The 115,343-nt window shown below is 35.7% G+C and carries 99 protein-coding genes and 1 pseudogene (2 of these 100 cut by a window edge); 40 read left to right on the top strand and 60 right to left on the bottom strand.

From position 1 onward, the window contains the following. The 4 genes from CRS_RS13175 to CRS_RS13160 form a co-directional block, all read right to left on the bottom strand. Positions 1 to 1,501, bottom strand: partial view of a lantibiotic dehydratase gene (locus CRS_RS13175; RefSeq protein ID WP_142724491.1) — the 5' end (the start) only. The gene continues 1,589 nt to the left of window position 1, outside the view; 1,501 of the gene's 3,090 nt are visible here — the first part of the coding sequence; it begins with the start codon at positions 1,499 to 1,501; the stop codon falls past the left edge of the window. A 93-nt stretch (positions 1,502 to 1,594) separates the two neighbouring features. Beyond that, on the bottom strand, positions 1,595 to 1,756 hold the full coding sequence (locus tag CRS_RS24830; protein ID WP_142724490.1) for a class I lanthipeptide: 162 nt from the start codon (positions 1,754 to 1,756) through the stop codon (positions 1,595 to 1,597). 131 nt (positions 1,757 to 1,887) lie between these two features. Next, entirely contained in the window at positions 1,888 to 4,260 is a 2,373-nt protein-coding gene (locus CRS_RS13165) for a TonB-dependent receptor domain-containing protein (protein WP_142724489.1), read from the bottom strand. A gap of 79 nt (positions 4,261 to 4,339) precedes the next feature. Further along, the gene (locus CRS_RS13160) at positions 4,340 to 4,582 is read right to left on the bottom strand and encodes a hypothetical protein (RefSeq protein WP_142724488.1); all 243 of its coding nucleotides are present in this window, start codon (positions 4,580 to 4,582) and stop codon (positions 4,340 to 4,342) included. Positions 4,583 to 4,859: 277 nt separating this feature from the next. Here CRS_RS13160 and CRS_RS13155 point away from each other — a divergent pair, with 277 nt between their 5' ends. The 4 genes from CRS_RS13155 to CRS_RS13140 all read left to right on the top strand — a co-directional run bounded on the left by CRS_RS13155 (position 4,860) and on the right by CRS_RS13140 (position 11,191). After that, entirely contained in the window at positions 4,860 to 6,620 is a 1,761-nt protein-coding gene (locus CRS_RS13155) for a tetratricopeptide repeat protein (protein ID WP_142724487.1), read from the top strand. Between the two features lie 670 nt (positions 6,621 to 7,290). Further along, entirely contained in the window at positions 7,291 to 9,147 is a 1,857-nt protein-coding gene (locus tag CRS_RS13150) for a caspase family protein (protein WP_142724486.1), read from the top strand. Further along, positions 9,144 to 10,022: a hypothetical protein gene (locus tag CRS_RS13145; protein WP_142724485.1), complete on the top strand. Its 879-nt coding sequence runs from the start codon at positions 9,144 to 9,146 to the stop codon at positions 10,020 to 10,022. The genes CRS_RS13150 and CRS_RS13145 overlap by 4 nt, the downstream gene beginning before the upstream one ends. Before the next feature lie 671 nt (positions 10,023 to 10,693). Beyond that, positions 10,694 to 11,191, top strand: a complete 498-nt coding sequence (locus CRS_RS13140) for a hypothetical protein (RefSeq protein WP_142724484.1) — start codon at positions 10,694 to 10,696, stop codon at positions 11,189 to 11,191. Between the two features lie 195 nt (positions 11,192 to 11,386). Here the strand turns inward: CRS_RS13140 and CRS_RS13135 are convergent, their stop codons facing one another. The 5 genes from CRS_RS13135 to CRS_RS13115 all read right to left on the bottom strand — a co-directional run bounded on the left by CRS_RS13135 (position 11,387) and on the right by CRS_RS13115 (position 15,169). Continuing rightward, positions 11,387 to 11,896, bottom strand: coding sequence for a GNAT family N-acetyltransferase (locus CRS_RS13135; protein WP_142724483.1), 510 nt, complete (start codon positions 11,894 to 11,896; stop codon positions 11,387 to 11,389). Between the two features lie 34 nt (positions 11,897 to 11,930). Next, complete coding sequence (locus CRS_RS13130; protein WP_142724482.1) at positions 11,931 to 13,616, bottom strand: hypothetical protein; 1,686 nt, start codon at positions 13,614 to 13,616, stop codon at positions 11,931 to 11,933. A gap of 116 nt (positions 13,617 to 13,732) precedes the next feature. Beyond that, the gene (locus CRS_RS13125; RefSeq protein ID WP_142724481.1) at positions 13,733 to 14,242 is read right to left on the bottom strand and encodes a hypothetical protein; all 510 of its coding nucleotides are present in this window, start codon (positions 14,240 to 14,242) and stop codon (positions 13,733 to 13,735) included. Beyond that, the gene (locus tag CRS_RS13120; RefSeq protein ID WP_142724480.1) at positions 14,229 to 14,687 is read right to left on the bottom strand and encodes a hypothetical protein; all 459 of its coding nucleotides are present in this window, start codon (positions 14,685 to 14,687) and stop codon (positions 14,229 to 14,231) included. Before CRS_RS13120 ends, CRS_RS13125 begins: the two co-directional genes overlap by 14 nt. A gap of 2 nt (positions 14,688 to 14,689) precedes the next feature. Beyond that, complete coding sequence (locus CRS_RS13115) at positions 14,690 to 15,169, bottom strand: hypothetical protein (RefSeq protein ID WP_142724479.1); 480 nt, start codon at positions 15,167 to 15,169, stop codon at positions 14,690 to 14,692. 248 nt (positions 15,170 to 15,417) lie between these two features. On the opposite strand from CRS_RS13115, the gene CRS_RS13110 reads away from it, so the two are divergent. From CRS_RS13110 to CRS_RS13095, 4 genes are all read left to right on the top strand, one after another. After that, a complete protein-coding gene (locus CRS_RS13110; protein ID WP_142724478.1) occupies positions 15,418 to 17,421 on the top strand; it encodes a sensor histidine kinase in 2,004 nt (667 codons plus the stop codon). A 3-nt stretch (positions 17,422 to 17,424) separates the two neighbouring features. Further along, entirely contained in the window at positions 17,425 to 18,168 is a 744-nt protein-coding gene (locus CRS_RS13105; protein ID WP_142724477.1) for a LytTR family DNA-binding domain-containing protein, read from the top strand. 114 nt (positions 18,169 to 18,282) lie between these two features. Beyond that, entirely contained in the window at positions 18,283 to 18,615 is a 333-nt protein-coding gene (locus CRS_RS13100; RefSeq protein ID WP_142724476.1) for a DUF4870 domain-containing protein, read from the top strand. Positions 18,616 to 18,667: 52 nt separating this feature from the next. Next, the gene (locus CRS_RS13095) at positions 18,668 to 19,237 is read left to right on the top strand and encodes a hypothetical protein (protein WP_142724475.1); all 570 of its coding nucleotides are present in this window, start codon (positions 18,668 to 18,670) and stop codon (positions 19,235 to 19,237) included. A 95-nt stretch (positions 19,238 to 19,332) separates the two neighbouring features. On the opposite strand, the pseudogene CRS_RS13090 reads toward CRS_RS13095, so the two are convergent. The 11 genes and pseudogenes from CRS_RS13090 to CRS_RS13035 all read right to left on the bottom strand — a co-directional run bounded on the left by CRS_RS13090 (position 19,333) and on the right by CRS_RS13035 (position 34,328). Next, a pseudogene (locus CRS_RS13090) lies at positions 19,333 to 20,565 on the bottom strand (IS256 family transposase). 456 nt (positions 20,566 to 21,021) lie between these two features. Beyond that, entirely contained in the window at positions 21,022 to 21,927 is a 906-nt protein-coding gene (locus tag CRS_RS13085; protein ID WP_142724474.1) for a hypothetical protein, read from the bottom strand. Continuing rightward, a complete protein-coding gene (locus CRS_RS13080; protein ID WP_142724473.1) occupies positions 21,915 to 22,772 on the bottom strand; it encodes a Piwi domain-containing protein in 858 nt (285 codons plus the stop codon). Before CRS_RS13080 ends, CRS_RS13085 begins: the two co-directional genes overlap by 13 nt. A gap of 45 nt (positions 22,773 to 22,817) precedes the next feature. Then, positions 22,818 to 25,781: a glycoside hydrolase family 98 domain-containing protein gene (locus tag CRS_RS13075; RefSeq protein ID WP_172617065.1), complete on the bottom strand. Its 2,964-nt coding sequence runs from the start codon at positions 25,779 to 25,781 to the stop codon at positions 22,818 to 22,820. Positions 25,782 to 26,432: 651 nt separating this feature from the next. Next, a complete protein-coding gene (locus CRS_RS13070) occupies positions 26,433 to 27,569 on the bottom strand; it encodes a hypothetical protein (protein ID WP_142724472.1) in 1,137 nt (378 codons plus the stop codon). 610 nt (positions 27,570 to 28,179) lie between these two features. Beyond that, entirely contained in the window at positions 28,180 to 29,550 is a 1,371-nt protein-coding gene (locus CRS_RS13065; protein ID WP_142724471.1) for a glycoside hydrolase family 43 protein, read from the bottom strand. A 1,122-nt stretch (positions 29,551 to 30,672) separates the two neighbouring features. After that, positions 30,673 to 31,716 (bottom strand): hypothetical protein, encoded by a 1,044-nt coding sequence (locus tag CRS_RS13055; RefSeq protein ID WP_142724470.1) that lies wholly within the window; start codon positions 31,714 to 31,716, stop codon positions 30,673 to 30,675. 567 nt (positions 31,717 to 32,283) lie between these two features. Next, on the bottom strand, positions 32,284 to 32,880 hold the full coding sequence (locus CRS_RS13050) for a Crp/Fnr family transcriptional regulator (RefSeq protein ID WP_142724469.1): 597 nt from the start codon (positions 32,878 to 32,880) through the stop codon (positions 32,284 to 32,286). Positions 32,881 to 33,061: 181 nt separating this feature from the next. Then, positions 33,062 to 33,508, bottom strand: coding sequence for a hypothetical protein (locus CRS_RS13045; RefSeq protein ID WP_142724468.1), 447 nt, complete (start codon positions 33,506 to 33,508; stop codon positions 33,062 to 33,064). 50 nt (positions 33,509 to 33,558) lie between these two features. Then, entirely contained in the window at positions 33,559 to 33,876 is a 318-nt protein-coding gene (locus CRS_RS13040; protein WP_142724467.1) for a helix-turn-helix domain-containing protein, read from the bottom strand. Between the two features lie 17 nt (positions 33,877 to 33,893). Next, entirely contained in the window at positions 33,894 to 34,328 is a 435-nt protein-coding gene (locus CRS_RS13035; protein ID WP_308463714.1) for a transposase, read from the bottom strand. A gap of 495 nt (positions 34,329 to 34,823) precedes the next feature. On the opposite strand from CRS_RS13035, the gene CRS_RS13030 reads away from it, so the two are divergent. Next, entirely contained in the window at positions 34,824 to 36,062 is a 1,239-nt protein-coding gene (locus CRS_RS13030) for a phage integrase SAM-like domain-containing protein (protein WP_142724466.1), read from the top strand. A gap of 438 nt (positions 36,063 to 36,500) precedes the next feature. On the opposite strand, the gene CRS_RS13025 is transcribed toward CRS_RS13030, so the two are convergent. Further along, positions 36,501 to 36,749: a hypothetical protein gene (locus CRS_RS13025; RefSeq protein ID WP_142724465.1), complete on the bottom strand. Its 249-nt coding sequence runs from the start codon at positions 36,747 to 36,749 to the stop codon at positions 36,501 to 36,503. Between the two features lie 368 nt (positions 36,750 to 37,117). On the opposite strand from CRS_RS13025, the gene CRS_RS13020 reads away from it, so the two are divergent. Further along, positions 37,118 to 37,927 (top strand): AraC family transcriptional regulator, encoded by an 810-nt coding sequence (locus CRS_RS13020; protein ID WP_142724464.1) that lies wholly within the window; start codon positions 37,118 to 37,120, stop codon positions 37,925 to 37,927. A 73-nt stretch (positions 37,928 to 38,000) separates the two neighbouring features. Continuing rightward, complete coding sequence (locus tag CRS_RS13015; protein WP_142724463.1) at positions 38,001 to 39,677, top strand: alpha/beta hydrolase-fold protein; 1,677 nt, start codon at positions 38,001 to 38,003, stop codon at positions 39,675 to 39,677. A gap of 384 nt (positions 39,678 to 40,061) precedes the next feature. Here the strand turns inward: CRS_RS13015 and CRS_RS13010 are convergent, their stop codons facing one another. The 7 genes from CRS_RS13010 to CRS_RS12980 all read right to left on the bottom strand — a co-directional run bounded on the left by CRS_RS13010 (position 40,062) and on the right by CRS_RS12980 (position 52,499). Continuing rightward, positions 40,062 to 41,033 carry a S41 family peptidase gene (locus CRS_RS13010; protein ID WP_142724462.1) on the bottom strand — a complete coding sequence of 324 codons (972 nt, stop codon included), beginning with the start codon at positions 41,031 to 41,033 and terminating at the stop codon, positions 40,062 to 40,064. 383 nt (positions 41,034 to 41,416) lie between these two features. Then, positions 41,417 to 43,201 (bottom strand): ABC transporter ATP-binding protein, encoded by a 1,785-nt coding sequence (locus CRS_RS13005; protein WP_142724461.1) that lies wholly within the window; start codon positions 43,199 to 43,201, stop codon positions 41,417 to 41,419. A gap of 687 nt (positions 43,202 to 43,888) precedes the next feature. Continuing rightward, on the bottom strand, positions 43,889 to 45,328 hold the full coding sequence (locus CRS_RS13000; RefSeq protein ID WP_142724502.1) for an efflux transporter outer membrane subunit: 1,440 nt from the start codon (positions 45,326 to 45,328) through the stop codon (positions 43,889 to 43,891). Positions 45,329 to 45,443: 115 nt separating this feature from the next. Then, positions 45,444 to 48,611, bottom strand: a complete 3,168-nt coding sequence (locus tag CRS_RS12995; RefSeq protein ID WP_142724460.1) for an efflux RND transporter permease subunit — start codon at positions 48,609 to 48,611, stop codon at positions 45,444 to 45,446. A 13-nt stretch (positions 48,612 to 48,624) separates the two neighbouring features. Then, positions 48,625 to 49,710 carry an efflux RND transporter periplasmic adaptor subunit gene (locus tag CRS_RS12990; protein WP_142724459.1) on the bottom strand — a complete coding sequence of 362 codons (1,086 nt, stop codon included), beginning with the start codon at positions 49,708 to 49,710 and terminating at the stop codon, positions 48,625 to 48,627. Between the two features lie 54 nt (positions 49,711 to 49,764). Further along, positions 49,765 to 50,031 carry a hypothetical protein gene (locus tag CRS_RS12985; RefSeq protein WP_142724458.1) on the bottom strand — a complete coding sequence of 89 codons (267 nt, stop codon included), beginning with the start codon at positions 50,029 to 50,031 and terminating at the stop codon, positions 49,765 to 49,767. Between the two features lie 29 nt (positions 50,032 to 50,060). Beyond that, positions 50,061 to 52,499, bottom strand: coding sequence for a TonB-dependent receptor domain-containing protein (locus CRS_RS12980; protein ID WP_142724457.1), 2,439 nt, complete (start codon positions 52,497 to 52,499; stop codon positions 50,061 to 50,063). A gap of 132 nt (positions 52,500 to 52,631) precedes the next feature. Between CRS_RS12980 and CRS_RS12975 the strand changes: the two genes are divergently transcribed. Continuing rightward, positions 52,632 to 53,738 carry a sensor histidine kinase gene (locus CRS_RS12975; protein ID WP_142724456.1) on the top strand — a complete coding sequence of 369 codons (1,107 nt, stop codon included), beginning with the start codon at positions 52,632 to 52,634 and terminating at the stop codon, positions 53,736 to 53,738. Further along, positions 53,735 to 54,463 (top strand): LytTR family DNA-binding domain-containing protein, encoded by a 729-nt coding sequence (locus tag CRS_RS12970; protein WP_142724455.1) that lies wholly within the window; start codon positions 53,735 to 53,737, stop codon positions 54,461 to 54,463. Before CRS_RS12975 ends, CRS_RS12970 begins: the two co-directional genes overlap by 4 nt. Here CRS_RS12970 and CRS_RS12965 read toward each other — a convergent pair. From CRS_RS12965 to CRS_RS24455, 3 genes are all read right to left on the bottom strand, one after another. Next, on the bottom strand, positions 54,460 to 54,984 hold the full coding sequence (locus CRS_RS12965; protein WP_142724454.1) for a GNAT family N-acetyltransferase: 525 nt from the start codon (positions 54,982 to 54,984) through the stop codon (positions 54,460 to 54,462). The two genes, CRS_RS12970 and CRS_RS12965, sit on opposite strands and share 4 nt — an antisense overlap. Positions 54,985 to 55,112: 128 nt before the next feature. Beyond that, positions 55,113 to 55,445: a phosphatase PAP2 family protein gene (locus CRS_RS24825; RefSeq protein ID WP_373995765.1), complete on the bottom strand. Its 333-nt coding sequence runs from the start codon at positions 55,443 to 55,445 to the stop codon at positions 55,113 to 55,115. A gap of 485 nt (positions 55,446 to 55,930) precedes the next feature. Further along, positions 55,931 to 56,398, bottom strand: coding sequence for a phosphatidylglycerol lysyltransferase domain-containing protein (locus CRS_RS24455; RefSeq protein WP_228451251.1), 468 nt, complete (start codon positions 56,396 to 56,398; stop codon positions 55,931 to 55,933). Between the two features lie 424 nt (positions 56,399 to 56,822). On the opposite strand from CRS_RS24455, the gene CRS_RS12950 reads away from it, so the two are divergent. After that, on the top strand, positions 56,823 to 57,710 hold the full coding sequence (locus CRS_RS12950) for a T9SS type A sorting domain-containing protein (RefSeq protein ID WP_142724452.1): 888 nt from the start codon (positions 56,823 to 56,825) through the stop codon (positions 57,708 to 57,710). Positions 57,711 to 58,215: 505 nt separating this feature from the next. On the opposite strand, the gene CRS_RS12945 is transcribed toward CRS_RS12950, so the two are convergent. The 19 genes from CRS_RS12945 to CRS_RS12855 all read right to left on the bottom strand — a co-directional run bounded on the left by CRS_RS12945 (position 58,216) and on the right by CRS_RS12855 (position 81,441). Beyond that, positions 58,216 to 59,127 (bottom strand): carbohydrate kinase, encoded by a 912-nt coding sequence (locus CRS_RS12945; RefSeq protein ID WP_142724451.1) that lies wholly within the window; start codon positions 59,125 to 59,127, stop codon positions 58,216 to 58,218. A gap of 3 nt (positions 59,128 to 59,130) precedes the next feature. Then, complete coding sequence (locus CRS_RS12940) at positions 59,131 to 60,672, bottom strand: glycoside hydrolase family 32 protein (protein WP_142724450.1); 1,542 nt, start codon at positions 60,670 to 60,672, stop codon at positions 59,131 to 59,133. Between the two features lie 11 nt (positions 60,673 to 60,683). Continuing rightward, the gene (locus CRS_RS12935) at positions 60,684 to 62,078 is read right to left on the bottom strand and encodes a DUF4960 domain-containing protein (protein ID WP_142724449.1); all 1,395 of its coding nucleotides are present in this window, start codon (positions 62,076 to 62,078) and stop codon (positions 60,684 to 60,686) included. Between the two features lie 12 nt (positions 62,079 to 62,090). After that, entirely contained in the window at positions 62,091 to 63,788 is a 1,698-nt protein-coding gene (locus CRS_RS12930; protein ID WP_142724448.1) for a RagB/SusD family nutrient uptake outer membrane protein, read from the bottom strand. Positions 63,789 to 63,895: 107 nt separating this feature from the next. Beyond that, positions 63,896 to 66,997 carry a TonB-dependent receptor gene (locus CRS_RS12925; RefSeq protein ID WP_142724447.1) on the bottom strand — a complete coding sequence of 1,034 codons (3,102 nt, stop codon included), beginning with the start codon at positions 66,995 to 66,997 and terminating at the stop codon, positions 63,896 to 63,898. Between the two features lie 56 nt (positions 66,998 to 67,053). Next, the gene (locus tag CRS_RS12920) at positions 67,054 to 68,607 is read right to left on the bottom strand and encodes a glycoside hydrolase family 32 protein (protein ID WP_142724446.1); all 1,554 of its coding nucleotides are present in this window, start codon (positions 68,605 to 68,607) and stop codon (positions 67,054 to 67,056) included. Positions 68,608 to 68,640: 33 nt separating this feature from the next. Further along, entirely contained in the window at positions 68,641 to 69,954 is a 1,314-nt protein-coding gene (locus CRS_RS12915; RefSeq protein WP_142724445.1) for a sugar porter family MFS transporter, read from the bottom strand. Positions 69,955 to 70,482: 528 nt separating this feature from the next. Further along, positions 70,483 to 73,248, bottom strand: coding sequence for a substrate-binding domain-containing protein (locus CRS_RS12910; protein WP_142724444.1), 2,766 nt, complete (start codon positions 73,246 to 73,248; stop codon positions 70,483 to 70,485). A gap of 434 nt (positions 73,249 to 73,682) precedes the next feature. Beyond that, positions 73,683 to 73,928 carry a hypothetical protein gene (locus tag CRS_RS12905; protein ID WP_123277807.1) on the bottom strand — a complete coding sequence of 82 codons (246 nt, stop codon included), beginning with the start codon at positions 73,926 to 73,928 and terminating at the stop codon, positions 73,683 to 73,685. Positions 73,929 to 74,053: 125 nt separating this feature from the next. Beyond that, positions 74,054 to 74,749, bottom strand: coding sequence for a VIT family protein (locus CRS_RS12900; protein ID WP_142724443.1), 696 nt, complete (start codon positions 74,747 to 74,749; stop codon positions 74,054 to 74,056). A 303-nt stretch (positions 74,750 to 75,052) separates the two neighbouring features. Then, entirely contained in the window at positions 75,053 to 75,541 is a 489-nt protein-coding gene (locus CRS_RS12895) for a hypothetical protein (RefSeq protein ID WP_142724442.1), read from the bottom strand. 487 nt (positions 75,542 to 76,028) lie between these two features. Next, entirely contained in the window at positions 76,029 to 76,685 is a 657-nt protein-coding gene (locus CRS_RS12890) for a hypothetical protein (protein WP_142724441.1), read from the bottom strand. A 371-nt stretch (positions 76,686 to 77,056) separates the two neighbouring features. Further along, the gene (locus tag CRS_RS12885; RefSeq protein ID WP_142724440.1) at positions 77,057 to 77,344 is read right to left on the bottom strand and encodes a hypothetical protein; all 288 of its coding nucleotides are present in this window, start codon (positions 77,342 to 77,344) and stop codon (positions 77,057 to 77,059) included. 21 nt (positions 77,345 to 77,365) lie between these two features. Next, complete coding sequence (locus tag CRS_RS12880) at positions 77,366 to 77,944, bottom strand: hypothetical protein (RefSeq protein WP_142724439.1); 579 nt, start codon at positions 77,942 to 77,944, stop codon at positions 77,366 to 77,368. Positions 77,945 to 77,947: 3 nt separating this feature from the next. Further along, positions 77,948 to 78,970, bottom strand: coding sequence for a hypothetical protein (locus tag CRS_RS12875; RefSeq protein ID WP_142724438.1), 1,023 nt, complete (start codon positions 78,968 to 78,970; stop codon positions 77,948 to 77,950). A gap of 54 nt (positions 78,971 to 79,024) precedes the next feature. Continuing rightward, a complete protein-coding gene (locus CRS_RS12870; protein ID WP_142724437.1) occupies positions 79,025 to 79,738 on the bottom strand; it encodes a hypothetical protein in 714 nt (237 codons plus the stop codon). 149 nt (positions 79,739 to 79,887) lie between these two features. Beyond that, positions 79,888 to 80,091: a hypothetical protein gene (locus CRS_RS12865; RefSeq protein ID WP_142724436.1), complete on the bottom strand. Its 204-nt coding sequence runs from the start codon at positions 80,089 to 80,091 to the stop codon at positions 79,888 to 79,890. A gap of 30 nt (positions 80,092 to 80,121) precedes the next feature. Continuing rightward, entirely contained in the window at positions 80,122 to 80,595 is a 474-nt protein-coding gene (locus CRS_RS12860) for a hypothetical protein (RefSeq protein WP_142724435.1), read from the bottom strand. Between the two features lie 312 nt (positions 80,596 to 80,907). After that, the gene (locus CRS_RS12855) at positions 80,908 to 81,441 is read right to left on the bottom strand and encodes a hypothetical protein (protein ID WP_142724434.1); all 534 of its coding nucleotides are present in this window, start codon (positions 81,439 to 81,441) and stop codon (positions 80,908 to 80,910) included. Positions 81,442 to 82,683: 1,242 nt separating this feature from the next. Here CRS_RS12855 and CRS_RS12845 point away from each other — a divergent pair. The 8 genes from CRS_RS12845 to CRS_RS12810 are packed head-to-tail and all read left to right on the top strand — an operon-like array spanning position 82,684 to position 89,221. Then, a complete protein-coding gene (locus CRS_RS12845) occupies positions 82,684 to 83,340 on the top strand; it encodes a TetR/AcrR family transcriptional regulator (RefSeq protein WP_142724433.1) in 657 nt (218 codons plus the stop codon). Between the two features lie 3 nt (positions 83,341 to 83,343). Continuing rightward, complete coding sequence (locus CRS_RS12840; RefSeq protein WP_142724432.1) at positions 83,344 to 84,666, top strand: AarF/ABC1/UbiB kinase family protein; 1,323 nt, start codon at positions 83,344 to 83,346, stop codon at positions 84,664 to 84,666. Then, on the top strand, positions 84,667 to 84,822 hold the full coding sequence (locus tag CRS_RS12835) for a DUF2256 domain-containing protein (RefSeq protein ID WP_123865290.1): 156 nt from the start codon (positions 84,667 to 84,669) through the stop codon (positions 84,820 to 84,822). Then, on the top strand, positions 84,774 to 86,075 hold the full coding sequence (locus tag CRS_RS12830) for a DASH family cryptochrome (protein ID WP_142724431.1): 1,302 nt from the start codon (positions 84,774 to 84,776) through the stop codon (positions 86,073 to 86,075). The genes CRS_RS12835 and CRS_RS12830 overlap by 49 nt, the downstream gene beginning before the upstream one ends. Beyond that, the gene (locus CRS_RS12825; protein ID WP_142724430.1) at positions 86,063 to 87,541 is read left to right on the top strand and encodes a cryptochrome/photolyase family protein; all 1,479 of its coding nucleotides are present in this window, start codon (positions 86,063 to 86,065) and stop codon (positions 87,539 to 87,541) included. The genes CRS_RS12830 and CRS_RS12825 overlap by 13 nt, the downstream gene beginning before the upstream one ends. Beyond that, a complete protein-coding gene (locus CRS_RS12820) occupies positions 87,541 to 87,822 on the top strand; it encodes a TIGR03643 family protein (protein WP_142724429.1) in 282 nt (93 codons plus the stop codon). The genes CRS_RS12825 and CRS_RS12820 overlap by 1 nt, the downstream gene beginning before the upstream one ends. Positions 87,823 to 87,834: 12 nt before the next feature. Next, the gene (locus tag CRS_RS12815) at positions 87,835 to 88,533 is read left to right on the top strand and encodes an SDR family NAD(P)-dependent oxidoreductase (protein WP_142724428.1); all 699 of its coding nucleotides are present in this window, start codon (positions 87,835 to 87,837) and stop codon (positions 88,531 to 88,533) included. 40 nt (positions 88,534 to 88,573) lie between these two features. After that, on the top strand, positions 88,574 to 89,221 hold the full coding sequence (locus CRS_RS12810; RefSeq protein WP_142724427.1) for a MarR family winged helix-turn-helix transcriptional regulator: 648 nt from the start codon (positions 88,574 to 88,576) through the stop codon (positions 89,219 to 89,221). A gap of 243 nt (positions 89,222 to 89,464) precedes the next feature. On the opposite strand, the gene CRS_RS12805 is transcribed toward CRS_RS12810, so the two are convergent. The 3 genes from CRS_RS12805 to CRS_RS12795 form a co-directional block, all read right to left on the bottom strand. Beyond that, complete coding sequence (locus CRS_RS12805) at positions 89,465 to 89,959, bottom strand: CinA family protein (RefSeq protein WP_142724426.1); 495 nt, start codon at positions 89,957 to 89,959, stop codon at positions 89,465 to 89,467. A 53-nt stretch (positions 89,960 to 90,012) separates the two neighbouring features. Then, a complete protein-coding gene (locus CRS_RS12800; RefSeq protein ID WP_228451249.1) occupies positions 90,013 to 90,282 on the bottom strand; it encodes a heme oxygenase in 270 nt (89 codons plus the stop codon). Between the two features lie 509 nt (positions 90,283 to 90,791). Next, on the bottom strand, positions 90,792 to 91,352 hold the full coding sequence (locus CRS_RS12795; RefSeq protein ID WP_226798640.1) for an AraC family transcriptional regulator: 561 nt from the start codon (positions 91,350 to 91,352) through the stop codon (positions 90,792 to 90,794). Between the two features lie 166 nt (positions 91,353 to 91,518). On the opposite strand from CRS_RS12795, the gene CRS_RS24740 reads away from it, so the two are divergent. Genes CRS_RS24740 through CRS_RS12785 form a run of 3 tightly spaced genes read left to right on the top strand, consistent with a single transcriptional unit; the run spans position 91,519 to position 94,991 of the window. Continuing rightward, complete coding sequence (locus tag CRS_RS24740; protein WP_262484585.1) at positions 91,519 to 91,650, top strand: hypothetical protein; 132 nt, start codon at positions 91,519 to 91,521, stop codon at positions 91,648 to 91,650. Then, on the top strand, positions 91,651 to 92,679 hold the full coding sequence (locus tag CRS_RS12790; RefSeq protein WP_142724424.1) for a pesticidal protein Cry7Aa: 1,029 nt from the start codon (positions 91,651 to 91,653) through the stop codon (positions 92,677 to 92,679). Positions 92,680 to 92,723: 44 nt separating this feature from the next. Further along, positions 92,724 to 94,991 (top strand): glycosyltransferase, encoded by a 2,268-nt coding sequence (locus CRS_RS12785; protein WP_142724423.1) that lies wholly within the window; start codon positions 92,724 to 92,726, stop codon positions 94,989 to 94,991. 1,048 nt (positions 94,992 to 96,039) lie between these two features. Here CRS_RS12785 and CRS_RS12780 read toward each other — a convergent pair. Both CRS_RS12780 and CRS_RS12775 read right to left on the bottom strand, forming a co-directional pair. After that, on the bottom strand, positions 96,040 to 96,279 hold the full coding sequence (locus tag CRS_RS12780) for a hypothetical protein (protein WP_142724422.1): 240 nt from the start codon (positions 96,277 to 96,279) through the stop codon (positions 96,040 to 96,042). Positions 96,280 to 96,825: 546 nt separating this feature from the next. After that, positions 96,826 to 97,923 (bottom strand): calcium:proton antiporter, encoded by a 1,098-nt coding sequence (locus CRS_RS12775; RefSeq protein WP_142724421.1) that lies wholly within the window; start codon positions 97,921 to 97,923, stop codon positions 96,826 to 96,828. Positions 97,924 to 98,387: 464 nt separating this feature from the next. Here CRS_RS12775 and CRS_RS12770 point away from each other — a divergent pair, with 464 nt between their 5' ends. From CRS_RS12770 to CRS_RS12735, 8 genes are all read left to right on the top strand, one after another. Continuing rightward, entirely contained in the window at positions 98,388 to 98,606 is a 219-nt protein-coding gene (locus CRS_RS12770) for a hypothetical protein (protein WP_047430084.1), read from the top strand. A 140-nt stretch (positions 98,607 to 98,746) separates the two neighbouring features. Beyond that, positions 98,747 to 99,085, top strand: a complete 339-nt coding sequence (locus CRS_RS12765) for a cupin domain-containing protein (protein ID WP_172617063.1) — start codon at positions 98,747 to 98,749, stop codon at positions 99,083 to 99,085. Next, a complete protein-coding gene (locus CRS_RS12760; RefSeq protein WP_076550606.1) occupies positions 99,078 to 99,308 on the top strand; it encodes a hypothetical protein in 231 nt (76 codons plus the stop codon). Before CRS_RS12765 ends, CRS_RS12760 begins: the two co-directional genes overlap by 8 nt. A gap of 7 nt (positions 99,309 to 99,315) precedes the next feature. Next, a complete protein-coding gene (locus CRS_RS12755) occupies positions 99,316 to 100,113 on the top strand; it encodes a hypothetical protein (RefSeq protein ID WP_142724419.1) in 798 nt (265 codons plus the stop codon). 43 nt (positions 100,114 to 100,156) lie between these two features. Then, positions 100,157 to 100,420: a hypothetical protein gene (locus tag CRS_RS12750; protein WP_047430076.1), complete on the top strand. Its 264-nt coding sequence runs from the start codon at positions 100,157 to 100,159 to the stop codon at positions 100,418 to 100,420. A 785-nt stretch (positions 100,421 to 101,205) separates the two neighbouring features. Then, a complete protein-coding gene (locus CRS_RS12745) occupies positions 101,206 to 102,330 on the top strand; it encodes a helix-turn-helix domain-containing protein (RefSeq protein ID WP_142724418.1) in 1,125 nt (374 codons plus the stop codon). A gap of 159 nt (positions 102,331 to 102,489) precedes the next feature. Further along, positions 102,490 to 103,425 carry an alpha/beta fold hydrolase gene (locus CRS_RS12740; protein ID WP_228451248.1) on the top strand — a complete coding sequence of 312 codons (936 nt, stop codon included), beginning with the start codon at positions 102,490 to 102,492 and terminating at the stop codon, positions 103,423 to 103,425. A 31-nt stretch (positions 103,426 to 103,456) separates the two neighbouring features. After that, positions 103,457 to 104,503, top strand: a complete 1,047-nt coding sequence (locus CRS_RS12735) for a serine hydrolase (RefSeq protein ID WP_142724417.1) — start codon at positions 103,457 to 103,459, stop codon at positions 104,501 to 104,503. A 434-nt stretch (positions 104,504 to 104,937) separates the two neighbouring features. Here the strand turns inward: CRS_RS12735 and CRS_RS12730 are convergent, their stop codons facing one another. Then, the gene (locus tag CRS_RS12730) at positions 104,938 to 106,500 is read right to left on the bottom strand and encodes a serine hydrolase (protein WP_142724416.1); all 1,563 of its coding nucleotides are present in this window, start codon (positions 106,498 to 106,500) and stop codon (positions 104,938 to 104,940) included. Between the two features lie 743 nt (positions 106,501 to 107,243). Between CRS_RS12730 and CRS_RS12725 the strand changes: the two genes are divergently transcribed. Continuing rightward, positions 107,244 to 108,263, top strand: coding sequence for a sensor histidine kinase (locus tag CRS_RS12725; protein WP_142724415.1), 1,020 nt, complete (start codon positions 107,244 to 107,246; stop codon positions 108,261 to 108,263). Then, on the top strand, positions 108,260 to 109,039 hold the full coding sequence (locus tag CRS_RS12720) for a LytTR family DNA-binding domain-containing protein (protein ID WP_142724414.1): 780 nt from the start codon (positions 108,260 to 108,262) through the stop codon (positions 109,037 to 109,039). Before CRS_RS12725 ends, CRS_RS12720 begins: the two co-directional genes overlap by 4 nt. On the opposite strand, the gene CRS_RS24450 is transcribed toward CRS_RS12720, so the two are convergent. Next, a complete protein-coding gene (locus CRS_RS24450; protein ID WP_172617053.1) occupies positions 109,017 to 109,199 on the bottom strand; it encodes a hypothetical protein in 183 nt (60 codons plus the stop codon). The genes CRS_RS12720 and CRS_RS24450 overlap by 23 nt on opposite strands. Between CRS_RS24450 and CRS_RS12715 the strand changes: the two genes are divergently transcribed. From CRS_RS12715 to CRS_RS12705, 3 genes are all read left to right on the top strand, one after another. Further along, positions 109,193 to 109,525 (top strand): hypothetical protein, encoded by a 333-nt coding sequence (locus CRS_RS12715; RefSeq protein ID WP_228451247.1) that lies wholly within the window; start codon positions 109,193 to 109,195, stop codon positions 109,523 to 109,525. The two genes, CRS_RS24450 and CRS_RS12715, sit on opposite strands and share 7 nt — an antisense overlap. Next, entirely contained in the window at positions 109,522 to 110,601 is a 1,080-nt protein-coding gene (locus CRS_RS12710) for an alpha/beta hydrolase (protein WP_142724413.1), read from the top strand. Before CRS_RS12715 ends, CRS_RS12710 begins: the two co-directional genes overlap by 4 nt. Positions 110,602 to 110,829: 228 nt before the next feature. Further along, on the top strand, positions 110,830 to 111,018 hold the full coding sequence (locus CRS_RS12705; protein WP_142724412.1) for a hypothetical protein: 189 nt from the start codon (positions 110,830 to 110,832) through the stop codon (positions 111,016 to 111,018). Positions 111,019 to 111,249: 231 nt separating this feature from the next. Here CRS_RS12705 and CRS_RS24820 read toward each other — a convergent pair whose 3' ends face one another. The 3 genes from CRS_RS24820 to CRS_RS12690 all read right to left on the bottom strand — a co-directional run bounded on the left by CRS_RS24820 (position 111,250) and on the right by CRS_RS12690 (position 113,580). Continuing rightward, a complete protein-coding gene (locus CRS_RS24820; RefSeq protein WP_142724499.1) occupies positions 111,250 to 111,375 on the bottom strand; it encodes a cyclic nucleotide-binding domain-containing protein in 126 nt (41 codons plus the stop codon). A gap of 321 nt (positions 111,376 to 111,696) precedes the next feature. After that, a complete protein-coding gene (locus CRS_RS12695; protein ID WP_142724411.1) occupies positions 111,697 to 112,647 on the bottom strand; it encodes an AraC family transcriptional regulator in 951 nt (316 codons plus the stop codon). A gap of 96 nt (positions 112,648 to 112,743) precedes the next feature. Continuing rightward, positions 112,744 to 113,580: an SDR family NAD(P)-dependent oxidoreductase gene (locus CRS_RS12690; protein ID WP_142724410.1), complete on the bottom strand. Its 837-nt coding sequence runs from the start codon at positions 113,578 to 113,580 to the stop codon at positions 112,744 to 112,746. Positions 113,581 to 113,888: 308 nt separating this feature from the next. Here CRS_RS12690 and CRS_RS12685 point away from each other — a divergent pair, with 308 nt between their 5' ends. Beyond that, positions 113,889 to 114,881, top strand: a complete 993-nt coding sequence (locus tag CRS_RS12685; RefSeq protein WP_142724409.1) for an SDR family NAD(P)-dependent oxidoreductase — start codon at positions 113,889 to 113,891, stop codon at positions 114,879 to 114,881. A 54-nt stretch (positions 114,882 to 114,935) separates the two neighbouring features. Further along, a protein-coding gene (locus tag CRS_RS12680; RefSeq protein WP_142724408.1) for an SDR family NAD(P)-dependent oxidoreductase crosses the window boundary here: on the top strand, positions 114,936 to 115,343 show its 5' portion. 321 nt of this gene lie beyond the right edge of the window; the window shows 408 of its 729 coding nt (coding positions 1–408); it begins with the start codon at positions 114,936 to 114,938; its stop codon lies off the right edge, out of view.

Raw genomic sequence — 115,343 nt, 5'->3', positions numbered from 1 at the left:
TTATAAGGCGGTCCATGTGATTGCGAAGGGTCTGGTCATAATAAGCGAATCTGGAAAGTTGATTACTCATTCCCGCCGTAGGCAATGGAGATTTACTTACGAATTTAAAATTACCATTATCCAGATCTTCAATTGAATCTGAAACTAGTTCGCCAAATAAACAATAATCATCATGAAATATCAGTTCTTCCTGCACATTGGTGACCTGGTCCAAATCTTTCTCTGAAATACAAATAGGCTTAAAATGGTGTGGACTAAAATGATCAATATATTTTTCTATTATAAGCTGAATTATCGGAGGAACAACAACTCCTTTCTTATTTGTATGTTTGTAACTGAAAAGAATATCATTAACGAGCGGCGTATCTTCTACATTTCCGCTAGTTTGCAGGCCATAACCAATCCCCAACATTGGATCTAAAGCTGTAGACAGCGGTATTTCCCGTTCTCCAAATCTTTGAGTGAAACTTTCACAAAATGACAAAAGTCTGTTGTCACTATAATTACCAGTTAATTTAGATAGCTCAGAAGTCCTATCTATAAGTGTCTTGAGTATCTTCTTATTAATCTTGTTCTTAGAAAAATTGATTTTTAAATCGACTTGAAAAAGTTGAGTATTATCGTCTTCGGGAATCTTATAGTCAGCAGCAAGGCTTTCAATCTTATTAATATCAATCTCAGAATTGCCAAGGTTAATAACTTGAGCTATATTTTTCAGGTTTTCATCAAAGATTCCCACTTTTTCAAAATATGTATTCATTTCATTGATGGGTTCTTCAATACTTGTCAAATACGGAGGTAGCCTATCAATAATTAAATTATTTTCAAGGAGACTTCGAATAAAATCTCTTATTTCAGTACCGTCTGCTTGAGGCATTTGTTCCTCAATAAGCTTTGATATTTCACTAAGTGTTGATCCTTTTTTTGCCGACGACAAAATCCTGTCCAGTAAATCATTCATTTCAATTTCTGAAATTTCATAATTATACTGATCATCCCAATTTACATATCTTAAGCTCTCACCTATACGATACAACGTATTGTTCGGAAAGTACAATATATCTCTATCTTCATTATCCTTAAGAATCTTATCTTTAACTCGTTTTATAAATAGCATATCCGGCCTTACGAAAGGCGTTGTCCTAGGTTTTGCAAATTCAAAATCCGAGTTATCTTCAACAATCTCTCCAACTGAATATCCTGCAAATAACCCATAAGGCGTAGATCTTGAACATATTCTACAATAATATTTATATAAGCTTATCAATATTCTATCCATACTATCAAAGCCTATTTCATCATTGTTAATCCATTGTAATGCTATAGAATAAAAATATCTGGACGAGAAATAGATACTGCTAATAAAACGATCGTCCTTAAACATTTCTTTTGTAGAATGTATGTCCCCGTTTTGAATATGTCTGTTGAGATCTGAAAGTTTGGATAAGGAGAATTGGGGGGTTCTGATCAGGTAAAAATCTGTAGTTGTTAAATCGGCCATATCTACTAATATTTTTTTGTTATTACCAATTAACCGCAAAAAAAATATGGAAAAAGGTCCTCCCTTACTATTTAGGGAGGACCAAAAGATCAATTAGTTTTGAACCTTTGTTACAACAGTTGCTGTTTTAACATGGCAATGGATCTCGTGATCCACAGCGCCTTGTTTACCTCCTTTTACTTTGTTTAATTGAAGATCGTTTAATTTCGCAATCGACTTCTTGTTTAACTGTAATTTACTGAATTTCTTGTTCATGATTGTTTAATTTAAAAATTAGTCTCTACTCTTTTAGGGATTTTCGAGTTACTCCCACACGCGCGTATATTTTCTACTTTATCTATATATCATAGATAAAAATGTATTTGATTTATATCTGGAAATCGGATTTAATTTGCTCTTGAAGATTCGTCAAATTCAACAGTTTTAATGGTTCCTTTAACTTTTCTGTTTCCAAAAGCATAAGCCATACTAATTGAGAATTTTCTATAATCATTATAGCTGTAGAATTCTGACCTATAACCATTGTTATATGAATACCCCTGATTTTTCAGCGTCCTAAAAACATCGCTGAACACAGCGCTTATATTTAACCTCTTACCAAGAAATGATGCCTTAACTCCTGGTGAGAAATCTAATTGATCCTTCATCTTAACGTTTGCATAGGTAAAAGGCAGATCATGCCAGAAATTTAACATTAAAAACCAAGTTTTTTCTTTATTCAAAGTGATAGTATTATAGATCGAATATGAAAATGAAAACAGTTTTAATCTCTCAACTTCAGATATGTTAGGCGTTGTTACCGCGTAATTGGCATTGGAACTGATAGAGCTTTCCCAAATTCCAAAGAATGTATCATAATAACCAAGCCGTACACCTATTTTATTCTGATCATAACTGTTTTCAACAATATTACTGAAGATCCCATTTTCTAATCGAGCGATGCTTGAAGTATTATCACGGCTGTACTCATTATACAATGCAGCAGTCAGCTTACCCTTAAAAGAATATGATAACTCAACATTATCATTATAAGAGGGTCTTAGTGAAGGTGTCCCTGCAAAATACATATATGGATTTGTATACCATCTGAAAGGATTTAAGTCCTGAAAGTCCGGACGACTAATTCGTTTAGCATAATTAAGTGAAAAAGCATGGTTGTCATCTGGTTTAAAACTAAGATATGCAGTAGGAAATACCTTACCATAATTGTTAGTTATTTTTCCGTTTTCCTGATTGGAACTGTTTCCTTCCAAAGCTGTATATTCATATCTTAAGCCCGCTTTTGCAGACCATCTATTGTTAAAATCTTTTTGAACGCTTATGTAAGTCGCAAAATTTTGCTCTTTATAATTAAAGACATTACTGTTGTTCGAATTGATAACATAATCCGAATTGTGTAATGTATAATACTTCACATCAGAATTATTTTCAAATAAAGTGTATTTAGCTCCAGCTTCAATATTTAAGGTTTTAAAGGGAAGCAGCAAATCAGCCTGGCCAGAATAAATTTTGTAATTCATTAAACTTATGTTGCGAACTGTTTCGTTACTGCTCATAAGAATATTAGCTGTGTTAAAATCGTTTGCTTTATCAGGTCTATTACCCAAATAGTTGGCAGTAAAACTTAACTTCTTACCTACAGTGTCCAATTTAATATCATAATAGACATTCAAGGTATGTGTGGGTGTTTTCCATAACTGCTTTTGAACGGTGATTAAACTGGAGTCAATTACTCTTTGTGTCTTATAAATGCTGACACCCTCAGCAACCATACTGTACCTCGAGGTATTAAAATCATATATAAAACCTATGTTCTGCCTATCGTTGATTTTGTAATCAAAATTATAATTGACTCCAACCGATCGCGCCTGATCCTTTCTGGTTTCGTTTGTATATACACTATTTTCAGATCCTATCAGATCCCTGGTTCCTGTTGGTTTAAAAGACAGATCGTATTGTCTGATTTTAAGCGATGTGCTTATTTTATGAGATTTGTAGTTTATCGTTGCACCCGTTCTAAAACCGTTGTAAGAGTTTCTTTGATACGAGCTGTTTATGTTTCCGCTCCATCCAAGATTAGGATTTTTTTTCATAACAATATTAATAATACCGCTATTACCTTGTGCCTCATATTTGGAAGGTGGCGTGGTTATAACTTCAATTTTAGAAATATCCTCCGAACGGAGTGATTGAAGATAGTTTGTTAACTCACTTCCCGAAAGGTTCACCATACGCTCATTGATCATGATTGATACTCCACCCTTTCCTACAATGGATATATTATCATTTTGGACACGAACTAGAGGAGAATTTTTCAATGCATCCAAACCGCTCATACCCTGTGAAACTATTGAGTTTTCGACATTAAAAATAGTTCTATCAATTTTTTGCTCAATCATTTTTCGTCTTGCTATTACCGATACCCCTTCTATTAAAATGGAACCATCAATCTGCAATTCACCCAACTCAGCATTAGTGACTACTTCTATTTTTTGTTTAAGATGTTCTTTTCCGAACTGTTCTAAAATCAGCACATAACTGCCTTTTTCTGCATTCAATGAAAAAGTACCTAGACTATCTGTCGAAGCTTTCTTATACAATATATCATTCCTTAAGAGGCTGGCATGTGCAAACTCTACAGGCTTTCTCTTTCCATCAATCACTTTTCCGGTAATTGTGTATTGTTGAGCATATGCGAGCTCCACTTTACAACACACAAAGAACATTGAAAAAAGTATTATCGTCTTCGTAAGGTTCATTAAGGTTCAGTTATTAGTTATTTATAAAAGCTTTATTCAGTTAAAATTTTTTGCAAAGATTGTTAACTGAAACTACTATTTATTTAATTCGCCAATGATTGCTGTTTTTTACAGGATCGTTTTTGACTTCATCCTTCGTATGACTTTTTGTACTATCACCTTTTACAACAGTAGACGCAGGTTTCTCATATATATTGATATTACCTGATCGTAGTACTTGGTTAGCATGTGGATTTTCAACAAACATCTCATCATCCTTGCTACAAGAGTTTAATAATGCTATAATAATTATAGCTGCTAAAAATGGGATAAATCTTTTCATATTTAATATTTCAATAATTTATCCGGCGCCGGACATTTTAATAAGCTTGGTGCTAAATTAGAGATTTGAACCCTCCGCTTTTTCGAAACATTGTATTAATTTATAAATCATTCTGTTATAATTTTTAAATCAAAACAATAGCAACACATTGAATTTCAAACAATTAAAATCATTTTACAAAAGAAATAAATCATATAGGGAGAGGTTCATTGGGTTTATCAAATTTTATTGATTTTTAGCTGATGAAAGGAGGCTATTATAGCAATAATTGCTAAATTTGGAACTTACACTATTCTTTTTTATGGTTGAATTAAGAAAATGCGGAATTATATTTTTCTTTCTGGTTTGTTCAATTTACTTATTTGCGCAAACCAAAAGTAATTTTAATCAAGGAAGCTTAATGGACCTCAGAAATACCTATGCTAATTTTGAAGAAAATGACGAAAAGGCAATTCCCCATGTTAAAAATTATCTATTAAGGGCAAAAAATCAAAATGATTATCATAATATCTTTCAAGCATACAAAGACTTGATCTTTTATACGAAGGACAGAAACAAAAAAATAGTCTATGCGGACAGTTGTGTGCTCTACTCTCTGAAATCCAACGATAATGAATTAATAAGTAATGCTTATCTCACTCGGGGTATCATATATTATTTTTTCTTCAAAAAGTATCAGCCAGCTCTGGATGAATATCTTAAAGCTTACAAATATTCTACAGATATAAAAGACGAATATTTAAAGAATACTATCATTTATCATCTTGGAGTTGTTAAAAGCTATTTGGGATATTACGATGAAGCGCTGAATTTATTTACAAGATGTGTCAGTTATTTTGAAAATATTGCCAGAAGTGATGCCCATCCAATCACTATCTTTAACAACCAGAAAGGATATTTTAACAGTCTTCATCAACAGGCAGTATGCTATAGAAATATACATAACTATAAAAAGAGTGACTCAATAATAGGCTATGCCTTAGCTAACTTACCGAAGTCTAATGATTTCGTACTTGAAAAATCATATTTTTTGAAATGTTTAGGAATATCAGAATACCGCAAAGGTAATTACAACGAAGCGATAAAAAATCTTTCAAATGCTTTAACATCATTAACAAACATCGATGACTTCAGCTGGGCTTCAGTTTGCTATTTTTATATAGGAAAATCATATTTACAGATTCATGAAGAAAAGAAAGCACTCTCCTATCTAACTAAGGTTGACTCAATATTTCAAAAGAGAAATTTTATTCTTCCCGAAGTTAGAGAGAACTATGAAATTCTGATAGATCATTATCATAAATCGGGCAATCCCCAGAAAGAACTTTATTTTACTAAACAACTATTGAAGGCTGATAATATTTTAGGAAAGGATTTCAAATATTTATCATCTAAAATCAACAGGGAATATGAAACAAAAACTTTATTAGATAAACAAATAGAGTTAGAAAGCAAAAATTCTAATGCTATAAAATTATTACTTGGATCAGTTGCAATTATAGCAGTCCTTAGCGCCATACTCTTCTATAGAAATAAAAAGCAAAGGGCGGTTCAAAAACAATACCTAGAACTTGAACAGAAATTAATCAAAGAGCAGAAAGGAACTGAAACCATATTTAATGAAAACCAGGAACTTTCAAAATCGAAAAAAGAAAATAAAAATACATTAGCGGCAGATATTATAGCAGATATTCTGCGTAAACTTGAAGCATTTGAAAATAAAAAAGAGTTTAGAAAAAAAGGATTGACCTTATCTGATTTGTCAAAGAGATTTAATACAAACACAGCATATTTATCACAGGTTATCAACGAATACAAAGGTAATAACTTTAATACTTACTTAAATACACTAAGGATCGAATACATTACACACGAATTATACCAAAACCCTAAATTTCTTGAATATACTATCGAAGGCTTAGCAAATGACTGTGGAATGAGCTCAAGACAAACTTTTACAGCATTATTTAGCGAGCTTAATGGTATTAAACCTACAAGTTTTATTAAAAAAAGAAAAGAGGAAATAAATAAAATATAATCGATCCGGGAGTGTAACTCAAACTGTGTCATTGGATAATTAACCTAAATCTAATAGCCTCTATCAAGTTTGAGTCTATCCCCAAATTTAATGTATAGTTGGGATATGTTCAAGCCACAGTTGTGCACCGGCAACATGCACTTTTTAGATATATCCTTTATTATCTTTATATTTTTTTAACATAATAATTTTTAAAATTTATATGTGACATTACTAAAAAACGTAACATACCACTCTAAAAATGAGCTCTGATATAGAAATATCAGGACTCTAACCAACTAATCAAACCACCTAGATAAGCATTTATGTTTTTCTTGCATACTATACAGTTTCTTCTACATCAACTATTTTAATCAGATCCTATCTGATTCTAAAAGTTTAGCATAATAGCTATTTTTACGACTAACTCCTCATGTATACGTTGTTCTACAATCCTACCTCGGTTCATCACCGCAATTTGATCTGCATGGCGCATCGTGGATATCATTGGAATTTAAGACAGGAACAATAGTAGAAATCAAAAGCTTCCCCGAAGGACAGGATTTTAGTCATAATGATTTACTTCTTGACGTCTTTACAACTTGTAGTTGCTTAGAAAATTATACTGATTAAATTAATCTGTATAACATTTTTTTATTACATTTATATCTAAAGCCAAAAACTATTAACCATGTCTAAAATCGCGATCTGCATAGGGGTGAATAATGTCAATAATTTCGCACGGCTCAAGGGCGCAACCTTAGGTGCAATTGAATTTTCCAAATGGGCTTCCGCACATGGGTACCAGACAAAACTATTTATTGACGAGGAAGGCAACGTTGTAAGGGTTCGGGAAATTTACGATTTTATAAAGGGATGCCTTGAAGAAATGGTATATGACCAGATCATTGTGTATTTTTCAGGGCATGGAATCTCCCGGGGACCCAATCAGGAGTTTTGGTATCTTTCAGAAGGTGGTGAAAACGACAATGAAATAATCGGCTTGACAAGATCAGCAGATGACGCAAGAAACTGCCAGATAAGATATGTACTGTTCATATCAGATGCCTGCAGATCTTTACCGACTGATTACTATCAGCCAACCAGTGGTCAGACCATATTTGCAAAACAAAAAGTCGACACAAACAATACTATCGACATTTTCTATGCAACAAGACCTGGAGCGCCAGCCTACGAAATTGCAGGTGACAATCTTAAAGATGCGCATGGAATATTTACAGAATCTCTGATAGAATATCTATCTGGGGAAGTCCCGGAAACTGTCGTTAATAACGACATCGATGACGGGACCGAAATAAAGAGATACCTTTCAAAGTACTACGATCCTGTAAAGCTTTCGGCTGATATAAATTATAAGAGCTTAAGGGAAGAAAATCAAAAATGGATTATTTCGGCTCCGGAAGTTGATCTTAAACTTAGAGAATATGTCGAAAGCAGAGCGTTCGGTGTCACGCAGGGACAATCTCCTGAAATCAGGGTACAAAACCATAAAACAGAGTATCCCCTGGCAACATTCACTGATCTGGAGGGGAAAAACCTAATGCTGAAAAATTGGATAGTCAGCAAACCTGAAGTACAGCCCGCAGATCCAGGAATGTTCAAAGTAAATGTTCTCAAGGATGTCAAAGACCTTTCGATAAATCTATGGAACAACAAGTCAGATCAGAATAATCTCGCGACTCAGGTGGAAAATGTAGCTGAGAAAAATGTATTTGCATCCGATAAGCTATTTAGAGATCCTGTTTACGAACACTATACCGGAATAGAACTGATCGGTGAAACGATGATTGATTTTATCACTCCTGCCTATGCGGGAAATATGCCCTGGCGATACAGAAATGCGAATTCAATATCTTTTCATCATGAACAGCCTTACAGATATAGCCGTTATGGGCTGCTCTTATTAGAAAATGGACGATCGATCCCAGTTGCTGTAATTGAAGGCTTTGTCGCGCAGCTCATATTTAAGGATGGCTATCTCTTTACCATCAATTACACACCCGTCAAATCAAACTCTTACAATTATTTACAATATCAGGAAAAAAAAGAAATGATCATTCAAAAACGAAATCTTGTTGCCATTGCGGCCAATAATGGTTTCAATTATGAAGACGCATTTAAAAAAATTGATTTCGCCAAACTGGGATATGATGATGCCGGAAGTTTTCTGAGATATGGAAAAGCGCTTGATCCCTCTCTAGGACTTTACGCGGCTTATGCGTTTAGGGAAACGGGAAATTTTGAAAAGATCAGGTCTGTTTATGATTATATGATCCTGGATAACCCAGTGGTTCCTTTTGATGTGGCAATGCTTGCAGGAAAGCTCGATGAAACGTCGATAGCCTCATTTTGTCCGGTAATGTCAAGTGGATGGGCTTATAGAGACTTATATGAGAAATTTATTAGCGAAGATATTTTAGAGGCCACAAAGTATCTGGAACCTGGATTATGGACGACATTCTCCGCTAAGGGGACAGAAATACTTATTAAACTAATTAACGATAACCATAGAAAACCAAAAAAATGAAACTAGTATTATTACATGGGCGTTCCCAGCAGGACCGTGACGAAGAGGAACTAAAAAAAGAATGGATAGAAGCGCTCAAAGAAGGACTTAAAAAAAGTAATTTGACATTGGACCTCTCCGAAGAAGACATCATTTTCCCTTATTATGGTAAAATGTTGATGAACCTCATCAGTGACAGAAATAACTTTCAGGAAAAAGTCGTGGAAAAAGGTTCCGGTGGCATCGATCCTAAATTTTCACAGTTCTGTGCTGATTTTTTGGGTACTGTGGCGACAAATGCAGGGATCACCGATCAGAGGATTGCCGAATTGAGCGAGCTGGACGTTACTGAAAAGGGCGCGCAGAACTGGCCGTGGGTCCTGGCAATTCTGAGGGCGATAGACTCTGAATCAGATTTTGCGCAGGCAACCCTCTGGGCAATTACCAATGATGTCTTCCACTATCTCAGAAATCCTGTCATTAGAAAAACCATAGATGACTTTGTCTCAGGCTCACTTCCAAAAGAAGGAGAAAAATGTGTGTGGATAGGACATTCCCTTGGCTCAGTGATATCTTATAATATCCTCAGCAAGTACAAAATCAAGAACATTAAAGAGATTATTACAGTGGGCTCGCCACTGGGTATGAAAGTCATTAAAAGAAATCTCGAAAGCCCATTGCTTAATCCCCCATGCTCATTATCAGGATGGTACAATGCATTTGATAAAAAAGATGCAGTTTCATTGTTCCCTCTAGAAAAACCATATTTTACCACTGATCCTATCATTACGAATTATAACAAAGTTCTAAATGGTACAAGCAACAAACATGGTATTGAAGGCTATTTAAATGATAAAGAGGTAGCGCTACGTATTTATAATGCCCTAAACAAATAAAGCAGTAACCTCAGTTTTGAAAGAACTTATGACATAATTGAGCCCTTCCCTGCCTTAAAAAATTGGAACAACCTCAATTTTAAAGCAAAAAAGAAATTTTATGGTTGACTAATTTATCCCATATAACTAAAGACAAACATTCAAAAATCAATTCTATTAAATAGACATAAGAAATATGAAAAATACATTTTCGATTTAACGAAAATTCAGGAGGGGGACATTTTGCTGCTAAATGTCGACCCACGACTAAGTGCGATCATGAAAGATAAGACTGGTTCTGTTTATCACCACGCCATGTTGTATACGGGAGGCTCCAGTCATATACATTCCAATAAAGGTCCTAGGGTACAAGCAGAAAATACCCGCAGGATGTTATTCGAAAGTACTGAAGCAGCAATCGCATTGCGTGCAAAAGACTAGAAGACCCCCATTTCATAAAGGGGGTAGTTGATATAGCTCGTACAAAAGTTGGTACTGAATATTCCGGAGACGAAGCGAGGAGAACTGTACAAGAACACACAGAGGCAGATTTTGATCACAACAGGCAATTTTGTACCCGCTTTGTAGCTCAGGCTTATGCCGAGGCAGGGCTACAAATAGTTGACGATCCAAATTACTGTACTCCATTTGACCTGACAAGCTCGAAAAAAATAGTCGTTATAAACGATGTTTTGACGGAGGCAAGTGACGAACAGATTGCATATGCCAGAGAAGAGAATACGGTGCTAAGCCAGCAGGTAGCAATAAACAATCATATCTTTTCCAGTGCCAGGGAAATCACTGGAAAGGATATACAGACATTTAATCAACTGACAGAACATTTGCTCTCGGATCCTGAACACGACAAAGCGATTACTGCCTTAATAGAGAAGTCAGGCTATTTGGAATTATGGAGGCTAGACATGCAGAAAAATCCTGGTTCTAATGACGTTGAAATTGCCATTAAAGAAATAGATCAAGAAGATTGGTTAACTGCTTCCGGTCAACTTGAAGATACCGCATTAACAAACCTAGAACGTTATAAAACAAATTTGTTTTTTTACAGACAGCAATATCAAACCAAGCAGCTAACGTACCTTGAAATGCATATCAGGCTGTATGAAAAATTAGTGGAATTTGCCAAAAAGATGTTGGATGTGGCCCGAAAATTAGAAACCGCTGCTCAATAAACAAATATGACAGCTTAACTTGGTATCTATATTAAAACTATTCCTCTAAGTGAGTAAGTAAATAATACGGAGTTTAGTTATATTCCTTATAACTAAATTCCTTTTTCAAATAAAGCTAAGAACTGATTTAGGATGACGCCCCAATTTAAAGATTATAAAAGATGTCTTACAAAGTTTAAATTAACAATGAACTATTTATAAAGCCTTAATTTTGGTAGGTTCTTCACTACGAAGCATCCATATAGAACAAGCGTGATGTCCAGAATTCCCTAATGGGTTTTCAAGTAATCTAAATCCCAGGTTCCGGTACATTTTTACAGCTTTTGAAAACTCTGGAAAGCTCTCCAGGTAGATCTTATCGTATCTAAGACTCTTTGCGCTTTCGATACTTTTCTTCATTAACGCTTTACCAATCCCTAGCCCCCTGGCCGTTGGATCGAGATAGAACTTAACCAGCTCTGCACAGCCAGCAGGCAGTCCATCAGTAGGATAGATCCCGCAACAACCGACCACGACACCATCTACCTCAGCTACCCAAAGCACTGCGCTTTCTTTGCTGAAAAGTGCATATAGGTCAGCAGTCGTCGGATCGGAATAGACAGTTCCCTCTTTTGGTGCATCATGCTCTTCAAAAACAGCTCTGATGATTTTTAAAAGAGCCTCATTGTCCAACTTTTCAATTTTTCTGATGATTGTTCCCTTCATACTCCAATATTAAGTTTAAAAGACTAAAGTTTTGCTAACCACCGAAAAATTTTCTAAAAAAACCTGTTGGTTCCTTCGCTTTCGCCTTTGCAATTTTTAAGTTATCCTCTGTAATGCGATTATAGAAAAGTTTAAGTGAAATTTCAAGATTTTTCACCGCCTCGGTATACTGACCCATATCAATCAGCGAAGTACCGATATGTTCATATAATTCTGCCGCAATATCATCCTTTACTTCTTTCTGTTCAGCCAACAGGGAGATTGCTATTGTGCCATAATATACAGCTTTTTCATTTTCTGTCAGGTGGTACGCACTGTGTACAGCCCAGTAATAACACCAAAAATCTTTGTTTCCATGCCCAATGCTCTGCTCAAAACTTTCAAGTGCTGCTTCGCTATCTTTCATTTGCGCTTCCAAAACATATCCACGGTTGTACAGTGCCACCTGAACAGTTCTCGCCATTCCTTTTTCCAGCCCGAAATGTACTACCTGATCGTAACATTCAAGGGCCTTTTCCCATTGTTTTTCCCTTGCAAAAGTTTCTCCTCTGCTGATCATCAGACTCGGATTGTCGGGCATATTTTCAAGTAAGGAGTCAGCCTGCTCAGCATCCTCGGAATTATTGACTTCTAGGCCGAGCATCGACATTGCCTTGGATTTAGATATGTAGAAATTGGTCACGCAGCGTACAACTTCTTCTTCTTGAAGAACCGAGTCTCCCGGATCTACCGATTGATAGAGTTCAAGTCCTTGGTCGGCCCAATACAGCATTCCCGAATATTGATCGATATCTGCGTGGCTCAAGCATACCCCGTCAATAGTGCTGATCAGGGTCACAAAGTCCATTTCTTCAGAATATTCTCTCAAAAGCTCCTTACCGTCGGCAATGGCGTTCTCATGCATGCCGGCGCTCATATAAATATACATCCTGTTGAGAAGAATCACCATAAATTTACGTTGTGCTATACCCTCGTTGACAATAGTGATTGCTTCCTGATATGCCTGTTTAAAATTCAGTTCCCGCGCAAGATTGTTACAACACATGGCGAATGTATGCGGGTCGTAATTAAGACTATCATTCTGGTCGGTCAAAACTGCGGCTCTATAAAGCTCGTAGGATTGGTTGTAGAGATGTATTTTCAGTTCAGTAAGACGCTGGCTTTCAGCTTCGGGCATATCGGCATATTGAGTTAGAATATAATCGATTTCAACCCCGGCATTGTATAGCTCCATAGCAGATTGCGAATGTACTGAGGGTTGAAGCTGCGAAAAGTCCGGACTGTTGCTGTGTCTATTGAGCATCCTAAAGATTCGTATCTCTAATACTGGAGAGGATCGTAATTGACAGGACCTTTCGTAATAACTCAGAGCTCCATCCCAGTCCTCAAGCCAGTAAAGCGCAGAACCGGCATTGCGGTGACAGTGGTAATGGTCAGGATCAACTTGCAGACCGCTAGTAGCCCAGTCAAGGCATTTTTCTAAGGCTTTCTCCCTGTCGGATTCAAATACTTCGTTATTGTCAAGTGCTATAAGACCCAATATTGCACATAGATCAGGATCAATGCTACCCTCATTCAGGCTATCGATACGGCAATATATTTTATGGAGTTCCTCAAAACCGCGAGGAAGGGAATATCCGTCAAGCCAAAATTTTGCTGCCAAGCCATAACTGCCTTCGGCAAGTGCTTTTAATGCGTTCTGATGAAGTGTATCTTTCATTTGCTTTTGTGTAATTAGTTTTAAATCCGGAAAAACCGACCGCTGAAAATGATCAACTGAGCAGTTAAACCAATACAATTATATCTTTGCTTGTATTCTCTGCAGTTAAAATATCCTTAACGTACAGGCAATTGCGTCATTTCATAGAGCTTTGTTAAGATATCAACCTCATATGCTGATTCCTTCAAGGATTTCACTCTGCCATTCCTAAAATCCTCACTGATCCGGTAGCTTTTTACCAAATGACTATTTTTTGCCCCAAGGGCATAATGCCAATAGCCGCCACTGGTGCTTGTAAAAATGACCATTTCTTCAAAGGGCATAAGGTTTTTCTTAGGAAAAAAAGGCTTTTTCCTAAATACTGTCCGATCCATCCGGTCAAACAGGTAACAGATTTCGGCCCGTATAAAAATATCATAAAGGCTGTGCAGAATAAGATATGGGCCAAGAACAGCAAGCAGAATGACCAGTCCTCTGGTGAGATGATGATAAAAGATAGTGGATAACAGGATCAGTGACAAAATAACACCAAGTGTCCAGACTGAAAGTTTAAGGCTGTAGCGATTGGGCTTAAAACTAAAAATCCTGCCGCTGTCAACAATTTTATACTTGCTATTTTCCGGCATAAGGAAGTGTTATTGCTTCAATATCATTTAAAATATCCTGCATAGCCCGCTTTGACAGGCCCTGTGCGACAATAGCGAACTTCTCCTCACCTGCGGTAAAATAACACACATTAAGTGAAGTATTGACCGGTATAAAGATGTAAATCAACCTGCTCATCTGGTAATGGCCAATATCAGAAAATGGAATACTGATCTCTGCTTTTAATCCCCTTTTGATAAACAAAGTTTTTGCATCCAAATCAATCACCATGCGCTCTGTATAAATGGATAAAAAACATATTGCCGCGAAGATCCCAAAAATCCACATCATAGCCTTGTTATCTGAATTATATCCGACCCAGGCCATAACCGCAAGACCAGTCACGATCAATATACCGAATCCATACTGCCGCTTGAGTATATAACGGTTTCCTACTTTCTTAAAATTTTTAAACGTATTTTCCATAGTTAATTAAGTTCTACGCCATTTACACTGATTTTGCTGCACCAAAGGTATAGGAACATGCTTGTCTCGTCCAGTGTACACTGGTAGGCAACGTTATCCAGAGATGCACCGGAAAATTCGATGTGCTGTGAAAGAAGATTGTCAGCGTTACCGATGACCCGCAGTTCACCAGAAAAATCACTGTCGTAATCCTTCATCAATTTAAGGATTTCAGGACTCATCTTTTCGAAATCAATGGTCAGGAAATATTTCTTCTCTTTTTTTTTATTTTCACCGGGGGACGCAAAACTAAAAGACGCACCTTTGTTCGGGTTACTGAATGTCAACGATACCCCCCGCGCTGCATGGATGGGTATACCGTCTTTACCTTTCACTAAGAATTCGATCTTATTTTTGGTTTTCTCCCCGGTCTGGGCATTACAGGCCGCAGAAATCATTAAAAATAAAAACAGGACAGATTTCAGCGGTTTAAATATTTCCATAAAATACATAGAATGATGTGTTTTGGTAAATTTAGTAGATCAATATTACTATTTTAAAGCTATTGACAACAAGAGGCAATTTGTATCTGGACGCTTCTACTTTTTATTTGGCGGATATATTTTTGCATCGGTATCAATACACCTGTCAACGACCATATTCAATACAAAAAATATCAGTTTGGATCCCTATTCGAAAAATTGAAACACTGATATAATAGCTATATTTGCAAAAAATATTGCAGAATTTTATGGATCACAAGTATTTAAACAGTCTCTTTTTTTTCCTTGCAATATTGATATCATTTACGACATTCACCAGTTCGCTGAAAGCGCAGGACTCCAAAATAGAGTCATTGGCATTCCAGGGATATTCCTGCAGATTTACGGATAGTGCCAAAGCGAAACAAATGCTCAATAGTGCGCTATTATTGGCCAGGAAATCAAATTCGAAAAGGGATGAAGTGATCTGTCTTACCTTTTTAGCGCTAACTTATCGAAGACTGAATAACCCGAAGGAATTCAATAACTATGCAGAGCAAGCCTACAAAATATCCGCACAGACCAGTGATCAGCGCGCAAAGGCCTACGCTTATATGGTCATGGGAAATCTTAAGTCCTATTTCGATGACAATACAGCCGCACTGAATTACCAGCTTAAAGCCAACACACTTTTTGAAAGGTATAAAAATTATGCCCTCTGCGCTCAGATATGCGCCGATATCTCTTATAGCTTTTCTTTAAGTTCGGATGACCGGGTCGAAAAATATGTGCGCGAAGCCATGAAATATGCCAAACAGTCTTCAGATCCCGAAAGCATTCTGCATGCCCGTCTGGCAATGGGGTCTTATCTGACAGGTTTGACAGATAAAGACCAAAATAACATTTCCTTATGGAAAAATTCGGTGAAATTTTTAAAACAGACCGCAGACTTTTCCTCACAGAACGATACCAGAATTCCCAGTAAGAGTAACATTGCCATTTCTCATCTTAACCTTGCAGCATTGTTAATAAGGCGGCCAAAACTGATGGATGAAAAGCTATTTATACGACAATTGGATACGGCCATCGCCATAAGCAAAAAATATGGTGTGAAGGCTACATACAGAAATAGTCTCGGATTGCGTGGAAAGTATCTGTTATATCAGGGCGAGTACAGCAAAGCAAAGCAATTGTTTCTGGACGGAGTTGCTTATCAGCTAGGACTACCATATAAAGACCATGAAATATTAGCCCAGTTTTATTCAAGTCTCAAGGAAGTCGCCGCAAGGCAAAATGATTATTCTTCGTATTATCTATATGACCAGTCTTTTAGCAAATATAATCGCCTCACCTACGATGAAACAATGCAAAGGAATCTGCAGCTTGCGGAAATAAAATTTGAATCTGCTGAAAAAATCCGCAAAATAAAACACTTAGAGAATGAGAAACTGCTTCAGGAAAAAAATAAGGATCTTGGATATGTAATTTCCCTGATCTTGCTTGTTATTGTTATTTTTATCTTTATTTCCTTCTACTATAGAAAGCGATTTTACCAGAAACAGGCTGATAACCTGAAGCAGCAGCAAATAAATGACCAGCTCAAACTCAACCTGCTGGAAAAGGACAGTCTTGAAAACCTGCTGGCAAAGCTTTCGCTGGAACGGCGCTTTCTTCAGTCTCAGATGGACCCCCATTTTATTTTTAATTGCCTTGCAAATATTCAGAGCATTATCCTGAAAGATAACCGAACAAAAGCGCTCACCTATCTTAATAAGTTTGCAAAACTAACCCGGGAGACCTTGTATCATTCCAGGAAAGAATCGGTAACCCTGGAAGAAGAAACAGAAAACTTGAAAAATTACGTTGAACTGCAGCAGCTGAGACTTAACCATTCATTTGATTATAGGTTCGAATTTGCAGATGAGCTAAATATGTACGAAAAAATACCGCCCCTGCTCCTACAACCTTTGGTGGAAAATGCGATCGAACACGGGCTGAAGCCTTTGACACAGCGAAAAGGAAACCTGATAATAACATTTGCAAAAAAAACAGCAGAACAGGTATTGATCTGCGTTATCAAGGACAATGGAATTGGCATGGAAGCATCCCAAAAAGACAAAAACAAACACAATCATGATCCGCTGGCTATTAAAATAATAGATGAAAGACTGGCCTTGTATGAAAAGAACGGATCAGACAGGCTTATTCCTCATTTTTCAAAACAGAGTTCCGATAAGGGATGCACAATAACTATCAATATTCCAATATTATAAAAAATGTACAAAGCAGTTATTATAGAAGATGAATATCATCTGAGAGAGGCCCTTTCTATCCTTCTTGAAATGGCAGCGCCAGATAGCATCCAGATTATCGGTTATGCCGAAGGGCTCCCGGAAGCCGTCAAAATTATTGACCGTTTAAAGCCAGACCTGGTTTTTATGGATATCATGCTGAAAAACGGGACCGGTTTTGATGTTCTTGAACAGATTGACCATAAGAACTTCCATCTTGTTTTTACTACCGCTTATGAGGAACATGCGATAAGGGCATTCAAATTCAATGCTATCGACTATCTCCTGAAACCGATAGACTATGATGAGCTGAGCGAAACCCTTGAGCGTATGGCACTCAAAAAATCTCAGTACATGGATTTTCAAACTGTTATTGACCCTTCCTCTGATACTGCAAAAAAACATGACCGAATAGTGCTGCCTACCATAGAAGCTATGCATGTTGTAAAACTCGAAAACATTGTCCGGTGCGAAACCTCAGGTTCCTACACAACATTTATTCTAAAAAGCGGGCAGCAGATTATTGTTTCCAAACCATTGAAGTATTATGAAGATATACTTATTTCCCCCAATTTTATACGGGTACATCAGTCCCATTTAATAAATGTAGATTTTGTAGCCAACTTCTCAAAGGACGGGTTTATAAACATGCTGAACAATGATATCATACCCATATCCCGTGCTAACAGGGAACGCTTCTTTAAAATCATGAAAAACGAAGATCAGTAGTATATAACCCGGATAAAAATCCAAACAAGATAAATGCAAAGCCGTAAATACTGAAAAACAATCTGCTGTCAATAGAAATTGAACTTGTGATATTTTTGTGAAAAATAGTTGATTATGAAAAGCAAAACAGCAGCGATTTTATCCTACATTACAATTATTGGATGGTTAGTGGCCTACATTAAAAGGCATGATATCACCCCCAAGAGCGACCTTGTGACTTACCATCTGAAACAGGGTCTCGGCCTTTTTATCATATCCGTGCTATTTAATTTAGGTTTATGGATTATTCTTTTTCTGGCACCTATGCTTTATTTTATCAATTACATTGGAATCGTACTCTTCATTCTTTTTGTCATCGGGGTCATTAATGCCGCCAGTGAAGCTAAGAAGCCTCTTCCCCTTATCGGTAAGTTTTTCGAAAATCAGTTCAAATTCATAGACGAATAATTTGGGGATAACCGATATTAAACACGGGACATAAAAATAAAAATCAGTAAGAATGGTCGATCTAAGTGAATTTAAAGTAAACTTCAAAAATTTTGAAATTCCTGAAGAATTAATAAATCTTGTTAATTTTCAGAACTCAATTGGAGATGATGAAAATTTTTCAGACCAATTTTATATCGGGAGAGATTATTCAGATAAAAGTGGAATAAAAGGTTATTCAGACGATGAAGAATTTACAACCTCAGTTATAGAATTTGCAATGGCAGATGGAACCGGCTCAACTTATGCATTTTGGGTAGTAGACAAAAATGAAAATTTAGCTGAGGCCCCTATTTTAGCATTTGGAAGTGAGGGGGGAATTCATATTGTGGCTAAAAACATAAAGGAGTTGCTGGAAATTTTAACCTTTGATGTTGAACCCTCTATTGGTTGGGATGAAATCTATTTTTATAAAGATGAAGATGATTATGAGCCCAGCGAAAAAATAGAAGAGTACAGAAGTTGGGTTTTGGAAAACTATGGTATTGAAATTACAGAAGATCCGGATGAGATCGTCAAAAAAGCACAGAAAATCTATGAAGACAAATTTCAAAACTGGTTGAAAAAGTATTATAACTATTAGCATAGGCTCGGTCTATCAGAATTGAAAACAACGTGTCGTCGGATATAAAATAGGGAGTGTAAACTGAACTGTGTCATTGGATAATTAACCAAAATCTAAAAGCCTTTATCAAGTTTGAGCCTATCCCCAAATTTAATGTAAAGTTGGGATATGGTCAAGCCCCAGTTATGCACTGGCATTGTCCACTTTTTAGAGATATCCTTTATTATCAGAAACAGCAGCTTCATAAGAGCCTGCTCAGAACTGAATGCACCTTTAGACTTCGTTACTTTTCGGATCTGACGGTGCATTCCTTCAATAGGATTAGTGGTATAGATAGTCTTACGCACCTGCTCATCATACTCAAAAAAAGTAGAGAGGTTTATCCAGTTATCGAGCCATGACTTAGCGGCTATGGGGTATTTCTTGCCCCATTTCTCTTCAAAGACCAGTAGTTTTTCATATCCCATTTCTTCGTTTACAGCTTTATAAATAGGCTTTAAATCTTCAATAACAGCCTTTTTGTCCTTTTCTGTAACGTAGTGCATGCTTGATCTAATCTGATGGACAATGCATAACTGAACTTTTGTTTTTGGAAAAATAGCTTCTATAGCTTCAGGAAAACCCTTCAGTCCATCAATACAGGCTATCAGGATGTCCTCTACACCGCGTTGCTTTAGATCGGTGAGTACGGATAACCAGAATTTAGCTCCTTCGTTTTCCGAACTGTAAAGCCCTATCAAGTCTTTGCGACCATCCATTCCTATGCCCAGGATATTATAAATGGCCCGGGACTCAACCGTACCGTTCTGACGGACTTTATAATGCATGCAGTCTAGGAAAACAAAGGGATAGACGGCTTCTAGCGGACGACTTCGCCACTCGTTAACAGCAGGCATGACGCTTTCTGTAATACGGGATATTTCAGTTGCAGAAATCTCCATAGCATACATCCCACGGATAAAATCACTTATTGCACGTGTGCTCATACCTTTGGCATACATGCTCAGCACATGACCTTCCAGCTGTTCTGTTATAATAAGCTGACGTTTGGGAACTACCTTGGGCTAAAATGTACCAGATCTATCCCGTCCAGATTCAAGTTCAAATGTACCGGTATTAAGACCTCGAACAGTTTTTTTGGTCTTGCCATTCCGACGATTGGAGTTCCCGGAAGCTTTATCTTCCTGAAGGTGACTTTCCAGCTCGCTATCCATCATCGACTCCAGTAAGTGCTTCATTAAGGGCGCTAGAACGCCATCATTGGGAGATAAACTCTTTCCGTTATAAAGACCTTGCATAGCTTCCTCTTTGAAGCGTTCAAAGTCAAATGGGGTCTTTTCTTTCATGACCATGTCGTTTGAATAATTAAATATAAAAAAACCTTATTGAATTATTCCGTTGACACAGTTCACGTTACAGTCTCATAAAATATGGTAATGTTAATTCTTCCTTACTGTATTATCATTAATGCACAGAATAATTCCCCTATTAAATAGTCATATATGAAATATCCTGAAAATAAAAGTAATGCATTCGTGCTTTAAAACATAAACTGCTTGCTATACGTTACATTATGACGGGGATAAAATTATCGCGGACAACGAATCTTCTATTACTGCAATTCTAGGTTATATAGATTTTTAGCAGTTCAATTTTTTTTACTTATCCGCGCTAAAAATTCTATTAAACCATGTGTAATTACTCCAAAGCAGTGTAATGCTTTTGAATAGTAATTTGCTTTCAGAAAGTTATTGATATTTTGCTATTTACCATAAATTGTTACGAAAATGCCACCAATACTTTTACGAACCTCTTTCTTTGATTAATTCTTTTACGGAAGTTTTCGAAGCGCCTAGTAATCTAAGCAAGATAATTTGGGATATCTTTTTAAATAAAGGAATAACATTTCCCAAAAAACTTAATCCTAAAGCACCAAAAATGGTAAAGGCATAGTTATATTTATCAATAAATTTAATAGTTTCAGGACTATATCTAGGTAAATTCAATAATATATAGATCACAACCCAGAATAAGGCAGCTTGTATCAACCACGATAGAAACTCTACTCGTTTTAAAAGTCTACCTGTAAAATCCTGTAACATTAAAAGTTCACTTTTGTCTGGCACTTCCTTTGAAATAACGATTAAATTATAAGAATTTATCGCACATAAAATTTGAAAATCACTGCGTCCATCAAAAAGTTTTGTATTATCGCTTATAGATTTGTATGTAAAATTTATAAGATCATTTGTTATCAGCATTGGCTTGGTAAAGTTCAGATACATATAAACAATTTCCGGTAAAATACTCTTACTGTAATAGTTTTCTTTTATTAAATTTTCAAAAGTTATCGTAATTGCATTTTTATTTCTAATAGAGATAATGTAAGTTATCCATGATTTGTCTATTGCAAATTTGACCACACCAACTAATAAAACAAAAATTAAAAAATCGTCATTTATGAAAGGTGCTGCTGAATCTTTACTTGGCTTACTCTTACTTTTTATACTATAGAAAGTATTAAAATCTTGTTTATTATTTTCTTTTATTGCTTTAATTATGCCATAATAGACTTGATTGAGTTCATTGCTGTCCCGATCTTCCGGAGTATGAATTTCTCTTCCACCCAACAAATTGTTAAAAGTGGATAATTTAGGACTGCTATTAATCCTGGATAAATAATTAATTATCTCTTCTATAGGAACCATTTCTTTCTTTTTAATCCATAATTCAACGTATCTGCATCCCAGTTGGGCACGTTCCTCATTTTTCCAAGCAATTTTGAAATCAGATTAGAATATTTCATGGTTGCGGGTTCTTCTCCTGGTAAAAAACTCCTCCACGACAAATAGGTAAAAGAGAATATCTGCTGCGTTATGTAACTTAAATCGTAAAATAACAAATTATTCAGATCATCACTATTGTAGCTACCTTGCGGAACTCTTATCGTTATTAAGACAGGTCTGCTCATTGCTTGTTTAGAGGTTTTTAGTTCACTAGCACCTAACATTTGGACAATGCATGTTCTTTCATCAAGAATAACATTGCATCCCCTGGCTGGTACATATTGTCCTTTAATCTCACTACTTCCATATTTTGTAATTCCTGGCTGATTTTTATCAAATAAAATGTGGGGGTGGGTATTACCAATAGTGACAAAAGCAAACTTTATATTATACTGAGGAATGTCCCTAACTAATTGACTTACCACATCAAATTCTGTGTTTTTTATGGGCTTGAAAATATGGAAGATCAGACGGACTGTGTTACCGTTCACCCATCCTTGGTCACTTGAAAGTCGAACAATAGACTGCTTCAGACTTTTAAGCAGCTCATCAAAGTAGTTTTCGAATGCTACATCCTTTACTTTATCACCAAGCAAATATTGCCCATCACCGGACATAAAGGTTGTTATACCTACTACTCTATTCTGTTCTGCTCCCATGTATTGATTTTTCCTTAACCAACTATGGCCAATTCCAATTATTATCTCCCTGTCAACTGATCGCTGCGATGGTAAAACCCAAGGAGTCCCACCTAGTTTTGCATACATCTGGAGCGCAAGAGAGTCTCAGTATTTTATTAATGATAGCAAAGACTATTCTTTTATAAATTTCAAAGACTTATTACTTTGCCCAATTTTTATAAGATACCCCCCCGCTGGTAACTTAGCAATTACCAATTTTTCAGATCTTGGATTTACGACCTTTGAATGAAGCACCAAATGACCTCCTGTGCTATAAATATCAATTGCATCACCAACTGCAACGCCATATCCATATCTAACATTAAGCTCATTTTTTGCCGGATTTGGATATATAACAGTCTCAGCCATAGGTAATGCAGGAATTTTTACAGCTAAAAGCGACTGACAGTTTGTCGAATTCCCGCCATATTCTGTTGGATAATTGGTTCCAATGTACAACTTATCCAGATTCGTTCCGTCTTCACGATAACCGATCTGCAGGGTGTGGCTTCCTGCGCTAAGATTTGCTGTGGCCAGCACATCCCAGTCCCATACGTTTGAAGACTTCAGTCCGTTCATATTTTGCCAATTCCCATTATCAACCTTCACCCAAAAAGAATCATCATCGGCACTAGGCGCGCGCAATCTTCCCCATATATTGTAGTTCCCGGACACTCCAACATTGAAATTGTATGTTGCAATACCTTCATTATTCGAAGGAGCATTATTGAGACTGTTATTTCCTGCAGTGATCGTGATATATCTTCCCCAGGAAGCTGTACTGCTCTGCGGGACCTGCCATAATGACCCTACGTTGCCACACTCTGCCTCAAGCCAGATCTCCTGTCCGGCATTAGCAGGCGCGATTGTCATCTCATCCAGATACAGTAGATCGGTATTGGAAGAAAGGGCTCTCAGTTCAATGGTGTTGGTTCCGGGATTCAATGTAATATTCTGTGCTACAGTATTCCATGTACTTAATGATCCTGTGGAGGTGAAACCTATTGTGGCCACCTGGGAATTGTTGACGAATAATCCAACATTGTCAACTCTGCCGCTTTCAAGCAAATACCTTATCTGTAAAGTATAGTTTCCGCCATTGATGTTGGTCAAACTTTCTCGGACAGCCGCAGCCGAATTCGTCCCAAACTGAATATATCCCTGTCCGTGATAATTTCTGATATTGCCGTTATAACCACTCGTGGTGATTGGCCCTATATTTTTATATTCTAGGCATTCCATTTCGTACTGTCTTGTACCCAGGTACATTGGTGGCAGTGCGGGTACTACAATGTTGGATGGTGTAAACTTTGTCAGCCTTCCTGTGAAATTTCCGGAACAGTTTAACGTAATATCCAGCGGACCGTTGTGGGCAATCGTCAAGGTCAGAATTCCTCCGGACCAGCTTTCCGTCACATTGCTCGGCTGGTGCGCTGCACGGTCTGTGAAAGACCATGTCGGCTTTGAACTGCTGCCGTGTATCCTGATAACATCTGTTTTCAATCCCGTATTCAGAATATTGTCGAAATTATTCAGATATATCTTAAGTTGGTTGGCCGTCTCCTTTATCACTCCAGAGGTATACTGGGACAGGGTCAGGTCGATGGATTCGCTGGTATTGTACTTAAAGGGAATGTTTGCTGTTGCTTGTTGCCCGTTTCTGAACGGATTGTAAACGACCCACCCATTTTCATGTCGACCTGCATAGATATTCCCAGTATATTCCTGGGGAAACAGATTATTAAGCTCTGTTATCTTACTGTCTGTTGTCGGCCATCTCGAGCTATAGTCCGATTTGTTGACCTTGATCTGGAATGAGTTGGCAACATTGTCGTTGAGCTGAAAAACCGTAGGAATGGTGGGATACCTTCCGGATTTCTTGAAAAAGTTTAGGTTATTCTGATAAGTTCCGTCATTATCCATTCTGTACAGTCCATCAAAAAGAGTTTGTGGTGAACTATAGATCGCATCACCGTTGCCTGAGCTTACATTATTGACAATAGCTACTTTTGTACGGTTGATCACTTCCTGGCGTGTAGGAATCCTCACATGCCCGTCAATGATCTTTCGAAACAGATCAATGCTTACGTTGTTGAACTGGTCGTAAGTGCCCCATTTTCTCTCCCTGTAACCATCCGAGGTGATCGCTGACGAAAGTTCTCTGAAGCATTGTGTCCATATCAGTTCCGGACCATCAATTACCGTCTGCCCGGTAAGCATGGCGTGCTCCAGTACCGGTGCTCCCGCGGTGGCCATCGTAAAACCGGCATGGTTGCCATCGTCATCATACCAGCCTGTATCATCATAACGGATACCGTAGTTACCACTATATCCTGAAAGATAAGTTCCTAGTGCCAGGCTTTCCATATCAAATTTATAGCTTCGGGTGGTATACTTCTCGCATAAGATATAATTTTGCTTATACTGGGCACATGCTGCCGCAAACTGTGGATTTCTTTTCAACATACCAATCGGGTTAATACTCGGTGACCACTGATTCCCGCACCAGCTTACCACAAGGTATCCACCATATTTGTTGGACAATTGCAGAAGATTGGTAAAATGCGCTATCCTTGAGCTCCAGCTTGGAGAGAGGGGATCTATGGCATCATCAAATCCCCAAAACTGTTCTGCATAATTGAATCCAAGGAAATTTGGGTAATTTTTGTAAAAGTCCTCATATACTGACAGATCGGTATCTGAGAATTGAGTAAAGCCACCACTGGAGCATTGGATCATGGCCCACATCCTGTTCTCGGCACAGACACGCAGCCATGATTTTGCCACTTCATATCCATACTCTGCGACCTTGAATCTTGATGTCGGCACATCATGGCTTATGGAAAGAGAGATATTCATGACAACATAAGGTCGTATCTCGACGGGAATCAGATCGATGATCTTTTGGGGATTGGCATAGTTCCATGTGTCGATATGGACCAAGTACATAGGCTGCTGAGGGGACACTGTCCTGCGCAGCGGAACTGTATTTTGCGAAAATACCGGATTTGCGGATAAAAATGCCAGAAGTAACAGCAAATTTAGAGCCGCCTGACAGATCTTTTCTCTCAGATGAAGAATGCTTACCTTTTTCATAATATATTTATTTTGGTTAATGATAGTTTTAACGCTTGTCCAGGTTGGACAAACAAATTTGAATGACCATACTATAATTAAAAGCTCATCAGAAAAATGCTCTGTTAAGGGCTTCCGATCCTGTCCTCTAGATAAGATCCTGAAAAACCAATACATTTTTGAAGGGAGCTTGTGGTACAGAAATGCGATCATAAGAAACTCAATAGTTTCAGAAAGCATCAATCAGAAGCTTGCTATAACTGGAACCACTTATAATGATAATATCGGTACCGTCTGCATTTTCCCATGCCTGGGAGTTGGCTGAAAAAAAAGTTTTTCGACATTTAATTCGATTTAAATATTGTTAAAAATTAGTGTGATTTTTTAGAAATGCTAAAAGAGTTTATTTCTTCTGATTTTCTAAAACAAGAAATCATTACAAATGTATGATGATGATGATAAAAACATCTCCTTTTGGTGAAGCATTGTAATCACTTTACATACTCATCATATACTTTTCTAATTAAATAAACGTATCTGATGAGTAATATTTAAGCAAATTGCAATATTAAAAGTACGGTATAACGAGTAACATTTTTTTTCTTTAGCAATATTTTAAAATGAATAAGAAGATTACATATAGTTTAATAAAATAGCATTTTATATATTATATTAAAACTGATTAATCCAGGTATAAATATCAAGATTTGTAGGAATTTCAAATTTTTTCCGAAGCTTATATTTTTTGTTTTGTACTGTACGGATTTCTATAAAAGTATATTTAGCTATTTCTTTGGTGGTTAACTGAATTTTCAAAAGAGCGCAAAATTCTATTTCTGATAGCTGAAGTTCTGCATTCTTTGCCAGAAGATTTTCACGGAATTTAGGATATACTTTTTCGAAAGCGAACATAAAGGCAGGATCTTTCTTTTCCAAAAGGTCAATAAGATGATGATAGGTCTCAGGTAAAATGGGTTCAGTTGAAACGGATTCAGGTAATAGGTGTATAGGCGAAACTGTTTCAGAATTAAAAACTTCATTCGTGCTTTTTCCCTTTCTTTTAACGAAGTAAATGGTAATACAACTGATAGCACACAATCCGATAAAAATGCAGACAAGGTACTTTTTTAAAGGCTTTTTTTCTTCCTTTTTATCCCTGTTTATCACCTCCTGTAGTGAATTGTACTTGCTGCTGAGGGCTTGAAGATCATATTCTTTTATTTTGTTTTGATAGAAAGTAGCGCTGTCCTTTATATTTAAATTATGGTAGATCTCCTGTAAAGACTTATAAACTGCATTCATATTGAGATCGGTACCATTGATCTTATTGACATAAAGAGCTTTGTGAAAATTAGAAATGGCGGCTTGATAATTTTTCTTTTTCTTAAAATAAAGTCCAATGACTGAGTAATTAATCATCATAGACTGATCGTCCGGAAAATTTTTAGCTTTTAACCGTATCGATGTCACCGCATAACGATAAGCCGAATCTACATCCAGCTGAGAATAGATATTGCTGAGATTGGAATAGTTTAAATATTGAAATCTCTTTCGCTCTTCAGTATCCTTAATCTCGCTTCCACTCTGTATTTCTTCAAATACCTTTTTGGCAGCATTTCTGGGTTCGTTTTTGTCTAAGTAAATGTTGGCAAAACTGCTCAAGACGTTTGCCTTTGCATAAAATATTTTCTCACTTTTCGGATTTTCCTTTTGCAGCAGGTCATATGCCGAACTTAAATAACTGATTGCTTTATCATGAAATTCATTCATCGAATACGTTTCAGCCATATATATCGGACATTGCTTCATAGTACACATTATTATATTCCCTCGATCTTTTTTGGAGTTTTTCCGAAGAAATTATGAGGCTATCCAACGTATTTTTACGGTAAAAATATCGGCATTTTCTATCAAGAATTTTTAACTCAGAAAGTGAATCCTTTAATTGTTGAGACTCTTTCAACAAAGAATGTAACTCTAAATAAGCATTATCAATATTAGTTTTAAAAAGGTTTGAATTTGAAATAACTTTATTTTTTAGGTCTTTTTTGGTCTGCGCGTTCACGCTTTCCCCAATGATAAAAACAAAAAGTAAAATTGCCCTAGCTAGGTGTTTCATGCTCTTTTAAATACGAGAAGTATCTGTGTAAATATTAAAGGAAGGTAGTGTTAAAGTACCTACAAAATTACGAAAAAGTATTAATAATATAATTCCGAAAAACTTTCTGTATCCCCAAGTTATCTTAAATTTAATTTTTCGCTGTAGTAAATATAAAATTATCTAATGTCCTGAAACAATTTTTTTAAAGGATTGTCAAATTAAAGCCTTCAACTGATTACATCAACAAACTCTCAAGCTCATCAACTTTTTCATTATTGTAACAACATAATTTTTACACTTTAGTACTTTTTATAATATTCAATTAAATTTCCACCAGTCGAAATAGAACAGGTCTTTTTCTCCCTTAAAAACAAAATACAAATCGTGGATTCCTTTTACACTTTTCAGAGGTGTATTAATGGTCTTATATAAGTCACCCTCACCTTTTCCTGTAACGTTAACAACACCAAGCACAGGCCCATTAAGAGAATCTAAACGTATCTCTATTTTTCCTCCATAGAGAGAAGCAACATTCACATCCAAAGATTTGACGCCTTTGGAAAAATTTGCTCCCTGGATTTTAATATAATCACCATTGTTAATTGAGGCAACTATGATACGATCTGTGATTTTTTTTCCTCTGTTATAGGGTTGATTGCGTTCCCATTCTGTGACCATTTCTGTTTTCAGACCTTCGCTATAAGCCATCGTTTCTGCTTCAACTTTTTTAAAAGGATCCAGATTACCTACTCTTTTTGCACCATCCGTGGTCCAGAAAGGAAGTTTCTGAATGGTTCCATCTGCATTGTAGGTAATTTCTGTGACACTAACAGACCGACGTTCATAATGCTTGCTCATGGTCTGCATTCTAAGCATATGATTGAATCCGAAAACATAAGATTTACCTTTGAAATCTATAATACCGGGATGATTTCCGTTGGATCTCTGGTCGCCATCCATTATCACGCCTCCATAATTCCAGGGTCCGATAGGTGATTTTGCCATTGCATAATCAATTCCTTCCGGACAACATTTTGATGCGTAAGCCATATAATAATGGTTATTTTTTTTCCAAACCCAAGGTCCTTCCTGATATCTGAAAGGATCTGGCTGGTCTTTCACCTTCGCAAACGAAGGGTCTTTGGTGATTGGTCCGGCAAGAGATATCATATCTTCATTCAGTTTAGCATACCAAAGATTCGGATTTCCCCAGTACAGGTAAACCTGCCCGTCATCGTCAATTAAAACTGTGGGATCGATATCATCCAGAGAATTTTTGATCAAAGGCTTGCCAATAGGATTGGTGAAAGGACCATAGGGACTGTCCGCCACTAAAACACCAATCCCCATATTGTTCGGCATTGGACAATACATATAGAATTTACCGTTTCTTTCAACAACCTGTGGTGCCCAGGCACCGTTGTCGGTATTTACCCATTTAAAATCTTTGAGCGAAGCCACTACACCGTGGTCTTTCCAATTGACCATATCTCTAGAAGTGTATAATAACCAGTCTTTCATTTTGAATCCGAAAGCATCGTCCTCATCATGGCTCGTATAAAGATAGACCGTATCCTTATAAACCATTGGCGCCGGGTCTGCAGTATACTTGGTTTGGATAATTGGATTTTGAGCAAAGCTGATTTGAAAAAATCCTACAAAAATCATTAAGTTCAGCGCTTTTCTCATAATATTCGTTTTTACATAATTGACTATCGAATAAACGCTTACATTACGTACATGAACTGTATGTTATACAGGTTGAGAGAAAGACACTTTCATTTATCTCTTTTTTTGCAAGCGATCTTTAAATTTCTGACACTTATTCCAGCAATGCATTTTGCACACATTACTTCTAAAACTATTATTTCATACGATTACTAACAGACCCAACTCTTATTGTAAAAGCAATGTATTTTAAATTTATTATAAGTGTGTTTTTTACATTTATAAATATATACAAAAATTCTTTTTATATAAAAGAGTTTTTAAAATAAGTTTTAATTGCTAAAATGAAGATTTGGGTTTAAGGCTTTTTATAAATTGGTCCATGCTTACTTCTCTATTGTAGGGTTTGCTTCTCATGCCTTTATTTTTACATTGAGCCAGAGATGAAACTTCCTCTTTTTGCCGGCATTATGATATAGTCCGGCCATTAAAACTCCATAAGAAGAATCAAATGTACAATAGGGAAACTGTAACTAAAAAAGACCTGCAGGAAAATTTCAACTCGCTGGCCAATGAGGTTAATATATCTTGTTTCAGCCTAAGTATAAGAAAGTTGATTTGATCCAAGTGAACTGCAGCGTAAATACCAGATGCATCACCGAGGATTGTGAATATTCAACTGAAAGAACCGGAGGGCGATGAACTCGTTTCAAAAATTATTTATCCGGTTGTCCTACCAAAAGTTTAATATTCTCTTACTGAGTTTGGAGAAAGCTTCATTCCCTTGGTGGGAGCTTTAGGTCAATGGGCAGATCAACATGAGGATCGATTAAGACTGTTGATTATAAATAAAATTCAGTGATCTGGCGGTACAGAATAACATTAAAAATCAGGATTAAATAAATCCATATAAAAGTTTCCCTAATAGACCTTTGCGTGAAAGTATGTCGATATTAGCACAGTCCATTATTTATCAAAAGATTTTGCGGTTTGGGTAACCTTCTTATCTTGTGATATTCACTGATAGTTTTTATTCGGTATCTGGCTTTATTTTGCACAATATAAGGTCATAAATATTTTTCCTGCAGAAAGCAGCCGGATGATCTGCTGATTTATTGAAGATCATCTATGTACTAGAATGTTTTATGGTAATTTTATTTTTAGGTGGGCTTTTAATATTCCATAGGGCGTAGTATTGGTATTGAAAAAATTTGATTTATAATCGACTTTCAATTTATCAAGAATTCTTATCAAATTATATCCAGTAGAATAAAAGTAATTGATACCCTCAGTCTGATATTGCCAAGGCTCTTCATCAAGTTTAAAATTCTGATAAGCATTCTTCTTGTAAGCACTGTCATTTGTTAAAATGAACTCGTTTTCCGGAAAATACCTATAATTTTCCAATAAAGCCAGTTCAACGTACTTTGCGCTCCCTTCGATTTTCTCATAAAAGTTCTCATTGATACTGAAGCCCTCCAGGATAGATTCTGCTTTTTTCTGTCTTGCTTCGCGAAGTGATATGTATTGTACCAGTCCTTTTTGCAGTTCTTTTTTGGATTTCACTTTTAATAAATTGATTAGCAGGTTGTTTTCAGCTTTTATACTTTCAGCAAACCATTTTTGTTCAAGATATATTTTCTGTAATTGACTTCCCCTTAAATGGATAATCTGATTACTGTATTTTACAGTTGCGGTATGTTGTAGCTGATATCCATGAAAAAGCTCATGAACAACCATTGACGCCCATTTTTGCAGATTTTGCAGGTCACTTACATATTCTTTTGCCGTTTCAAAGTCGCTGAAAATTACAATAGGTTTCTGATAATACAATGCCGTGCTGTCCGTAAACTCTGCAGCAGTCTCCATGTGAAAAGGATTTTTATCAATACGTTCGGACTTAATCATGTCAATTCCTTTTAGCGGAGTGGTCTTTTGCTTTACCTTTTCCAAAACCTTGGGATCTGCAGTGAAAAAATAACTGTATGATTCGGTAAAATATATCTGTGTTACCCGATTATTTTCAAAATCCTTCCATACTCTTTGGGCAATAAAGTTTTTTACATCCTGTACGTATTTTAATCGTTCATATGCTAAAGAATCACTATAGCTTTGCGCAAAGCTGTTAGTAAAGAAGAATAATAACAGAATTGTTATCCGGATGATTTTAATTTTACTTTGGACCATATTATATTATTTAGTTAGTGTATAAGACTGTTACACACTTTGATTAATTGTGCTAAAGATAGTACGTCTAATTTATTATATTTTCAATTCTTTTACAGAAAATTAAACCGCTTAAAATTAAGCTTTTATAGAAATAAACTACATATTTATCAGCTAATAATAATCGACCAAACGATCAACCAAGCCAATGAAAAAATATTTACTTTCACTCCTCCTATTTTTATCTTTATTTCCTTTTGTACAAAGTACTGTCCAATTAAAAATGTTTGCAAAAGCAGTTTTACTGAAAGGATCAGCTTTAAAGAAGCCAATACAGGATTATACTGCTATACAACTGTGCCTCGAATTATTTTGATAATTGATAAAAAATTCAGTATCGTATGATCAAATGGGAGCTGCTGAAAGCTTATTTATCGTATGCTATTTGTAAAGGCATATTCGATATATCCACACGCCAACCGCAATTACATCACTAATTTCCGTAAAGCATGAGCTCTTGATGGAAAGATTAGGGATTGTGCTGCGCCGCTTTTTTTGCGCAAGAGCTTCTCTAAATCAGTATCTTTTTCAGTAATAGATTTGTCGATGCTTTAAATGAACAAGATCCAGTTCTTCCATTCTTTTTATGGTTCTGATAACTGTCTCCACGCGTAGCCCCGTAAGATTCGCGATTTGCTGTCTGGTCAGAGGCAGATGGTAACAATAACGTTTTTCTTCATTAGCACATCGTTTATAATAATCGAGCAAGGATGTTATTTTTGCTAGTGGATCTATAGAAGAATTATTAAACAGCATTGTATATTTATGATAAAGGCTATGGGAAAAGTCCTCTAAAAGTTTTAAGGCAATTTCCGAATTATTTTTCACCATTTCCAAAAATTTGCTTTTGGATAATTTCAGTACGATACAATCCGTTTTTGCTATGGCATTCATCGGATAGTTTTGGGTGCTAAACAATAGTGATCCACCGATACTATCGCCCATAGAAAGAATATTTAGAGTAAACTCACGTCCATCATCATGATAATTGTTTAACTCCACCGTTCCACTACGGATCTGAATAAAAAAACGCGGAACGTCACCACTTTGAAAAATAATCTCTTTGGCTGGATATTTCTTATAATATGCTCCATGATGAAGTAATATATGCTCTTCGGTAATCATGCTAATATATTTAACGATTAAAGAAATATTTTAGAATAAAAACAGTTCATGCGAATACAATTTCCACCTTATCTAAAGTTGAAAATACATCATATTAATATTTCATATGGTGCAGACACTAAACTTCTAATGTGTAACATTTATAAAACCATCGCTTACAACCAAAACAAAATTTGGCCTGTTACGAAAATGAATTGGCAATCTTTCGATAATTACTATCACTGATACCATTGACACGCATTTTAATACGGAATAACTTCTCTTTTTCCTTTAAGTAAACATCCATTATAATAAAATCAGAAAATAAAGATCTCTCAATTTTTAAAGTTCTCATTTTATCGACAGGATATTCTACTGCCGGAAAGATTAAGCCTTTTTTTGAAGGATGATAATATTTAATAGTAAAAATAACACCACTATTCTCAAAGTGGAATACTTTTAATCTTGTTATCTTAACAATACATACCAAACCAATAACTATAAAAAACGTAATCCCTGGCCATCTTAAGTATTCATATATATTTGATGTAAGTATGTAAGCGGCCACCGCCAAATTGCAACTAAGAATAAGAAGACCTTGAAAAATTTTCATCTGTGTTATCACTTTATCTCTATTGGTAACGATCATAATTTACTCTTTTAGCTTAATACAATAATTATTGATTTTCTTTTAATGAACTAGAGGTTAAATATTTTCTTCCACCGAGCAACAGAATTTCTGCTTAATTTATAGTGCCGGGCAAGCTGGCTATTACTAAGTTGATTTTTATGTTGATATTCAAGAATCTTCTGTATGGTATATTGATTATAAGAGCGATGTTTTCTGTCAAACTCCCAGCTCTTAGCGTCTTCAGCTCCAAAAATTATGGTATTGAGTTCAATAATATCCAAATGGGATAACACTTCTTTACCTAAAATTCCCGCGCAATCTTTCTTTTTCTCTGCAAACCTGGTATTCAGAATATCACTATAAATCTTTTTGTAATCAGGCATCATTTTATATTTTCAAGTTATTAGAACGCTTTATTTCCATATTTAATAATCCATCTATTGAGTGTTGATTTTGGAATCCCATAGTCTTTAATTACCTCATTTTTTGTTTTCTCATTATTTTCAATTGTTTCCAGTATATAAAAGATAACCTCTTTTGTATAAAGGTTTTTACGAAACTGCGGTAATACAGATTCAGTCGGCTTATTGTAATCAGCTCCTTTCGGAGAAGAATAAAGCAGCAGATGTTGGGAATAAAAGCGAAATAAATCGTATTCTAATAGTTTACACCATTTTAATAAGAGTTTGGTCTCTAAAGTATCTGTCTGGTAGGTATTTTTTATCTCTTCTTCTGAGAGATTCATGTATGTACATATTCTATCTGTGCTTAGACCGGCTTCTGAAACGAGAATTTTTATTAGATTCCCTATATGAATATCTTTAAAATCTATCTTCATCTAATATTTTGTTATTTTAATTTCTACTAAACATTTATAGTTGGTTTACAGACCCATATGCTCAGTTTTATAAAATTGTAATGGGCTGAAAAGTTTTGGTTACGTCGGATTTTATAATGAACTGCTTTTATCGGAAATGAAGTTTGTTGGCTGTTTTCATGATTCTGATTTTTAGTTAATGTACCTTAAGTTTTTAAACAATTATGGGGATATAAAATCAAGTATAGTCCTATCTAGACTACTTTTAATTTTAATGCATTGATTCAATGTCTATGATTATAAAATTAACAACCATAACAGCATTATTATTGAGCCCTTATCAGACAGTAATATAAAAAATTATAGAAAATTTATTTTACATCATTTTCACTAACAGTGGATTAATATTTTTATGTTAAAAGATATTTAGTTATCTTTGACCAATAAAAGTAGTCTAGATAGGACTACTTTTTTTTATTTAACTTCGTTGATAATTAATCTATTAGTTTATCAATAATGACATTCCAATTTTTTCTTTCAAATGCTGGAACCACACGAAATATCAACCTTAAATTTACCGATGAATCCAATAAGTCCTTTATTGCTTACACTCCCTTAAGAATAGCAGAATCGGAATGGGACAAAAAGAAAGAGCGTCCCAAAAATATATATCTAAAAAAATATAAAAATCTAAACGATAAAATCAATCGATTAAAAGTAGAACTTACTGAATGCTATCAAAATTGGAAAAACAAAAATAAAGTAGTCAGTCCAAGGCTGTTTTCGAGTACGATAAAAAATATTTGTCTCCGCAAAAATTCGCATTATCCGGAAACGACCCTGCTCCATTATATGGATGTTTACCTACAAAGCAGAAAAGAGCTAATTTGTAATTCCACCTATAAAAGGTACAAGGTCTTCTTTAATTTGGTTCAAAAATTTGAGGGATTTAAGGCGGAAAGACAATTTATAGATCAGGTAAACCCAACATTTATTAAAGATTTTCTGATTTTTGGAAAGCAAGAAGAGTACAGTGAAAATACAGTCTATCGAACAATTCATTTTGTAAAGACGATTCTAAATTTTGCAGAAAGGATGGGTATTCATACAAGGGTCAGAGAACTTGAAATACGAAGAGAAAGACAGTGCAAAGAAATTATCACCCTAAGTGAACCCGAAATATTAAAAATAAAATACACACACGTCCCCGAGCATCTTCAAGATGCAAAAAACTGGTTGTTAATAAGTTGTTACACCGGACAAAGAGTATCCGACTTCATGAATTTTTCATCTGAAAAACTCACAGAAATAAATAAAAAAAAATGTCTGAATTTCGTGCAGCAAAAAACACAAAAAGAAATAACAATACCCTTACATCCTATTGTACAAAATATAATTAATGGGAACGAAAATAAATTCCCCACTTCTATATCCGTACAGAAATATAACGAAAGTATTAAAGAAATAGCCAGGTTATCCGGTCTTAATCAATTCATCAATGCACGAAAACGCATCGGTCATAGGACAAAGCTTCTGAAAATAGCGAAATGGCAGGTCATAACCAGTCATATCGGAAGGCGCAGTTTTGCCTCCAACTTCTATGGAAAAATCCCTACTCCATTACTAATGGAAGCAACTGGCCATAGCACTGAAGTTATGTTCTTAAAGTATATCAATACGTTTGATAAGGAAAGATTGGTAAAATTGAGTAATTATTTTGATAGGATGTATGAAGAAAGATTTCTTCAGGTATAACTTTTATCGGCTTGGCATGTAAAAGCTTTTCTGTTTTAATCATTCGTTTCTGCACGAGATGAAATTTTCAATGACTTGCACCCTGCAAGAACTCTAAAGCCCAGCTCTATCTTCTGAATCCCTACCTGCAAAAGCATATTTAAACTCGCAAAAAATGTGTCTAGACTTAGTTCATTGATTCGCCTAGGTAAATTACGAAAATTCTTATTTCTGGACATATTATAATAGTAAGGATTGTCGTCAAAAAGAATTAATTTGCAAATAATAACAAATAGCCGATGAATATTGTTTACTGATCCCTATAAAATACATTGATGAATAAGATAGACTGGAATTCCTTTAGAGTTAGAAATGATAATCATACGAACGCGTTTGAAGAATTATGTTACATGATTTTTTGCCGAAGGCATAAATTCTCGGAAGGTATAGAAGCAGATTTTAATCAGGCGGCCTTGAAGTGGGAAGGTAATTCTTTAGCACGATTTCCCAAACATCATAAAATGCTTTTCTCTTTTCATCATGGCCGGTATAAAGCCAATTTGAAATAAATGTTTTAGATTCATTTTTTAATTCTATCTCCTTCTCTAAAAAATCTATTAAATTTTGAGCTATATCTTCTTTTTGCGCTTTTGATATTCTGTACTGAAAATTATCCTCCATGTTTGTAAATATTATTGCTACCGACATCTAAAACAACTCTATAATTGAACTGCGGCTGATGGCAGTTTGTTGTAAGATGACGCTTGAATTAAATAAATAGTTCGCAAGTGCGATTGTGCTTAACTATTGACAGTTAGATCATAGCACTTTAGTATAAATTACAAAAAGTCATCAGATATTATCCCATACTTTACCAAAAGTAATATATAACCATCCATAATTCCAAAAACTTGTATTAGTTCCTCAAAAATTCTTAAAACATAGTTTTGTTAAATTTAAATACAGATGCGTAAATTTTCTTTGGTAAATAATTGTTCTTTAGAATATTAATCGTGATTTTGCTTCCCTAAAGTTTATTATTGTCTATTTTTCAATATATTTACGTCATTATTAGAATGAAGGATATCTTTGAAACTTTTAAACCGCAACAGCTATTGATCAAAAAATATGTGGATTATTATTATTTGGATATTAAACCTGATAATAGTATCAACGAATTTCAATGCTTTCCACATTTCAATAATACAATATCATTTTATAGATCTCACATCTGGTCAGAAAATGGAGAAATTATTTTCAGCAACGCCAATAGTACTTTACAAATATTCACGCCAATTAGGCAGAAAGTTCTTAATGTAACACAAAGAGGAGAAGTACATAGAGTTGTTATTGTGTTTAAGCCTTGGGGAATTCAGCAGTTCTACAAAGACCTTAATTTTGCAAATTATATTACAAATTATGATTTTTTTGAACACTCTGAGATACAAAAAATATTCTGTACCACAGATACTAGTACTTTAGCCCTTTCGCTCGACAGGTTATTGCTAAGAAGGTTTAATTATGTTGAAAATTCGATCTTAGAACGTTCAATCTTATATATATTTAATAATTGCGAGAATTTTTCTGTTGCAGATCTTTCCAGTACAATTGGAATTAGTAGACAGCATCTCAATAGAAACTTCCAATCATATTTAGGGGTTTCTGTTAAGAAATTTCACGAAATCGTTTTGTTTAGAAAGACTATCAACGATAAACTGTTTGAAAATCCTAAAAGAAACTTTACTGAACTTGCATATGAATTTAACTACAATGACCAATCCCATCTAAATAAGACCTACAAAAATTTTACAGCTGACTCACCGAAAAGTTTCTTCAACAAAGGAACTGTTTTGGGAAATCAGGATATATTCTGGCATTTGCACTGAATAAGTGTAATGTTCCATTTTTACAAGTTTTCAAAACCTATTACTGCTATTTTTGTTCTATCAAATTTTAGGTATGAAATTTTATTTAACGTTGACCCTTATTTTAATCGCTTTTTTTGCAAATGGACAGGATAACTATTCAACATTAACACAAAAAGCATTGGAGACTATGTGGAAATCTAAGGACGAAGCAGGTTACGAAAAAGCATTGGAAATGTATGAAACAGCTTTTAGAATGTATCCTGACAGTATTGATGGAACCGGGCTTTACAAATCTTCAGTTATTGCGGCAGAGTTGAAAGATTATAATAAAGCCTTCAAATACCTTATCCCATTGGCCAAGATGACGACTGATGAAGATGGTATTCCGGGCTGGAGCTATATTATTGGAGAATCAGCAGAAAGTGAATATAAAAATTTACTAGCTGACCCAAGGTGGACTGTATTAAAACAAAACGCCATAAAGAATAAAGAAAAATTTTATAAGGAGTTACATAAAATTGAAGATGAGTTTTTCAAGGCAAAGATATATTCTTTGGATGAAGCTATGGATGGCAGAATATTGTATGAAAAGATAAAAAATTACAATCCATATTTACCGAAAAATCAACAGAATTATTCCATCACCTTTAAAGTAAATGATTCTGCACAAACTTCTTATCTTATCCATTTACCCTACAATTACAATCCTCAGAATAAATATCCTCTACTTTTCTTTTTACACGGTGCGGTCAGTGTAAATGTCCTGTCAGATTATCAGACGGTACAGGAAAATTTAGGTGGGTGGAACAGATTTTACACCAAATATGCGGATTTAAATAATGTGATATCGGTTTTTCCAAAAGGAAGTAAAAAATATAACTGGATGAATCCTGATGATGGTTTTTTCATGATACCTGATATGCTGAAACAGATTAAAAAAACAATTAATGTTGACGACAATAAAGTCTTTATTTCCGGACACTCTAATGGAGCTACCGGTTCATTTTCTTACTTAATGAAAAAATCTACCCAGTTTGCAGGTTTCTATGGTTTTAATACATATCCTAAAGTTTTCACTGGCGGAACCTTCGTGGAGAATATTAAAAACCGTTTATTCATTAATTTTTCTACTGATCACGATTATTATTACCCTCCCAATGCCAATGACGATCTTACAAAACTTATGAAAGTAATAAATGCAGATTATAAAGAATATCGGTATACTGGTTTTCCTCATTGGTTTCCTAAATTTGACGAATCTGAACCTGCTTATCAAATACTTTTTAAAAGCATAAAAGACCGAACAAGAAATCCTTTTCCTAAAGATATTTCCTGGGAATTTGATGATGAGAAATATGGTTCTATAGACTGGTTATCTAATGCAAAACTTGATACCCTTAAATCAAAAGCGACTTGGCACAAAGAATTGAATTTTAAAATAACAGAATGGCTAAAATATAATAAAGATGATAGCTTAACAGTAGAGAAGGTTAAAAAAGAAGCCTTTAATTTAAAAAGGAAATCTGGAAAAATAGAGGCCTCATATATCAATAATACTTTCTCTGTGAGAACTTCATGTCTAAAATCGTTTTATATCTATATCTCACCAGAAATGGTTAACCTACATAAAAGAGTAAGAGTGTATGTCAATGGGACACTATATTTCAACCAGAAAATAGAATATGATAAGAAATTGATGTTACAAATTTTTAAGGAGCACAGAGACAGAGAGCAAGTTTGGATAAATCAAATTAAAATAGTAATATAATCTTGATTTGTGCGACAAGAGACAAACAAAACTTAAGAATTACAGATAACATAGTTAATTGGACTATTTACCTATGCCGTGTGTATTATTATAAATGAGTGGGACGTTTAGATTCGCTCTTGCTAAATGGCACGACCGAAAACCTAAAAGAACAACTATTTGAGTTCAACATGAAGAAAAGAAGAACCAAAACAAAACACCTATATAAACATTTATGTTATTCTTTTATATTATACAGTTTCTTCAACATCAATTATTGTAATCAGCTTCTATCTGATTCTAAAAGCCTAGCATAATAGCTATTTTTTACGACTAGCTCCTCATGTGTACTTTGCTCTACGATCTTACCTCGGTTCATCACCACAAATTTTAAGATTCTATAGTTTAATTGACTGCAATTAATATTCTTTTGACTTCATCTATATAATTCTGAAAATCAAATTCCTCAAGTGGATAATCTGGCGAAATTCCTTCACCCACCCGTCTGTATTCTCTTTTATTCCTATCTATTAAAATCCCTGTAGTTAAAACAAGAAATGCACCATCTTCAAGTTTAAATTCAGAATTGTCAGATGTTAAACCTTGCGTATTGGTTCCAATGATTTTCACATTCTTCTGCCCTTTAAAGCTTGCAGCCAGAAACTCTCCCGAACTTGCAGTCTTTTTACTAGTTAAAACAAATATGGGTATATTTTTATTTTTTAATTCTATATCCGGCGTTGCTATTGCGCCAATTATATAACTTCCAAAATAAATATTTGAATCTTTATAATTAAAATATTTGATTTCCCCAGTGTTGTCCATAGAGCCTACAACATTCTTTCTACCTAAAAATGGATAGACCGCTTTAAACATAGGGGCAAACATTCCGCCGTCATTCTCCCTTAAATCAATTACCCAGCACTTTGGATTTTTGTGGTCCAGCTTTTTGATCTTGGCATAAAAACTTTCTACATATTCATTCCAATCTTCATTATTCAGAATGGCAATGGCGGGAACTGTAACATAAGCTATATCTGCACCGATGAGGCTGTCTTTTGGATAAGGGAAGGCAATCCCGACCTCCTTATAACGCTTTAAATACGCTTCAACAACCTCAGGCTTAAAAAATTTCGAATGCTGGTCTCCTAGTTTACCCAATATGTTTCTTATAATAGGATATGTTTCACGAATCGAATTTTTATCTTTGCCTTCTTCTAAAGCATTCTCCTTGATTTTCTTCCAATCGATTTTATTTTTATTTACAGAATTCATTTCCATTATGGAAATGGCTTTTTCAATATATAACTTGGGCGTTGTTTGAGACAATACCCTATTTGATAAAAATAAAAATACACCAATTAGTATGAATTTCATTTTGTAGATTTTATATTCTGAAAGATACAATAATTTGATTGCCTTTTTCAAGTATTCTCCAAGACCAAAAAGTTAAATAACGAAAAATTCTAAAAACAGCATTTGAATTAAAAGAATATTGAAATTTGAAACTCTACTTAAGGATCAGCTGATAAAAGAATGCTGTGTCTTCTTACAAGTTTTCTTACTCTCATAAGGTATCTTAATATTTTTCAAACATTAGTTATATTTATATCGGCATTATTAAAAAGCATTACCTATCGCCCGAAAAAATGAGCCCTGATATAGAATGTCAGGGCTCCAACCAGCTAATTAAACCATCTATATAAACATTTATGTTATTCTTTTATATTATACAGTTTCTTCAACATCAATTATTGTAATCAGCTTCTGTCAGATTCTAAAAGCCTAGCATAATAGCTATTTTTTACGACTAACTCCTCATGTGTACCTTGCTCTACGATCCTACCCCGATTCATCACCACAATTTGATCTGCATTTCGCACCGTGGATAAACGGTGTGCAATTGTTATGGTAGTAACATTATGCAAAGATGCGTTTAAACCGCCTGACAGGTTACGTTCTGTAATAGTATCCAATGCACTTGTAGCTTCATCCATTATGATAATTGCTGGCTTTCTTAAGATCGTCCTTGCTAGCGAAAGTCTTTGTTTTTCGCCACCTGAAAAACGGTAACCATGCTCACCGATAGGAGTATCATACTGTAAGGGAAGGTTCAATATAAAGTCATGCAGATTTGTAATTTTTGCAGCTGCAACCAACTCCTGATCAGTAGCATCAGGATTGGCAAACAGCAGGTTTTCTTTAATTGTTCCATTAAGCAGGTAAGGGTCCTGTGATACTACACCCAAAATATCGGTCCGTGAGCGAGCACTTAATTTCCGAATGTCAACCCCATCTATATAAATAGCTCCTCTATTTACTTCATAAAGCCCCGCTATGAGATATCCCACAGTTGTTTTCCCGGAACCTGTCGCCCCGACAATAGCAACGTGACTTCCGCCTTTAATATCAATGGTTACATCAGAAAGCAGCTCAGCTCCATCCTCATATGAAAAACTAACATTTTCAAGTTTTACATTTCCTTTTACGTTTTTTTTATTTAAAACAACGGCTCCTGCTATCCTCTTAACCTGAGAAGGCATATCGAGATACTCGAATATACGGGAAAACAATACACGCGTCTTACGCACTTCAATACTTGTCCTTAGTAACTCCTGCAAGGGGAATGTCAATTGTTCCTGCAGTGCAATTAATGCCATGAGCGTACCGATAGAAACGTGATTGTCGCCCTGCATCCTAAGTCCACCAAGAAGTAAAGTCAGCGCCGGAAGAATAGTCAAAAGCAAATAAATAATCTGCCATTGCCATTCATTAGAAGTACGTGATCGAACTTCCAAATCTGCAACATCTTTTGAGGTTTTTGAAAATTTACCGATCAGAAATCCTGTCTTCCCCATTGTACGGGAAAGGATGATGCCGGGTACAGACAGGGTTTCATTTATCTCTGAAGATAGATCGGCCAGCTTTTGTCTTTGTTTCTCTGCAACTTTTTCCCGTAATTCCCCCACCCAATTACTTAATAGTAGTGTCAATGGAACAACAGTTAGTGAAAACAATGAAAGTTTCCAATCCAGGAGAAACATGGCAATGACAGTCATGATCACAATACTTAGATTTTTAGCTGCTTCCTGCGCAGTATTGGAAACCAATTCCTGCAGTGATCCGATATCCTGCGTAATGCGGGACTGAATTTCCCCACCACGCGTATTGGTAAAAAAATGCAGTGATAGCGAATGCAAGTGCGAATACAGCTTTATTCGCAAATCGTGAAGTACGGATTGTCCGATTTTAGTTGAAATTATCGTCTGAATCATGTTGATTACGGCAGACACCAGTGTTGCCAAAACCATGGCAATGACTAATGTGACCAATAACTGCATATTAGCATGAGGAAGTGCATCATCGATAATGTTCCGTAATAAAAACGGCATTGCCATTCCCGCTCCTGCTCCTATAAAAATAAGCACAATGGAGCCAATTAACTGCCATTTGTAGGGTTTAAAAAATCCGTAAACACGATATAGTGAAACGTGCTTAGTGTTTTTGTTTGTTTCTGTTTCGTGTTTGTGCGTAGAGAATTCCATCACTTCTTTTTTAATTAATTGACATTATGCTTTTAATTTCGGTACAAAAAAAGTGAAAAGCTATTCACTTAGAAAAATAAGATGACGAAGACTCAATAATCCGTGACAAAAGCTGTTGGTCCTTTTTCAGAATAGAAAAAATAATGGCCGCTTTACGTTGAGAACTGAAGCGACCACCTGTAAAAAATAATTGATACAAAGAACCTTCGCTATTCTATAAATATCAATTTCAGTGCAAAATAATACAAAAGAAAAAACGATAAAAAAAAAAATGACGAAAGTGTAAAAATCCATGATAAAAAGCTTTCGTCCTCCTCTTTCTGATACCACTTACAAAAAATGGCCGATCATTAAAAATGAAACGGCCATCAGTCCAAAATTAAATTGATATGAATAAACTTCGTATCCAATATTACCTACAATAAGCAGAGCCTGCTACGGTCATCCTATCCCTAAAATTCCAAGTAAATATGAACAATAGCGGTTCAAAGAAAAGGACAAAGTAGCTGGCTGGAAAAATAAAGTGACAAAAGTGCAACAATCCATGATCAAGGACTTTCGTCAGCGACTTGTATAAAACTTACAAAAAATAGCCGATCATTAAAAATGAAACGGAAAAAAACACCAAATCAACTAATATATAGAATCTTTATATCCAGAGTAATACATTACAATAAGTAGAACATACTACTGCCAGCCGCCTCCCAAACTCTTGTAAATATGAACAACAGCTATTAATTGTTCTTTTTTTGCCTCAATAAGTTCCTGCCTGGCACTTAAAACATCACGTTGATTCAGTAATATTTCAAGATAATCTGCTCTGGAATTCTTAAATAGCAAACCGGCTATATCTATTGATTGATTTAAAACCTCAGTCTCATTACGTTTCATCTGATAATAAAGATCTATATTTTTAACCTTTGACATTAAATTCGCAACTTCAATGTAAGCATTCAGAATAGTTTTGTCATATTCATATAAAGCCTGTAACTGCCTGGCATTTGCTGTAGAAAAGTTAGCTTTGATAGCGCTTTTATTGATCAGTGGGCCGGCAAGGTCACCTATAATCCCATATGCTATGGACTCTGGCATTTTAATCAGATAGGAAGGCTTAAAAGCGGCCAGTCCCAATGTTGCCGAAATTGTAAAGGATGGGTAGAATTCTTTTCTAGCCACAGAAACGTTTAATTGTGAGGATCGCAGTTCCAGTTCGGCTCTTTTAATATCGGGCCGGTTACTTAACAGCTCAGAAGGAATACCAACTCCAATTTTTTGGGGAACTGTTGATAACAGACTGGATTTATCTCTTGGAATAGGCTGTGGAAACCTTCCCAATAGAGCATTTAATCCATTTTCCTTTTCTGTCATTTCTTGCTGTAAAGTAGTAAGTGTAGCTTTAGATTTAATAAGTTCTGCCTCAAATCTTTTAACAGCAAGCTCAGTACTTACTGCAGCCTGCTTTTGAATTTTTGCTACAGACAGAGCCTTTTCCTGGATCTGAATATACTGCTTCACAATATCCAGCCGGTTGTCCAACGCCAATAAATCGTAATACTGAGTTGAAATCTGCTCGATCAAATTGGAAAGCACAAAATTTTTGCCTTCTATGGTAGCAAGATAATGTGATACAGCTGCATCCTTACCATCCCTTAACTTTTTCCAGATATCCACCTCCCAACTTGTGTTAAGACCCATTCCGAAATTGGGAAGAGGATCCGGCATCTTTCTCCCGGGCTCAATATCTGTAGTGGCATTACCGGCTCCTTCGCTCGTATACCTTGCACTCTTTTTCACACCTGTTCCCATGGACATTGAAACGGTAGGACTCATTGCGCCTTTTTTGAAAAGAACATTGCTTTTGGCAATTTCTATCTCCTGAAAGACCTGCATTAAATCTCTATTATTTTTTAATGCCATTTCAATGAGGTTCACCAGTACCGGATCAGTAATAAATTCCCTCCATTTTACATTTCCTGAATTAAGGGTTTGTGCTTCCTGATCCGGAAATTGCTCCGGAAGATCTTCTTTCATTTCTTGTTTTATGATAGCCCCCTGCGGTGCCTTGCATCCTGTTGCCAAAAACAAGCCCGCTAGCAAAACAAGCCAGGTCTTCCGATGAATCGCCATTTGTGGCTTGATCCGACTGGTACTAAGATCCGTCAGATATCTTCCATTAAAATCGATCATAAGTTGGTAATGTTTTTTTAATATGTATTTAATTGCTATTTTCCAGCTCCAGTATCTAAGTGCTGAGATCATCCGGTTCTGTCAGTGGAATTTCATTCTCATATTTTGCCAGTTTAACTTTTTCGGCAATAGTGGCAAAAATGTAATAAAGGCCGGGAACGATGAGTAACCCGAAAATAGTTCCCATAATCATTCCTCCTGCGGCAGCTGTACCGATAGTTCGGTTTCCTACCGCACCGGGCCCGACTGCAATAACCAAGGGGATAAGACCTGCAATAAAAGCCAGTGAGGTCATAATAATGGGACGAAATCTTATCGATGCTCCTTCAATAGCTGCCTGTGATACAGAAATCCCCTCTGCTTTACGCTGTACGGCAAATTCCACAATAAGAACCGCATTTTTTCCCAAAAGTCCGATCAGCATGACCATTGCAACCTGGGCATATATATTATTTTCCAATCCCAGCAGATGTAGGGATAGATACGCTCCAAAAATCCCGAAAACCAAAGACAGAATAACGCAAAGAGGTAGAACAAAACTCTCATACTGAGCAGAAAGGATAAAGTACACAAATACCAGACAGATCAGAAATATGAATATCGCCTCATTCCCCCGGCTGACTTCATCTTTTGAGATACCTGCCCAGTCAATATCATAGCCTGCAGGCAGTGATTTTTCCGCTACTTCTTTAATCGCTCTTATAGCCTGTTCACTGCTATATCCCGTAGCGGGAGTACCGCTTACCTGAGAGGAATTATACATGTTATGTCTGGTAATTTCTGAAAGTCCATAAACCTTCTCTAAGCTCATAAAACCTGAATAAGGTACCATCTGGCCACTACTGTTTTTAACATATAGTTTAAGAAGGTCTCCAGGTAAGGCCCGATATTGTGGTCCTGCCTGAACAATAACATGGTAAGGACGGTCAAAACGAATGAAACCCGTTTCATAACTTGAACCGATTAAGGTGGAAAGGTTGCTCATTGCATTATCTATGGTCACTCCTTTCTGTTCCGCCAGTTCATTGTCGATACGTAACACAAATTGGGGAAAGCTAGCCGAATAAAAGGTAAACGCTGAACCTAACTCAGGTCTTTTATTGAGTTCCTGTACAAAATCATTGCTCACTTTTTCCATTTCGGCATAATCGCTGCGGCCGGATTTATCCAGAAGTCTTAATTCAAAACCACCGGCAGCACCATACCCCGGAATCGAGGGAGGCTGAAAAAATTCTATGTTAGCGCCCGCTATATCCTTTGCTTTTTCTGCCAGTTTTTCAATGATGTCCCGCGCAGATGATTTCCGATCATCCCAGGCCTTCAGGTTGATCAAGCAGGTCCCGGAGTTAGAGCCTGTCCCTTCGCTCAGCATTTCGTAACCAGCCAGCGAAGAAACAGAGGAAACACCTTCGATTCCCTGTGCCATCTTCTGCAGTTCCAATGCAATACTATTAGTACGTTCCAGGGTAGATCCCGGCGGAGTACGGATAATAGCATAAATCATCCCCTGGTCTTCATCAGGAATAAATCCACTTGCAACTTTTCCATTCATAAAGAATGTTCCCAGCGCAAAGAGTACCAACAAAGGAATTGTAAATATACTTTTCCGGACTATGCGGGTAAGAACTTTAGCATAGCGCTCTGTTCCTGTCTGAAACAAAGAATTAAATCTACCAAGGAATTTTGTCAAAAATGTATTTTTACTTTTCCCATGGTTGTTTTTTAAGATCAATGCGCATAAAGCAGGAGTCAGTGTCAATGCAACAATACCTGAAAGGATAATAGAAGAAGCCATTGTTATGGAAAACTGACGATAAAAAATACCTACCGGACCTGTCATAAAAGCAACTGGTATAAAAACGGCTGCCATGACCAGCGTTATGGCAATTATTGCCCCACTGATTTCCTGCATTGCCTCTTCAGTAGCCTGGAGCGCAGAATAATTCTTCTCTTCCATTTTGGCATGTACTGCTTCGATCACCACAATCGCATCATCCACCACCACCCCGATAGCCATAACCATCGCAAATAATGAAATCATATTTAAGGTAATTCCAAACACCGACATTATGGCAAATGTTCCAACCAGCGAAACGGGTACTGCTAATGCGGGGATAAGTGTTGACCGCCAATCTCCCAAAAATAAAAATACAACAACCGCCACCAGAACAAAGGCTTCAAGTAAAGTATGGATAACCTTTTCCATGGAAGCATCAAGAAAACGGGATACATCGTAACTGATCTCATAATGCATTCCTTTAGGAAAATTCTTTTTTTCAAGTTCAGACATTACCTTTTTGATATTACTGATAACATCACCTGCATTACTTCCATAGGATTGTTTTACAGTAATAGCAGTTGATTTCTTACCATTTAAAGTGGAGTAAATATCATACATTGAGCTTCCGAACTCGATATCGGCAACATCCCGCAACCTTACAAACTCGCCATTGGATTTCGCTTTAAGAATGATATTCTCATATTCTTTCTCACTATTGTATCGCCCGGGATATTTAAGGATATACTCAAGAGACTGTGAACGCTTACCTGAACTGACCCCCGTTTTTCCAGGGGAGGCTTCGATACTCTGCTCACCAATTGCCTTCATAACCTCGTTTGCTGAAATAGTATAGGAATTCAGGCGATCCGGTTTTAGCCAGATCCTCATGGCATATTCCCGTGTTCCCAATATCTCGGCAACCCCTACCCCTTTTATTCTTCGGAGCTCCGGCATCAGGTTGATATCAGCATAATTATAGAGGAACTTTTGGTCTGACGAAGGATCATCACTATAAAGATTGATATACATCAGCATATTGGGCTCTTCCCCGGTAATTTTAACCCCTTCTTTAACTACGGCTGGTGGCAGCTTATTGACCACAGATGAAACCCGGTTCTGTACTTTTACTGCTGAAACGTTCGGATCTGTTCCCAGATCAAATACAACCTGTATGGCTGCCTCGCCGTCATTACCAGCATTAGAGGACATGTACTTCATCCCCGGCACTCCATTCAATGCGTGCTCAAGAGGAATAATAACAGACTTGACCAAAAGCTCATTATTTGCCCCGGGATATACAGCCCTGATATTTACCTTAGGCGGTGAAATGGAAGGAAATTGCGTTACAGGTAAAGCAAATAGAGACAAAATCCCCAAACTGACGATGATGAGTGATATTACAATAGACAGAACGGGTCTGCGTATAAACATTTTAGAAAACATAATGATCGGTATATTATTCTGCCTTTAGCTGTAATGAAGCAATCGCTTTTTTAGGATCCATCATTTTGGCACTTATTCTCTGGTTGTCCTTTACCTTCTGTACCCCTTCTAATAAGATCACATCGCTAGTTGACAAGCCCGACCCTACAACGTAAAGGTCCTGTAATTCATGGGCGACATGAATGCTTTTTGATTTGACATGTCCTGTGCGGTCTATGACAAAAACATATTTCTGATCCTGAATTTCAAAGGTGGCTTTTTGTGGGATTATGATAGCTTTCTTTAACGGGACCATCATTTCTATTTTTCCTGTTGACCCGTGACGCAGCAGATTACCTGAATTAACAAAATTAGCGCGGAATGCGATATTTCCTGTTTCTGCGTCAAACTCGCCGTCAATGGTCTCGATTTTTCCCTGATTAGGGAACTTATCACCATTAGCCATAATAAGCGATACTTTATTACTTGCCCGATCTTCAGAATGGTTCTGATAATGCAGATACTCCTGCTCCGAAACATTAAAGTAACCGTAGATCCTGCTATTGTCCGAAAGTGTGGTCAATAAATTTCCTTCGTTGATCAGACTTCCCAATTTCAGCGGAAGTCTGTTAATAAAACCCGAAAAAGGTGCTTTGATATCCGTAAATGACAGATGAATCTCGGCGAGCTTTTTTTCAGCCTTTGCTGCATTTACTTTGGCCTGGGCCATGGATTGCTGGTTCTTTGCCACCACATTGTTTTGTACCAGTGTACTGACATTTTCAAGCTCTATCAAAGCCTGCTGGAATTCAGCGTTGGCTTTGGCCAGCTCAGCCTGATACACCTGTGGCATAATCCGAAATAAAGGCTGACCGGCACGAACATACTGACCTTCGTCAATATAGATTTTTTCCAAAAAGCCTTTCTCCTGCGCCCGGATCTCTATTTTCTTCAGGGAAGTTATCTGCGCAACAAACTCCTTACTAATCACTGTATCAATACTTATAGGTTGGGTGACAGGGTAAGTCTGTACAAAATCTTTTCTCTCTTTAGCGCGATCGCAGCCCGTCACTAAGCAGAGGAAAGCAATAGGAATAATTCCAAAGCCTCTTTTGTTCATAATAAATTCAGTATTTCTTTTTTATGGTTGTTGCTAAATCCGGAAGGATGGTTTTTATTTATTATCTGCGCAGCATGCACCGAAAGCCAGTGACATGGAGGACATGCTCATCATTTCCTTGCAGGCAAAGTCACTATCTACTACAAGCTCGTTTGCCGTCTCTGATAATTTACTGTAGTTCAAAAAATCTAATTTCAGGCCATCTCTTACCACTTTATGTTGTTGATCTGCGTAAAAATGCAGAACGCTCACCCGGATTGCCTGATCAAGAGAAGCACTGGAATACTTCTCTTGATGGGCAATATTATTTATCCTTGCCATTTTCATTTTAAAATTTGCTATTGATTATTTTACTTTCTTCTCCTTCTTGGTGACTTGTCATCCGAGTGATCAGAAAAATGACTTTCTTTTTCCTTTGAAGCACGTAATCCGCCGAACTGCCAGCTGAACGTTAACGTTGCTGCCCTGTTATAAAATCTGTTGATCTGCGTACTTTGAAAAGTAGGAGCAAAAGCATAAACAGTCTCCTTAAAATTGTTCTGGAATGGATTGATGACCGCCAGCGTAAGGCTTGCCTTATTATTCATAAAATCCTTCTTTACCGCAAAACGGTAAGAGTAATTTGCTGTAGTTTTACCCTGCAAAGTGATAAAACCATTGCCGTAATCTCCTGAAGCACTGAACTGAAGCCCCTTCATCAGATTGATGGTATTGCTGACGCTTGAATTAAAGAACGTTCCATCGTTTTTCAGTCCTAATGAATTACTTCGGAATTTTAAATGGAATACCTCAGCACCAGCATTGACCGTCCAGATTTTAACAGGATTAAACACTGCATTAACGTTCACGCCCATTCGCGTGCTTTCACCGATATTATCCGGCATGGTATAGGAGATTCCCTTTTCATTCACCCTGGCAATCTGTTCAACCGCATTCTTGTTCGAGCTATAATAAATGCTGCTCGTTAATAGTGTATTTTTGCTTCCGGTATAGGTATGAGAGAGTTCCAGCTTTTTGGTAAGCTCAGGATTCAGATACGGATTACCCTGCGTAATATTTAGTGGATCTGCAGCATTGGCGTACGGATTCAGGTCCATGATCCATGGGCGGCGGATTCTTTCGTTATAATCTAATTTCACCTCATGGCGCTCACCTAATTTCTTTACAACCAATAAATTGGGTACCCAATTAGAAAACTTTCTTTTGTAAGGGGAATTATTCTGAAAGGTCGCATTGATGTCAGTATTTTCAAAGCGAATCCCGGGACGTAATGTCCAGTCATTTCCAAGATCAAAATTTAAGGTAGCGTATGCTGAAAAAATCTGCTGCCTGTACTGCATACTTCCCGAACGGCTAGGATCTACCGGCAGTGCACTGTTAAGAACTTCATACACGCTTTTGGAATTATTTCCCAGATATTTCACCCCCGTTTCCAGTGAGGTTTTTCCCTCCTGTCCAAAAGGATGTGAATAATCAGCCTGAAGACTCCACTCCTTTTCCTTACTGTTATTGGGGCCCCGCTCTGTAAAAGCGAGCTGACCATCCGGTTTGTACTGCTCAGTCAAATAATTGGACACATCAGATGCCGTGGAAGCCAGCCCGATAATCTGCAACTCCTGTCCTTCACGGTGAAATTTTTTCTGATAATTCAATACCCATTCAGAGAAATTGAATTTACCGCTTTGCTCAGTTTTTTGTCTGTATTCCTGATACTGATCAGCATTCTTATATCGGTTAAACAATCCACCCTTTTGCGGCCATGAACCGTTCCAGTAAGAATAACTTGCCTCAAGGGTCTGTAGGGAATCTATTTTATATTGAGCAGACAGGCTTGCAGAACCACCTTTTGTGGTTTGCAGCATATCAGATTCTTGAAACAGCGATCCGGTCTGCTTTCCGTTATTAAGGTTAATTCTGTTAAGTGAAGAAGTTGTTCTTTCACGTTCTTCACTGTAGTTGCCCATAGCAGAGATATTGAACTTTCCTGAACTCATATTTAGCGATAAATTTCCGGTATGCTCCAGATTTCCGCCGGTCATATCCAGCGTTCCGCTAGTTCCTTTTAATTTCTTTTTTGTAATGATGTTCACGACTCCTGCAGCACCCTCCGCCTCATATTTGGAGGATGGATTGGTAATCACTTCCACGGAAACTATGGAATTTGCCGGAATCATCTTTAAGGCTTCTTTCAGGTTTTTTGCCATGATACGCGAAGAAATTCCATTGATCAGCACTTTAATATTAGAATTTCCACGCAGCTTTAGATCGCCGTTGGCCCCTACAGTTAGCATGGGAGCTTTACGCAGTACATCTGCTGCGTTTCCTGATTTGTTACTGATATCCGAAGCTGCATTGTAGATGAGCTTGTCTTTGGTACTTTGAACCAAAGGTTTTTTACGGCTTGCTACAATAGTGACCCCTTCGAGCATTGTACTTTTGGTATCCAGATATATTCTTCCAAGATCAAGGTCTTCCTGTTTCAGAGTTATAACACCGGAATTATAGTCATTAAAACCGATATAATTGACAACAACAGTGATGGCCGTCGAGGGTTTTACTTTTAAGCTAAATGTTCCATCTTTTTGCGTGTTCGTCGAACCTAGTGTCCGACCGGCGGCATCTTTGACTACAACTGTGCTTCCGGCCAAAAGTGCATTTTGGGATGCATTAACGACGGTTCCTTTAACCTCAATTTCATTTCCTGCTGTCTGAGCCATGACCCATGTTGTACTTAACATCAGGGTAAACAACAGTATTTGCCTGCATACGTTTTTTAATAATTCTTTCATTTGCAAAAATTTAGTACTGCAAAACAAGATGATCTATAGCACCATCAGAAATAAAACGGACGAACAGGCCATATTAAATGTCAAAAACCGTTGGTCATTTTAATTTTCCGAATTACCTTTATTTTTAGAATTTTGAAAGATGAAAGTGATACAGGGATCTTTGCGATCGGCAATGATGACCCGTCAACTGAAAACGGCACTTATATTATGAATACTACGACAATCAGCATACAAAAAAGGTGGAGACAGGAGATTATCATCTTCTGCGCGATGTATGTTCTTACAATGCTCCATGAGTGGTTGTTTATCAATTCGCTGGAAAATTTCTTAAAAGGCCTTGTCTTTTTTGTCATCCTGTATGTACAGGCTCAGATCCATCGATTTTTTATCTTCAGGTTTTATCTGCTCAAAAAATATCTCAGCTATATTTTTTATTCGTTGGCTGTTATCCTGGCAGGGGCATCTGTTCTCTTTATAGCGAACATCTATTGGATACAGCCTGATTTTTTTGAACCAGATGAGCTGGCACTCAGTTTTCTCTATCATTTCGTGATTTGTATCATCAGTACAGCAACCATTATGGCCCTGTCGCTGATGCAGAGTTATGCTTTGGAAGTGCAGCGAAGAAGTATGGACCAGATCCTGCTCAATGAAATGAATCTAAAATTTCTCCATGCCCAGCTTAATCCACACTTTTTCTTTAATATGCTCAATAATCTGTATGGAGTGAGCTTAACCGAACCGGACCGTACTCCGGGACTTATTGTCAAACTATCAGAGCTGATGCGCTATCAGATAGAAAATGGCAACGTACCTAAAGTTTCCATGGCTGATGAGGTCAATTTTATCCGGAATTATATTGACTTAGAAAGGGAAAGGATCGGTAAAAGATGTGACATACAGTTTATATGCAATCACTCACCGGAGGAAATGAATAATTGGCTGATATCGCCCCTGCTTCTTATTATTCTGGTCGAAAATAGCTTTAAACACAGCCAGAACCTATCCGATTGGTTTGTTCATATTCACATTGAACTAAAACAGGATGAGTTACTGATGACCATTGAAAATTCGCTTGCAGATGAAAAACTTAAAAAAACCTCTACACAGGTAGGTCTCAACAATCTAAAACAGCGATTATCGTTTATTTACAATGGGAAGTTCAGCCTTAATGAAAAGCAGTCTGAAACAAGCTATGAAACAACACTTTTAATCCCACTTCAAAAACAGCTTATATGAATCAATTAAATTGTATTATTATAGACGATGAAGAAGGTGCCCACCGCGTACTGGAACACTTTATCAGCCAGTTGAAGCAACTTCAGCTAAACGGATCTTTTTACACCGCTGTAGAGGCGATGGAATATCTGTATAACAATCAGGTAGATATTATGTTCCTTGATATCAATATGCCCGGTTTAACCGGAATGGAAATGCTGGAAGCGATGTCCAATAAACCTTTTGTTATCCTCACAACAGCCTATAAAGAGTATGCGCTGGAATCCTATAAATATGATGTGGTGGATTACTTGGTCAAACCATTTGATTTTAAAACCTTTCTTTCGGCCATTGATAAAGTAATTAACCGCCTGGGGACTCCTAAGAGAAATTTAGAACAGAATAATCCCGATGCCCACCAGCTAGTACCAAAGCCGGATCACCTTGTTTTAAAAGTTGACAATGAAATCGTAAAACTGGATTTTAGTACGATATTCTATACGCAGAGCTATGGCAACTATGTGAAATTTTTCACGGCTGGGAAAATGTATATGAGCCAGATCACAACACAGGAAGTTGAAAACAAACTGGATCCCGAACTTTTTGTCAGAATCCATAAATCTTATTTGGTCGCACTGAATGAGATTTCCAAAATTGCCGGTGGCGAACTCTTTTTAAAAAACGGAACGATTCTTCCGATAGGAAAGTTCTATAAAAAGAATGTGATCGAACGTATGAAAAGTTAGACCCATTCTTTTTTTAATAGGGCAAACTGCAGGGTATTTTCATATCGTGGTGATCCGTCATCATTATGTGTAAAAGAGATATACTCAAGAAATAATCCTTCCTCACGCATGCCCAAGCGTTTACACAATTGCTGTGAACGAGTGTTGTAGTCCTCGACATAGCAGTATATTCTTCTTGCATTTTTACGATGAAAGAGATAGTTAAATAAGCCCTTTGTCGCCTCTGTTGCATATCCCCTACCTTCAATCTTGGTATTGAAATGCCAGCCAACATTGTAGGTATCCCCCTCTTTCATCGCAAAAAGATGTCCGATCAACATATCATCTTCTTTCCTGCAGACTGCGAACTGGGATCTATCTTTGCTTTTCTTTCTGACATCAGCTATGGCCTCCTGCATACCAGAGAGCTTTTCTTCCAAAAAACAATTTACGCGAGGATCGCTCATATAATCCAGGAATGCTGCCGCGTCGCGCTCGCTGAATCGGCGAATGACCAGTCTTTCAGTAAGGTATAATGCCATAAAACTACTATTTAATTGTTTTTCTATTTTACTAAAACTGCGTTTCTTTGCTTTTCACTAAACTTACAAATCACCAGATAAAGGGAAATGCATAGGTTTATAAACGATAAATAAAAAACGGGCTACTGCTACTCAATTATTTTCTGAAGTAGAATGCCAGAGCAAACCAACAACAGAACAATCAAAAATACATCATAATGTTTTTGCGATATCGATCTCCATAAATTGTATTTTTGGTTGAAGATGATACCTGATACAGCGGAAACGTAGCCGATAATCCCTCCTATCGTAACATCCAATATGTAATGTGCCCCAACCCGCGTTACAGAAATGTCCGTGGAGATTATGATAAAAACCAATATCCATACCAATTTCTTCAATTTGCTTTTCGGCATAAATACTATTAAAACAATTATTAGTGTGGTAAATACGGTAATTGCATGGCCCGAGGGAAAAGTGATCCGTATCTAATATTGCCGCAGGCCTCGGAACACTAAAAAGCCATTTTAATACAAAGCAAAGTAAACCTGAACTCAATGATCCCAACAATAGCGCACCAAAGATCCTTGGCGTAAGAATGAGCAGAGACGAAAGAACAGAAAGAATAAGAAGCGCATCTCCAAAGTACGTGAGATTTTCCATCCATTTGGGGTAGTTCGAGAACACCAAATTAAGTTTCAAAAATACCTCTTTTTGAACGGCAATATAGTTGTCGGCCGTCCAGGCATTATTGACAGACAGAAACATCATTAGTATCACCAATAACAGTAAGAGTGCATAAAAGAACGACAATTTTACATTTTTAAAATTTCACTCAGTTAAATTATTCATAAAAAAGAAGATCAGTAATTACTAGAATATAAACACGAGTTCGCATTGTTTACTTTTTAACACACATCACTTTATTGATAACCAGTGGTGCCGCCAAAAGATCGATATCATGGCTTTATACCATATATTTTTGCATCCACAGCTGATCATATTTCTCTTTAAACTCCCTTAATCCACGCGTATTTCTGAAGTATTTATTTTTACTATAAAGAAAATGTATGGTTGTTCCGATAACGCCTTTTTTACTGTCAAAACCTGAAAGCGGCGCCAGTCCCATATTTAACATCTCATACCCCTCTTCCCAGCAGTATTCTATAAAGCAGAGCAACAGCACATACATATTCCCGGCCGGGGCCGTATGGATTTTCCGGATCAGGTCATAGGTCGCTTCTTTAGGGGCATAATTGGGGATGATGTTTAAAAACGACAAGATTTTACCATTTTGGTCTTCCAATGAGGCTGTCTCAAAAGGTAAACCAACGCTGTGAGAATTCCTTAAATGACAAAAGTTGTCAGACAGGATTCCGAGAGAGGGGGGACTTTTGAGACAGCCTCTATTTCTTACTTTTGACTCATCAAACATCCCCTGAGAAAAAACGCGCTCGCTTATTTTCATGTACAAATCAATGACAAACCAATTGGAGTAAGAAAATTAAATGACAAACGTACCAGTATTCTTGTCAAAATATTCTCAGGTAAAATCATCGATATAATAACTGTAAAACAAAATTTGGAATTCGGGCAATTTCCAATTTCATAAGTTCATGCGGGAATTCTCTCTTTTTTTTAAAAATGGGATAATTATTCACGTTACTCCTGAAAATGCTGACGCTTTTATTTACAGCTTTTTTGCTCTTTCAGACTATCGGAATACTCACATAAGCTTTTTTTCTGCTCACTTGCTCATTTGTTTTTTTTTTTTCCTTAAAAAAGAGACAACTTGTACCTGCTTATCGGTAACGGCGTCCCGTAATAGTAAAAGAACGCCATCTGAAAAATATTAGCTTATGAAAAAAATTTTAACAAAAATCTTTAGATCATCAGAATCATTTTTAAGAGTAGGAAAAACAAGTCTTTTTATTTTATGGGCTGTATTCTGCAGCAATGCTTTAAATGCTCAGCTTGTCCCTGTCAATCCTTCAGGTACAATAGTAAAAATAGAAAGACGGGATCAGTCATTTTCAGCCAACGATCCTGGATATGTTCCTTCTACAGTATCATTGGAGTTTAAAACAGGTACCATAGTAGAAAGCAAAAGCTTTATCCAAGGCCAGATGACTGCTCAAAATTTTTTACTTCCGGATGTCTTTACGACCATTGGACAACCACCTGTTTTACGTACTTTTAAGGTCTACTTCTCTAACCCTGGATTAACCAGCAGATATTATCCGATTCCAACGGCCATTGAAGGTTCTACTACAATTATTCCCGGATGTTGGTCACCGGAACTTGATGCAGGTTTATTTCATTATGGAGGTCCTAACACCACAAACCATGTTAATAGCTATGGGTATGGGGTAACACTTACCCGTAAAGCTGCAACCCTCTATTATCTGCACTGTACAAAATACATATGTGCGTTATGCGATACTAACCCATGTTCTCCTATGATTTCAACTTTTAGTAAAAATGCGACTGAGCAGAACAAGGCTAAACTCTATCCTAACCCAAGCAGCGGATTTTCGGAGCTTGAATATACTGCTTCAGGAAACGAGACGATCACTGTCATGGTTACTGATATAGCTGGCAAGACAGTATATGGATATAAGACAGATATTGCTTCCGGACTAAATAAACTACCAATAGATATTCAAAATGCAGTTTCAGGAAATTACTATCTTAACTGGCGTTCCAGCAACGGAAACGCAGGATCGCTACAGTTAATAAAAAAATAAATATATCACGGTAAAAACTGATATTGATGAAAAAGCGCACCAAAGTGCGCTTTTTCAATAAATTAAGTTAACAATATACTTTAATGCACCAATTTAATTTCAATAGGATTTTTATGAGAAGAAGATATTATGATGTTTTTGTTTATGAGAAAATTATCATATATAGGTAGACAATTTTCTGATTTAATTTTATAACTTAAATACCATTCAACACCTTCAAAATATTATCTATATCTACTAATAAATGGTTTGTATAGAGTACTGTCAAGTTCACAAACAGCCAAATGGCTCCAATTTAATCCAAATTGAGCCATTTTTTTTATTTTTTGGTGTCAGATTAATCTTTTTTAGAGTAATAAAACTTGATCTTAATTATTACAGGATCACTTCATAATTCGATGTCAAATGATAGGCTGTACATCATGTGAAATTTTATTTTATTGTTCAAAGCTAATATTGCAGTCAACGTACATCATATTGAATCGTCAATGGACCAAAATTAAGATCACGAAAAGGTCTTTCCTGTAAACATATCAATATCAGACGAAGTAATTATGGGATTTGCACCTGCTTTACTTGCTACAATAGCACCCACAGCGCTGGCAAAATCCATAGCCTTATCCGGTTTTCTATTCGATAACAATTGGGCGATCAAACTCGCCAGAAACGAATCACCTGCACCAACGGTGTCACCTACTTTTACCGGATAACCGCCGTGTTGATAGATTTTATCTTCCCATAATAGTAATGAGCCGTGCTTTCCCAAAGTGACACAGACAGAACCTGTATTTGTTTTTTCAGAAATGAAACGGATATTTTCTTCAAGATCATCCGATTTAAAACCTAACTCAGCGGCAATTTCCAGGATTTCTTCATCATTAAATTTAATGAAATCGGCTTTATTCATCAATTCTTCCAGAAGCCCAATGTGGTAGAAAGGTTTTCTCAGATTAACATCAAAAACCTTGAACATTCCAGGGTTGGAATCCAATAGCCTGAAAAGCGTGTTTCTTGAAGCATCATTCCTGCAGACAAGGCTTCCGTAAAAAAAGACATCGGCATTTTTAACGATATTCAAAGTATCATTATTGGTTTCAATAAAATCCCAGGCAGACGGAAATTTGATTTCATAAGTTGCAGAACCACGCTCGTTCAATGTTACCTGGACAATACCCGTATCATAATCCTGGGTTGTCATGATTCCACTGGTATCAAGTTGATTTTCACTAACATAGTCACAAATCACCTTTCCATCCTCATCATTTCCAACAGCACTTATCATCGCCACTGGAAATCCGAAAGACGCCGTTCTGAGTGCCAGATTGAGCGGAGCACCACCAATTTTCTTTTCTTCTCCAAACACATCGAAGAGCACCTCTCCGAAACTGACTGCATTTATTTTTTTATTAAGAAACATTAATTAAGGATTTTTGACATTAATATTACTGAATGAACTGTCCGAAGAACCAAAAATACTCCATTTTTTGTTAACAACATCGTACACTCGATTGCTGAACGCCAACTTGTCATTCACATAGACCACACAAACATCATTGCTGATGAAAACCGTTACATTATAGTTGGTTCCCGAGATTCCGGACAAAGGATAAGCATTGGCAAAATCCTCACTTCCGCCGTTCATTACATAACTTGCTATTCTGTTGGAGGAAGGTTCGAATGCAATTTTAAAACCATTTTTTCCGTCATTATCCTGCGCCAGAATCAATCCTGATTTTCCGTTAGCATAAGCGTTCAACGTAAAGCTTATTTGATTTGCTTTCTGAAGTTTCCCAAACATCACTTGCGAATTGGCAGACAAATTAAAACCGTTACCATTTTGAGAAGCATTTCCTATAATTTTATCTACAGAAAGTGAAGCACTTTGTCCAAATACAGATTGCAAGGTAGAAATAGGTTTTACCGCCAACTTTCCATCCTGACTCTGAACTAATTGATGTGCTGCAAGATTTCCCGCCCAGTCTTTTCCACCAGTGTTGCTTTCAGGAACTTTTCTTGCAGTCCAACCTACCAGATAACGGTTGGCATTGTCCGAAACACTTTTTGCAGCGTAGAGATAAGAGCCGTCCAACCGGTCATTCACAGGTGTAGTCCACGGTCCGTTTGGCGAAGTTCCGATTCTGTAATGTGTTCCGGTATTGTTACTCCAATTTTCGGAGAAAAGAAGATACCAGTAATTGCCCATTTTGAAAAGGTCGGGACATTCCAGCATAATGTAATTTTCTGAAGAAGTTGTCGTGTAAATCGGGTTTTCCACCGTCCAGTTTCCGCTGGCAGGATTAGTTGTTGTAAATTTAAGAACAACCGCTTTTTTAGCCGAAGTCTGTGCAGAAACCAGCATCCAGTATTTTCCATCCTCAGCATTGAAGAAAACATGCGGATCGCGGAATTCATAATCATAATAACCAGCCGGAGCAGTGATTTTAAAATTCTTCACTTTCGTCCAGTTTTTCATATCGGTACTTGTTGCCAAAAGCACACTTTCCCTCGGATTACCCGCTAAAAACGAAGCAATTGCATTGTGCCCTGTGTAATAGTAATAATACATACTCCCGACTTTCACCAGACTTCCCGTTCCTACACCAAAGTCCGGTTCGGAAGCTGTTCCGTAGGGAATTTGTCTCCCTTGATAAGTAAAATCCTTAAAATTGGTCGTCTCAAAGCTGTGAATATCGTGAAATCCTTCGCCTGCAGGTTTGGTTTTAGCATCATGAAGAAAGAAAAGGTAGAATTTCCCGTTTTCGTAATATGGCATTACATCACCAACATAACCTGCTGTGTAATAGGGATTAGTGTTTCCCATCCATTGATTGGGCGGTTGCGGAAAGATGTTCGTCTGTCTGAAAATATCATCCGGATTCACATCAGCCACCGAATCCTGATTCTGGCAGGAATAAGTTGCTAAAGCCATCACAGCGGCTAAATATATTTTTCTGATTGTCATTGATTCTGATATTAATGCGTTACAAGATAATTAAGGCTGTTCTCCGTGATTTTTTTGATGTTATCCAAAAATCCGTTCGGCTGGCTTGGTGTTCCGTTCGAGGTTTCGTTGTACCAGTCGTAAGCACCCATTGAAATAGTGATACACTTTTTATTGGCAGTTCCACCTGGAAATTCGGCCACGGCAACACGTCCGTCCAAAGTATTGTCCCAGGCTTCACTGGCCAGGTTATTTCCTCCTGTCTGCGTTCTCCATCCGGCACCGTTCACATAGCCGCCCCAATCCGGCAAGAACCACCACGCGGTGTGATTCAATCTGAATGTTCCTTTCTGAAGGAAATTGGCTTTCCCGGATTCGTAGGTCAGGAGTCCATCAAAAACAGGGTGCGCTTCGTTACCTTTGAAGGAAATTCCCCAATCGTTGTTCGCATCTACAAACCCGTTCGGTAAGAAATCCCCGAAAACATTATTCGGACCTTTTCCCGAAGGCACAATCCCCAAAGCATCCACATATTGAGCAGCAAATCCCGTTAACAGGATATTTCCGCCCGCATTCAGATAGGTTTTGATTTTGGAAGTTACATTTGCATTCAATGCATCACCCGGTAAAGCGGTAGCCGAGTCAAAATGCCACCAAATCACATTGATGCCCGTCAGATTCGTTGTACCACTCGCCACATCTGCCATTGAAACATAAACTGCTCCGGAAAATTTTCCGAAAAGCCAGTCAGAAGCTGCAATTTCATCAGGATTGGTAAGGCCTGTTCTGGTTGCTGCCGTTCCGAGGAATGCGACTGTTGGCCCAGAAACCGGAGTGGTTACTTTTGCCGTGTAGATTTCAGTCAGATTCGCATTGGAAACAGTAAATTGTACAGGGCTGCCGAAATTAATCGTAGTTCCTGATGCAGGATTGATGCTTACTCCGCTTGCCATTTCTATTACAGGCTGCAAGGCAGTAAGATTCGTTCCTTCCGGCATTGTGAGTGAAATCGTCTTGCTGGAATGGTCGATAGTTGCCGATAATCCGTTAATTTTAAAACTGATAATCGGAACCTGAGCCTGAACCGTCACCTGATAATCTTTATAAATATTACCATTCTTTACTCTGAATTTGACAGGCTGCGAAAAATCAATTACAGTTCCCGAAGCCGGGGAAATCACTGCACCTTGCGGAATTTCTATTATTGGCAATAAGGTTTTTACACTCGTTCCGTAAGGTAACGTTACCGTGATTTTATCATTTTTATTGTCAATGTCTCCAGAAACGCCGTTTACTTTAAAGGAAGAAACATTCACCGAAACATCTGTTACCAATCCGTCTTCTATATTGTTGTCACAGGACCAGACTAACATAGCAGAAACCAGCCATAGAAAAAATATTGGAAGTTTATTAAATATTGTTTTCATAAATCTTTAGTTTTAATAACCGTTATTTTGCTTGTACAATCCCTGGCTGAAATTGATCTGAGCCAATGGAATCGGGCAGTATTCTTCAATTCCATGGTCAAATCCTGCCTGGGAATAGTAAGATCTTTTCGTTTTTTCTCCGGAATAATAGGTATTCATCGTACCTGCTGCAGTTCCCCATCTCACAAGGTCGAAGAAACGGCTGCCTTCCATTGCAAATTCCATTCTACGCTCCCATCTCAAGGCTTTTCTTGCAAAATCCTGATTCCAAGTACAGTTCACACCCGGTTCATATTTGCTGATCAGATTGTTTGAAGTGTAACTTCCGGTCAAAACGGTGCTGTTTGCTGCACGTTGTCTCACCTGATTAATCAATGGCAACGCTTCGTTGATTTGTCCAAGCTCTGTCAACGCCTCAGCTTTCATTAGCAACACATCGGAATAGCGGATGATGATTCTATTTTTAGAGTTGCCATAAAAAGGGTCAACATTTACGGTACAGCCACAGCCAACCGGTACATTTTCTTTTAATGAAGCATAATAACCATAAGTTCCCGGGCTCCTGTTCCAGCTTTCCTGATAGATTTTGTTTTCCTCGTATTTCCAAGGCAATCCCGGCAAAGCAACCGTGTGGTAAAGTCTTGGATCTACTTTGTAATTATTGAGCTGATTGTAATTCAAATCCGTGTCATTATACGTATCGAACATTGGCAGACCTTGAGGCGTTGTCTTGAAAGCGTTCACCAGATTCTGGCTTGGTTTGTGGAAATCGCAGCATCCCAAACCTTGCGGCAGAGAAAGCACATCCCCATAATTCAGTCTTCCGAAAAGCGTTCCGTCATTGTCAGAATATTGAATTGAGAAAACCGATTCCGGACCATTTTCGTGCGTTCCCGGGAGAAAATTGTACCCGAAATCTGATTCAAGAGTATAATTTCCGATCACCTGATTAGCCGCATCAATGGATTTCTGAAGTGTTGCCGGATTGATCTGAGTTACTGTATAATTGTCGTCCTGCTCATAGGCCTGGTACAATCGCACTTTTGCCAAATATGCATAAGCCGCACTTTTCTTTGGTCTTCCGACTTCGGATTGCGTTGACGGCAAATCGGCGGCAGCATCTTCAAAATTGGAAGCAATGGCATCCCACAATTGCTGGTCGGTTTTCGCACGGTTGGAGATTTTCGGATAATCGTCAATTGGTGTATTTTCATCCACGTAAGGCACATATTTGAAGAGGATTTTCAGCATAAAATAAAAATGTCCTCTCACGAATTTCATCTCGGCAATACGTTTCTTCTTGTTCGGATATTGCGCTTCAGAAAGCTGGTTAAGCGCTGCAATTGCTTTGTTGCATCTTCCGATTCCCACATAATGCAGATACCAGAGACGGTCCAATTCACCAAAGTCCGAACGGATATTGTTGGAAATTTCAAAAAAGTGAAATGCTTGGATATCATTGGTTCCGCTTCCGCCTTTGTAAGCATCGTCAGAACGCACATTTCCGTACGGCCAAAGGCTGAAAGGCGTGTCGTAATGGTCGTTTCCAAGTGCTGCATAAGCTGCGATCACAAAACCGTCCACATTTTCCGGCGTTACAACATCGGCTTCGGAAAGAACGCCTCTTGGCTCATTGTCCAAAAAATCGTTGCAGGAAGTTGTTCCCAACAGAAATGCGCAGGCAACTGTTAATAGTATATATTTTTTCATTGTTTTAATATTATTTTTGATTTTTTTTGTCTCTCGCTGATTTCGCAAATCGAGCAGATTTTTTTAATCAGTTTCATCTGGATAATCTGCGAGAATTTATTCAAATATTATAGTGATAAATTAACTCCAAAATTGAACGTCAGCGGAAGCGGATAACCGAAAGCCGGCGTTTCCGGATCAATACCCGTGAAGCTTTTGGATTTGATGGTCAGAAGATTCTGTGCGCTGATGTAAATCCTGAAATTGGTAAGCTTGTACTGCTCCAACACATTTTTAGGAATACTATACCCTAACTGTAAAACCCTTAGTTTCAGATAACTTCCGTTCTCTACATAATAAGATGAAAATCTAGACTCTGCATTGCTGTCCACCGTTGTCAATGCAGGAATATCAGAATTCGGATTCTGTGGCGACCATGCATTGAGCAACCTCGTTCCTTTATTGGAACCAACATCATCCACACTCCAGAAATCGGTCTGGTATTTTTTAGAATTAATGACATCCACATCGCCGATGCCTTGCCAGAATGTCGACAAATCGAAGTTTTTATATGAAAAGTTAAGATTAACGCCATACATAAATCCCGGATTCGGATTTCCGATCCATGTTCTGTCTTTGTCATCAATAATTCCATCATTATTTAAATCGGCATAACGAATCCTTCCCAATCCTTTGCCCGGTTGAGTAGCGGAATTATCTACTTCAGCCTGCGTTCTGAAAAGTCCGTCGGCAACATATCCATACATTGAATTGATCGGTCTTCCGAGAATATTATCCGTGGTTCCGTTTCCGCCATAATTGTTGATAACGGATTGTGGTAATTCCGTGATTTTGTTCCGGTTCATTGAGAAATTTCCTGAAATCTCGTATCCGAATCCGCCGGAAGTCTTATCCTGATAACCCAAAGCGACTTCAATCCCTTTATTTTCCATAGATGCGCCGTTGATCCAGCCGTTTCCACCTTCGCCAATTACGCCCAGATAGGGAGGTAAAACGAGAATATCTTTGGTTGCTTTTTTATAAATATCCACGCTTCCCGTCAGTTTCTGATTAAAAAATCCGAAATCCAGACCTAGGTTGGTTTGCGTGGTAGTTTCCCATTTCAGATCATCATTTTTAGTTTGTGTTGCAATGAATCCTGAAGGCAATAAACCGCTTCCCACTCCAGAAATATCATAAGCCGTTCCGTAGGAAGTTGCCCAGGTCGGATTTCCGCCTGCATAATTAGCAATGTAAAGAGAATATACTGCCGAGTTGCTGATTTCCTGGTTTCCGGTCTGTCCCCAACCTGCTCTCAGCCTCAAATCTGAGAAAAACGGAATCCATTTCTCCGCAAAATCTTCCTTGTTGATTCTCCATCCAGCCGAAAATGCCGGGAATGTTCCAAAACGGTTGTTCTTCCCGAATCTTGACGAGCCGTCATAGCGCACCGTTGCAGAGAAGAGATAACGATTGTCATAATCGTAAGAGAATTTTCCGAAGTATGACAGTAAGCTGTAATAGGTAGAACTTCCGCCATTGAAAGCATCACCGGTTCCAGCCTCAGGATACATATAATCCGGCGTCTCTATCAGAAATCCTTCTTTTCTGAGCCAGGTGTTGTTGAATGTTTCTTTATACATTTCCATACCACCTAGCAAATCGAAGTGGTGATTTCCTGCTTTGGCGGTGTATTGAGCCGTGTTGGTCCATGTCCATTTTTCAGTATCGGACTGGTCGATATTTACCGCATTGGTTTTGTTTTGAAGATAACCGGAAACATAACTTCTCTGTAACATTCTTTTATAATAATTCGAAAAATCAACACCGAAACTTGACTTCAATGTCAAATTTTTCACAGGCTGTAATTCGGCATAGACATTTCCGAAAAAACGCTGGTAACGGTAGCCGTTGTCTTTGTTGTATTCCAAAAGACGGACAGGATTCTGACGGTCATTCATCCCGCCAACCGGACCACCCCACCCGATTCCGTCCACAGTATGAACAGGAATAATGGGCAACGCTCTCAAAGCCGGATCAAGAACACCCGGATCCATCAATTCGTTGGTTTTATTGTACGTAAAATTTTCCCCGATTTTTAATTTACCATCGAAAAAATTATAGGAAGTGTTCACACGGGCAGATAGTCTTTTGAAATTGGTCAGCTTTACGATACCGTCATTGTCATAATAACCCATTGAGAAGAAGGCAGAACCTTTGTCCGAAGCACTTGAAGCCGAAACATCCAAAGAATTGGCAACACCGGTCTGGGAAACCTCATCATACCAATTGGTATTGGCAGATTTGATGGTTTTTGCCGCATCCAGATATTCCGGAACGTAGCTGTTGTACAAGGTCGGAACACCGTTCTGAACGCCCCAGTCGAAGCTGTAGCTCAGGTTATTATTGTTCGGATTCAGACCGTCATTGATATTAGCCTGCCAGAGCACCTGTCCGAATTGTTTTGCGTTGAGAACAGGCGTTTTTTTCGCGTATTGAGAAAAAGCAGTATAATAATTCAGGTCGATTCTCATCTTGCCTTTTTTTCCTTTTTTGGTGGTAATGATGATCACGCCGTTGGCCGCTCTGGAACCGTAGATGCTTGCGGAAGAAGCATCTTTCAGTACCTGCATCGTTTCGATGTCGCCGGGATTCAGTTCGTGCATTCCTGCTTTTGTTGGTACACCGTCTATGACATAAAGCGGGTCGGTATTGTTCAGTGTCCCGACACCACGAATCAGGACTTTGGTACTTCCTCCTGAAGGCGAACCATCGGCGGAGATATTTACCCCAGCTACTCTTCCCTGTAGTGATTTGATGGGATTCGGTTCCGCCTGTTTGTTAAGATCCTTCATATCAACAATGGAAACTGCTCCGGTGATGTCGGCTTTTTTCTGCTTGGTATATCCGGTCACCACAACTTCGTCGATATTCTTTACCTTATCGGCTGCCAGAATGATGTTGAGGACAGTTTTTTCATCCACCACCACTTCTTTCGTAGTATAATCGGGATAGGTAAAAACCAGCGTGTTTCCTTTCTTCAAATCATTGATCTGAAATGTCCCGCTGCTATCAGTCGTTGTAGTAGTACCCGTTTCGGAAACAGTCACGGTTACACCACTAAGCGGTTTCTGATTGGAAGACAGCACCTTTCCTTTCACAATTTCCTGCGCAAAAATGTAGGAAAACGGAAGAAGGCAAAAGGCGACTGCAATTTTATATTTCTTCATATCATATAGTTTTAATTTTAATTGATTGTCTACGGAATGTTCTGCACTGTTATCTCTTATTTAATATTAAGCTGATGTGCATTAATATTTAATGAGCTTTCTTTCGTGTCTGTTGAGATAGTCAGTTCGGAGAAATGTTCGTTCGGGAAGAAGATTTCGGTCATTACTTTTTCGCCATCGTTGAAGAAGATTTCAATCGAAGTCTTGTCGATGACCAGTTTCATTTTTGCTTCGGAATAGATCTGATTCAAAGGCGCTTTGGTAACCGGCGTGGCGTAATGGTTTCCAAAACCTGTTTTCCCTGATTTGGAACGATCTACAAACAATTCTTTTCTTTTATTATCAATTCCAAAAACGACTTCTTCACCCAAAGAATTTTTCAGAGAAAAGCTATAAGTTCCGGTAGTCATTTTCTTTAAATTTAAATCGAGAACTGCTTTAGTCAGGTCAATTTCTGACGGACTTATTAATTTATTTTCAGCCTTCAGATTGATTTTTTTCCGGATAGATTTCCCTTGATAATTTTTCAGTCCGGCAACCGGAATATTTTTAAGGAGATAGCCGTCTTTTGTTTTTTTGAGTGAAACTTCCCTTGCCATTGTCGTACTGCTTCTCCACGCTTCCGTAGGAACTTCCTGCGCATATTCCCAGTTGCTCATCCAACCGATAATCACCCGTTTTCCCTGCGGAACATTATCAAATGAAACGCTGGCATAATTGTCTTTTCCCCAATCCAGCCAGGCTGCTTTTTCTTTCTGAAGCTGTTTTGTGAAATATTCATCAATCTTAAAAGTTTTCCCGTCAAAGTCACCGACAAAATATTGCCCTGCAGAACCATTATTCGGTCCGCCTGGATTGATATTGACGATCAGAACCCACTTTTCTTCATTGGTGCCTTCTACTTTTAACGGAAATAGATCTGGGCATTCCCAAACGCCGCCGTGACCGCCCAGATCTTTTCCAAATTCGGATTGGAACGCCCATTCTTTCAGGTTTTTTGATGCGTAAAAGTGCGTTCTGTCCTGAGCCGCCAAAACCATAATCCATTGCTGTCTTTTGCTGTCCCAAAATACCTTTGGATCACGAAAATCACGGATTCCCGGGTTTTTAAGAACAGGATTTGCGCTATATTTTGTCCAAGTTTTACTATTATCCAAAGAGTAAGCGATTCCCTGAGATTCCACATCTATCTTACCGTCTTTTTCACGGTTGGGATTGTGATAAGTATACACTGCAACGACAGGATTATTTTTGGAATCCCCGAAACCCGAAGTATTATTTTTATCGACCACCGCACTTCCTGAGAAAATGTATCCCAAATCATCCGGATAAAGAGCAATCGGCTGCTCTTCCCACTTGACAAGGTCTTTGCTTGTGGCGTGTCCCCAATGCATCGGTCCCCATTTGTTTCCATCGGGATAATGCTGGAAGAACAGGTGATAAACACCGTCTTTGTAATAAAGCCCGTTCGGATCATTCATCCATCCTTTTTTGGGGCTGAAATGGAAATTGGGGCGGTAAAGCTGCTCTTCCTTCTCCGAACCCGACTGAGCGTTGAGATTCGAAAAAAAGACAGAAGCGACAATTAAACTTGATATTATTTTTTTCATTGAATTATTTTTTCTCGAAGATTTTTGAAGGGTTTATTCTTTTGTAAGTGTTTTGCTTAATTTTTCCAGTGATACGCCTTTTGTTTCCGGCATCATAAAAATCACAAATAACAGCTGGAATACCATTGCGATCGTAAATACCAGAAATACCGTTCCGGCGCCAATCGTAGAAAATAATGTCGGGATAAGTGACGGAATGATCGCTGCCAAAACCCAATGCGTAGAGCTTCCGAATGCCTGTCCTGATGCGCGGAGATGGTTCGGAAAAATCTCGGAAATAAAAACCCAGATCACCGTTCCCTGTCCGATGGCGTGAGAAGCGATAAACAGGAATAAAAATACAGGAATCGCCAAACCCGACCAATGGAAATAAAATGCCATAGAAACCAATCCTAACGAAATGATATAACCGATAGAACCAATATACATCAGGGTTCTTCTACCGACTTTGTCAATAAGATTAACACCAACCAACGTGAAAACCATATTAACAACTCCAATTCCGATACTGCTGAGAAGTGCTGTTTTCTCGCCCAATCCAGCCTCACCAAAAATTCTCGGTGCATAATATAAAAATGCATTGATGCCCGACATCTGATTGAAAAATGCGACAAGGAAAGCGAGCATCAACGGAAAACGATATTTTTTCATAAAAATATTTTCCTTTGGCGCTTCGGCATGATCGTCTTCCATCTGAGAAATGAGTAGGTCAGAATCCTGATCCGGATTTACGATTTTAACTACATTTTTAGCTTCGTTTATTCTGCCTTTGGAAACGAGCCATCTTGGGCTTTCCGGAATTATAAGCACACATAAGGTGTAGATACTTGCCGGAATTGCCTGAACACCAAGCATCCATCTCCAGTCGTTATCTCCGATTCCACTGAGTAGATAATTGGATAAAAAGGCTACCAAAATCCCCAAAACAATATTGAACTGATACAATGAAACCAATCTTCCGCGATCTTTTGCAGGAGCGATTTCGGAAATATAAGCCGGCGCTGCAATGGTAGATGCTCCAACGCCCAAACCTCCCATAAATCTGAAAAATGCGAAAATATAAGGATCATTGGAAAGCGCTGTTCCGATTGCTGAAAGTGCGTATAAGATGCCGATTGCTAAAAGTGTTTTTTTCCGTCCGAATTTGTTGGTTGGGATTCCGCCAAAGATGGCTCCGATAACGGTTCCCCACAATGCCATTCCCATTACTACCGCACCGTGGAATGCGTCTGAACTCTGCCAAAGCGCCTGCAGTTTTTTATCGGCTCCGGAAATCACCACCACATCGAACCCGAAAAGAAATCCTGCCAAAGCCGCAGTGACAGACCACATCAAAATTTTATTCATATATAGATATTTATTATTTTTTATTGATCAAATGAAATCGCTTACTCTTATTGATAGTTGCGTTTACAAATCATAGCGATTTCATCTGTTGAAAAATATTACTTTGTTTGTGGCTAATATATCCCGGGACAGGAATGCGAAGGTCTAATTATGTAACAAAATATTTCGTCAAGGTTAATTATTTGTTAACTAAATTTAATTAACTGAAAATCAAAATTTTAAAATTGATGTAATTTCAAAATATGATAATAATGTTTCAAAAATGTAACACCATTCTATAAAAATGTTACGTGGATTATTAGGACTTTTAGAAGTATGAACGAATTTTAGTGTGGGAAGATTGACCGAAATTTGAAGTCGGTTTTTTGGAAACTACGGCTTTAGTTTTTATAAGATGAATACTTCGAGCAAGCTATGCATCATTGTGCAACCGAACAACGAGATCTATTAGTGCTGACAACGATATCTCGTTCGCACGGATATTGCTACTCTATTCGGGAAAGAAAAGAAAAGATATACAAGGATTAATTACTCCTCACCAACGCTCTTCCTAAATACATTCGGAGAAACCCCAAACTTATTTTTGAAGACCGTGGAGAAATAATTCGGGGAAGAAAAGCCGGTTTTATAAGCAATTTCGGAAATCGTCAGTCCTGGATTTTGCAGCATCGATTTTGCCTGTTCAAGGCGGATATTGTTGATGTAGTCGCTTACATTCACATCAAACATTGCCTTGATTTTCCTGTAAAGCTGGATTCTTGAGATATTTAGTAAATCTGCAAGATTTTCCACTGAAAAATCGGGATTATCAATATTGGTTTTGATGATCTGATTCAATTTGTTCACGAACGTCTGCTCCATACTTCCGAAGGATTTACTGTCAACGATTCTGCCAATGTTGTTGGTGTAATAATAACGGAGTTTTTCGCGGTTGTAAAGTAATGAACGCAGCGACTGTGTCAGGATCGGATAGCTGAATGGCTTCGTAAGATAAAGATCAACCCCGGATTTCAGTCCCTGAAGATAAGATTCCTTATTGTCCAAAGCCGTAAGAAGAATAACCGGAATATGAGATGTTCTGAGATCATTTTTCAGGATTTCGCAGATTTCAAAGCCGTTTTTTCCAGGAAGATTCACATCGCAGACAATGATGTCGGGAATCTCGCTTAGCGCCTTATCAATCGCATCCGTACCATCGGAAACCATCACATCAAATTCCGTCTGAAGCTTATTGCTGAGGAAAAACGACAAATCCGAATTATCCTCCACCAAAAGCAAAGAATACCGATCACCTGGATTTTCCTGATTTTGCATAAAACTTCCTTCTTCCACCACGCCGAAAACACCATCTTTTGCCAGCGTTTCCGCATCCATAACACTCGGTTCTTTTATCATCTGATCTTCATTGAAATGCTTGTTTCCTTTGTAAAGACTGATGATAAATTCCGTTCCCTGAAAAGAACTCACCTCAATTTTCCCGAGATGAAGCTCCACAAACTGACGGCTGAGATGAAGCCCAATTCCTGAACTGTTTTTCCGGTTGTTGGAACCTTTAAAATAGGGTTCGAAAACGTTGCGGATCTCTTTTTCCGGGATTCCTATACCGTTGTCTTTGAAGCTGATAACCGCCTGATTTCCTTTTTCCTGAATTGTAATTTCAATTTTTCCATTGTCCGGCGTGAACTTAAAAGCATTTGACAAAAGGTTAAAATATACTTTATCCATCAGGTTTCTGTCAATATACAGTTCCAGATTTTTGTTTGCGGAATGGATTTCAAACTTAATAATCCTTTTTTTGGCCTCATTTTCAAAATCCCTGAAAATGCCATAAGTGAAATCGTAGATATTGGTTTTGGAAACCCTTAGATTGAAGGTTTTATTTTCTATTTTTCTGAAATCCAAAAGATTATCCACCAACCTAAGCAAACGGTTTGAATTTTTATTAATCAGTTCCAGCTCATAAGACGGCTTTGTCCCTTTGCTTTTAAAAGTATCTTTCAATGATTCCAAAGAACTCAAAATAAGCGTTATCGGCGTTTTGAATTCATGGGATAAACCCGTGAAAAAGTTTACTCTTGCTTCATTACTTTCCTTGAGTTCATTGGCAATGGTTTCAATCTGATTCCGCTGAATCGTCACACGTTCGTTGGTGAGGGTAAGCTGTTTATTTTTAATTTTAATGGTATAAATCAGATAAATAGCATAGGCAATCAGGCAAAACATCAGAATCAAAAGAACAACTGACCAGCGGAACAATTCTCTTTGGGAAGAATAGAGTTCGGTCTGCTTTTTCACGGCATTCACCTGATTTTCGATAACGCCCTGCTGTTCGATGATCTTATCGAACTGGTTGCGCATAATTTCAGCATTCAGCCTGTCGATAATGGTTGTACTGAGCTTAATTCGTTTCGGTGGAATTTGCCCGTTGTAGATTTTAATAGCAGTTTCAATGGCTTCCGTTCCGCCGGTAGGATAAAGTAAAGTGGCATTCAATTTACCGTCCAAAACCATCTGGATTCCACCGTCTTTGGTATTCAGACCATCCACACCGATAAATTTGATTTGATTTTCCACACCGGCGTTTCTCGCTATTTGCCAGGCTTGCGTTGCTAGTTGGTCATTGAAAGCAAAAACATAAAGAGCCTGATTTCCCAATGAATCCAGAGTTTTTCTGAATGCTTCAGCCGGAAGACCTTTGAAGGTTTTTATCAGTTCTGTATTGGAATTATTTTTAATAGTATGCTGCAAACCCAGACTTCTTTCCGTAGTGGGCGAAGAATTGTCATAGCCTTTTATTTCAATGACTTTTTTTAAATTTTTAGAATCCGAGATAATATACTGCGCTGCTTCTTTGCCAATTTCCACATTATCAGCACCGATGTAAGTTGCATATTTATCCGAATTGATTTTTCTATCCACCAAAATCACAGGAATTTTTTTTGCAAAGGCTTTTTCCACGACCGGAACCAGCGAATTGGGATCAATGGGTGAAATAATGATGATATCCGCTTCATTATCTATCATCTTCTGAATATCCCCGATCTGTTTCTGAACCGACCCTTCTGCTTTACTAATGCTTAGCTGTACCTCAGAATGCAAAGACGCCTGAATCTCCATGGAATGATTCATAGCCTGTCTCCAGGGATGATTTCCCAAACCTTGCGAAAAGCCTATATTGATTTTATCCGATTTTGCTGAAGCATCCTTGCAACCATGCAAAATCATCAGCAACAAAAATAAAACGGTACCAACTTTGGGAAAACCAAGCGTTCTAAAAACTTTTTTCGTGGACATATGAACACAATATTAATAAAGATGTTTTACACCTACAATTTTTGGTGAGAGTATTTTATGCTAATTGAATATTAGGTTATTTTATCAGGGTGTTCCGCTTTACCAGAAAACAGAGACAAGAACTGCTCATTGAATCAAGATTTCTGTTAGGAAATAATAATTATTTTCAGGCATTTAACTTTATTTGAAGACCGGAGAAAGAGCATCAACTTCTCACCATCGGAAGAAATGCGTTTGAAGATGCTTTTGATGAAATAAGAAATTTTGACTTACTACGAAAATTATATAGAGGTTCTGTTTGGATAACATTTATTGAAATTTTATAAACATCAGATTAAAAGACGGAATGTTATATCGTAGTATTTTTCAAGTACTTTTATTTAAAGTACAGTATTGATTAAGTAAAATAATAATATAAAAAACAATAAATATTATTATTTATCGATAATCTCAATAAATTCATTGATTGCGAATGTATCAACTTTTTGAGCTTTAGATTTATCTTTCAGATTTATGAATTTTTCATAATGCTTTTTTACATCGTTTACACTCGATGCGTAAATTTTAATCTTTGCCCCACAGTTTAGACATTCAAAACTAGCTCCAGCAATTAATGCTTGCAGATTATAGGTAATAGGTCTTCCACATGACGGACATGGTAAAGTTTGATCTACTCTCATGGTCTAAAGTTTTATTATAAAAATATTATTAAAAATTTGTATATATTTTTCACTAAGTTATCAATTTTAAAATAAAATCGATCCATAAAATGCAATATCGTAAGTTCTTATATATTATTCTTGCGCTAAGTTATAGTCATACCAAAGAAATGTCCTATTAATGCTGTTACTCCCATAGCAACAGTTCCCCATAAGCATATTCTTAGCACAGCAATTCCTATTTTTGAACCTCCTGTTTTAGCTGAAATTGCCCCTAAGATCATTAGGAAAATAATTGAAAATCCGTATTGGAAGTATACCATTTCCTTAATCGGAGCAAAAAGAGAAACACCAAAAGGTAATAATGCTCCTAAAGCAAATGAACCCAAAGATGCAAATGCAGCCTGCAAAGGTTTTGCCTGAGTAATTTCATTGATTCCCAATTCATCGTGAACATGAGCAGCCAAAGCATCGTGATTACTTAATTCAATGGCGACCTGTAAAGCAGTTTCTTTGCTTACACCTCGCCTTTGATAGATTTTAGCTAATTCTCCTAACTCCACTTCCGGCATTTCTTCAAGTTCCCGTTTTTCTCTTAAAAGATCAGCTTTTTCTGTATCCTCTTGTGAGCTAACTGAAACATATTCTCCTGCAGCCATAGACATCGCTCCTGCAATCATTCCTGCTAATGCAGCAAGAATAATGGTATTTCTATCGGGATTAGCTGCAGCAACACCAATTACAATACTTGTAGTAGACAACAATCCGTCATTTGCACCTAAAACCGCTGCACGAAGCCAACCGACTCTATTGACATAATGTTTTTCCAATTGATGATGCATAAGCTTATTTTTTTGTTAAAAAATGACTTACCAAAGATCTTTAGCAAGTCAAATTTAAACTGATTTTATTTAAATCTCAAATTAAGGGAAAGATTATCTGATTTGATTCTATTATAGAAGAAAGTATAATACTGAAAAACAATCAGTTTCTAGATAAACAAAGCCAATTAAAAAGTTTCTTAGCAGAAAAAAAGTCTGTAGTTTCTATTTCACTTGGCTCAAACAAATAAGTAATCTACAATAGTGTTTGAAGACATCCTCGTTACTTGACAAATAGACAAATGGTTCAACTAAAGAAAGTTGTTAACTACTGCCATTGATTAAATTAGCTTTATCATCAAATTTATAATTTACCAGAAAAATTTCTTTTACAATTTTTACTTCATCGCCTTCTCCATCAGCCCAAATAGTGTTACTGTCATCTGCGAAGTATGAGTGTCCTTTATCAAAAATTACCGAATCTGAAGGACAGTACAATGATTCATGCGGTTCCTTATAATCTGTAATGGTCTTGCAATTCAGCTTATCTGAAATAATTTTTGCCAGATACTGTCCCCGTTCTAGCGCATTCTTATCCGGAGTTCCTGCTATTTCAATCATAATGGGAAATTCACTTTCATTTTTAATAAGACTGAAACAAATTGAATGATCATCAAGTTGTTTTGCATCCTCAATTTCCCAAGTGTTTCCCTGATCAAAATAATGAATTTTGCATCCTTTAAAAGTCTCGGATAGAATGCCTTTAATGATGTCTTTCTTTATTTGTCTGTCAATTCCAATTTGTTCCAGCATACTGTCTTGTTTAGTTGCAGATAATGGATTAGGTATTCCAAAAGGACTGAAATATCATTCCATCTTTCTAATTAACACCATTAAACCATTTATGTTTCAACAAAGAATTTAAATGAAGTTTATAGTCATACCAACCCGAACCCTCATAATGTTTTATTAAGTCAAGATTTTTCAGGACTTTCAATATGTCATTATAATTTTCACTCGTTAAATTAATTGATTGCTTCAGAATATTATTTATTGATTTAGAAGCTTCAAATTCCGGTAGAAATTCCGGATACTTTTCTGAATTTGATTGGAAAGACTTACACATCATTTCCATTCTCTTAATTTGCAGTTTTAATTGTTCCTCCGTCATACTTATTTGCATATAAATTTATTGTTTACCCTTTCAAGAATTGCTCTATTATTTAGTACTAATTTCGTTTGCTGTAATACCATATAATGAATGTTCAATGTTTTTTGTTGTCTTTGTAAATATTTGCTTTCAGGGATATTCAAATCCAAACTCAAATTTTTCTAATCTGTCATTCCATAATTTATAACTTGCAAAATATTTGGGCATATTGTTCTTTTCCAAAATTTTTGATTTACTGTCTTGCGGTTGTTCAATGACATAATAAAGTTCTATGTAATTTTTTGTACTGTCAATTGGTGCATAACAATCCCCCAATTTTTCAATAATTTGCTTTTTTGTCAGGCCTAATTTTATTCCTTTTCCTGTTGCAAATGTATCAAAGTTTAATTCTTTAAATTCACCATTGGGTTTATCCGATTTCTGAACTTTAATTATTGAAATCTGGTTTTTACTATCTCCGGGATGTTGTGTTAATGTTAGAATTTCGCCTTTAAGTTTTGAATAAAAACGATAATGGTCTAATGTATCCATATCATTTTCCGAACCAATAATTTTTGTGGCACTTTCTGAATTTCTTAAAATTATTCCGGAAAGTGATACATCAGGCTCATCAAAAATACAATTTGATTTTTTAAGTTTTTCAATCGCTTCAAATTTTAACCTTTCTGCTTTGTCCGGCTCGGGAACAAGTTCAGTTCTTTCATGTTCGCCTTGAGTTTGTTTTTGTATTTTATTGCAGTTATTCAACAATGTTAATGTCAAAATTATAATTAAAGTATTTTTCATTTTTTCTGTTTTGAAGTTTCATAAAGGAGTTTTTATTTTATAAAAAACACTCTTCCATCCCAGGAAAACTCTCCGCCTCGTCCCCATGTCGCATAATAAATAATACTCAAACAAATAATGGAGCTTATCACAATAAGTGGAAGCCAATATTTATTGTTATTTTTCTTCTTGAGCCACCTTGTAATTAAGACATGTCCAACAGTTGCTAAAATAATCGGCGGGAAATAAATAATGTTTCCTAGCCCATGACCAAAGTTCAAGAGCCCAAGCATTGTCAAAACACAAAGTCCAATCAGTATCCACAGAACGATCCTGTTAAGTTTTTTTAAATTCATCTTTATAACTTTCATGTTATTGCATATAAGAAGAGGTTAATTATTTTTTAAGGTAGTAATCTGCTGAAAAATTCTTTCTCCCAATATTGTATCCCCTACGAATTCATCCCATTGACAGGTTGGAGCAAACCATATAAATAAATCTTCCAGAACGGCTTTGTTTCCATTTTCCAATTCAAAAATATGATCTTTTAAATCTTTGTGAAATTCTTCAGCAGAAAAATATTGACCTGAGTATCCGCCTGAAAATTCTGACAACATCCTTTCAGCTTGTCTTAAGCCATTGATTAAAGATTGGGTGTCATTTTTGAAGTCATTTTCCATTTCAAAAGATTTCAACCGGATTTACTTATTCATGAGTTCCTGCAGTTTACGGAAATCACCACAACTTCCGAAATTTCGGATATTTCTTTCAGTGCCTATTATTGTCGCAAGATGACAGCTATAACAGATCTTAGCAATTCCTACAATCTGATCTTTTTTTCTGAAAATAAAGATATCTCTAAATGTAGGAATGCAAAAACTTCCTAAATCGTCATTACATGGCTTTTCGCTGAAAATAGTATTTATTTCTGGGTATCGTTTTTTATCAATATCAGTTTTCTTAAAACCGTATTTTATAAGTTTTTCAGGAAAATCCTCTTGTATTGTTTCAGGATAGTTATTTCTTAATAGTGACAAAAACAAGGAATCTTTTTTACTTATTTTTTTATAGTCGAATGAGTTTTTCTTTCTCTGATATTCTATGTCGGAAATATCTTGAGTACTAATATCTATTGAAAAATAATCAACCTGGTCAAAATCATAAAATGGCAATTCCTGAGCATGAATGGCAGAAGAAAATAATAAAAGTAGAATCAGAATAGACAGTAATTTGAATGAGAATTTCATAAATATTTCAAGGGTAATTTTAATAAATATCATAGCTTATTTTTCTTCATCAAATGTTTCATGATATTCTACAGTGTTTTGATTTCCGTAAGGGTAATCACCAAAGCGTTTTACAACATCATGTGTTGACAATAAAAGAAACTCATTGATTGCCATTTCATCGTTGCTGTGTGTATTGATGTAATCAAGAACAGTTAACGCAGCCTGCTCTCTCACTTTATCATATGTATGATTCGGAATATCAGATGTTTTTGAAATTCCATGAACAAACTGTTGGCTAACAATTCTCCATTTTAACCAAGCTTCAAAAAGATAAATGCTATACTTTTTTTGGTCTATAATTGATTTGTAAATCTCAATTGCTTTGTTAATTGAATTTTCATCAAGCCTTTCAGCGTTCCTTACATACTGATCTGCGAGTTCAATTTTATAAACATAATATTCCTGAAAGTCTGTTGTATGTTTTGAAATTTTCTCAAGCAGAACCAGAGCATCTTTCAAATTTGTTGTTTTTAATTTTTTGTATTTTTCATAATCGGCCGATTTAATATGATTGTTCTTATCAATCGTTTTCCAATACATTTCCTCGTTTATACTAATAAAATTGTGAGTTGCAAAAGTTGAGTAAAAATAATTCATATATTTGTCACTGAATGCTTTATACTTTTCAAAATCCTTTTTAAAATCAGGTGAATTAAAGCCTTTATTCCTGGAAATGCTGTAACTCTGTTTGGTCAACACTAAAAAATCGGAAATATAAGTGTTAAGAGTATCATTTTTAAAGTGAATCTTTTTTAAACTGTCACAGACTTTAATATAATCACCAAGCAATATTTTCAGTTCTTCATCCGAACTATCATCGATCGTAAGGTTTATCATTTCTTTTTGCTCAGCAATGATATTGTTTATATGAAAGGCTCTATAACAATCCTTTAGTCTAATGACTAATTTTGAATTGCTTTTAACCTCATCTAACAAATTCTGGCTGTAACTACTGTTAAAAATTAAAAATAATAGAATTAATGTCAGTAGTTTTGATTTAAAATTTAATCTATTCATTATTATTTGATTAAATACACACTATTTGATAATTTTGTTTTGTATATAATAAGCTTATAACGATTCAGCTTTATTCAGGATATAATTTGACTTATTTTTCCATTCACCATATTCCGCTAATGGTCTAAACCGCAATGTTGTGAATTCAAAATGAAAATCTTTTCTATCCCGTTCTTTCACCGCATTGATATGTCTTTTGGGCTGTGGCATTTTACTATGACCATGTACCATATCTGTCATTGCTTTTTGTGTTTTCCAAATGGAAAAAGTAGAAATAATGTTGGGATATCGAATAGAAGCCAAAGACAGAGTCGTCCTATTATCATCTCGAACTTGTTTTTCAACAGGCCTACCCCAACGAAGAAATCTTGGTATTTGCATATACTTCATTCGAGCGATAGTAACCGCTACTACAGGAGTATTTTCGTTTTCTATTTCCATCTCTTTTTTCGGAATTTGAAATCCTGAGATTCTTCCCCATTGTCTTAAGAATTCTAACCTTACGTGCCATCCTTTTGCTATTTGCCTTCCCCTTGAGGTGGATTGTAAAAAAACATTTAGGTCATTTTCATTTTCCCACTGAGCAAAAAATACAATTTCTCTGTTAAAAAATCTGGACTTAGAGAAAATAGGTGAACCTAGTATCATCGCAGACATGGTTTCCGCATAAATCAATCCCTTTATTTGTTTTGATTTAATGGGGAACAACATAATTCTGATAGCAGTGATTAATGGTAGCTTCACAAGATGATACGAAAATATAATCATTTTTTTGTCAGTCCAATTGGTTATGAATATTCTATATTTTTTTCTGAAAATATTCGAATTTTTTAAATTAATATCCGTTTTAACACATTATTATTCCTTATATCCTCTCCATTCGTGTTTTAATTTTAAATATTTATCTAATTCTACTGTTAAGAGTTTTGCCTGATTGTATAATTCAGTCTCCAGTCTTTTAGAAAAAATTTGGAAAAAGTAGCTATGGAAAGAAATAAACCAATAGAGATTGTAGCAAAAGCATCAAACCAGTCTTTTGCTGTTTTCTTATAATTTACTACAACTTCTCCGGCTTTTTCGATAATGGTCAAATTTTCAATTCTTTTTTCTGAATATTTCATAATATTTTGATCTGTCCCGTTATATTTTGATTAGTTTCTTAATCTCGAATACCTACTCACCACATTCATTTTAGAATCCCCTTGTTTTATAGTCAGAATATCTGTTTCTTGATTGTAATCAACAGTGTATTTGTATTTCTGATTAGCTTTTTCATCAAGAATTATGTTTCCTTCTACAAGTTTATATTTTAAGTTAATTTTTGTTTGATCTCCATCAAATTTATAGACTGTAATGGTGTTTTCATTAATATTGAGCTCAGCGGTTTTAAACTGATTATACAATTTTTCACCTATTCTTTTCTTTGCCTCGGAATCTTTAAGATTGCCTAATGTTTTCTCAAAATAATTGAGGGTATATTTTTCAGCATTTTCATAATAAATAGTATCTGAATCCATTGTATAGAGATTAAGCTTCCATATTCCGGAAATATCTTTATTAAGTCTCTTTTCAGGAAAAAATAAAATACTGATTATCAAAAATATCAAACAAGTAACAATCTTCATTTTAAGGCATTTATTGGATTATTTAGTATCGTTTTTTTGTTTTCTTTGCTTGAGGAAAATGCTCCACAATATAAAGGTGACTATTCCAATGAAGAATGTAAACATGAGCGCTACATTAAAAAAACCGGAAGCCTCATTGCCCATTGTTCTCCCCCAATAAGGAACCATCATCGCAATGCACACGCTAATCATGGCTAAGAATGATAGTGAAGATAATATAACAAATAGTATTAGTAGAATTCGGGTTATTAGTTTTAGTTGTTTCATGGAATTATTAAAGGAATCTCTAATTTAATATTAAATTAGAATATATTATTCAGATTTAGTTTTTACAAATCGTATAGTTTCAGCATTTTGCTTATTTGGATTCTCAAAATATAGACTATAATTATTATCATTATCATAAGGACTTGCCCATTGAGATAGATTGCCGTTTTCGTCATAGAATTCAAACAGCCCGTCAATACCTCCAGTTTTCCAAGTTCCCTGCTTTTTTAATCCTATTTTTTCATGACCATCAAATAAATAGGTTCCATCATCAAATAAGATTAATTTATATCCATTTATTTTACTTTTACTTGGTTTAAATGATTCATTGCCAGAAGAATTTAAAGTATAAATACCCGCAAAATTTTCCATTTCACTTTCATTGATTGATGGCAATGTTTTAAAATACCAAACAGCAATTAATCCCCAACACAAAATAGGAATAATGGTAATTTTAAGAGCCGTTTTTTTTAATGCAGAAGATTTTCTAATAACTGCTATCAACATTATAATTAATGCAATTACTATAAATAATCCACTGACTAAAAGAAGTAGTATGAATAATAGACTTTCTAGCATATTTTTCAATATTATTTCGGAAATTATATGATAGCTATATGACAAAAGATATGGTCAGGATGATAGAAGTTAAAGAACCAAATAACAGGCCCCATCCTATTTCTTGCATTTTTGACTTTTCCTGATATCTTAAATTGATGATAAGCCCTGATATAGCACAACAAGAAAATATGAATACTATTAAATCAAAACCATCTAGTAATTGCAGTACTGCAATCAGTAAAAATCCAGGGAAAATTTTTAGAACAAAAGAAATTAGTTTCAATTTTTTGCGTTTTTTGTAAATATAATAAAAAAATCAACTATATACTCTTCAAAATTTTGTATGTTTTTCATTTGTCAAATCCGGTAAAGCTTTCGCGGATGGAAAAATTCAATAATAACAAGTAATAGATAAAAGAAAATCCATTCTCTAAGCCAAGAGTGGAGAAAAATCAAAAAAAATTACATTTCACAATTGTGTGACGGACTCTTTTATTCCAAATGTAAATTATAAACAATGCAGTATCAGCGTTTCATATTCATTCTTTCCTCCCGCAGATCCAAAACTACATAGTAACTAAGAATAATTTCAGAATTGCTCAATTGATTTTCATATTTCTGCAATTGATCATACAATGCTGGAAAACTTTCAACTTTTCATCATAATTACTACAAATTTATCGCTTGTCACTATTGCCAGACTGTTCTGAATGTTGTAATCGATCTCTTACGCTTCTTATAAAATTCTGGACTACCGGAGAAAATAGATATTACAACCAGATTTTCGTAGTAAATGCTATCCTTTTCCGGAAATAATCCTTTTTAATTGGGATCTTCTTTATGACGATTGACCTAATGATTATAAATCTCCATTAATATCTAGAATTATTTTTTACCTACAAATTTCTATAATGTGTTTTTAAAGCTTAATTATTTCACCACCAACTTTTTACCGCTTCACCTATTTATTATATCATTGGTTTTAATATTTTGCTTTCTTTGTATCAATGAATAAGAATGAGCAAAAAATATATTTTTACAGTGCCTTTTTGATCACACTAATGGTCAAGTGGGCTCCAGTCATTTTCATTTTCTGAAAATGCATAGACGGTAAACATTCCAAAATCGGTTGGTACATTAGATTGAGCCTGTATTGTAAGCATTAGTTATATTTTAGATTGTTATCATAGTACAAATTTATACTTTATTTATTTAATTAGTAAAATTAATTACTAAATTTGTTGATAAATAATATCAATAATGGAACAAGAAAATATAATTACAGAACACAAAATATTTGAATTGTACGGCGATTATATCTTGAATCACGGCGAAAGACCAAAAAGCATTTACTGCTTCGCAAAAGACAATGAGTTCGAAGAAAAAGACTTCTACGATTACTTTTCAAGCTTTGAACAGATAGAAAAATCAATGTTGGCCAATCTCTTCGATAAGTCTGTAGAGCTGGCTTCGGAAGTTAACAGTTCTGATGAAATTACTTCCAAAGAAAAGCTGTTGAATGTTTATTTCATCTTTTTTGAAAATATGACGATGAACCGTTCTTTAGTTTTGATGATTTTAGGAAATAACAAATTACATTCGGCAAAAATGTCAAATCAGCTTAAGGAAACACATCGGCAATTCATCAGAACTCTCGGTTTTAATGATTGGGAAATGATTCAAAAAGCAAAAGATGATGTGAAAAATTTCCATCAAAAAGCTCGTGAAGAAGCTTTGTGGCTGCATTTGGTCTCCGCCATCGAATTTTGGAAAAAAGACACATCTCCCTCATTTGAAAAGACAGATATTTTCATTGAAAAAACAATTGATACAGGATTTGAACTGATGGATAATGAACCTTTACGAAAAGTAGTTGATCTCGGAAAGTTTTTATTTAAAGAAAAATTTAAAAAATAGTAGATGAAAACACTCAGTAAAATACCAACCGGAAAGTTAGAAAGAACCAGCAGTTTGCTGAAAGCGGGAGCAAAAATCGGTGTTAATTATATCAAATACTACGGAAATAAAATCACGAAGGATAAAGATGAGGACGAAGCAAGAAAGACTTTGAATGAAGACAACGCCACCGACATTTATGATTCTCTGAAAGAACTGAAAGGTTCAGCCCTGAAAGTTGCCCAGATGTTAAGTATGGAGAAAAACATTCTTCCGAAGGCTTATGTTGAGAAATTTTCTTTGTCGCAATTTTCGGTTCCGCCGCTTTCCGGCGCTTTGGTAAAAAAGACTTTCAGAAAATATTTTGGGAAAAATCCGGAAGATTTATTTGATGAATTTACGAATGAATCCGTCAACGCGGCAAGTATCGGACAGGTTCATAAAGCGAAAAAAGACGGTCAAAACTTTGCCGTGAAAATTCAATATCCCGGCGTTAGAGAAAGCATTTCAAGCGATTTAAAAATGGTAAAACCGATTGCGATGAAAATGTTTAACATCAAAAAAGAAGGTTCGGAATCCTATTTTCAGGAAGTGGAAAATAAACTGTTTGAAGAGACGGATTACGATTTGGAACTGAAAAGAAGCAAAGAAATTTCTGAAGAATGTGCTCATCTTCCGAATCTCGATTTCCCAAAATATTACCCTGAATTTTCGTGTGAAAGAATCATCACGATGGATTGGATGAACGGAAAACATTTCTCGGAATTCACAAAATTGAAAAATTCTCAGGAAGATTTGAACAAAATCGGACAGACACTCTGGGATTTCTATATGTACCAAATGCACGTCCTTAAGCAGGTTCACGCAGATCCACATCCAGGCAATTTCCTGGTTTCAGAAGATAAAAAACTAATAGTGATTGATTTCGGATGTATCAAAGAAATTCCGAATGATTTTTACGTACCTTATTTTGAGTTGGCTAAACTTGAGAATCTGAATAATCCTGAATTTTACAAAGAAAAATTATACGAGCTCGAGATTTTGAGTGCTAATGATTCTGCAAAGGAACAGGAATTTTTCACTAAACTATTCTACGAATTATTGGAACTGTTCACACGACCTTTCAACGAAGAAATTTTTGATTTCTCTGATGAATCGTTCTTTCAGGAAATTGCTGATCTGGGTCAGAAATATGCCAAACTCAGCGATATCAAAGGAATGAATACCAACAGAGGTTCGAAACATTTTATCTATCTGAACCGTACATTTTTTGGTTTGTACAATATGATGCACGATTTGAAAGCGAAAAATATTGTTATCAATCAATACAAAAATTTCATTCAATAAATGCCAGCCAACTTACCCTCAAAGATTTGTGAAGTCTGCGGACTGCCCTTCAACTGGCGGAAAAAGTGGAGGAAAAACTGGGACGAAGTAAAATATTGCAGCGAAAAATGCCGGAAAAACAAAAAATCAACATCCTCTGGTTCGGGAACAATTTAAGAATCAGAGACAACGAATCGCTTTTCAAAATAATGCGAGAAGATTTGCCTTTTCTTGCGGTATATATTTTTGACGCAACTTTTTTCAATTCGACACAATTCAGTTTTAGGAAAATTGGGAAATTTCGGGCTAAATTTTTGCTGGAGACGGTTTCGGATTTGGAAAATAATTTAAAGCAAAAAAAGATTCCGTTTCTAAAAAAATTTGGTCAAGTTCAAGATATTTTTAAGCAGATTTCCGAAGATTTTGAGGTTGAAAAAATATTCTGTCAGAGAGAATGGACGAAGGAAGAACTTGAAGTTGTGAATCAAATTAAGGCATTTTTGCCTGCTATAAAATGGGTGAAATCTTATTCTCAACTTTTGCTTCAACCACAATTCGTAAAGGAAAAATTAGATGAAATTCCTTTGTTGTTTACAACATTCAGACAAAAAACAGAGAAAGATTTTAAAATCAGAAATGAGTTTGATTCTGAACATCTGGTTTATAATAAATTCATATTAGATTTAAAAATAAACAGCGACAATATTTCATTACAGACTTTAGGTTTTGATGAATTTGAAATGCATCCATCCACGGCTTTTCCATTTTCAGGTGGAGAAACTGAAGGATGGGAACGGTTGAATCATTACTTTTTTGAAACTCAAAATCTAGGCTGTTATAAAGAGACAAGAAATGGTTTAATTGATAAAGACCACAGCAGCAAATTTTCTGCGTGGCTTGCTAACGGAAGTCTGTCTGCAGTATCTGTTTTCCACGAAATCAAGAAATATGAAGCGGAATTTGGAGAGAATGAATCAACGTACTGGCTTGTTTTTGAATTGCTTTGGCGGGATTTTTTTAAATATACTTCGATGCAGTTTCGGGAGAAAATATTTCAGCGAAACGGAATTTTAGATCGGGATTATGAGTGGAAATCTGACCAAAATTTAATCAATCAATGGATCAACGGCGAGACAGATTCCGATTTCATCAATGCGAATATGTTGGAAATTAAAAATACAGGCTGGATGAGCAACCGCGGACGACAAAATGTAGCTTCCTACTTTTGCAAGATCCTGAAGCAGGATTGGAGAATCGGCGCTGCTTATTTTGAAGAAATGCTCATCGATTATGATGTTCACAGCAATTACGGAAACTGGATGTACCTCGCCGGAGTTGGAAATGACCCGAGAAGCAGAACTTTTAACGCTGCAAAACAGGCTGAACAATACGATTCGGAATATAAATTCAGAAATTTATGGCTAAAGTAAAATTTTCAACGGCACAATTGATATTTCCGCACCAGCTTTTTAAGGATACGGATTATCTGGATAAAAATCAACCGGTTTTCCTGGTGGAAGAGTTTCTGTTTTTTAAACAATACAAATTTCATAAACAAAAAATTGCCTTGCAAAGGGCGAGTATGAAATTTTATGAGGAATATTTGACCAAAAAAAAATTCAAGGTTGAATATATTGACAGTACTTCCCCACTTTCTGATGTACGAAATTTAATCAAACATTTAGAAAAAGAAAAATTTAAAAAAATCTTCATTACAGATGTTTGCGACAATTGGCTTGAAAAAAGAATCAAGGAAACGAAGCTGGAATTAGAAATTATTGAAACTCCTTTATTCATAAACACTCGTGAAGAATTGAAAGACTATTTTGATAATAAAATATCTTATCATCAAACTGATTTTTACAAGCAGCAGAGAATTTCACGAAATATTTTTATGAGAGCAGGAAAACCTATCGGTGGAAAATGGACTTTCGATACAGAAAACCGTAAAAAATATCCTAAAAATAAGAAACCGCCGTCGATTCACTTTCCTGAAAATAGCAAATATTATGAGGAAGCGAAAATGTATACAGAGAAAAACTTCAGTGAAAATTATGGTAATTTAACTTCATATCAGCTTTATCCGGTCACTTTTGAAGAAGCAGAAAACTGGCTGAATCAGTTTCTGGAACTGCGGTTTGCTGATTTTGGAATCTACGAAGACAGCATCGTGGAGCGTGAACATTTTCTGCATCACAGCGTGCTTTCTCCACTGTTAAACATTGGACTTTTGACTGCCGAAAACGTTTTAAAAGAAGCGATTGATTATGCAGGAGAATATAAAACTCCCGTCAATTCTCTTGAAGGTTTTGTGCGGCAGATTTTGGGCTGGAGAGAATTCGTGAGGGGAATTTATCTCTATCAGGGAACTTTTCAGCGGAATCAAAATTATTGGAAACATCATAATCCACTCCCCGAATCTTTTTATACTGGAAAGACGGAAATTAAACCGATTGACAGCACAATTAAAAAGGTTTTGGAGACCGGTTATGCGCATCACATCGAACGTTTAATGATTTTCGCCAACTTTATGAGCTTGTTGAATCTTAATCCCAACGACGTTTATCAATGGTTTATGGAAATGTTCATCGATTCTTACGATTGGGTAATGGTTCCGAACGTTTATGGAATGAGCAGTTTTTCTGACGGGGGAAAAATGAGTACAAAACCGTACATCAGCGGAAGCAATTACATTAAAAAAATGAGCGATTACACCGATGGCGACTGGACGGAAAAATGGGATGCCCTCTTTTGGAATTTTGTGAATGACAAACAGGAATTTTTCAAAACAAATCCGAGATTGGGAATGATGTTGCGAACTTTAGACAAAATGACGGATCAGAAAAAATCCGAATATTTTAAAATTGCGAAACGTACGATTAAAAATTTAAAATAATGACGAAAGAATTTAATTTAATACAGACAGACCGCATCATTGAAATGGCTTGGGAAGACCGAACACCGTTTGAAGCAATAAAATTTCAGTTTGGTATTTCTGAATCTCAAGTGATTGAAATGATGAGGACAGAACTGAAACCATCAAGTTTTCGGCTCTGGAGAAAGAGAGTAAATTCGGGAACTAGCCAGAAACATTTGATGAAGAGAAATCCTGAGATTAGCAGGTTTAAATGTACGAGACAAAAGGCAATCAGTCATAATAAGATTTCAAAACGGTAAAATATTACAAAAATGAAAAACATAGTCATTATCGGTTGCGGACAGGGAATTGGGTTTGCTGCTGCAAAAATACTGTCGGAAAATCACAATGTAATCGGCATTTCAAGAACAGAAAATACTGAAATTAAAAATTTAAATATTCAATTTCATCCAATGGATATCCTTTCGGGGAATCTGAATGAAATTATATTCCCTGAAGTTATTGACGGATTGGTCTATGCGCCGGGAAGCATTAATTTAAAACCATTTAACCGTCTTTCGATTGAAGATTTTGAGAACGATTTCGAAGTCAATGTTTTGGGTGCAGTGAAAGCGATTCAGAAACTGTTGCCTAATTTGAAGAAGTCGGAAAGTGCTTCTGTTGTATTGTTCAGTTCAGTGGCTGCAAAGCTGGGAATGCCTTTTCACGCCTCGATTTCTGCAAGTAAAAGTGCTGTTGAAGGCTTAACGAAAAGTCTGGCCGCAGAATTGTCTGCTCAGAAAGTAAGAGTGAATGCAATTGCACCTTCTTTAACGGATACCAATCTCGCTTCAACACTTCTTTCAACACCTGAAAAACGGGAAGCATCCGGAAAGAGACATCCGTTGCAAAGAGTGGGGACTGCCGACGAAATCGCAAAAATGGTAGAGTTTTTATTATATGAAAATTCATCGTGGATCACAGGACAGATCATCGGGATTGACGGCGGAATGAGTAACATCAAATTGTAACCATTCCCAAAAACTAATATCTTTACCATAAATTACAGCGATGCAAACTGATTTTATCATAGAATTACTTCATCAAGTCAAAGAATTTGAAAATTCTGATGCTTGCAAACCCAACTCTACCGTTGATGATTTCCGCATTTGGATGAATGATAAAAAATATTACGACGAGAGTCCGACCAAACTTTTTAAGAATGAAAAACATCAGGTTTCATTTATCGAAAATGAAATTTGCAAACAGGTTCTCTTATTAGGACGATATTCTAAATTACTGATAAGAAAAGGTTTGGGAGATTTTCCTGAGTTAGCGAATGAAGAATTTACTTATCTGTACCGATTGAAAGACGAACCTTTTTTAACGAAAATTCAGTTGATCGAAAAAAACGGTCACGAGAAGCAGACCGGAACTCAAATCATCAAAAGACTTTTGGAAGCAGGATTTTTGGAGGAGAAAAATGATAAAGACGATAAGCGCAGCAAACGACTTAATTTGACTAAAAAAGGCGAAGAAATTTTCCACGCCTCGGTATCAGATGTGAATTTAACTTCAAAAATTTTATCCGGAAAGCTTGAAAAAGATGAAAAGAATGAACTTCTGAGGATTTTGAAAAAACTAAATGAATTTCATTCGCATATCTATGCTGACTATAAAAGCGCTGATATTAATATGATTGTTAAAATTTTCGGATGAATTTTAGTTAATAATATACTTAGATATCACTTAATACCTTCAAAGTATTATCTATATCTTCCAACAAATGGTTTGTATAGAGTCCCGTCAAGTTCACTAAAAAGCCAAAAGGCGCCAACTGAAGACAGTTGGCGCTACTTTTATTATTATCAATAATTAAATTTGTAATTATTAAAAAAATTATATCTAAATAATTTGGATCAGGTGCAAAAGTTGGGGCTAGGCAAAAAATAAATGACAAGTTTAAATTAATATTTGATTCAATGCACTTTTATAACACCCTAAAATAAATTCGGTATAATACAACTGTGCATCCAGTGCCTGAGTCTTATCATGAAGCTCTATGCGTTTGGAAAGTACAATCTCTCCTTTGTAACTGAATGAACAGAATGAATACACTTTAAATCCCGAATTTCTTACAGATGCAGCATATCCAGTAGAAGCAATTCCCCAATCTGTTCCAAATGATTCAGCCACCTTTACAGCCATTGTATCAGCCATTTTTGGGGTTTCAAAACCATTTTCCTTAACTTCAATTTGATTTATATCTAAAAATTGAATTTTTTCAGGTAATGTAAAAGTCGTTATTCCTCCTTTGTAAAACAGTTTTGCATTAGCCATTTGGGAAAAAGCCAGCTGTATTAATCCCGAGGTTACGCTTTCTGCTATAGAAACCGTTTCATTCATTGTAATGAGTGAAGTACTGATATAATCAAGTAAACTTTGCTGAAATTTCATGGGTCTATTATTTATGTTGATCAAAAAAACTTTTATGCTGCTGAAATCAATATTCAGATAACGTCATAATCATTCATGGTTGTCACAAAATAATGCTCAATCATTTCTCTGGCATTTCTGCACATTGACAAAAGATCTTCTCTGATCATATCTTCAAAAATAAAATCATCATGAACTTCAATAATGAACTCAGTCACTTTTTCGGTGTTCATCAGATCATAGGCCATTAAATCATTTAAATTATCTAATCTACATTCTTCCTTAAAAAAAGGAAGTTTCCGGGTAATGGAATTCTTAAACTGAAAAAGGTGTATTGTTTTCATGACTTTTGACGTTAAAGTGATAATAAGAAAGTCTGTTTTGTATTTAAACATGTTGTTTACTCATGAATGTTCAAACAGTTTTATGGACTCAGTTGATGAAAATTTTTATATATCTATCAATTCCTATAATATGGATGAAAAGGACAGAAACCATGGGTCTCCATCCTTGATTAATTAAATCCTTTCGAAAACAGATCTACTATTTTATCGGGATTTAATATGCTCATTGTCAAAATTGAGAATCCTTAAGCCTACTAATTTTATGTGTCGTATATTCGCTTTTTCACATCTTTCTTTATTACTACAATGTTTTCAAATACGGGAGAACGGCCTGTTGTTTGATAAATATTTTCAACTGTTCACTATATTTCCTATCTAAAATTGCACTATTTATAGTGATATAAACTTTATGGATTTTGTGAATTCCTGATTATTATACTACAAAGATGGCCGTTTAAGTGTTATACTAAGCTATATATATCCGGTATAATTTTACATATATCACACATTTATAAGTCTTCCAGATTTCCAAGACGTCTTTGTTTCAGCTGTTTATAAAATGAAGGGGAAAGTCCTGTAATTTTTTTAAACTGATTGGAGAGGTGGGCCACGCTGCTGTAATTGAGTTTATAAGAGATTTCTGTAAGATTAAGTTCATCATATAACAGCAGTTCTTTTACCTTTTCTACTTTATTAATAATAATAAAATGCTGGAGTGTCATTCCTTTCACTTCTGAAAAGGTATTAGCCAGATAGGTATAATCATAGCCTAATTTTTCACTTACATAGTCTGAGAAATTTTCTTTTGGGAGTTCATCTGAATAATGAATCATTTCTATCACTACATTCTTTATTTTCTCTATCAGGATACTTTTTTTATCATCTAATACTTCAAGTCCTGTTTTAAGTAAATTTTCTTTAAGAATCTGTCTTTGTTCTGAGCTAATATCATCCAATAATTCTACTGTCCCTAAATCAACGACAGCATTTTTAATGCCCAATCTTTCCAGTTCCTGATGGACAACCATTTTGCAGCGCAAACTTACCATATATTTTACATACAACTTCATCTCCCTTACTGTTTACATCTGTCAATTATTTCATTAACAGTCATTTATCCAAAGCTAGTCTATTAAATCGGAAATATCTATGATTTATACAACAAATTAAAAGACAATTGCAAAGCTTTCCTTTTTTAATGATTGAAATTTACAGGTAACAAAAAAATATTTCACAATGTCAAAAGAAAAAGACGGAAAAAAGAAATCAGATAAAACTCCACCCGCAAAATCTGCAAAAGAGAAACGGGAGGATAAAATGAGTAAACGAAGAGAAAGGGAACAAGAAGCCCGAAATACCGGCAACTAAATGGTATCCTTGAAAAAAGATGGAATTATACTCAGAAAAACAACATTAGACTTTGAGAGTGAAGGAGTTCTAAATCCTGCAGTCATTCAGGATAACGGAAAAATACATTTATTATACAGGGCTCTTGCCAGGAATAACTTCTCGAGTATCGGATACTGTATATTATCGGATTATAAGACTCCTGAAATACGGCTCAGCAATCCGGTTATTATCCCTGAATTTGAATACGAAAAACACGGTGTTGAAGATCCAAGAATTGTCAAAATCGATCACTTATTTTACCTTACTTATACCAGTTATGACGGGGTTAATGCATTGGGTGCACTTGCCGTATCTAAGGATCTAATATCATGGCAAAAGCTAGGAATCATTGTGCCAAAAATTCCATACAAAAAGTTTAAGCTTTTAGCAGAATCTCAAGGTGAAATAGGAGAAAAGTACAGACGTTTCAACAAACTCCCGCATACTCATATAAAGGATAAAGAGGTCTTCCTTTGGGATAAAAATGTGATATTTTTTCCAAGAAGAATTAATGGTAAGCTTTATTTTCTACATCGCATAAGGCCTGATATCCAAATTGTAAGGATAGAAAATATAGAAGATCTGAATCCTGATTTCTGGAAAGACTACCTCCTTCATTTTAAAGAACATATTGTATTATCTCCCAAATATGAGCATGAAGTAAGCTATATTGGCGGTGGATGCCCCCCTATAGAAACTGAACATGGATGGCTTTTAATCTACCATGGTGTACATGATACCATTGAAGGATATGTTTACAGCGCATGTGCTGCTTTACTGGATCTTGATACTCCTGAAAAAGAAATTTCAAGACTTCCTTATCCTCTTTTCAAGCCCGATGAAGAATGGGAACAGAAGGGAGAAGTGAACAATGTCTGCTTCCCTACCGGAGCCATCGTAGAAGGACATACACTCCATATTTACTATGGCGCTGCAGACAAAAGAATAGCTATTGCTTCTTTAAGCATCCCTGAATTACTGAAGGAATTACTACAGTACACATCATAATTGACTATTCTATACAGAATGTCACGTTTAAAATAAATATCAATATGAATAAAAATATAAAATCAGACGTGGAGGAAAAGACAAAAAGACAATCTTTACAAAGTAATAAAAACACAATTAACTATAAACCTGAAATTATCTTTATAAGTACTTTTCCTCCCAAGGTATGCGGTATTGCAACATACTGTCAGGACTTGGTACAATCCCTTAAATTAAAATTCAGAGAATCATTTAGCATCAGCATCTGCCCAATGGAAACTGAGGATGAGCATTATCAATATGAAGGTGATCCAGAATATCGCTTAAATACATCCGATGCCGTATCTTATCTGGAGCTAGCTGATAAAATCAATAAGAATAACAATATTCAACTGGTCATGCTCCAGCATGAATTTGGATTTTTCAACGAAACCCCCAACGGATTACTGCTTTTTCTTCAAAATACAGAAAAAGATATCATCATTACTTTTCACACCGTTCTACCAAAACCGGATCGGGAATTAAAAGAAAAGGTAAAAGAAATCAGCAGTTTTGTAAAATCTATTATTGTAATGACCAGTATTTCTGCGGATATACTGAACAATGATTATGATATACCACCTGATAAAATTAAAGTGATACCCCACGGCACCCATTTACTGCCATTTATCGATAAAACTTCACTGAAAGCGAAATACGGATTTAAAGATAAAAAAGTTCTTTCAACCTTTGGTTTACTGGGTTCGGGGAAAAATATTGAAACAACCTTAGAAGCTCTGCCTGAAATCATTTCCAAAAACCCGGATGTAATGTTTCTGATTATTGGAAAAACGCATCCCGGCATCATTAAGTATGAAGGTGAGAAATATCGTGATTTTTTGAAGGATACTGTTAAGAGGCTCCATCTGGAAAATCATACTTATTTTATCAATCAGTACCTGCCTCTAGATAAGTTATTGGATTATCTTCAGCTTACCAATGTCTATCTTTTCACTTCAAAAGACAGAAATCAGGCAGTAAGCGGTACTTTTTCGTATGCCATCAGCTGCGGATGTCCCATTATTTCCACGCCTATTCCCCATGCTTTGGAAGTACTGAATGAAGACCTGGGAATTATTATTGATTTTGAAGCTCCGAAGCAGCTTTCTGTTGCCGTAAATACATTACTAAAAAATGAAACTGTACAGGAAAAATTACGATCAAATAGTCTGGAAAAAATGGCTCCCACAGCCTGGGAAAATTCTTCTATTTCGCACGCCCTATTATTTCAACAATACAGCAAAGATAAAATGACATTACATTATACATTCCCCAACATTAATCTAAGCCATGTCAAAAATATGACAACGGATTTTGGGATGATCCAGTTTTCTAAAATCAACAAACCTGATATCAATTCCGGGTATACTTTGGACGATAATGCCCGGGCTATGATTGTAGCCTGCAGACATTATGAGCTGAGCAGAGATGAATCTGATCTTGATTTAATCTCAACTTATCTGAAACTTATTAAGTTTTGTCAACAACCGGATGGAAGTTTTCTCAATTATATAAATCAGTACAAGGAATTTGTGCAACAGAATTATGAAACCAACCTTGAAGATTCCAATGGAAGAGCTATCTGGGCACTGGGATATCTTCTTTCAATAAAAGCAATCTTACCGCAGCAGTTTTCCGATGAAACAGAATCAATCATTGAAAAAAGTATTTCATCTATTGAGAATATCCATTCTACCCGAGCAATGGCTTTTATCATCAAGGGATTGCATTATCAAAACTCTGAAAACAATATTCCATTATTGAAAAAACTCGCCAATCGTCTGGTGAAAATGTATCAGCATGAAAAACATAAAGACTGGCATTGGTTTGAAAACTATCTTACTTACGGAAACGGTGTACTCCCTGAAGCTTTATTGTGTGCGTGGATTACCACCAAGGATGAAATGTATAAACAGGTTGCCGATGAATCATTCAAGTTTTTGCTTTCTAAAATATTTAGTAAGGGCGGCATCAAAGTAATCTCCAATAAAGGATGGCTACAGAAAGAAACGGTTAAAAGTCCTGAATCAATTGGCGGGGAACAGCCCATAGATGTTGCTTACACCATACTTGCATTATCTACATTCTACAAGGTTTTTAAGGATGAAAAATATTTGCAGATGATGAGGAGTGCTTTTAGTTGGTTTTTAGGAAAAAATTATTTACATCAGATTATTTATAACCCTGCAACAGGTGGATGTTATGATGGGCTTGAAGAGAAAAATGTCAATCTCAATCAGGGAGCGGAATCAACAGTCAGCTTTCTCATGGCAAGGCTCTGTTTTACTAAATAATTAGTTTACTTGTTTTTCAACCAGCAGCCAACCCTATGATCAAAACTCTGATATCAGTCATTTATCTGCAACTCTGTAATAAGACCTTAGGTTTATGATCTTTAAGATTTCTTCTTTTTCCAGCTCCAAATTTATACAATTATGGGCATAATCACAGATTTTTTCCCTTTTATAAAACATCACTCTCTCAGTAAGAAAAAGACTCCGGATACTAACAATGTGTGATAACTGCAATATAAAAAAACAAGCTGTAATACATAGGTTATAAAAACACCACCTTGTACTGCAGCAATTAAGTTATATTAAATTCCACGTCATGAACACAAATCATCATAAAGGTGACAAACCTTTCAAATTCCTGAAAACTGGAATTTACAGTCAAAATAAATTTATAACTTTCTTGCAAAGAAAATTAAATATTATCACAGAATTGACGCATTAAAAAGTTATGCTTAAAAAATACCCTAAGAGCGTTAAAAATAAATACATTATTTCTACTCCATATACGACAATAATAAATAGAATCACATGACTTGCAGCATATTAATGTAATTTATTTAGATATACATTTACTGTTCATAATAGTTGTACATTCTCATTAGTACAATTGACTCTCCCCTAAAAAGGAGGGTTTTGTTATATACTCTCCTCCTAAGCATTAGAAAGGTTAATATCTGTAGGATATTAAATCGGACTGTAAAATTTACTATATAGTGTTTCCAGGATATGAGTATGATTATACCTCTACAGAAATCTACTCTTAATAGCGGGGATTTTTTATTTACACAGTTTTCGATTTTGCAAAATGTAATGACTTTTGTATGGGAAATTGTAATTGCTATGCGAAGCCGAAAGTGAAAATTCTAATTTTCATCATCATAGTGCCGTTGACCACTCCTTTAAAGATGTTATCGTTTTAGTAAGAGTAACAAATACTATATAGCTTTCAGAAACCATCAAAACGAAATAAGACAAAGCATCAATATTCCAAACAAATTTGAATTCTAACATTAAGCTATGATCGGAGGAATAATAAAGTATAGTAATGTTATGTTTTCTGAATAGCGTATTTATATATTGTATCTTCACTAAGATATAAATACAATCTTTTCTTAAAAATTCCTAAAAATGTTTTTTTCAAAATATAAACACGCTCTATTGTATGTAGCTTTTCTAGCTGATAATCAGTTAAAAAACATTCTATAGCATCTATATTTTCTCCAATTAATTGATCTTCTGATATAATATTCTGACTTTTATCGTGGAAGTAATATTTTTTACTAGTCATATCGATAAATAATTTTTATTTGTAAAATCTTTTTTTCTGTTCAGAGTACTTTTCAAACTTTTAAAGTATTGACTTAACCCAAGTTGTGAACCAATTTCTGTGTTATCTCATTAGTTTTTATTTGAAATTTCAATATTTGGGCAACATCTTTATAATCATATGATTTGTACTCATTACTAGTTGCACAGTCATAAAACAAAATATGGTTTACTGCAATAATTCCTAATAAGTAATAACTTTTAATTTCCAAGATCATGTTTATGGATTTCCATGATTTTATAGGTATAAGTATCTCATCTTTAATTTATATTTTCCATTTATTCTGTTATAATCGAAATTTTAGCTTTCTCTCCGTTTTAATGATTTCCGATAGTGAGAAATTATAAGAAAGGTCAGTTTGGTAAGGAAAAAAGTTCTTTTCATGAGCCTTCAAACGTTTTTTTGGATTCATGATGAAATATATTCTATATCAACCATCATATCATATAAACTAAAGATGGCCGTTTCACTATATATCAAGCTATATAATGCATAACTTAAATAGGTTTATGGTACAATTGTAATAAAAAGATAAATTAAAAAAATAGCGATCAATACAATTCCCTGCATGATATTAGTTCTGCCTGTTGCCAGTGAAACAGTAATAATAAAAAGAGATAGCCCTAAAAGTATTGTTGATTTGATATCTATCCCCAATGTCATTCTTATACCGGTTATTACAGATATAATGGCAATCGCAGGAATACTTAGTCCGATACTCGCTAAAGCTGAACCAAAAGCCAGATTTAATGAAGTTTGAATCTGATCACTTTTTGCAGCTCTGAATGCAGCCAGACCTTCCGGAAGCAGAACAATACCAGCAATAATGATACCTACAAGAGATTTGGGGGCACCCACAGAAACAACTATATGTTCAACATCCTTTGAAAGAAGTTTTGCCAGCAAAACGACTATTCCCAGGGATAAAATTAACAATATACAATTGATATACAATTGTTTTGTGGAAATTATTTTATTATTGCTTTCTATAGGCAGATTCTCGGATAATTTGTTTTGTGGAGAAATGAAAAAGCTTCGATGTCTAAAAGTTTGGATCATGGTAAATCCAAGATAAAGCCCTAAAGAAATCAAGGCGATAAAAAGCAGTTGGAGAGACGTGTATTCGCCTCCGAGGTGACTTACCGTATAATTGGGCAGAATAAGCACAAAAATAATAACAGAGGTCAGTGTAATCAGTGCCGTACTTACCCCCTGTAAGGTAAAGCTCTGTTCTCTATATCGTAAGGATCCTATCACAATACAGCTTCCAATGATTCCCGTAAGGATTATCATCACTGCAGCAAAAACCGTATCTCTGGCAAGAGTAATGGTTTCCAACCCTTTTGCTCCCATCATAATGGAAATAATAAGCCCTACTTCTATGACCGTAATGGCAAATGCCAAAAGCAAAGTTCCAAATGGTTCCCCCAAACGATGCGCAATAACTTCGGAATGGTACACCGCAGCTAAAACACTTCCTATTAAAAATAAAGTAAGAATCACAGAGTAATACCCTGAAGAAAAAACAGAATTTCCAACATAAGAGAACCATGCCAGGATAGGAATCAAAAATGTCCACATCCTTAAATATTTTTTTATATACATAAAAACATTAATAATTTTTACCATTGAATTCTCTTTTGGAGAGAATCAGCAGATTTATATTCTCCTTTTCAAAAACAGTTTTATAAATGATTTGAAGTGAACAGAGAGGTATGCCGGAAGTATTAAATAATGAAAGAAAAAGAAGTGAATACACTGGTTCTTTGAGTCCAGATTGTCAGCTCAATGCAATTATTCAGCAAGATACAAATAATCAATCACTTATTTGGAATTATCGAGCAGTATTTTAAGTTTGTAATCATTTCCTAGACTTAACCACCTCCATTACTTTATAAGGAGTCATCAAACACTGCTTTTATGATCAACCACATTTCAGATGTTCAAAATAAGCTGGAATTTTGTAAAAGTGTGATATGTGCAACATAAAAGAAACAATCTGTAATACAATAGATTAATAAATTCCCAACTTTGTATTGTAGCAATGAAGTTACACTAAAACCTACCTTATGGACACAAACCACAACAAAGGCAACCAATCTTTCAAAATTCCAGGAGACTGGGATGTGCAATCAAAACAATTGAAAGAAAAATTTTCAACATTAACGGACCACGACCTGAAGCTTGAAGAAGGTAAAGAAAAGGAAATGCTGGAAAGAATCGGAAACAGATTAAGAAAAAACCGTGAAGAAGTTCTCAATATTATCAAAGAAATCAATCTTTCATAAATTGTTTTCAAGGACAGTTAAAGCCAATGAAAAGATATATTTATCAAACGCTTTCACTGGAAAAAGGGATGGAATATTAGACAGTTCTGTCCCTTTTATTTACAATACCATGTGCTCTTTTTATGTTTAAATCCACAGTGATGAATCATAGAGAACTTGAAAAATCGAAAGTATATATTACAAGCCAGATTGTAGATTACATTCCAAATTCTGTAGTCAGTAAAAACATACTTGAAAAACTGACCGGTAATATCAGTGTTTTATCTTTTGATGACAAAGAAGGGTTATCTGAAAAGATATCTCCTTTCGATACTGTTGCACAGATCATTGAAGGTAAAGCTGAAATCATTATAGACGAAGCTTCTTACTTTATGGAAGAAGGTGAATGCATTATCGTTCCTGCCCATAAACGTCATTCAATAAAAGGAAATAAACGCTTTAAGATGATATTAACAATAATAAAAAGCGGCTATGAATAATCTAAACACTATATCTATTTTAACGAAAAAGATATTTAAAAAAACAGTTGAAATCCAAAAAGAATTTCCTGAACTGTATGAACTTCTAGATGAAACTCCATTATTTTTTTCTGAGAAAGAAAAAAATATTACGATAAAAGATTTAAGACAATATCTTGTTTCCCTTATCATACAACAAAAATCCTTTGAAAAAGGAACTATGAAGAAAAATGATCTACAATAAAATTCTAATGAAAAAGTTAATCAAGCATCCAAAGAGCAAATCGGGACTCAGAAATAAAAAAAATATTTCAAGAAGAGCCTATTATTCCCAGTTTACCTCTCTGTTCTATCTGCGAAATACCAACATCACCTTAGAAAGAGACGCTAAAGAAATTCTTAGAATGTTAAAAGAATTACAGCAGCTTATTAACAAATCAAGATTGATATTTAGCACATATTGCAGTTTAAGCCAGCATAACATGTGGCAGTCTGTTTTAGAAGACCTGAGTGAGAACATAAAGAATATTAAAATCCAGTTTGAATATATACTGGGAAATATTATTAAAAAAAATAAAATCAATTCACTCATATTCTGGCAGCAAAACAAACTCTACACAGATGAAATGGAAGTAATCCATAAAAAACTTATTCTGTTGACTATTCAGATTTTACCGGAAGAAGAAAGATTATCTTGGAAGGTAAATATTTATAATTTTTATGATGAAATTTTTTCTTTACTTACTCCACTTATCGGGATGTGCAGGCTTGAATTAGACTTTATAGAAAAATATTCACCTATAACCTTTAACCAAAATGTTATGGATATTATTAAAGATATTCCAGAAAATTACACATTACAGGAAGCAAAGGACTATGAACACGAATACATAAAAATATTAACTAACTACAGTCATGAATTATGTAGGAAAAATAATTTTTGGGGCAGCTTATTGTATATCCTTTCAGGCGGCTTGTACCCATTACCATCAGAACGTACCTTAACTAAAAAAAGGATCTACAGAAAAATAAAAGATAAGCTTTCTTGACAAAGCCTCAACCTAAATTTTACATCCTATTAAATAGTTTACAATGAAAACAATACATCTCTTTCGGTTTAACGATTCTATTTTCCGTAAAATTCCTTTCTTCAAAGAAGAAAATAGGCTGAAAACCGATGTAACAGAAATTGATTTAATGAATATTGAAATAGTAACTGAATATATTGTGAAAACCCATGATGACTTTAGTTTCGACAACACATCAGTAAATGATCTTTTATCGATGTGCAAGAAAGCTCAAAGAATAATTGAACATTACTTTATTTTGGGAGTGAATGGTTATGATGTTATTTGACAATTACTAATCAAACCTTATTCAGATAAGGAATTAAATGGAATTAATCCAATATACCGTCATTACTATTATTTTTTTGGTAGTGTCTCATTAACTGTGTAAGTTAAAAAGTTACTCTGGAAAATTTTGAGCCCCTTAGAGCTCAAAAAATTTTACGGAAATAACTTTTTATTATTTTTTAACCATTACATAGTTATGATAGACAAAGAAGACTTATTAAACGATAAGGATTTCTATAGGTCCTTTCTAAATTTCCCACCAAATGTTTCGAGATCTCTTCGTTTATGGGTACAAGAACGAACAGCCAAATAAACAGTTATTATTCCAACAGTAATTTCTACAAGTGTTGAAAACTTAATTGCATTAAACAAAAGTCTAATAGAGTTTGTATGATAAATTGGGGGACATAATTCATTTTTAATTTTGCTTAATCTAACCAAATCATCAATAAAAGTGTTTGAAGATACACTCGTTAAGGTCACAAACACCCAAATGGCTCCAATTTAATCTAAATTGAGCCATTTTTTTTGATTCCAAAATAATCTTTTTTAATGTTTTAGAAAATTTAGATTCGAAATACTAATAAATAATTTTTCAGAAAATGATATATCTCACAAATTACTAAGATTCTGTTGATACATTAAAGTATATAGTTAGCACCATTTTTATTTAATGAGAATATTATTTTAAGTAATAGAACATAATCAAAATACAATATTTTAAAAATGACTATTATCAATCATTTTTCTTCCTCACTTATATCCTATTTTTGCAAAAAAGATCAAATGGATAAACTCAATTTTCTGGAAGTTATTGCTGCGATTGCCGTTTTTGTATCGCTGCTGCTTGCCGTATTTTTATTAACGGTAAAGACAGAAAGAAAACTGGAAAACAGATTATTTGCAGCATTCCTTATCATTAATGCCATTGATATCAGCGGACTTTTTATGCATCTTTTTACAGATAGCTATAATCTGAAAGCTTTCAAAATATCTGCCTATTTATTGGTAATGCCTCTTTTTTATCTGTACGTTAATGCCGTTTGTTACTCTGATTTCACCTTAAAAAGAAAGCATTTACTGCATCTTATTCCGTTTATTGTTGCCAATTTAATTTTAGTTCCAAGACTTTTTATGGCAGAAGGAGCCGCTAAAGAGTTGTTCTTTAAAGATATGTGGCATTCCCCTGAAATGTTTTTTTATCAGGCAATCGCAGAACTGCAATATTTCTTTTATATCGTTGGTATATTTCTTATCCTTAAAAAATACAAGAAGATCTACCTTGAAAACTACACTGATCCAAACACTTTATCATACAAATGGCTGTCTCAGCTTACAAAGATTTTCTTATTCATCCACTTATGTATTATCATAAAAAACATCGTAAGATACACGCAGGATAGGGATTTATTTATCTGGTTGAATATTGTTGCCGGAACAGTTTTTTTATTAACTGCCTGTTGGTTTATTTTAAAAGCATTAAATCATCCTGAGCTTTTTCGAAGAATTGATTCTACCTTACAACCAACAGAAAATTTTGTTGAAACTCCGAAAACTGAGAATAAAACCGATGACACAAAAAATTTTCAAATCGAACAGCTCAGAAATTTTATGGTTGAAAAAGAACCCTTTTTAGAACCTTCATTAACGATTCAGGAATTGGCAAATCAGGTAAAAATTCCAGTTCGAGATTTATCTGTTTTAATTAATCAGCATATCAATCAGCACTTTTTTGATTTCGTGAATGAATATCGCATTAAAAAAGCAATGACCATTCTAAAAGACCCCACAAAAAGAGAATTAACCGTTTTAGAAATCTTATATGAAGTAGGTTTCAATTCAAAATCTTCTTTCCATACCTCTTTTAAAAAATATACGAATCAAACACCAACAGAATTCAGAAACAATTGATAATTAAATAATTGTAAATACTCGAACTTTGTATTGTAGATAATCGGACTCATTTTAATCAATAAAATGAGTCCGACTTTTTTTACACGGACGTTTTTCAAAACTTTCTACAGCATATTTGCACCAACATATTTAAAGTCAAATTAAAACTTAGAAATAATGAAAAAAATAAGTCTTTTTGTTTTTTTACTGATGTCTGTATTTTGTTTATCACAATTACAAACCGTAAAAATGGACACTCTCCTAAATGTAGAAATTGGTGGAATAAAACAAGCCATAGAAATCAAAACTGATGATGCCAATAAACCAATTCTGCTATTTTTATCAGGCGGTCCCGGAAGTTCAATGATGAAAAATGCGGATTCTTTCACCAATATTTTAAAGAATAAATTTACGATTGTTCAATGGGACCAAAGAGATGCGGGAAAAACATTAGAATTAAATCCTTCACCCATTCAGCCGTCAGTAGAACTTATGGGAAAAGATACTTATGAGGTTATTAATTTCCTGCTCAAGAAACTGAATCACAAAAAGCTTTATCTGTTAGGCAGCTCTTGGGGAAATGCTTTAGGATTTTATATTGTTAGAAATCATCCCGGATTATTGCACGCATATTATGCTGTCAATCCTGTAATAAGCCAACTTGCGAGTGAGAAAGAATTGCTTAAAACATTAAAAATTTATTTTAAAGACAACTCTGTTGCTATGGAAGAATTGTCAAAAGTACATTTTCCTTTTTCTAATGACGAATCTATGTTTTACTTAAGAAAGTGGCTTTTTTATAAAGATGGTAAGCAATATGTAACAAGTGACGATTTCAAAAAAGGCTTTCTTCAATGGTCAAAAACCTGGTCTCCTGCGTGGAATGAAGTAATGAAAATTGATTTACCAAAAACTTTAAAGAAAGTCAATTGTCCAGTTTACTTCTTTGTCGGTAAAAATGATATTCAAACGTTAACTTCCATTACAGAAGAATACTATCAGCAAGTGAAAGCGCTTAAGAAAGATTTATTTTTATATGAAAACTCAGGACATCAAATTCACAAAGATGAATCTGAAAAGTTTCAAAATACAATCATTAAAACATTAGATTAATATATTCCTCATTAAGTTATAAATTGTTACAATGAAATATTTATCCGTTATTTTATTTTTTGTCTTAGTTGGTTGTAAAAGTGTTCAGCAAATCAATCAACAAAAGGTTGAAAATGCGATTACAAAAAATGTGCTTCAGTTATTGAAAGATAAAAGATTCCATTCAGTTTCTATTGCAGTGCTTAAAAATGGAGAATCTACCATAAAACATTTTGGAGAATTAATGATTGGAAAAGGAAACAAGCCAAACGATTCTACACTTTATGAATTGGCTTCTGTAACTAAGACTTTTACAGGTTATGTAGCTGCAAAAGCCGTACTTGATAAAAAAATAAACTTAGATGATGATATTAGAATCTATCTTGATGAGCCTTATCCCAATTTAGAATTTAAAGGAGAACCTATAACAATCAAACATCTTATCACACATACAAGTGGTTTTCCTAATATGCCTCTAAAAAGTGAAAATAAAAAGGCTTTTTTTGGAGGATTGACACTCATCAAAATTGAAACGAAGCCCGGAGAAGTCTATTCTTATTCCAACACAGCTCCAGAGTTAACCGCATATATTCTTGAAAAAGTGTATCAAAAATCTTTTGAGCAATTGGTTATTGAATTTATTTTAAAGCCCAATAAAATGAACCAAACCAAATTTACACTCAATGAAAATGATAGAAAAAGATTAGTAAAAGGTTATAACGATAAAAATGAATTAATGCCCAACTACAACAGAACTTTATGGGGTGGAATTTCGGGATTACACTCTACGGCTCCAGATTTAGTGAAATATATGAAATTGCAGCTTGATCAATCAAATCCTGTTGTAAACGAATCTCATAGAAAATTACACAAAGAGGGTTCTGATTTTTGGGAAGGATATCATTGGTACATCATAGAAAATGATAATCTATTAATTTACAGACATAACGGCGGTATTTACGGAATGCAGAATTGGTTTGTAATCTATCCTAAACAAAATATTGGGATATCTATATTAACAAACACCAGCTTTAATGAAACAGGAGAAATTTTAGAAAAAGTGGTTGATAACTTGTATAATGATCTTAATGTAAAATAAAAATAATTCGCTCATAATAACAGTTTTATTTAGGATACATAAATTTAAATATCATTTAAAACCTTCAAAATATTGTCAATATCTGCTAATAAATGGTTTGAATAGAGTCCTGTCAAGTTCACTAAAAAGCCAAAAGGCGCCAACTTTTTATAGTTGGCGCCATTTTTATTCTTAAGCAATCATATCTTAATTGCTATTATAATGCTTGATTTATGATATTTAAATCCACACGAAAGAATTCGTATGGTATGGGAGAATAATGTAATAAATTTTGTCAAGTAGTCCATTGATGATTATATAAGGAAAATCAAATGTGGAGCTTTATAAAAAAGAATGTGGACCTAGCAGTCCACATTTTTTTACTTATATCTTCTTTTGGCGACTGGAATGGTTATTAAATTTGGGGGTACTCCTTATTTTTAATCCCAGATCTACTAGTTTTTTATTTTTTGAAAATCCAAATCCTGAAAGTCAAAACTAAAATCTATATTAGGTGATATGCCTTTCATCTTTATACTTTGTGCTTTGCCTTCTTCATCTAAGCTAAACATAGCGAATGCATCACAATTCATATCTTTATAATCCCATTGAACAGCAAACGTATTTGCCTTATAAAAACTCATAGGTCCATTTAGCTTTGGCGAACGGTAAGATTTAAACCACAATTGATTTCCTTTGGAAAAAATTTCAATTTTTCCGAACCATTTATCTTCATATATCCCAATTACATTCTCATTCTTTATGGTTATATTCTTTGCTTTACTTACTGTTTCCCAAACTTTTTGGGTAACATCATCTCCACTGCTTTTCTTCGACTGAAAATAGGCTGCATATTTATCTACCCATCCAAAATCGTTAAGCCCCAGATAGCTGTCAATAATGGTTTGGCTGACTGAGGAGAAAACTCCGCTCCCTCCGTTCTCGGTATTGGTTAAAATAACAATTCCCAAATTTAGATCAGGAATCATACTAACGATAGAAAGCATTCCAGGCAAACCACCTGTGTGTGATACACTCAGATTTCCTTTTATATCAGATAAATTCCAGCCCAAACCATACCCATTGAAATGTTGGTTATATCTTGGATTGGGGTTTACTTTATCTACAGTATGTATTGTCCACATTTCATTTTGTCTTTCTTTCGTAAAGAGTTCTTTATCCAAAGTAGAACCATATTTACCTTTATTCAATTGCACAAGCATCCACTTCGACATATCATCTACATTGGAGACAATTCCTCCGGCAGCACCATTAATCATTGCTCCATATAAAGATATCTTTTTTAGGGTTCCGGATTCTGAGGAATGAGGAGCAGCCATTAAACTCATATCTTTTACCTGATTGACAGAACTGAACGAGTTTTTCATTTGCAAAGGTTCCATAATACGTTTTTGAACAAAAGTTTCCCAGCTCATTCCACTTACCCGTGCAACTACTTCCCCAGCTACCAAGTAAAGCTGGTTATCATAATTAAATTGTGTCCTAAATCCTGAAACAGGTGCAAAATACTGAAAAGATTTTACCACATCTTTGATGGTAAAATCTGTACCGTCCGGAAACATCATTAAATCACCAACTCCCAAACCAAGTCCACTGCGATGGCATAACAAATCTTCTATAGTGAAGTTCTCCGTTACATAGTCATTGTACATTTTAAATTCAGGAATGTATTTTTTCACCTGATCTTGCCAGGAGATTTTTCCTTCATCTACTAAAATTGATAAAGCAGCCGTTGTAAAAGCTTTACTATTGGAAGCTATTTCAAAATTTGTATACTCATCAACAGGTAATTTTGTGTCTATTGATTTTATACCATAACCTTTTTTGTGAATGATTTTTCCATCTTTTACAATGGCCACCGCTGCTCCAGCAACATTGAACTTTTTTATTGCATTAATAACAAGTGCATCTACTTCTTTAGAAGTTATTTGTCCAAATAAATTACTAAATAATGCAGTAATTGTAATAATGAATAGAGACAATCTCATTTTTGTCATAATTGGTGATTTTATTCATGGTTTTATTACTCCTGACTTCTTGTTGTTTGAAGTTGGGGTTGTTTTAGATATTAACTGGTCAAAACTAGTATTTAAAAACCAGATTTCAAAGTCTAAAGGATGATATTAATGAGGGGCATTTCAGATTTTTAAGGTAAAAAAATAATTCTTTCATACGCTTAAAGTTATATTGCAAACAACTTTACAACGATAAGGAATTAGATGCTAAGATAAAAATTGTTAATTCTTGTTTAATCTGGCTCAAACGGACCAAATCATCGATAAAAGTGCTTGAAGATATGCTTGTTTTGGTCACTAAAAATCCAAAAGGCGCCAACTAAAGACAGTTGGCGCCATTTTTAATAACAGTTCTTAATAGAGTTTTAATCTTGAAAGTTCTGTTAAGAAAAATGATTCTATTTAAATCTCAAATTCAGTGAAATAATAGCAGGCTTCATTCCCACGGATTTCGTGTAATGTCCGTATCTGATTTCCAGCATATTCAGCCTTTAGCCCACAAATAAACCGTTCTTCGGACTGATTCTGATTCCTGCTCCGTAAAAATTTCAAAAGCCATTGAAGCTGATATCTCAGAACAGAAAGTTCCTGTTGTAATTGTTTTAACTGGATTACCCACGAATTTTTACGATATGGTCTTCAGAATGTATTCTTTCGCCACCCAATTTTACAGTTTCACCTGTTTATTGCATTGTTACTTTCAATATTTTACTTTCTTTGTAAAAATGATTAAGAGCGAGAGAAAAATATATCTGTATAGTGCCTTACTGATTACACTGGTCGTCAATTCAGCAAAACTGATGGCACTTAATAGTGATGGGATTATTGCCCGTTACTGGCAGTTCAATATTTGGGAGTATGGTTTTCAGTTTATCTACAATTTGATGTTCTGTCTCGTCTTATTTTATCTTAATCTTTCTGATGGTAAATTTTTTAGTGGGTTTAGAGAAAACAAAGAATATTGGAAAATTTACATATTCAATATTGTAGTGGTTGTAGCAGCTATTATATTGGGAAGCCTGATCCATTCTGTGTGGTTTGGAGTTCTCCAGTTTCCTGGAGGCAGAATAAGGGGATATTTTGCCCGGTTTTTGCTCAGCAGTATCATGACTGCCGTAATGATCCGTCTTATTCTTCTGATGCGCGAAAGCAGAAATAAAGATCTTATTAACGAGCAGCTCAATTCTGCTTATCTTACAGCACAACTGCAGTTGCTTCAGGAACAATTAAACCCACATTTTCTGTTCAATACGCTAAGCAGTCTTTCTGCCATTGTAAGAGAAAATCCGCCTTTTGCCCAAAACTATATTCAACATCTTTCCAAAATATTCAGATATACTCTGCTCCGTTCAGGAAATGATTTGGTAACTCTTGAGAAAGAGCTTGATTACTTGAATTCTTATATCCAACTCATAAAAATGCGGTTGGAAAACACCTGTCAGATTCAAATCAATCTCAGCGAAAACATTTTGAGTAAAGAACTACTTCATTTATCACTGCAACCTCTGGTGGAAAATGCTGTTAAACATAACAAAGCTACAGTTTCATCTCCTTTAATCGTAGAAATTTATGACGAAGATAAATGGCTTATCATCCGAAATAATCTTCAACCTACTATTAGTGAAACAGAAGGAACCGGACTTGGTCTTGTCAATCTTAATGAAAGATATAAACTACAGTTTCATAAGGAAATAGAAATCCTTCAAACGGAGCAATATTTCACAGTAAAACTTCCTTTATTATGACACAGAATTTACATATCGTAATTATTGAAGATGAAGCTGCTACTGCAAGAAATCTGGAATATATCCTACAGGAAATCGATCCTGGGATTGAGATTATTAAAACATTACAAAGCGTCGCTGAAGCAATAGACTGGTTCGAAACAAACGATAATATTTATGATGTGATATTTTCAGATATACGCCTTTCAGATGGATTATCATTTGAAATCTTCAGCAAAACGAAAATATTAAAACCTGTTATTTTTGTAACCGCCTATAATGATTATGCTATCGAGGCTTTTCGGAACAATGGTATTGATTATGTTTTAAAACCTTTTGACAGGGAGGAAATACTGCGGACTTTACTTAAATATAATACTCTTATTGCTTCCGATGTAAACAACGAACTGTCTAAAACAAAGTCTTTGCTGCACGAGCTTCAGTATGCCACAAAACAATATAAAAAATCATTCCTGATCCATTATTGCGGAAGACTTATTCCCGTGGAAGCAGCTAAAATCAATTGGTTTTACACAGCTAACGAAATAGTGTATGCATATCTTGCTGATGGCAGGCAATATGTTGTGGAATTTACACTGGAACAACTGGAACGTGAGCTTAATACTTCCCTTTTTTTCAGGGCAAACCGCCAATTCATTATCAATAAAACTGCTGTAGACGCAGTAGAATATTTTTTTAACGGAAGACTGCTTGTGAAAGTACATCCGTTACCTCAGGAACAGATAATCGTAAGCAAAGCAAAAGCCATGGATTTTAGAAAGTGGCTGGATCAGTGATAATTTCACCCCTGGATTTAGCAGGTTCACCTTTTTTTATATTAAAGTAAATATCGGGTATTGCTACATTTGTTTCATTAAAAATTAAAATTCTCCAAGATGCTTTTAAAACAAAAAAAACAATAGCCGCTTGTTGTAATGGCATTTCTATGGATGACATTTACAAATGTATCGGCACAGGCAAAAAAATTAAAGGACACTACTCCGGAACAGCGTGCCAAGATGCAGACGGAATGGATGACAACTAAACTGGCTTTGAATACGTCACAAATCCAGAAAGTTTCTGCGCTTAACCTTCAGTATGCCCAAAAGAATGAACCTATTATTCAGAGTAGCGAAAATAAACTCTCTAAATTCAAAAAACTGAAAGCTCTACAGAAAGAAAAATCTAATGCACTGAGCCAAATTCTGGATGCAGCACAATATCAGAAGTATCAGGAAATTAAAGATCAGATGATTCAAACTTTAAAAGAAAAAAGAAAATGAAAAAACTATTTTATCCATGGGTAATGATTTTGTTTATTACCACCTCAGCATGTTCTCAGAACACTAATGACACTGACGAAGCGGCTCCTATTCAGCCAAAGCTTGGCAGCAGTTTTCAGGGACCTATTCAGAAACCGATATCAGGATATGGTGCAGATGGCAATTATGAAGTGGCTGAAATTGATTTTAATAATCCACAATATGCAGGAACACAGGTTTCTATTTTCTATCCTAAAGGAATTACGTCTCCCAGACCTACGATATTCTTTTCACATCCGTTTGGTGGTGAAGACAAGGATTATAATATAGAACTCTATAACTTTATCGCAAAAAAGGGTTATGTTGTGGTATTTGTACCTTACCGTACTGTTGATATCAGTGTTGATCACCGTTACCAAACCCTATGGGAAGGCTTCATAAAAGCTGCAACAGATTATCCCAATATTATTGATACTCAGAAAGTAGGATTTATGGGGCATTCTTTCGGAGGTGGAGCAAGTATTGATCTTGCCTATAAAGCATTTACGGAAAAAGGTTGGGGACAAAACGGACGTTTTCTTTTCACCATGGCTCCGTGGTATTCTTTTAACTGGAACAGTACATTGACTACCCAACAGCAATTGCAGAGTTTTCCTTCTAACACCAAAATGATCACCCAGGTCTATGACGAAGATGATGTCAACGATCACAGAATGGCAATTGATATCTTTAAAAACATTAATATTTCTAATGCTGAAAAAGATTTCATTTATATTAAATCATCTACTGTTAACGGATACAATTATGTAACAGATCACGCAATGCCAAGCTCCCGAAAAGTATTTGATGCATTGGATTATTATGGTGTATATCGTCTTTTAGATGCCATGATGGATTACAGCTTCAACGGTAATACGAGTGCCAAAAATGTGGCTTTAGGTAATGGTTCTGCTGCACAAGTTACCATGCCTTCCTATAGCGGACAGTCAATGGCTCCGCTGGAAGTTACAGATAATCCTACTCCTAAATATCTGCAAATCAAATATCAGTTTCCATGTGGAAGCAGTACGAACCCTAGAATTTCTTACTGTAACTAGTATGAAAAACAGCTTTCTTTGAAAAAAACACATTTAAAATAATAATTAAAAGGCTTTCCCGCTATGTGGAAGGTCTTTTTTAATTATCAAAAACTACTTATTTCAGGAGGTACAAAATAATCAATTAATAGTATATTGTGTTCAAAAACAATTAACAATGTCTGTCAAAAATCAGGTTGAAAACCCAACAAAAAAGATCAAAAATTCTTTGGCCTTTTAGGTCCCGGGTTGACAACAGGAGATGCTGATGATGCCTCCTCAGGCATTGTATCTATTCTCAGACAGGAGCTTAGTCTGGTTATAACCAATGATGGACAGCCCTCTAATGCTACCGTTTATGACTGCCGTGAAGCAAAAAATGATGATGCCATACATATTCATTCAAAAATATTAAAAGACTTTATAGAAGCAAGATAATCTGGACTTACAAAACCTAGCTTTTTAACCCTTTTATTGAATAGTAAATTTTATCAATGATATGCAGATACCTCTTCCAATTTTAGATTTAAGTTTAGAAAGCTCAAAAATTAAATTGTAAGAATTTTAATTAAAAAAAATACCGATAAAAATGAGCTGTATAATTCTTGTTTAATTTGACTTAATCGAACCAAATCATCAATAAAAGTGTTTGAAGATGCACTCTTTAGGTCATTTAAGGAGACGACTATTTGATGAAACAATATGTTCCTTACTATTATCATCTGTATAATAGAGCTTCAGAAGACCGGACAATACAAAGTATATATATTTTACGTTTTCACCTTCCTTAAAAATACAATTGAACTTTTATATTCTTTACAAATAAAGCTCTCCTATAAATGCAAATTCCTCTTCTGTAATTGCTACGATGTTCTCTATATGCACTTTTAACAAATTATGCTTATTATCCATTGAATTTAAGTAGACCGCTGTGCATTGCTAGGATCTTAAACTCTTTATCGGTTTAAATCAAATATACAGCTTTATAATAATGACTTTAACACCTTCCTATCCTAAATTGAGCGTAAGCATTAAAGTTAGATAAATATAATGCAACAACCATATACACGTAAGACAATAGCTGTTAGACTGTTAGCGTTTAAGTAACTGTAACAATTAATTGAATTGACCTCTATATTGCTGTGGACTTTGATTTGTTTTTAATTTAAATAATCTGCTGAAGGATTGGGGCTGTTCAAAACCTAATTCAAACGCAATTTCGGAAATACTGAGAACTGTAGTAGATAACTTATTTTTAGCAAGGTAAATCATTTTATCATGAATAATCTGTTGAGTGTTTTGCCCTGTAAGATTTCTTAACAGATCGCTTAAATAGCTTGCTGACATATGTAGCTGATCAGCTAAATAATTAACAGTTGGAACTCCGGAATTCAGCACCTTATCGCTATTAAAATAATCCTCCAATAATTGATCGATACGATCGGTAAGACTGGGATAGTTTTGTTTTCTGGTAAGAAACTGCCTGTTATAAAAACGTTGTGCATAGTTCAGCAATAGTTCGATTTGAGATATGATCACATTATGGCTCATGTCGTCTATACGATTTTCAAGCTCTTCTTCTATATCTCTGAATAACGAAAGAATGGTTTCTTTTTCTTTAGCCGAAAGGTGCAGCGCTTCATTGGTAGCATAAGAGAAAAAATGATACTGATGGATCTTTTGTGCCAATGGGTATTGTAGTAAAAAATCAGGATCTACAAGTAGTGTGATCTGCGGACTAAGTATTTTCTGTTCCGCAGTTTTCTCTTTATCGTTCTCTTCTATTGAAGAAAGAATTTGCTGTGGAGCTACAAAAAACAAACCTCCCTCTTTAAAATCAAATTTAGTCTGACCATACATTAACTCTCCTCCGGCATCCGGTTTAAAAGCTATTTTATAATAATTCAGCACGTGCGATTTATTGGGTATACGACCTTTAAGTGCTTTGTCTACACCGTTTAACAAAACGATTAAAGGGTGCTTTGGGGGAGGAAAACCGGAGGCCTTCATTACGTCAGCCAGCGTATTGAATCTTTTTACGGAATGATTCGATTTTTTTGAAACCATGTTATAAAAATTCTAGATTACAAGTTAAGCAATATTCGCTTTTCCACACTAAAAAGAAAAGCGAATAAAAGCATATCAAAAAACATCATAGATGGATTAACCTTGGGCTGCTTCTGAAATAGTTTTCCAGGTTTCCCATTCCTGAAGGCGTTTAGCATAGATTTGTTGGATATGTGGCCAATCGTTTTTACCCAGAAGTAATCTCAATGGCGGATTTTCAGTATCAACGACAGCAAATATGGCATCGGGAGTGGCAATGGGATTTCCTCGTTCCAGTTTTTGTAAATTTTCCATCAGGCTGCTTTTCAAATCATCATAATCCGTTAGTCTTTTGCCGGCTATTTTTAGCGATTCAGCACTGCCGAATTCAGTATTATATGCCCCCGGTTCAATCAGCGTTACTTTGATGCCAAATCCTGCAACTTCTTTAGATAAACTATCATAAATGGCTTCAAACGCAAATTTTGAAGAACAATAATATCCGATTAGAGGATTACTGTAAATGCCAACAGCGCTGGATGTCCCCAAAACATGGCCGTAACCTTGGGCCCGAAGTATAGGTAATGCTGCCTGAATCACATGGATAGGCCCTATAATATTGGTCTCGTACATGGCTTTTACCTCATCGGTGCTGCTCTCTTCTACGGTTCCCACCAAAGAATATCCGGCATTATTAAATACAATATCTAATCTTCCAAAATATTCGTTAGCCTTGCTAATAGCGTTTTGCACCTGTGAGGCATTGGTTACATCGACTTCAAGAATCAGGACCTGATCGCCATACGTTTCTTTTAAGGCTGCAATGCTATTGATATTACGTGCTGTAGCAGCCACCTTGTCTCCGCGTTTCAAAGCGGCTTCTGTCCATATTTTTCCAAATCCTCTTGAAGATCCCGTAATGAACCAAACTTTTTCTTTCTGTCTATTTTCCATTTTTTAATTGTATTACTATGAATGCAAAATTGCTCCTAATCAGATACACTTACGTTGCCAGAATGAGGATTATCCTAACCAAAACAAAGAAAAATGAACGAACGGTATTCAGGAACTGTTTTTTCATCTTATGATTAAATCTAAAGATGGATGTCCAGATTTAAACTGTTCGATTTTTTGGACACTTGCAATAATTGTTATAAAATCACCTGCCCTTTTGAACAAAGTTAATTAGGCCTTTTGAACAAAACAGAACAGGTTAAGCTTCTCTAATTTTGTCTCAGTAATAACAATTAAACGTATTCAAAATGGAAAAGAATAATTATCAGGGAGCTCAACAACAGCCAATCGGTTCAGGCTTCAATGCATTTTCAACAGCCAATGATGTCATTCAAAACATCAATCTCACCGGGAAAGTGGCTATTGTCACAGGCGGTAATACAGGAATCGGGCTGGAAACCACAAAAGTTCTCGCCTCAGCCGGAGCTACAGTAATCGTACCCGCACGCGATATTGAAAAGGCAAAGAAAAATCTGGAAGGAATTGCCAATGTGGAAATTGCCACAATGGATTTAATGTCACCCACCTCTATTGATGCCTTCGCAGAAAACTTTATCTCGTCAGGAAGACCTTTGCATTTATTGATCAACAATGCAGGCATTATGTGGGTACCGCTTCGCAGAGATGTACGGGGTATAGAATCCCAGCTGGCGACCAATTATTTAGCTGCATTTCAGCTTACCTCCGGATTATGGCCAGCACTTAAAAAAGCCAATGGAGCACGGGTTATCAATGTTTCTTCCCACGGTCATCATTTTGCGTCTTTTAATTTTGATGACCCTAATTTCCTGCATAGAGAATATGAAACTTTACAGGGGTATGGACAATCCAAGACAGCCGTCAATCTTTTTTCGATGGAACTGGATGTACGGGGACAATCTTCCCATATCAGAAGCTATGCGGTTCACCCCGGTTCTATTGGCGGAACAGAATTAGGCAGGGAAGCTCCACTGGAACTATTTCAAAAAATGGGTTTCGTGGATGCAGATGGCAATATATTACCTGAAGTAGCGGCATCCTTAAAAACCATCCCACAAGGAGCTGCTACAACAGTTTGGTGTGCTGCCAGCCCTTTACTTGAGCATATTGGTGGAGTCTATTGTGAGGATGGGGACATCGCAGTACTCTCATCAGATATTACCGAGCAGAAAGGAGTAAATCCTTATTCACTGGATGAAAACAATGCCAAGAAACTATGGAAACTGACTGAAGAGATGACAGGCATCCGCTTCAATCCATAAATACTGATAATTCTCTGAATGTTTTTATGTAACTCAGTCCTAAAAAGCAAAAAAATGAAAAATCTAAATGGTAAAATAGCCGTTATTACCGGTGGTAACAGCGGTATTGGCTATGCCACAGCCAAAAAGCTAAAAGAAAACGGCGCCCACATTATCATCACCGGAAGACGGAAAGAAGCTATTGAGAAAGCTGCTGATGAATTGAATGCAACACCAATGACTGCTGAACAGTCGAAATTAAATGATATAGAAAATCTAGTCAGTCAAATAAAGCAACAATTTGGAAAAGTTGATATCTTGCTTATCAACGCTGGTATTACAAAATTTTCCACCATTGAGCAGACAACAGAAAGTTTATTTGACGAAATCATGAATGTGAATTTCAAAGGAGCTTTTTTTACATTGAGTCGCTTTATTCCGTTACTTAATGATGGCGCTTCTGTCATTATGCTTTCTTCTACT

This window comes from Chryseobacterium sp. ON_d1 (assembly GCF_006829085.1).
Classification (GTDB): domain Bacteria; phylum Bacteroidota; class Bacteroidia; order Flavobacteriales; family Weeksellaceae; genus Chryseobacterium.
Note: the sequence above shows the minus strand (reverse complement) of the source record. Positions and strands in the feature narration are given on the sequence as shown.

Excerpts from the sequence above, each read along its gene's own strand:
- CRS_RS24830 (WP_142724490.1), bottom strand. The coding sequence starts at position 1,756 with ATGAACAAGAAATTCAGTAAATTACAGTTAAACAAGAAGTCGATTGCG.
- CRS_RS13165 (WP_142724489.1), bottom strand. The coding sequence starts at position 4,260 with ATGAACCTTACGAAGACGATAATACTTTTTTCAATGTTCTTTGTGTGT.
- CRS_RS13160 (WP_142724488.1), bottom strand. The coding sequence starts at position 4,582 with ATGAAAAGATTTATCCCATTTTTAGCAGCTATAATTATTATAGCATTA.
- CRS_RS13150 (WP_142724486.1), top strand. The coding sequence starts at position 7,291 with ATGTCTAAAATCGCGATCTGCATAGGGGTGAATAATGTCAATAATTTC.
- CRS_RS13145 (WP_142724485.1), top strand. The coding sequence starts at position 9,144 with ATGAAACTAGTATTATTACATGGGCGTTCCCAGCAGGACCGTGACGAA.
- CRS_RS13135 (WP_142724483.1), bottom strand. The coding sequence starts at position 11,896 with ATGAAGGGAACAATCATCAGAAAAATTGAAAAGTTGGACAATGAGGCT.
- CRS_RS13130 (WP_142724482.1), bottom strand. The coding sequence starts at position 13,616 with ATGAAAGATACACTTCATCAGAACGCATTAAAAGCACTTGCCGAAGGC.
- CRS_RS13125 (WP_142724481.1), bottom strand. The coding sequence starts at position 14,242 with ATGCCGGAAAATAGCAAGTATAAAATTGTTGACAGCGGCAGGATTTTT.
- CRS_RS13120 (WP_142724480.1), bottom strand. The coding sequence starts at position 14,687 with ATGGAAAATACGTTTAAAAATTTTAAGAAAGTAGGAAACCGTTATATA.
- CRS_RS13115 (WP_142724479.1), bottom strand. The coding sequence starts at position 15,169 with ATGGAAATATTTAAACCGCTGAAATCTGTCCTGTTTTTATTTTTAATG.
- CRS_RS13110 (WP_142724478.1), top strand. The coding sequence starts at position 15,418 with ATGGATCACAAGTATTTAAACAGTCTCTTTTTTTTCCTTGCAATATTG.
- CRS_RS13105 (WP_142724477.1), top strand. The coding sequence starts at position 17,425 with ATGTACAAAGCAGTTATTATAGAAGATGAATATCATCTGAGAGAGGCC.
- CRS_RS13100 (WP_142724476.1), top strand. The coding sequence starts at position 18,283 with ATGAAAAGCAAAACAGCAGCGATTTTATCCTACATTACAATTATTGGA.
- CRS_RS13095 (WP_142724475.1), top strand. The coding sequence starts at position 18,668 with ATGGTCGATCTAAGTGAATTTAAAGTAAACTTCAAAAATTTTGAAATT.
- CRS_RS13085 (WP_142724474.1), bottom strand. The coding sequence starts at position 21,927 with ATGGTTCCTATAGAAGAGATAATTAATTATTTATCCAGGATTAATAGC.
- CRS_RS13080 (WP_142724473.1), bottom strand. The coding sequence starts at position 22,772 with ATGTATGCAAAACTAGGTGGGACTCCTTGGGTTTTACCATCGCAGCGA.
- CRS_RS13075 (WP_172617065.1), bottom strand. The coding sequence starts at position 25,781 with ATGAAAAAGGTAAGCATTCTTCATCTGAGAGAAAAGATCTGTCAGGCG.
- CRS_RS13070 (WP_142724472.1), bottom strand. The coding sequence starts at position 27,569 with ATGAAGCAATGTCCGATATATATGGCTGAAACGTATTCGATGAATGAA.
- CRS_RS13065 (WP_142724471.1), bottom strand. The coding sequence starts at position 29,550 with ATGAGAAAAGCGCTGAACTTAATGATTTTTGTAGGATTTTTTCAAATC.
- CRS_RS13055 (WP_142724470.1), bottom strand. The coding sequence starts at position 31,716 with ATGGTCCAAAGTAAAATTAAAATCATCCGGATAACAATTCTGTTATTA.
- CRS_RS13050 (WP_142724469.1), bottom strand. The coding sequence starts at position 32,880 with ATGATTACCGAAGAGCATATATTACTTCATCATGGAGCATATTATAAG.
- CRS_RS13045 (WP_142724468.1), bottom strand. The coding sequence starts at position 33,508 with ATGATCGTTACCAATAGAGATAAAGTGATAACACAGATGAAAATTTTT.
- CRS_RS13040 (WP_142724467.1), bottom strand. The coding sequence starts at position 33,876 with ATGATGCCTGATTACAAAAAGATTTATAGTGATATTCTGAATACCAGG.
- CRS_RS13035 (WP_308463714.1), bottom strand. The coding sequence starts at position 34,328 with ATGAAGATAGATTTTAAAGATATTCATATAGGGAATCTAATAAAAATT.
- CRS_RS13030 (WP_142724466.1), top strand. The coding sequence starts at position 34,824 with ATGACATTCCAATTTTTTCTTTCAAATGCTGGAACCACACGAAATATC.
- CRS_RS13025 (WP_142724465.1), bottom strand. The coding sequence starts at position 36,749 with ATGTCGGTAGCAATAATATTTACAAACATGGAGGATAATTTTCAGTAC.
- CRS_RS13020 (WP_142724464.1), top strand. The coding sequence starts at position 37,118 with ATGAAGGATATCTTTGAAACTTTTAAACCGCAACAGCTATTGATCAAA.
- CRS_RS13015 (WP_142724463.1), top strand. The coding sequence starts at position 38,001 with ATGAAATTTTATTTAACGTTGACCCTTATTTTAATCGCTTTTTTTGCA.
- CRS_RS13010 (WP_142724462.1), bottom strand. The coding sequence starts at position 41,033 with ATGAAATTCATACTAATTGGTGTATTTTTATTTTTATCAAATAGGGTA.
- CRS_RS13005 (WP_142724461.1), bottom strand. The coding sequence starts at position 43,201 with ATGGAATTCTCTACGCACAAACACGAAACAGAAACAAACAAAAACACT.
- CRS_RS13000 (WP_142724502.1), bottom strand. The coding sequence starts at position 45,328 with ATGGCGATTCATCGGAAGACCTGGCTTGTTTTGCTAGCGGGCTTGTTT.
- CRS_RS12995 (WP_142724460.1), bottom strand. The coding sequence starts at position 48,611 with ATGTTTTCTAAAATGTTTATACGCAGACCCGTTCTGTCTATTGTAATA.
- CRS_RS12990 (WP_142724459.1), bottom strand. The coding sequence starts at position 49,710 with ATGAACAAAAGAGGCTTTGGAATTATTCCTATTGCTTTCCTCTGCTTA.
- CRS_RS12985 (WP_142724458.1), bottom strand. The coding sequence starts at position 50,031 with ATGGCAAGGATAAATAATATTGCCCATCAAGAGAAGTATTCCAGTGCT.
- CRS_RS12980 (WP_142724457.1), bottom strand. The coding sequence starts at position 52,499 with ATGAAAGAATTATTAAAAAACGTATGCAGGCAAATACTGTTGTTTACC.
- CRS_RS12970 (WP_142724455.1), top strand. The coding sequence starts at position 53,735 with ATGAATCAATTAAATTGTATTATTATAGACGATGAAGAAGGTGCCCAC.
- CRS_RS12965 (WP_142724454.1), bottom strand. The coding sequence starts at position 54,984 with ATGGCATTATACCTTACTGAAAGACTGGTCATTCGCCGATTCAGCGAG.
- CRS_RS24455 (WP_228451251.1), bottom strand. The coding sequence starts at position 56,398 with ATGTTTGATGAGTCAAAAGTAAGAAATAGAGGCTGTCTCAAAAGTCCC.
- CRS_RS12950 (WP_142724452.1), top strand. The coding sequence starts at position 56,823 with ATGAAAAAAATTTTAACAAAAATCTTTAGATCATCAGAATCATTTTTA.
- CRS_RS12945 (WP_142724451.1), bottom strand. The coding sequence starts at position 59,127 with ATGTTTCTTAATAAAAAAATAAATGCAGTCAGTTTCGGAGAGGTGCTC.
- CRS_RS12940 (WP_142724450.1), bottom strand. The coding sequence starts at position 60,672 with ATGACAATCAGAAAAATATATTTAGCCGCTGTGATGGCTTTAGCAACT.
- CRS_RS12935 (WP_142724449.1), bottom strand. The coding sequence starts at position 62,078 with ATGAAAACAATATTTAATAAACTTCCAATATTTTTTCTATGGCTGGTT.
- CRS_RS12930 (WP_142724448.1), bottom strand. The coding sequence starts at position 63,788 with ATGAAAAAATATATACTATTAACAGTTGCCTGCGCATTTCTGTTGGGA.
- CRS_RS12925 (WP_142724447.1), bottom strand. The coding sequence starts at position 66,997 with ATGAAGAAATATAAAATTGCAGTCGCCTTTTGCCTTCTTCCGTTTTCC.
- CRS_RS12920 (WP_142724446.1), bottom strand. The coding sequence starts at position 68,607 with ATGAAAAAAATAATATCAAGTTTAATTGTCGCTTCTGTCTTTTTTTCG.
- CRS_RS12915 (WP_142724445.1), bottom strand. The coding sequence starts at position 69,954 with ATGAATAAAATTTTGATGTGGTCTGTCACTGCGGCTTTGGCAGGATTT.
- CRS_RS12910 (WP_142724444.1), bottom strand. The coding sequence starts at position 73,248 with ATGTCCACGAAAAAAGTTTTTAGAACGCTTGGTTTTCCCAAAGTTGGT.
- CRS_RS12905 (WP_123277807.1), bottom strand. The coding sequence starts at position 73,928 with ATGAGAGTAGATCAAACTTTACCATGTCCGTCATGTGGAAGACCTATT.
- CRS_RS12900 (WP_142724443.1), bottom strand. The coding sequence starts at position 74,749 with ATGCATCATCAATTGGAAAAACATTATGTCAATAGAGTCGGTTGGCTT.
- CRS_RS12895 (WP_142724442.1), bottom strand. The coding sequence starts at position 75,541 with ATGCTGGAACAAATTGGAATTGACAGACAAATAAAGAAAGACATCATT.
- CRS_RS12890 (WP_142724441.1), bottom strand. The coding sequence starts at position 76,685 with ATGAAAAATACTTTAATTATAATTTTGACATTAACATTGTTGAATAAC.
- CRS_RS12885 (WP_142724440.1), bottom strand. The coding sequence starts at position 77,344 with ATGGAAAATGACTTCAAAAATGACACCCAATCTTTAATCAATGGCTTA.
- CRS_RS12880 (WP_142724439.1), bottom strand. The coding sequence starts at position 77,944 with ATGATATTTATTAAAATTACCCTTGAAATATTTATGAAATTCTCATTC.
- CRS_RS12875 (WP_142724438.1), bottom strand. The coding sequence starts at position 78,970 with ATGAATAGATTAAATTTTAAATCAAAACTACTGACATTAATTCTATTA.
- CRS_RS12870 (WP_142724437.1), bottom strand. The coding sequence starts at position 79,738 with ATGATTATATTTTCGTATCATCTTGTGAAGCTACCATTAATCACTGCT.
- CRS_RS12865 (WP_142724436.1), bottom strand. The coding sequence starts at position 80,091 with ATGAAATATTCAGAAAAAAGAATTGAAAATTTGACCATTATCGAAAAA.
- CRS_RS12860 (WP_142724435.1), bottom strand. The coding sequence starts at position 80,595 with ATGAAGATTGTTACTTGTTTGATATTTTTGATAATCAGTATTTTATTT.
- CRS_RS12855 (WP_142724434.1), bottom strand. The coding sequence starts at position 81,441 with ATGCTAGAAAGTCTATTATTCATACTACTTCTTTTAGTCAGTGGATTA.
- CRS_RS12845 (WP_142724433.1), top strand. The coding sequence starts at position 82,684 with ATGGAACAAGAAAATATAATTACAGAACACAAAATATTTGAATTGTAC.
- CRS_RS12840 (WP_142724432.1), top strand. The coding sequence starts at position 83,344 with ATGAAAACACTCAGTAAAATACCAACCGGAAAGTTAGAAAGAACCAGC.
- CRS_RS12835 (WP_123865290.1), top strand. The coding sequence starts at position 84,667 with ATGCCAGCCAACTTACCCTCAAAGATTTGTGAAGTCTGCGGACTGCCC.
- CRS_RS12830 (WP_142724431.1), top strand. The coding sequence starts at position 84,774 with ATGCCGGAAAAACAAAAAATCAACATCCTCTGGTTCGGGAACAATTTA.
- CRS_RS12825 (WP_142724430.1), top strand. The coding sequence starts at position 86,063 with ATGGCTAAAGTAAAATTTTCAACGGCACAATTGATATTTCCGCACCAG.
- CRS_RS12820 (WP_142724429.1), top strand. The coding sequence starts at position 87,541 with ATGACGAAAGAATTTAATTTAATACAGACAGACCGCATCATTGAAATG.
- CRS_RS12815 (WP_142724428.1), top strand. The coding sequence starts at position 87,835 with ATGAAAAACATAGTCATTATCGGTTGCGGACAGGGAATTGGGTTTGCT.
- CRS_RS12810 (WP_142724427.1), top strand. The coding sequence starts at position 88,574 with ATGCAAACTGATTTTATCATAGAATTACTTCATCAAGTCAAAGAATTT.
- CRS_RS12805 (WP_142724426.1), bottom strand. The coding sequence starts at position 89,959 with ATGAAATTTCAGCAAAGTTTACTTGATTATATCAGTACTTCACTCATT.
- CRS_RS12800 (WP_228451249.1), bottom strand. The coding sequence starts at position 90,282 with ATGAAAACAATACACCTTTTTCAGTTTAAGAATTCCATTACCCGGAAA.
- CRS_RS12795 (WP_226798640.1), bottom strand. The coding sequence starts at position 91,352 with ATGAAGTTGTATGTAAAATATATGGTAAGTTTGCGCTGCAAAATGGTT.
- CRS_RS24740 (WP_262484585.1), top strand. The coding sequence starts at position 91,519 with ATGTCAAAAGAAAAAGACGGAAAAAAGAAATCAGATAAAACTCCACCC.
- CRS_RS12790 (WP_142724424.1), top strand. The coding sequence starts at position 91,651 with ATGGTATCCTTGAAAAAAGATGGAATTATACTCAGAAAAACAACATTA.
- CRS_RS12785 (WP_142724423.1), top strand. The coding sequence starts at position 92,724 with ATGAATAAAAATATAAAATCAGACGTGGAGGAAAAGACAAAAAGACAA.
- CRS_RS12780 (WP_142724422.1), bottom strand. The coding sequence starts at position 96,279 with ATGACTAGTAAAAAATATTACTTCCACGATAAAAGTCAGAATATTATA.
- CRS_RS12775 (WP_142724421.1), bottom strand. The coding sequence starts at position 97,923 with ATGTATATAAAAAAATATTTAAGGATGTGGACATTTTTGATTCCTATC.
- CRS_RS12770 (WP_047430084.1), top strand. The coding sequence starts at position 98,388 with ATGGACACAAACCACAACAAAGGCAACCAATCTTTCAAAATTCCAGGA.
- CRS_RS12765 (WP_172617063.1), top strand. The coding sequence starts at position 98,747 with ATGAATCATAGAGAACTTGAAAAATCGAAAGTATATATTACAAGCCAG.
- CRS_RS12760 (WP_076550606.1), top strand. The coding sequence starts at position 99,078 with ATGAATAATCTAAACACTATATCTATTTTAACGAAAAAGATATTTAAA.
- CRS_RS12755 (WP_142724419.1), top strand. The coding sequence starts at position 99,316 with ATGAAAAAGTTAATCAAGCATCCAAAGAGCAAATCGGGACTCAGAAAT.
- CRS_RS12750 (WP_047430076.1), top strand. The coding sequence starts at position 100,157 with ATGAAAACAATACATCTCTTTCGGTTTAACGATTCTATTTTCCGTAAA.
- CRS_RS12745 (WP_142724418.1), top strand. The coding sequence starts at position 101,206 with ATGGATAAACTCAATTTTCTGGAAGTTATTGCTGCGATTGCCGTTTTT.
- CRS_RS12740 (WP_228451248.1), top strand. The coding sequence starts at position 102,490 with ATGAAAAAAATAAGTCTTTTTGTTTTTTTACTGATGTCTGTATTTTGT.
- CRS_RS12735 (WP_142724417.1), top strand. The coding sequence starts at position 103,457 with ATGAAATATTTATCCGTTATTTTATTTTTTGTCTTAGTTGGTTGTAAA.
- CRS_RS12730 (WP_142724416.1), bottom strand. The coding sequence starts at position 106,500 with ATGACAAAAATGAGATTGTCTCTATTCATTATTACAATTACTGCATTA.
- CRS_RS12725 (WP_142724415.1), top strand. The coding sequence starts at position 107,244 with ATGATTAAGAGCGAGAGAAAAATATATCTGTATAGTGCCTTACTGATT.
- CRS_RS12720 (WP_142724414.1), top strand. The coding sequence starts at position 108,260 with ATGACACAGAATTTACATATCGTAATTATTGAAGATGAAGCTGCTACT.
- CRS_RS12715 (WP_228451247.1), top strand. The coding sequence starts at position 109,193 with ATGACATTTACAAATGTATCGGCACAGGCAAAAAAATTAAAGGACACT.
- CRS_RS24450 (WP_172617053.1), bottom strand. The coding sequence starts at position 109,199 with ATGTCATCCATAGAAATGCCATTACAACAAGCGGCTATTGTTTTTTTT.
- CRS_RS12710 (WP_142724413.1), top strand. The coding sequence starts at position 109,522 with ATGAAAAAACTATTTTATCCATGGGTAATGATTTTGTTTATTACCACC.
- CRS_RS12695 (WP_142724411.1), bottom strand. The coding sequence starts at position 112,647 with ATGGTTTCAAAAAAATCGAATCATTCCGTAAAAAGATTCAATACGCTG.
- CRS_RS12690 (WP_142724410.1), bottom strand. The coding sequence starts at position 113,580 with ATGGAAAATAGACAGAAAGAAAAAGTTTGGTTCATTACGGGATCTTCA.
- CRS_RS12685 (WP_142724409.1), top strand. The coding sequence starts at position 113,889 with ATGGAAAAGAATAATTATCAGGGAGCTCAACAACAGCCAATCGGTTCA.